The 114,176-nt window shown below is 61.2% G+C and carries 102 protein-coding genes, 2 pseudogenes and 1 riboswitch (1 of these 105 running past the window's edge); of the genes and pseudogenes, 52 read left to right on the forward strand and 52 right to left on the reverse strand.

The features are described from left to right. Positions 1 to 178 precede the first annotated feature (178 nt). Entirely contained in the window at positions 179 to 1,279 is a 1,101-nt protein-coding gene (gene gbcB, locus AC4PS6_RS08415; RefSeq protein WP_014720237.1) for a glycine betaine monooxygenase reductase subunit, read from the reverse strand. Positions 1,280 to 1,561: 282 nt separating this feature from the next. Between gbcB and gbca the strand changes: the two genes are divergently transcribed. The 3 genes from gbca (at position 1,562) to AC4PS6_RS08430 (ending at position 5,196) form a co-directional block, all read left to right on the forward strand. After that, positions 1,562 to 2,857 (forward strand): glycine betaine monooxygenase oxygenase subunit, encoded by a 1,296-nt coding sequence (gene gbca / locus AC4PS6_RS08420; protein ID WP_014720238.1) that lies wholly within the window; start codon positions 1,562 to 1,564, stop codon positions 2,855 to 2,857. A gap of 854 nt (positions 2,858 to 3,711) precedes the next feature. Further along, on the forward strand, positions 3,712 to 3,924 hold the full coding sequence (locus tag AC4PS6_RS08425) for a prepilin-type N-terminal cleavage/methylation domain-containing protein (protein WP_014720239.1): 213 nt from the start codon (positions 3,712 to 3,714) through the stop codon (positions 3,922 to 3,924). Between the two features lie 51 nt (positions 3,925 to 3,975). Then, complete coding sequence (locus tag AC4PS6_RS08430; protein WP_038451788.1) at positions 3,976 to 5,196, forward strand: lytic polysaccharide monooxygenase; 1,221 nt, start codon at positions 3,976 to 3,978, stop codon at positions 5,194 to 5,196. A gap of 73 nt (positions 5,197 to 5,269) precedes the next feature. Here the strand turns inward: AC4PS6_RS08430 and etfB are convergent, their stop codons facing one another. The 6 genes from etfB to AC4PS6_RS08460 all read right to left on the reverse strand — a co-directional run bounded on the left by etfB (position 5,270) and on the right by AC4PS6_RS08460 (position 13,014). Further along, on the reverse strand, positions 5,270 to 6,046 hold the full coding sequence (gene etfB / locus AC4PS6_RS08435) for an electron transfer flavoprotein subunit beta (RefSeq protein ID WP_165901703.1): 777 nt from the start codon (positions 6,044 to 6,046) through the stop codon (positions 5,270 to 5,272). A gap of 4 nt (positions 6,047 to 6,050) precedes the next feature. Continuing rightward, complete coding sequence (gene etfA, locus AC4PS6_RS08440; RefSeq protein ID WP_492180770.1) at positions 6,051 to 7,271, reverse strand: electron transfer flavoprotein subunit alpha; 1,221 nt, start codon at positions 7,269 to 7,271, stop codon at positions 6,051 to 6,053. Continuing rightward, the gene (dgcB, locus tag AC4PS6_RS08445) at positions 7,271 to 9,214 is read right to left on the reverse strand and encodes a dimethylglycine demethylation protein DgcB (protein ID WP_019817451.1); all 1,944 of its coding nucleotides are present in this window, start codon (positions 9,212 to 9,214) and stop codon (positions 7,271 to 7,273) included. The genes etfA and dgcB overlap by 1 nt, the downstream gene beginning before the upstream one ends. 137 nt (positions 9,215 to 9,351) lie before the next feature. After that, positions 9,352 to 11,412 carry a dimethylglycine demethylation protein DgcA gene (dgcA, locus tag AC4PS6_RS08450; RefSeq protein ID WP_014720244.1) on the reverse strand — a complete coding sequence of 687 codons (2,061 nt, stop codon included), beginning with the start codon at positions 11,410 to 11,412 and terminating at the stop codon, positions 9,352 to 9,354. 15 nt (positions 11,413 to 11,427) lie between these two features. Beyond that, positions 11,428 to 11,958 carry a DUF5943 domain-containing protein gene (locus tag AC4PS6_RS08455; protein WP_005792152.1) on the reverse strand — a complete coding sequence of 177 codons (531 nt, stop codon included), beginning with the start codon at positions 11,956 to 11,958 and terminating at the stop codon, positions 11,428 to 11,430. A gap of 78 nt (positions 11,959 to 12,036) precedes the next feature. Continuing rightward, positions 12,037 to 13,014: a dipeptidase gene (locus tag AC4PS6_RS08460; protein WP_032879065.1), complete on the reverse strand. Its 978-nt coding sequence runs from the start codon at positions 13,012 to 13,014 to the stop codon at positions 12,037 to 12,039. Positions 13,015 to 13,232: 218 nt separating this feature from the next. On the opposite strand from AC4PS6_RS08460, the gene AC4PS6_RS08465 reads away from it, so the two are divergent. Further along, on the forward strand, positions 13,233 to 13,634 hold the full coding sequence (locus AC4PS6_RS08465; protein WP_014720247.1) for a lysozyme inhibitor LprI family protein: 402 nt from the start codon (positions 13,233 to 13,235) through the stop codon (positions 13,632 to 13,634). A gap of 43 nt (positions 13,635 to 13,677) precedes the next feature. Here AC4PS6_RS08465 and AC4PS6_RS08470 read toward each other — a convergent pair whose 3' ends face one another. After that, the gene (locus AC4PS6_RS08470) at positions 13,678 to 14,640 is read right to left on the reverse strand and encodes a tyrosinase family protein (protein ID WP_032902308.1); all 963 of its coding nucleotides are present in this window, start codon (positions 14,638 to 14,640) and stop codon (positions 13,678 to 13,680) included. A 190-nt stretch (positions 14,641 to 14,830) separates the two neighbouring features. On the opposite strand from AC4PS6_RS08470, the gene AC4PS6_RS08475 reads away from it, so the two are divergent. After that, complete coding sequence (locus AC4PS6_RS08475) at positions 14,831 to 15,247, forward strand: DUF3010 family protein (RefSeq protein WP_492180771.1); 417 nt, start codon at positions 14,831 to 14,833, stop codon at positions 15,245 to 15,247. A 31-nt stretch (positions 15,248 to 15,278) separates the two neighbouring features. Here the strand turns inward: AC4PS6_RS08475 and AC4PS6_RS08480 are convergent, their stop codons facing one another. Both AC4PS6_RS08480 and AC4PS6_RS08485 read right to left on the reverse strand, forming a co-directional pair. Further along, complete coding sequence (locus AC4PS6_RS08480; protein ID WP_038451791.1) at positions 15,279 to 16,457, reverse strand: AAA family ATPase; 1,179 nt, start codon at positions 16,455 to 16,457, stop codon at positions 15,279 to 15,281. Positions 16,458 to 16,525: 68 nt separating this feature from the next. Then, positions 16,526 to 17,470 (reverse strand): GlxA family transcriptional regulator, encoded by a 945-nt coding sequence (locus AC4PS6_RS08485; protein ID WP_019817453.1) that lies wholly within the window; start codon positions 17,468 to 17,470, stop codon positions 16,526 to 16,528. A 195-nt stretch (positions 17,471 to 17,665) separates the two neighbouring features. Here AC4PS6_RS08485 and AC4PS6_RS08490 point away from each other — a divergent pair, with 195 nt between their 5' ends. The 5 genes from AC4PS6_RS08490 (at position 17,666) to AC4PS6_RS08510 (ending at position 21,710) form a co-directional block, all read left to right on the forward strand. Further along, the gene (locus tag AC4PS6_RS08490; protein WP_032902304.1) at positions 17,666 to 18,610 is read left to right on the forward strand and encodes a choline ABC transporter substrate-binding protein; all 945 of its coding nucleotides are present in this window, start codon (positions 17,666 to 17,668) and stop codon (positions 18,608 to 18,610) included. 88 nt (positions 18,611 to 18,698) lie between these two features. Continuing rightward, positions 18,699 to 19,586: a 3-dehydrocarnitine:acetyl-CoA trimethylamine transferase CdhC gene (cdhC, locus tag AC4PS6_RS08495; RefSeq protein WP_058410796.1), complete on the forward strand. Its 888-nt coding sequence runs from the start codon at positions 18,699 to 18,701 to the stop codon at positions 19,584 to 19,586. A 75-nt stretch (positions 19,587 to 19,661) separates the two neighbouring features. Further along, positions 19,662 to 20,627 (forward strand): L-carnitine dehydrogenase, encoded by a 966-nt coding sequence (locus AC4PS6_RS08500; RefSeq protein ID WP_014720254.1) that lies wholly within the window; start codon positions 19,662 to 19,664, stop codon positions 20,625 to 20,627. Positions 20,628 to 20,729: 102 nt separating this feature from the next. After that, positions 20,730 to 21,224: a thioesterase family protein gene (locus AC4PS6_RS08505; RefSeq protein WP_014720255.1), complete on the forward strand. Its 495-nt coding sequence runs from the start codon at positions 20,730 to 20,732 to the stop codon at positions 21,222 to 21,224. 222 nt (positions 21,225 to 21,446) lie between these two features. Further along, on the forward strand, positions 21,447 to 21,710 hold the full coding sequence (locus AC4PS6_RS08510; protein WP_072435402.1) for a hypothetical protein: 264 nt from the start codon (positions 21,447 to 21,449) through the stop codon (positions 21,708 to 21,710). Between the two features lie 87 nt (positions 21,711 to 21,797). On the opposite strand, the gene gbdR is transcribed toward AC4PS6_RS08510, so the two are convergent. Then, positions 21,798 to 22,901, reverse strand: coding sequence for a choline metabolism transcriptional regulator GbdR (gene gbdR, locus AC4PS6_RS08515; RefSeq protein WP_103452205.1), 1,104 nt, complete (start codon positions 22,899 to 22,901; stop codon positions 21,798 to 21,800). Between the two features lie 528 nt (positions 22,902 to 23,429). Beyond that, a complete protein-coding gene (locus AC4PS6_RS08520; RefSeq protein ID WP_014720257.1) occupies positions 23,430 to 24,806 on the reverse strand; it encodes an L-serine ammonia-lyase in 1,377 nt (458 codons plus the stop codon). A gap of 416 nt (positions 24,807 to 25,222) precedes the next feature. Between AC4PS6_RS08520 and AC4PS6_RS08525 the strand changes: the two genes are divergently transcribed. The 3 genes from AC4PS6_RS08525 to choV all read left to right on the forward strand — a co-directional run bounded on the left by AC4PS6_RS08525 (position 25,223) and on the right by choV (position 28,260). Beyond that, on the forward strand, positions 25,223 to 26,170 hold the full coding sequence (locus AC4PS6_RS08525) for a choline ABC transporter substrate-binding protein (protein WP_019817457.1): 948 nt from the start codon (positions 25,223 to 25,225) through the stop codon (positions 26,168 to 26,170). Between the two features lie 69 nt (positions 26,171 to 26,239). Next, entirely contained in the window at positions 26,240 to 27,085 is an 846-nt protein-coding gene (gene choW, locus AC4PS6_RS08530) for a choline ABC transporter permease subunit (RefSeq protein ID WP_003194913.1), read from the forward strand. After that, positions 27,082 to 28,260, forward strand: a complete 1,179-nt coding sequence (gene choV, locus AC4PS6_RS08535; RefSeq protein ID WP_014720259.1) for a choline ABC transporter ATP-binding protein — start codon at positions 27,082 to 27,084, stop codon at positions 28,258 to 28,260. The genes choW and choV overlap by 4 nt, the downstream gene beginning before the upstream one ends. Before the next feature lie 152 nt (positions 28,261 to 28,412). On the opposite strand, the gene AC4PS6_RS08540 is transcribed toward choV, so the two are convergent. Then, positions 28,413 to 30,347, reverse strand: a complete 1,935-nt coding sequence (locus AC4PS6_RS08540; protein ID WP_224796996.1) for a BCCT family transporter — start codon at positions 30,345 to 30,347, stop codon at positions 28,413 to 28,415. A 389-nt stretch (positions 30,348 to 30,736) separates the two neighbouring features. Here AC4PS6_RS08540 and betI point away from each other — a divergent pair, with 389 nt between their 5' ends. From betI to yccS, 10 genes are all read left to right on the forward strand, one after another. Beyond that, positions 30,737 to 31,330: a transcriptional regulator BetI gene (gene betI, locus AC4PS6_RS08545; protein ID WP_003194919.1), complete on the forward strand. Its 594-nt coding sequence runs from the start codon at positions 30,737 to 30,739 to the stop codon at positions 31,328 to 31,330. Positions 31,331 to 31,440: 110 nt separating this feature from the next. Beyond that, positions 31,441 to 32,913: a betaine-aldehyde dehydrogenase gene (gene betB, locus AC4PS6_RS08550; RefSeq protein ID WP_014720261.1), complete on the forward strand. Its 1,473-nt coding sequence runs from the start codon at positions 31,441 to 31,443 to the stop codon at positions 32,911 to 32,913. A gap of 154 nt (positions 32,914 to 33,067) precedes the next feature. Further along, positions 33,068 to 34,771 carry a choline dehydrogenase gene (gene betA / locus AC4PS6_RS08555; RefSeq protein ID WP_014720262.1) on the forward strand — a complete coding sequence of 568 codons (1,704 nt, stop codon included), beginning with the start codon at positions 33,068 to 33,070 and terminating at the stop codon, positions 34,769 to 34,771. A gap of 215 nt (positions 34,772 to 34,986) precedes the next feature. Then, positions 34,987 to 36,429, forward strand: coding sequence for a TldD/PmbA family protein (locus tag AC4PS6_RS08560; protein WP_492180772.1), 1,443 nt, complete (start codon positions 34,987 to 34,989; stop codon positions 36,427 to 36,429). After that, complete coding sequence (locus tag AC4PS6_RS08565) at positions 36,429 to 37,745, forward strand: TldD/PmbA family protein (protein ID WP_032902299.1); 1,317 nt, start codon at positions 36,429 to 36,431, stop codon at positions 37,743 to 37,745. The genes AC4PS6_RS08560 and AC4PS6_RS08565 overlap by 1 nt, the downstream gene beginning before the upstream one ends. 72 nt (positions 37,746 to 37,817) lie before the next feature. After that, positions 37,818 to 38,708 (forward strand): alpha/beta fold hydrolase, encoded by an 891-nt coding sequence (locus AC4PS6_RS08570; RefSeq protein WP_020302132.1) that lies wholly within the window; start codon positions 37,818 to 37,820, stop codon positions 38,706 to 38,708. 36 nt (positions 38,709 to 38,744) lie between these two features. Beyond that, positions 38,745 to 40,172, forward strand: coding sequence for a multidrug transporter subunit MdtD (mdtD, locus tag AC4PS6_RS08575; protein ID WP_020302131.1), 1,428 nt, complete (start codon positions 38,745 to 38,747; stop codon positions 40,170 to 40,172). 130 nt (positions 40,173 to 40,302) lie between these two features. Continuing rightward, positions 40,303 to 41,640 carry an ATP-dependent RNA helicase DbpA gene (gene dbpA, locus AC4PS6_RS08580; protein WP_336826841.1) on the forward strand — a complete coding sequence of 446 codons (1,338 nt, stop codon included), beginning with the start codon at positions 40,303 to 40,305 and terminating at the stop codon, positions 41,638 to 41,640. A gap of 150 nt (positions 41,641 to 41,790) precedes the next feature. After that, positions 41,791 to 42,969 carry a BaiN/RdsA family NAD(P)/FAD-dependent oxidoreductase gene (locus AC4PS6_RS08585; protein ID WP_014720268.1) on the forward strand — a complete coding sequence of 393 codons (1,179 nt, stop codon included), beginning with the start codon at positions 41,791 to 41,793 and terminating at the stop codon, positions 42,967 to 42,969. A gap of 137 nt (positions 42,970 to 43,106) precedes the next feature. Next, positions 43,107 to 45,290, forward strand: coding sequence for a YccS family putative transporter (yccS, locus tag AC4PS6_RS08590; protein ID WP_014720269.1), 2,184 nt, complete (start codon positions 43,107 to 43,109; stop codon positions 45,288 to 45,290). A gap of 106 nt (positions 45,291 to 45,396) precedes the next feature. On the opposite strand, the gene AC4PS6_RS08595 is transcribed toward yccS, so the two are convergent. Continuing rightward, on the reverse strand, positions 45,397 to 46,134 hold the full coding sequence (locus AC4PS6_RS08595; RefSeq protein WP_014720270.1) for a substrate-binding periplasmic protein: 738 nt from the start codon (positions 46,132 to 46,134) through the stop codon (positions 45,397 to 45,399). 197 nt (positions 46,135 to 46,331) lie between these two features. On the opposite strand from AC4PS6_RS08595, the gene AC4PS6_RS08600 reads away from it, so the two are divergent. Beyond that, positions 46,332 to 46,784 carry a GNAT family N-acetyltransferase gene (locus AC4PS6_RS08600; RefSeq protein ID WP_014720271.1) on the forward strand — a complete coding sequence of 151 codons (453 nt, stop codon included), beginning with the start codon at positions 46,332 to 46,334 and terminating at the stop codon, positions 46,782 to 46,784. Between the two features lie 98 nt (positions 46,785 to 46,882). Here AC4PS6_RS08600 and AC4PS6_RS08605 read toward each other — a convergent pair whose 3' ends face one another. From AC4PS6_RS08605 to AC4PS6_RS08615, 3 genes are read right to left on the reverse strand one after another with little or no spacing between them, the layout of a single operon-like run. Further along, complete coding sequence (locus tag AC4PS6_RS08605; RefSeq protein ID WP_020302129.1) at positions 46,883 to 47,179, reverse strand: winged helix-turn-helix domain-containing protein; 297 nt, start codon at positions 47,177 to 47,179, stop codon at positions 46,883 to 46,885. Between the two features lie 17 nt (positions 47,180 to 47,196). Continuing rightward, the gene (locus AC4PS6_RS08610; protein WP_014720273.1) at positions 47,197 to 47,697 is read right to left on the reverse strand and encodes a M48 metallopeptidase family protein; all 501 of its coding nucleotides are present in this window, start codon (positions 47,695 to 47,697) and stop codon (positions 47,197 to 47,199) included. Positions 47,698 to 47,739: 42 nt separating this feature from the next. Further along, on the reverse strand, positions 47,740 to 49,845 hold the full coding sequence (locus AC4PS6_RS08615; protein ID WP_020302128.1) for a putative bifunctional diguanylate cyclase/phosphodiesterase: 2,106 nt from the start codon (positions 49,843 to 49,845) through the stop codon (positions 47,740 to 47,742). Between the two features lie 312 nt (positions 49,846 to 50,157). Between AC4PS6_RS08615 and AC4PS6_RS08620 the strand changes: the two genes are divergently transcribed. Continuing rightward, the gene (locus AC4PS6_RS08620) at positions 50,158 to 50,823 is read left to right on the forward strand and encodes a polysaccharide lyase family 7 protein (protein ID WP_014720275.1); all 666 of its coding nucleotides are present in this window, start codon (positions 50,158 to 50,160) and stop codon (positions 50,821 to 50,823) included. Between the two features lie 482 nt (positions 50,824 to 51,305). After that, entirely contained in the window at positions 51,306 to 51,599 is a 294-nt protein-coding gene (locus tag AC4PS6_RS08625; RefSeq protein ID WP_020301872.1) for a hypothetical protein, read from the forward strand. A 59-nt stretch (positions 51,600 to 51,658) separates the two neighbouring features. Here the strand turns inward: AC4PS6_RS08625 and fba are convergent, their stop codons facing one another. From fba to tkt, 6 genes are all read right to left on the reverse strand, one after another. Then, positions 51,659 to 52,723 carry a class II fructose-bisphosphate aldolase gene (gene fba / locus AC4PS6_RS08630; RefSeq protein WP_003177554.1) on the reverse strand — a complete coding sequence of 355 codons (1,065 nt, stop codon included), beginning with the start codon at positions 52,721 to 52,723 and terminating at the stop codon, positions 51,659 to 51,661. Positions 52,724 to 52,847: 124 nt separating this feature from the next. Beyond that, positions 52,848 to 53,180 (reverse strand): MliC family protein, encoded by a 333-nt coding sequence (locus AC4PS6_RS08635; protein ID WP_014720277.1) that lies wholly within the window; start codon positions 53,178 to 53,180, stop codon positions 52,848 to 52,850. 61 nt (positions 53,181 to 53,241) lie between these two features. After that, on the reverse strand, positions 53,242 to 53,469 hold the full coding sequence (locus AC4PS6_RS08640) for a hypothetical protein (RefSeq protein WP_003194953.1): 228 nt from the start codon (positions 53,467 to 53,469) through the stop codon (positions 53,242 to 53,244). A gap of 31 nt (positions 53,470 to 53,500) precedes the next feature. Next, positions 53,501 to 54,664 carry a phosphoglycerate kinase gene (locus tag AC4PS6_RS08645; RefSeq protein ID WP_003194956.1) on the reverse strand — a complete coding sequence of 388 codons (1,164 nt, stop codon included), beginning with the start codon at positions 54,662 to 54,664 and terminating at the stop codon, positions 53,501 to 53,503. Positions 54,665 to 54,681: 17 nt separating this feature from the next. Next, a complete protein-coding gene (gene epd, locus AC4PS6_RS08650) occupies positions 54,682 to 55,737 on the reverse strand; it encodes an erythrose-4-phosphate dehydrogenase (protein WP_003194958.1) in 1,056 nt (351 codons plus the stop codon). A gap of 138 nt (positions 55,738 to 55,875) precedes the next feature. Next, on the reverse strand, positions 55,876 to 57,873 hold the full coding sequence (gene tkt / locus AC4PS6_RS08655; protein ID WP_019817446.1) for a transketolase: 1,998 nt from the start codon (positions 57,871 to 57,873) through the stop codon (positions 55,876 to 55,878). Positions 57,874 to 58,133: 260 nt separating this feature from the next. On the opposite strand from tkt, the gene AC4PS6_RS08660 reads away from it, so the two are divergent. The 5 genes from AC4PS6_RS08660 (at position 58,134) to AC4PS6_RS08680 (ending at position 63,097) form a co-directional block, all read left to right on the forward strand. Then, the gene (locus tag AC4PS6_RS08660; RefSeq protein ID WP_336826818.1) at positions 58,134 to 59,129 is read left to right on the forward strand and encodes an ArsR/SmtB family transcription factor; all 996 of its coding nucleotides are present in this window, start codon (positions 58,134 to 58,136) and stop codon (positions 59,127 to 59,129) included. A 19-nt stretch (positions 59,130 to 59,148) separates the two neighbouring features. Then, on the forward strand, positions 59,149 to 60,339 hold the full coding sequence (gene metK / locus AC4PS6_RS08665) for a methionine adenosyltransferase (protein ID WP_003194964.1): 1,191 nt from the start codon (positions 59,149 to 59,151) through the stop codon (positions 60,337 to 60,339). A gap of 212 nt (positions 60,340 to 60,551) precedes the next feature. Continuing rightward, entirely contained in the window at positions 60,552 to 60,902 is a 351-nt protein-coding gene (locus tag AC4PS6_RS08670) for a DUF1090 family protein (protein WP_014720281.1), read from the forward strand. Positions 60,903 to 60,998: 96 nt separating this feature from the next. Next, positions 60,999 to 62,663 (forward strand): NAD-dependent DNA ligase LigB, encoded by a 1,665-nt coding sequence (gene ligB, locus AC4PS6_RS08675; protein WP_014720282.1) that lies wholly within the window; start codon positions 60,999 to 61,001, stop codon positions 62,661 to 62,663. A 38-nt stretch (positions 62,664 to 62,701) separates the two neighbouring features. Then, positions 62,702 to 63,097, forward strand: a complete 396-nt coding sequence (locus AC4PS6_RS08680; RefSeq protein WP_014720283.1) for a DUF1090 domain-containing protein — start codon at positions 62,702 to 62,704, stop codon at positions 63,095 to 63,097. Positions 63,098 to 63,103: 6 nt separating this feature from the next. Here AC4PS6_RS08680 and AC4PS6_RS08685 read toward each other — a convergent pair whose 3' ends face one another. Next, positions 63,104 to 63,553 (reverse strand): c-type cytochrome, encoded by a 450-nt coding sequence (locus tag AC4PS6_RS08685; RefSeq protein WP_032902296.1) that lies wholly within the window; start codon positions 63,551 to 63,553, stop codon positions 63,104 to 63,106. 129 nt (positions 63,554 to 63,682) lie between these two features. Here AC4PS6_RS08685 and mltA point away from each other — a divergent pair, with 129 nt between their 5' ends. Beyond that, complete coding sequence (mltA, locus tag AC4PS6_RS08690; protein WP_133633518.1) at positions 63,683 to 64,876, forward strand: murein transglycosylase A; 1,194 nt, start codon at positions 63,683 to 63,685, stop codon at positions 64,874 to 64,876. A 208-nt stretch (positions 64,877 to 65,084) separates the two neighbouring features. Here mltA and AC4PS6_RS08695 read toward each other — a convergent pair whose 3' ends face one another. Beyond that, positions 65,085 to 65,471, reverse strand: a complete 387-nt coding sequence (locus tag AC4PS6_RS08695) for an MAPEG family protein (protein WP_014720286.1) — start codon at positions 65,469 to 65,471, stop codon at positions 65,085 to 65,087. A gap of 29 nt (positions 65,472 to 65,500) precedes the next feature. Further along, a complete protein-coding gene (locus AC4PS6_RS08700; protein WP_058410806.1) occupies positions 65,501 to 66,334 on the reverse strand; it encodes an EamA family transporter in 834 nt (277 codons plus the stop codon). A gap of 103 nt (positions 66,335 to 66,437) precedes the next feature. Between AC4PS6_RS08700 and AC4PS6_RS08705 the strand changes: the two genes are divergently transcribed. Then, the gene (locus AC4PS6_RS08705) at positions 66,438 to 67,673 is read left to right on the forward strand and encodes a cation:proton antiporter (protein ID WP_014720288.1); all 1,236 of its coding nucleotides are present in this window, start codon (positions 66,438 to 66,440) and stop codon (positions 67,671 to 67,673) included. Here AC4PS6_RS08705 and AC4PS6_RS08710 read toward each other — a convergent pair. After that, entirely contained in the window at positions 67,657 to 68,532 is an 876-nt protein-coding gene (locus AC4PS6_RS08710; RefSeq protein WP_020301866.1) for a LysR substrate-binding domain-containing protein, read from the reverse strand. The two genes, AC4PS6_RS08705 and AC4PS6_RS08710, sit on opposite strands and share 17 nt — an antisense overlap. 92 nt (positions 68,533 to 68,624) lie before the next feature. Here AC4PS6_RS08710 and AC4PS6_RS08715 point away from each other — a divergent pair, with 92 nt between their 5' ends. Both AC4PS6_RS08715 and AC4PS6_RS08720 read left to right on the forward strand, forming a co-directional pair. Next, positions 68,625 to 69,038 carry a VOC family protein gene (locus AC4PS6_RS08715; RefSeq protein ID WP_014720290.1) on the forward strand — a complete coding sequence of 138 codons (414 nt, stop codon included), beginning with the start codon at positions 68,625 to 68,627 and terminating at the stop codon, positions 69,036 to 69,038. Positions 69,039 to 69,072: 34 nt separating this feature from the next. Then, the gene (locus AC4PS6_RS08720) at positions 69,073 to 70,362 is read left to right on the forward strand and encodes a cation:dicarboxylate symporter family transporter (protein WP_256204039.1); all 1,290 of its coding nucleotides are present in this window, start codon (positions 69,073 to 69,075) and stop codon (positions 70,360 to 70,362) included. 19 nt (positions 70,363 to 70,381) lie between these two features. On the opposite strand, the gene AC4PS6_RS08725 is transcribed toward AC4PS6_RS08720, so the two are convergent. From AC4PS6_RS08725 to AC4PS6_RS08735, 3 genes are all read right to left on the reverse strand, one after another. Beyond that, positions 70,382 to 71,272, reverse strand: a complete 891-nt coding sequence (locus AC4PS6_RS08725) for a formate/nitrite transporter family protein (protein ID WP_014720292.1) — start codon at positions 71,270 to 71,272, stop codon at positions 70,382 to 70,384. A 71-nt stretch (positions 71,273 to 71,343) separates the two neighbouring features. Next, positions 71,344 to 73,263, reverse strand: coding sequence for a patatin-like phospholipase family protein (locus AC4PS6_RS08730; protein WP_020301864.1), 1,920 nt, complete (start codon positions 73,261 to 73,263; stop codon positions 71,344 to 71,346). Positions 73,264 to 73,363: 100 nt separating this feature from the next. Then, positions 73,364 to 73,768, reverse strand: coding sequence for an acyl-CoA thioesterase (locus AC4PS6_RS08735; protein WP_003194988.1), 405 nt, complete (start codon positions 73,766 to 73,768; stop codon positions 73,364 to 73,366). Between the two features lie 199 nt (positions 73,769 to 73,967). Continuing rightward, a riboswitch (S-adenosyl-L-homocysteine riboswitch) is annotated at positions 73,968 to 74,074 on the forward strand. A 21-nt stretch (positions 74,075 to 74,095) separates the two neighbouring features. Between AC4PS6_RS08735 and ahcY the strand changes: the two genes are divergently transcribed. The 5 genes from ahcY to rhlE2 all read left to right on the forward strand — a co-directional run bounded on the left by ahcY (position 74,096) and on the right by rhlE2 (position 80,664). Further along, positions 74,096 to 75,505: an adenosylhomocysteinase gene (gene ahcY / locus AC4PS6_RS08740; RefSeq protein ID WP_003194990.1), complete on the forward strand. Its 1,410-nt coding sequence runs from the start codon at positions 74,096 to 74,098 to the stop codon at positions 75,503 to 75,505. A gap of 178 nt (positions 75,506 to 75,683) precedes the next feature. Beyond that, on the forward strand, positions 75,684 to 76,529 hold the full coding sequence (gene metF, locus AC4PS6_RS08745; RefSeq protein WP_014720294.1) for a methylenetetrahydrofolate reductase [NAD(P)H]: 846 nt from the start codon (positions 75,684 to 75,686) through the stop codon (positions 76,527 to 76,529). Between the two features lie 79 nt (positions 76,530 to 76,608). Further along, positions 76,609 to 77,691: a hypothetical protein gene (locus tag AC4PS6_RS08750; protein WP_019817436.1), complete on the forward strand. Its 1,083-nt coding sequence runs from the start codon at positions 76,609 to 76,611 to the stop codon at positions 77,689 to 77,691. A gap of 63 nt (positions 77,692 to 77,754) precedes the next feature. After that, positions 77,755 to 78,558, forward strand: a complete 804-nt coding sequence (locus AC4PS6_RS08755) for a substrate-binding periplasmic protein (RefSeq protein WP_492180773.1) — start codon at positions 77,755 to 77,757, stop codon at positions 78,556 to 78,558. Positions 78,559 to 78,780: 222 nt separating this feature from the next. Then, positions 78,781 to 80,664 (forward strand): RNA helicase RhlE2, encoded by a 1,884-nt coding sequence (gene rhlE2 / locus AC4PS6_RS08760; protein WP_014720297.1) that lies wholly within the window; start codon positions 78,781 to 78,783, stop codon positions 80,662 to 80,664. A 142-nt stretch (positions 80,665 to 80,806) separates the two neighbouring features. On the opposite strand, the gene AC4PS6_RS08765 is transcribed toward rhlE2, so the two are convergent. After that, positions 80,807 to 81,406 carry a YceI family protein gene (locus AC4PS6_RS08765; protein ID WP_014720298.1) on the reverse strand — a complete coding sequence of 200 codons (600 nt, stop codon included), beginning with the start codon at positions 81,404 to 81,406 and terminating at the stop codon, positions 80,807 to 80,809. Between the two features lie 32 nt (positions 81,407 to 81,438). Beyond that, complete coding sequence (locus AC4PS6_RS08770; RefSeq protein WP_019817734.1) at positions 81,439 to 81,990, reverse strand: cytochrome b; 552 nt, start codon at positions 81,988 to 81,990, stop codon at positions 81,439 to 81,441. A 272-nt stretch (positions 81,991 to 82,262) separates the two neighbouring features. On the opposite strand from AC4PS6_RS08770, the gene AC4PS6_RS08775 reads away from it, so the two are divergent. Further along, entirely contained in the window at positions 82,263 to 83,669 is a 1,407-nt protein-coding gene (locus tag AC4PS6_RS08775) for an adenosylmethionine--8-amino-7-oxononanoate transaminase (RefSeq protein WP_019817735.1), read from the forward strand. 85 nt (positions 83,670 to 83,754) lie between these two features. Continuing rightward, the gene (locus tag AC4PS6_RS08780) at positions 83,755 to 84,474 is read left to right on the forward strand and encodes a 16S rRNA (uracil(1498)-N(3))-methyltransferase (RefSeq protein ID WP_014720301.1); all 720 of its coding nucleotides are present in this window, start codon (positions 83,755 to 83,757) and stop codon (positions 84,472 to 84,474) included. A gap of 135 nt (positions 84,475 to 84,609) precedes the next feature. On the opposite strand, the gene AC4PS6_RS08785 is transcribed toward AC4PS6_RS08780, so the two are convergent. Genes AC4PS6_RS08785 through AC4PS6_RS08795 form a run of 3 tightly spaced genes read right to left on the reverse strand, consistent with a single transcriptional unit; the run spans position 84,610 to position 87,140 of the window. Next, the gene (locus AC4PS6_RS08785; protein ID WP_020301902.1) at positions 84,610 to 85,512 is read right to left on the reverse strand and encodes a transporter substrate-binding domain-containing protein; all 903 of its coding nucleotides are present in this window, start codon (positions 85,510 to 85,512) and stop codon (positions 84,610 to 84,612) included. Between the two features lie 25 nt (positions 85,513 to 85,537). Beyond that, entirely contained in the window at positions 85,538 to 85,888 is a 351-nt protein-coding gene (locus AC4PS6_RS08790) for a RidA family protein (protein WP_020301903.1), read from the reverse strand. Between the two features lie 10 nt (positions 85,889 to 85,898). Beyond that, positions 85,899 to 87,140: a D-amino acid dehydrogenase gene (locus AC4PS6_RS08795; protein WP_014720304.1), complete on the reverse strand. Its 1,242-nt coding sequence runs from the start codon at positions 87,138 to 87,140 to the stop codon at positions 85,899 to 85,901. 108 nt (positions 87,141 to 87,248) lie between these two features. On the opposite strand from AC4PS6_RS08795, the gene AC4PS6_RS08800 reads away from it, so the two are divergent. Beyond that, positions 87,249 to 88,151, forward strand: coding sequence for a LysR family transcriptional regulator (locus AC4PS6_RS08800; protein ID WP_020301904.1), 903 nt, complete (start codon positions 87,249 to 87,251; stop codon positions 88,149 to 88,151). A 17-nt stretch (positions 88,152 to 88,168) separates the two neighbouring features. Here AC4PS6_RS08800 and trhA read toward each other — a convergent pair whose 3' ends face one another. Continuing rightward, positions 88,169 to 88,786 carry a PAQR family membrane homeostasis protein TrhA gene (trhA, locus tag AC4PS6_RS08805; protein WP_020301905.1) on the reverse strand — a complete coding sequence of 206 codons (618 nt, stop codon included), beginning with the start codon at positions 88,784 to 88,786 and terminating at the stop codon, positions 88,169 to 88,171. 144 nt (positions 88,787 to 88,930) lie between these two features. Here trhA and AC4PS6_RS08810 point away from each other — a divergent pair, with 144 nt between their 5' ends. After that, positions 88,931 to 89,845 carry a LysR family transcriptional regulator gene (locus AC4PS6_RS08810; RefSeq protein WP_020301906.1) on the forward strand — a complete coding sequence of 305 codons (915 nt, stop codon included), beginning with the start codon at positions 88,931 to 88,933 and terminating at the stop codon, positions 89,843 to 89,845. Between the two features lie 84 nt (positions 89,846 to 89,929). Here the strand turns inward: AC4PS6_RS08810 and madM are convergent, their stop codons facing one another. From madM to AC4PS6_RS08860, 10 genes and pseudogenes are all read right to left on the reverse strand, one after another. Next, a complete protein-coding gene (madM, locus tag AC4PS6_RS08815) occupies positions 89,930 to 90,694 on the reverse strand; it encodes a malonate transporter subunit MadM (protein ID WP_003195023.1) in 765 nt (254 codons plus the stop codon). A gap of 5 nt (positions 90,695 to 90,699) precedes the next feature. Next, positions 90,700 to 91,092, reverse strand: a complete 393-nt coding sequence (madL, locus tag AC4PS6_RS08820; protein ID WP_020301908.1) for a malonate transporter subunit MadL — start codon at positions 91,090 to 91,092, stop codon at positions 90,700 to 90,702. 67 nt (positions 91,093 to 91,159) lie between these two features. Continuing rightward, complete coding sequence (gene mdcH, locus AC4PS6_RS08825; RefSeq protein ID WP_020301909.1) at positions 91,160 to 92,059, reverse strand: malonate decarboxylase subunit epsilon; 900 nt, start codon at positions 92,057 to 92,059, stop codon at positions 91,160 to 91,162. Then, entirely contained in the window at positions 92,056 to 92,652 is a 597-nt protein-coding gene (locus tag AC4PS6_RS08830) for a malonate decarboxylase holo-ACP synthase (protein ID WP_020301910.1), read from the reverse strand. The genes mdcH and AC4PS6_RS08830 overlap by 4 nt, the downstream gene beginning before the upstream one ends. Further along, complete coding sequence (gene mdcE / locus AC4PS6_RS08835; RefSeq protein ID WP_019817744.1) at positions 92,646 to 93,416, reverse strand: biotin-independent malonate decarboxylase subunit gamma; 771 nt, start codon at positions 93,414 to 93,416, stop codon at positions 92,646 to 92,648. Before mdcE ends, AC4PS6_RS08830 begins: the two co-directional genes overlap by 7 nt. Then, positions 93,413 to 94,255, reverse strand: coding sequence for a biotin-independent malonate decarboxylase subunit beta (locus tag AC4PS6_RS08840; protein ID WP_014720311.1), 843 nt, complete (start codon positions 94,253 to 94,255; stop codon positions 93,413 to 93,415). Before AC4PS6_RS08840 ends, mdcE begins: the two co-directional genes overlap by 4 nt. Next, a complete protein-coding gene (locus AC4PS6_RS08845; RefSeq protein ID WP_014720312.1) occupies positions 94,248 to 94,547 on the reverse strand; it encodes a malonate decarboxylase subunit delta in 300 nt (99 codons plus the stop codon). Before AC4PS6_RS08845 ends, AC4PS6_RS08840 begins: the two co-directional genes overlap by 8 nt. Next, positions 94,547 to 95,380 carry a triphosphoribosyl-dephospho-CoA synthase gene (locus tag AC4PS6_RS08850; protein ID WP_019817745.1) on the reverse strand — a complete coding sequence of 278 codons (834 nt, stop codon included), beginning with the start codon at positions 95,378 to 95,380 and terminating at the stop codon, positions 94,547 to 94,549. The genes AC4PS6_RS08845 and AC4PS6_RS08850 overlap by 1 nt, the downstream gene beginning before the upstream one ends. Further along, complete coding sequence (gene mdcA / locus AC4PS6_RS08855; protein ID WP_019817746.1) at positions 95,381 to 97,051, reverse strand: malonate decarboxylase subunit alpha; 1,671 nt, start codon at positions 97,049 to 97,051, stop codon at positions 95,381 to 95,383. It lies immediately after the preceding gene. A 245-nt stretch (positions 97,052 to 97,296) separates the two neighbouring features. Beyond that, positions 97,297 to 97,535 (reverse strand): annotated as a pseudogene (locus tag AC4PS6_RS08860) (DUF6124 family protein). Positions 97,536 to 97,971: 436 nt separating this feature from the next. On the opposite strand from AC4PS6_RS08860, the pseudogene AC4PS6_RS08865 reads away from it, so the two are divergent. Next, a pseudogene (locus AC4PS6_RS08865) lies at positions 97,972 to 98,260 on the forward strand (HigA family addiction module antitoxin). A 136-nt stretch (positions 98,261 to 98,396) separates the two neighbouring features. On the opposite strand, the gene AC4PS6_RS08870 reads toward AC4PS6_RS08865, so the two are convergent. The 6 genes from AC4PS6_RS08870 to pilG form a co-directional block, all read right to left on the reverse strand. After that, complete coding sequence (locus AC4PS6_RS08870; RefSeq protein WP_003195048.1) at positions 98,397 to 98,852, reverse strand: chemotaxis protein CheW; 456 nt, start codon at positions 98,850 to 98,852, stop codon at positions 98,397 to 98,399. After that, complete coding sequence (locus tag AC4PS6_RS08875) at positions 98,845 to 104,664, reverse strand: Hpt domain-containing protein (RefSeq protein WP_103452499.1); 5,820 nt, start codon at positions 104,662 to 104,664, stop codon at positions 98,845 to 98,847. Before AC4PS6_RS08875 ends, AC4PS6_RS08870 begins: the two co-directional genes overlap by 8 nt. Positions 104,665 to 104,839: 175 nt before the next feature. Then, on the reverse strand, positions 104,840 to 106,891 hold the full coding sequence (locus tag AC4PS6_RS08880) for a methyl-accepting chemotaxis protein (RefSeq protein WP_014720318.1): 2,052 nt from the start codon (positions 106,889 to 106,891) through the stop codon (positions 104,840 to 104,842). After that, on the reverse strand, positions 106,888 to 107,412 hold the full coding sequence (locus tag AC4PS6_RS08885; protein ID WP_020301917.1) for a chemotaxis protein CheW: 525 nt from the start codon (positions 107,410 to 107,412) through the stop codon (positions 106,888 to 106,890). The genes AC4PS6_RS08880 and AC4PS6_RS08885 overlap by 4 nt, the downstream gene beginning before the upstream one ends. Positions 107,413 to 107,423: 11 nt before the next feature. After that, positions 107,424 to 107,789, reverse strand: coding sequence for a twitching motility response regulator PilH (pilH, locus tag AC4PS6_RS08890; RefSeq protein ID WP_014720320.1), 366 nt, complete (start codon positions 107,787 to 107,789; stop codon positions 107,424 to 107,426). Between the two features lie 46 nt (positions 107,790 to 107,835). Further along, on the reverse strand, positions 107,836 to 108,243 hold the full coding sequence (gene pilG, locus AC4PS6_RS08895) for a twitching motility response regulator PilG (RefSeq protein ID WP_014720321.1): 408 nt from the start codon (positions 108,241 to 108,243) through the stop codon (positions 107,836 to 107,838). A 239-nt stretch (positions 108,244 to 108,482) separates the two neighbouring features. Between pilG and gshB the strand changes: the two genes are divergently transcribed. The 7 genes from gshB to AC4PS6_RS08930 all read left to right on the forward strand — a co-directional run. After that, a complete protein-coding gene (gshB, locus tag AC4PS6_RS08900; protein WP_003195061.1) occupies positions 108,483 to 109,436 on the forward strand; it encodes a glutathione synthase in 954 nt (317 codons plus the stop codon). 77 nt (positions 109,437 to 109,513) lie between these two features. Then, complete coding sequence (locus tag AC4PS6_RS08905; protein WP_014720322.1) at positions 109,514 to 110,419, forward strand: energy transducer TonB; 906 nt, start codon at positions 109,514 to 109,516, stop codon at positions 110,417 to 110,419. 173 nt (positions 110,420 to 110,592) lie between these two features. Continuing rightward, entirely contained in the window at positions 110,593 to 111,162 is a 570-nt protein-coding gene (locus AC4PS6_RS08910; protein ID WP_019817750.1) for a YqgE/AlgH family protein, read from the forward strand. Continuing rightward, positions 111,162 to 111,599, forward strand: a complete 438-nt coding sequence (ruvX, locus tag AC4PS6_RS08915; RefSeq protein WP_003195067.1) for a Holliday junction resolvase RuvX — start codon at positions 111,162 to 111,164, stop codon at positions 111,597 to 111,599. The genes AC4PS6_RS08910 and ruvX overlap by 1 nt, the downstream gene beginning before the upstream one ends. A gap of 132 nt (positions 111,600 to 111,731) precedes the next feature. Then, positions 111,732 to 112,238: a bifunctional pyr operon transcriptional regulator/uracil phosphoribosyltransferase PyrR gene (gene pyrR, locus AC4PS6_RS08920; RefSeq protein WP_019817751.1), complete on the forward strand. Its 507-nt coding sequence runs from the start codon at positions 111,732 to 111,734 to the stop codon at positions 112,236 to 112,238. Between the two features lie 24 nt (positions 112,239 to 112,262). Further along, entirely contained in the window at positions 112,263 to 113,267 is a 1,005-nt protein-coding gene (locus AC4PS6_RS08925; protein WP_014720325.1) for an aspartate carbamoyltransferase catalytic subunit, read from the forward strand. After that, a protein-coding gene (locus AC4PS6_RS08930) for a dihydroorotase (protein ID WP_014720326.1) crosses the window boundary here: on the forward strand, positions 113,264 to 114,176 show its 5' portion. 359 nt of this gene lie beyond the right edge of the window; the window shows 913 of its 1,272 coding nt (coding positions 1-913); the start codon lies at positions 113,264 to 113,266; its stop codon lies off the right edge, out of view. The genes AC4PS6_RS08925 and AC4PS6_RS08930 overlap by 4 nt, the downstream gene beginning before the upstream one ends.

Consider the following 114,176-nt stretch of genomic DNA (forward strand, 5'->3'; position numbering starts at 1 on the left):
GTCCCAGGTGGCGTTACCACGCAGAGCGTGGGAACGAGCATGTGCCTGCTGCCGGGAAGATCGCTCCCGCGCTCCGCGTGGGAATGCAGCCCGTGACGCTCCGCGTCACACCCTCAACGCGGCCGGACGCGGAGCGTCCTGGACGGCGTTACCACGCAGAGCGTTGGGAACGAGCAGATCAGAATTCGATGCGTACATCACCCTTCGGCACACTGCAGCACGACAGGATGTAGCCTTCAGCCTCGTCTTCTTCGGTAATCCCGCCGTTGTGCTCCATCTCCACTTCGCCGCCCAGTTTCATCACCTTGCACGTACCGCAGATGCCCATGCCGCAGGCCTTGGGGATCAGCAGGCCGAGCTTGGCCGCTGCGGCATGCACCGTTTCCCCCGGTGCCACGCGAATGCTTTTGCCGGACGCGATAAATTCCACTTGATGCAGGTCTGCCAGGTCGATCTCCGGCGCATCCGCCGCTTGCTCGGCCTGCTCCACCGCATCGGCACGGGCTTCGGGCGGCGTCGCGCCAAACGATTCCTCGTGATAACGGGTCATGTCGAAACCGGCAACTTCCAGCAAACGCTTCACCGCGTTCATGTACGGCGTAGGGCCGCAGCAGAACACTTCGCGCTCAAGGAAGTCCGGCACCATCAGCTCCAGCATTTTGTGGTTCAGATAGCCGCGATACCCGGCCCAGGGTTCGCCCAGGCCGTGTTTTTCGCAAATCAGGTGCAGGCTGAAGTTGTCGATCCGCGACGCCATGTGCTCCAGCTCGCGGTGATAGATGATGTCCTTGGGCGAGCGGGCGCTGTGGATAAACGTCATGTCGACGTTCGCGTTGGTGTCGTAAAACCAGCGCGCCATGGACATCACCGGCGTGATCCCAACGCCGCCGCTGAGGTACAGCACTTTCGGGCTTGGGAAGTCGATGGCATTGAACAGCCCGACCGGGCCGTGCACCGCCAACTCCTGGCCTTCGTGCAAAGTGTCGTGCAGCCAATTGGAAACCCGGCCGCCCGGTACGCGCTTGATGGTCACCGAGAAGCTGTAAGGCACCGACGGTGAGCTGGAAATGGTGTACGAACGCATGATCGGCTGGCCTTCGATTTCCAGCTCCAGGGTGACGAATTGCCCCGGCTTGAAAAAGAACAGGATCGGCTGATCGGCCATAAAACAGAAGGTGCGCACATCCCAGGTTTCCTGGATGACTTTGACGCAGCGGACGATGTGCCGACCATTGGCCCAGGTCTGGGTGGTTACCGGATTCAGGAAATTATTGGACATGTTGTTCTCCACCGCCGACGTCGGCCTTATGGTGGCGATTCTGCGTAACGCGAGAACCACCCATTTACCTATCTGCGACATTCACATACTTACGGCGACCAGCCCCCAAAGACAGGGGCTTGCGCGTCGGGATCAGATTGGGCCATGTCGCCCATGGATAAGGTTCGACGTTACGCCGGGCCCACACTCGCTCCCAACAAAGACGCGTTCTTTACGCCTTGCACAGCACCAACCGTAGCCACTATTCGCCGGCCACACAGAATGGCCATGAGGACACACACGATGGACGTCACCGCAACCTTAAGCTTGGGCGATCCGCTGGAACCCGCACGCAAGGCCACCGCGCAAATGCTGCAAGAGCGCGAGCGCACTTTTTCGCTGCCGCAGCCGTTCTACTCTGATGAGCGGCTGTTCGATATCGACATGCAGGAGATCTTCCAGAAAGAATGGTTGATCGCCGGCATGACCTGCGAAATTCCTACCAAGGGCAACTACCTGACCCTGCAAGTGGGCAAGAACCCAATCATCGTGATCCGGGGTGCCGATGGCGTGGTGCATGCGTTTCACAACGTGTGCCGCCACCGTGGTTCGCGCTTGTGCACCAGCGAAAAGGGCAAGGTCGCCAAGCTGGTTTGCCACTACCACCAGTGGACCTACGAGCTGGACGGCCGCCTGCTGTTCGCCGGCACCGAGATGGGCGCCGATTTCGACATGAAGCAGTACGGTTTGAAGCCGGTGAACGTGAAGACCGCTGGCGGCTATATCTTTATCAGCCTGGCCGAAAACCCGCCGGCCATCGATGACTTCCTGTCGACGCTCAGCCATTACATGGAGCCCTACGACATGGAGAACACCAAGGTGGCGATCCAGACCACCTTGTTCGAAAAAGCCAACTGGAAGCTGGTGCTGGAAAACAACCGCGAGTGCTACCACTGCAACGCCTCGCACCCGGAACTGCTGAAAACCCTGCTGGAATGGGACGACGTTACCGACCCACGTGCCGACCAGGCGTTCAAGGACCACGTAGCCGCCTCCGCCGCCGCCTGGGATGCCGAGAAGATCCCTTACGCCCACGCCAGCTTCGGCCTGCGTAACCGGATTGTGCGCATGCCGCTACTCAAGGGCACCGTGTCGATGACCCTGGATGGCAAACAAGGTTGTGCCAAGCTCATGGGCCGCATCAAGAACCCGGACCTGGGCTCGATGCGCATCCTGCACCTGCCGCACTCCTGGAACCACTGCATGGGCGACCACATCATTGTGTTCACCGTGTGGCCCATCAGCGCCCAGGAAACCATGGTTACCACCAAGTGGATCGTGCACAAGGACGCCGTGGAAGGCGTGGACTACGACGTGGAACGCATGCGCCAAGTGTGGGACGCCACCAACGACCAGGACCGCCGCCTGGCCGAAGAGAACCAGCGCGGGATCAACTCCACCGCTTACCAACCCGGCCCGTACTCCAAGACCTATGAATTTGGCGTGGTGAATTTTGTGGATTGGTACAGCGAGCGCATGCTGAGCAACCTGGGTGCGGCGCCGGCGCCTTATCTCAAAGGCGTAGCTGCTCACGAATAACGCTTGTTTGGGAGCGGGCTTGCCCGCGATGGCATGGTGTCTGTCAAAGTCTGTATTGGCTGATAGACCGCTATCGCAGGCAAGCCAGCTCCAACATTTGAACAGATTAGCTGTTCAAAATTCGATCAGCTCTGATACAGCCCTTTACCACCCTGCCCTCCAGCCTTTACCCAACAACTTATCCACAAAGCCACCCACAGCAATTGTGGGCAATTGCGTCGTGGACGAAAATTAAATCAAGAAAATCCGTGACTTATTCAAACTTCCGGGTTTCAGCTCAAGCTGATCATTTATTGATCAAACCTCCAAGAGCCTTGTTTGGCGTGGCTTGCAGCGGTAAGCGAACACCTTATCCACAGATGCGCCAACAGACTTTGGGGGCAACTTTGTCTGGGCTGTGGAAAACCACCTAAAGTCGCTATTTCCGCGGGTCATGAGACGTTTTAAGGGTTAAATACAGTGTTTTGGTGATTTTTTAACCAACCCTCTGTAGGCCTCGTATTACATGGCCTACAACGGATAGCGAACATCTTATCCACAGATCCGCCAACAGACTTTGGGGGCAAGTTATAAAATCCGCTTAGCTTTATCCACAGCAAAACCCTAGAGAAAACCGCCACTTAGCCTGATCATTTTTCAGCCAATAGCGCACAGGCCTTTAAATACATGCCCTGCGGACAAACACAAACACCTTATCCACAGGCACGTGCACAGCGATTGTGGGTAATTGCCCGCTTGTCCGTTCCTTGTGCGGAAACGCTCAAATTTAAACTTCATCTACACTCTTTCTTGCAGTTATATCCATTGGCCCAGGTGAGTACAGAAGTCCTTGGCGCAAAAGAGGAGATAGACCGGTGACGTGGCAGGGCAATCCCAGCCATCACCGCGCCAAAGGTTTTACGCTGATTGAATTACTACTGACGCTGGCCTCACTGGCCACGCTTTCGACAGTGGCTTATCCGCTGACGGCGCTGATGGGTCAACACATTCGGGAACTCGACTTGCAGCGTTCGCTGCGAGACATTCGCTATGCCATCGATGCTTACAAAACGCTAACAACACACTGAGCGTTCCAGCAGTTCGGAACTTGTTTGTCTGAATTGAAGGTGGACTAGAGCATGAATAATTTACAGCAACATACGAACGTTCTCATCAAGTGGCTGCTGGCAGCGGTGCTTCTGGCCCCCCTGTTGGTCATGGCACACGGTGCCGTCGATGAGCCGGTATCACGCCAGGTTCATTGCAAAGCGCTTCCAGATTTCTGGTCGGGAAACCCCAGCGATCCAGGATGCGCGGCGTTAGCCAAAACAAGCGGACAGTATCCAGGCCAGCAATGGAATGAAGTTGCCCATTTAATTGCTGCCCCGGGGTATAACGACCCGGAAATCGTTAAAAAAGCAGTTCCAGATGGGCAGCTATGTTCAGCAGGTGACAAGAAGAAAGACGGCCTTAACTTGGTGTCAAATGATTGGTACCGGACGGACGTCACGCCTCACGACGGTAAAATGAACGTTCGCATCATCGGTACGGCCCCTCACGTCCCCAGTTTTGCAAAGGTATTCCTGACAAAACCTGGCTTTGATCCGACCACAGCACCGCTGACCTGGAATGATTTGGTCCTTATCCATACCGAGCAACTGACAGTCGCTCAAACCGACTGGGGCACCAGGCCGCCTGCCATTTCGTCTTCGGGGTACTTCAGATTTCCAGTGCCTATCCCTGCAGAACAATTCGGCAACGCGACCCTCTTCGTGCAATGGCAACGAATTGACCCGGCCGGGGAAGGATTCTACAACTGCAGTGATATCAATATTATCGGGGCAGGCGTTCCCGAGCGGTGGTTTGATCTGGGGCAATTCATCGATGCCGTCATGAAAGACCTCACCCCAGGAAACGCCGTTCACTTCCGTATTCTGGACAACACGCCACAAGCGAAAGAGGTCGTAGACATTACCCTGCCCATTGACGCAAACAATCTGGACGCGAAGATATGGGGCCCGCAACTGGCCAATCAAATCCCTTCAAGCATCGCCAAAGTAGGGGAAAAAGACGGCAATGACATTGTGTTCAACACGGCTGATCCGCAGGTCAATTCGGTATTCGTACAGGTCAAGGGTTACTCCAAGGCCATGGCGATAGTCGAAGCGGGCGGTGGGGAATACCCCGCGTACGTGCCGAACAAGAGCCCCCCTTACAAGCCACGTGACGTTGTATCTAACAAGGGCGCCAATTATGTGTGCAAACCCTACCCAAATAGCGGCTGGTGCTCGCAATCACCCAGCTATTACGAACCTGGTGTAGGCAGCCAATGGAACGATGCGTGGGATAAGAAAGACTGAGAAGTAAAATGTCTGTTGCGAGACAAACGCTGTGGTGTATACAGCGTTTGCCTCGCTATCTTTTCAGAAGAGCTTAGCGAACCACGCCTTCCTCTATCAGCAACTTGAGAATCGCCTGCGCGCCCTCTTCGGCGCTGACGCCCTTGAGCACCTGCCCCCCACCCCCACTGGCCTTGGCTGTGGCAGCTTTCATACGATCGGCGCCGCTCTTGGCCTTGATCACCTTGAGGCGCTTGGGCCGCGGTTTGGCCGGTTGCAGCAGTGCGTCTGTGAATAACTCATCCTGTTCAATCTCGACGTCATGGGCTGCCAACTCACCCCGTTGCGCCGGGCCGTAGGCGCTCTGGCGTGGTTTGGGCGCGGCGTTATCCACAGTGGCAAGAAACGGCAGGCGCACCTTCAAGCGCCGCCGCTGGCCGCGAGGCAGCGCCTGCAGCACCAGGGCTACGCCGGCGTCGATGGACTCCACCTGCGCCAGCCCCACAATCAGCGGCCAGCCCAGTTGTTCGGCCAACAGGAACGGCAGCATCCCCGAACCTTCGCCGGTTTCTGCCTGGCTTCCGGTCAGTACCACTTGGGCGCCCGCGTCGCGCAGATACTCGCTGAGCACCGGCAACGCATCGGCGCCCGCCGGCTGTTCGAGTACCTGCAGTTGCGGCAGGCCCATGCCCAGGTAGCTGCGCAGGGTCGGCTCGCTGACATCACCCGCGTGCAGCACCTGCAACTTATCCCCAGCCAGTTGCAGCCCCAACTCTACCGCGCGCGCGTCCTGCTCGGCACGGCGTGGACGCCCGGAGGTGGGGTGAGCGCCGATGGACACCAGGCTGAATACAGTGTTGGTCATGGTCATATCCTCAGGCTGCATCGCGCTTGGCGCCGTTGCGGTAGGTCTCGACCGCCGCGATCAAGGCGTGCAGTATCGCGGCGCTTTCGCCGATCACCGACAGGTCGGCACGCTTGATCATGTCGCACCCTGGGTCGAGGTTGATCGCCACCACCTTGTCGCAGGCACCGATGCCTTGCAGGTGCTGGATCGCCCCGGAAATCCCGACGGCCACGTACACCCGCGCAGTGACCCAGGTGCCGCTGGCGCCGACCTGGCGATCGCGCGCCATGAAGCCATCGTCCACTGCCACCCGCGAGGCGCCTTCGGTGGCGCCCAGGGCCGCGGCGGTCTGGTGGAATAGCGCCCAGTCCTTTACGCCGTTGCCACCGGAGAAAATGAACTCTGCCTCGGCCATCGGAATCGCTGCCGGGTCGACCGCCACCGCGCCGAGATCTTCGATACGCGGCAAACTGCGCGCCAGGCCTGTGGATAACTCCACGGGCAAGACTTCGTGGCGGGTTTCGCTGACCGGATCGGCACATTCGGCGGCGGCGAGGATCAGACGGGGCAACGGTCGCGCCAGGTCTTCCTGGCCGGCACCGGCACGGCCGATGCACTCCTCGCCCTTGATCTGCCACACCCGCGTCGCCGGGCGTTCCTTGAGGCTGGCGGCAAAGCGTCGCCCCAGTTCGCCACCACCGCTGCGGCTATCTGGCAGCAACCAGTGGCGCGGGCTGAATTGGTTATCCACAGCGCGCAGGCCCTGCACCCGTTGCTCCGGTGCATAACCCTCGAACTCATGCCCCTCCAGCACCAGCAGACGGTCGACGCCGGCCGTGGCAAAGGCGCTTTCCTTGTGTTCACCGAATACCACCGCCAATACCGCGCCGTCACTGCCAGCCAACTGGCGCGCCAGGCCAAGCAGGTCACGGTCGTGGCTGCTCAGACGGCCACCGACCATGTCCGGCACCACGTTGATGTAGAACGCCGGGGTCGGCACCTGATGCAGCGGCAATTGCACTTGCACTGCCGCGCTGCGCTTGGCCGCGCCGCCCTGCTGGGCACCGCTGCGGTCGATGCGCTTGATGCCGTTGGGCCCGATAAAACTAACACCATGCACGTTTTTGCGAATGATACCGTTGGGCCCCATCCAGCTGTGTTGCACCGGCTGCATCGCCGCGTGCAACGGGTGCAGGCGGTTACGGGCGATCCATTCGGCCCGGGGGTCGCGGCGGATAATATCGCTCATCAGTGCACCTCCGCAGGTTCACGCTTGAGGGGGACTTTGGCCGGCGCGGCGTCTTCAAGCAACGCGTCGGCTACCAGTTCGGCGATGTCTTTGATCAACGGGCGCGGTTCGACCACGCCTTCAAGCATCGCGGTGCATTGCGGGCAACCCACGGCCACCAGTTCGGCACCGGTCTCGCGGATGTCGTCCATGCGCATATCGGGGATACGTTGCTTGCCGGGGATGTCTGTGATCGGCGCGCCGCCACCGCCACCGCAGCAGCGTGAACGGAAGCCCGAGCGTTGCATTTCCTTGACCTCGATACCCAACGCCCGCAGCACTTGGCGCGGCGCCTCGTATTCACCGTTGTAGCGGCCCAGGTAGCAGGGGTCGTGGTAGGTCACGCTGTTGCCTTTGTGCTGGCCCAGGTTCAGCGCGCCCTCGCCAATCAGCTCGGCCATGAAGGTGCTGTGGTGCTGCACCCGGTAGTTGCCGTTGAAGGCACCGTATTCGTTTTTCAGCACATGGAAACTGTGCGGGTCGCAGGTGACGATGCGCTTGAAGCTGTACTTGGCCAGGGTCTGAATATTGCGCGTGGCCAGCAGCTGGAATGTCGCCTCATCGCCGAGGCGCCGCGCCACGTCACCGCTGTCGCGTTCTTCCAGGCCAAGCACGGCGAAGTCGACCTTGGCGGCCTTGAGCACTTTGACGAAGGCGCGCAGGGTACGTTGGTTACGCATGTCGAAGGCGCCATCGCCGACCCAGAACAGCACATCGCAACTGCCTTTGTCGCTGAGCAACGGCAAGTTCAGGTCTGCCGCCCAGTTCAGACGACCACCGGGTGCGAAACCGCCGGGGTTGTCGGTAGCGATCAGGTTTTCCAGGACTTCGGCGCCCTTGTTCGGCGTGGCGCCTTTCTCCAGGGTGAGGTGGCGACGCATGTCGACGATGGCGTCTACGTGCTCGATCATCATCGGGCACTCTTCCACGCAAGCGCGACAGGTGGTGCACGACCACAGGGTCTCGGCGTCCACCAGGCCGTTGACGATCGGCTGGTGCGGGTTGCCGCCGTGTTCGCCCACCGGTTTGCCGGGGTACGGGCTGCCGGCGAACTTGGCATCGGTGCCACCGGCCAAGCCGACCACCATGTCCTGGATCAGCTTTTTCGGGTTCAGTGGCTGGCCGGCGGCAAACGCCGGGCATGCTGCTTCGCACTTGCCGCACTGCACGCAGGCGTCGAAGCCGAGCAGTTGGTTCCAGGTGAAGTCCTTGGGTTTTTCTACGCCCAGCGGCGCGGTTTTATCACTGAGGTCCAGCGGCTTCAGACCGGTGGAGCGGCCACCGCCAAAGCGCTCGGCGCGACGGTGCCAGGCCAGGTGCAGGGCACCGGCGAAGGCGTGTTTCATCGGCCCGCCCCAAGTCATGCCGAAGAACATTTCGGACACGCCCCACAGCACGCCCACGCTCAGCAAAGCCGCGAGCAGCCAGCCGCCGAAATCGGCGGGCAGAATCCCGGCCACCGGCAAGGTCACCAGGAAGAAGCTCACCGAGAACGCCATCAGGCTTTTCGGCAGGCGCATCCACGGGCCTTTGGACAAGCGGGCAGGCGGATTGCGGCGGCGCAGGTACATGAAGATCGCGCCGACAAACATCAATGTCGATGCCAGCAGCAGCGCATAGCCAAGAATGCGGCTCTGCAGGCCGAAGCCGTGCACCAGGATCGCCAGCAGCGCCGACAGCACAAAGCCGAGCGCCGTGGCTACGTGGGTGTTGGCGATGTATTTGTCACGGGCGACCACGTGGTGCAGGTCGACCATGTAGCGCTTGGGCATGGCCAAAAGGCCGCCCAGCAGGTCGACTTTGGACGAGCGGCCACGGCGCCACATGTTCACCCGGCGCAAGGCGCCGAGGACGGCGAGGCCCAGGGCGGCAAAAAGCAGGATGGGAAGAAGGGTATTCAGCATGGTGAAGCTCCCACTAAGATCGTTCCCACGCTCTGCGTGGGCATGCATCCTGTGACGCTCTGCGTCACGACCTTAAAAGCAGACGCGGAGCGTCCAGGGCGGCATTCCCACGCAGAGCGTGGGAACGATCAGGTGCGTCAGAAATCCTTGCACAAGCGCAGGGCGTCATAGATGGCGGCGTGGGTGTTGCGCTGGGCCACACAGTCACCAATGCGGAACAGCAAGTACCCCTCGCCCGCCTCGCTCAAGCATGGCTGCGGCTTGATCGCAAACAGCGCTTCAACGTCGATCTGGCCCTTGTTGCGCGAACCTTCCTTGAGCCCGTAGTAAATGGCCTCGTCCGGACGCACGCCGTTCTCCACCACCACCTGGTCCACCACCCGCTCCTCTTTGGCGCCGGTGTATTCGTTTTCCAGCACGGCCACCAGCTTGTCGCCCTCGCGGTAGACCTTTTCCAGCATCATGTCGCCGGTCATGATCACTTCCTTGGGGTACATGCTGCGGTAGTACGTGGGGAACGACGTACCGCCGATTGCCACGCCTGGCTTGATGTCGTCGGTGACGATCTCCACCTGGCTGCCTTTGTCGGCCAGGAAGTCGGCCACCGACATCCCGGTGAATTCACAGATGGTGTCGTACACCAGCACGTTCTTGCCCGGCGCAACCTTGCCGTCGAGCACGTCCCAACTGCTCACTACCAAGCCTTCGGCGGCGCCCCAGTGTTCGTTCTGCTCGATGAACGGGTGCCCGCCCACCGCCAGCACCACCACGTCCGGACGCACGTCCAGGATGGTCTCGGCATCGGCTGCAACACCCAGGCGCAGGTCGACTTTCAAACGCGCCAGCTCCAGTTGATACCAACGAGTGATACCGGCGATCTGGTCACGTTGCGGCGCTTTCGATGCCGTGGTGATTTGCCCGCCGATAAACTCCTTTTTCTCGAACAGCGTCACGTCGTGGCCACGTTCAGCCGCCACGCGCGCGGCTTCCATCCCGGCCGGGCCGGCCCCCACCACAACCACCTTGCGCTTGGGCCCGGTGGACTTCTCGATGATGTGCGGCACGCCCATGTATTCACGGGAGGTCGCAGCGTTCTGGATGCACAGCACATCCAGGCCCTGGTACTGGCGGTCGATGCAGTAGTTGGCGCCCACGCACTGCTTGATCTGGTCGATCTGGCCCATCTTGATCTTGGCGATCAGGTGCGGGTCGGCGATGTGCGCACGGGTCATGCCGACCATGTCCACATAGCCGCCTTCCAGAATACGCGTGGCCTGGTTCGGGTCCTTGATGTTCTGCGCGTGCAGCACCGGAACCTTGACCACTTCCTTGATGCCGGCCGCCAGGTGCAGGAACGGTTCCGGCGGGTAGCTCATGTTCGGGATGACGTTGGCCAGGGTGTTGTGGGTGTCGCAACCCGAGCCCACCACGCCGATGAAATCGAGCATGCCGGTGTCGTCGTAATACTTGGCGATTTGCTTCATGTCCTCGTGGGACAAGCCGTCCGGGTGGAACTCGTCGCCGCACAGGCGCATGCCCACGCAGAAGTCATCCCCCACTTCGGCACGCACGGCCTTCAACACTTCCAGGCCGAACTTCATGCGGCCCTCGAAGCTGCCGCCCCACTCGTCGGTACGCTTGTTGACCCGCGGGCTCCAGAACTGGTCGATCATGTGCTGGTGCACAGCCGACAACTCCACCCCGTCCAGGCCACCGGCCTTGGCCCGACGCGCAGCCTGGGCGTAGTTGCCAATCACACGCCAGATTTCTTCCGGCTCGATGGTCTTGCAGGTGGCACGGTGCACCGGCTCACGCACGCCGGACGGCGACATCAGGGTCGGCCAGTTGAAGCCGTCCCAACGCGAACGCCGGCCCATGTGGGTAATCTGGATCATGATCTTGGCGCCATGCTTGTGCATGGCATCGGCCAGATTCTGGAAGTGCGGGATGATGCGGTCGGTGGACAGGTTCACCGACGCCCACCATTCCTGCGGGCTGTCGATGGCCACCACGGAGGAGCCACCGCAGATCGCCAGGCCAATACCGCCCTTGGCTTTCTCTTCGTAGTACTTCACATAGCGGTCGGTGGTCATGCCGCCGTCGGTGGCATACACCTCGGCATGCGCAGTGCTGAGCACGCGGTTGCGGATGGTCAGTTTGCCGATCTGGATCGGCTGGAACATTGCTTCGAAAGCCATGGCACGGTCCTCGGCTTACAACGGTTTGACGGTGAACAGGCCATCGTCGTGGCCCTCTTCGGAGCCTCCGTAGACTTGTTCGGCGACAGTGCGGATCTTGCTGCCACGGGCCTCAAGAATCTGGTCCATGGCGCCGGCAAACCAGCCAGTGAACATGTAGTCCACCTTGCGGCCGACCTTGCCGTACACGTAGACGAACGCCGAGTGTTCCAGCTTGACGCTGGCGGTGCCTTTGTCCAAGTCGATGTCCTGGATTTTGAACAGGCCCCAGCCGCGTTGCGACAGGCGTTTCATGTAGTGTTCGAACACCGCGACGCCTTCCAGGCCGTGGCATTCGGCTTCTTTTTCACACCAGTGCCAGGCGGATTTGTAGCCGGCCTTGTAGAGGATCTCGGCGTAGGCATCAGCGCCCAGCACTTCTTCGATACCCATGTGGTTGTTGACGAAGAAATGACGCGGCACGTACAGCATCGGCAGGGCGTCGGAGGTCCAGACACCGGTTTCGCTGTCGACTTCAATTGGCAATTGCGGGGCGATCTTGGCCATGGAAACTTAACTCCAGAAAATTCGTTTTGATGCCCGCCACGCGGATGGCGGCGGGTGAAGGATTAAGCGAGCAGTGGCTTATTCGCCCCAGACGTCCTTGAGCACGTTGACCCAGTTCTCGCCCATGATCTTGCGCACCACGCGCTCGCTGTGGCCGCGCTTGAGCAGGGTCTCGGTGAGGTTGGGGAACTCACCCACGGTGCGGATGCCAAGCGGGTTGATGATCTTGCCGAAGCTGGTCAGGCGGCGGGCGTAACCCTTGTCATGGGTGAGCATTTCGAAGAAATCCTGGCCATGGCCCTGGGTGAAGTCGGTGCCGATGCCGATCGCGTCTTCGCCGACGATGTTCATGGTGTATTCGATGGCTTCGGCGTAGTCGTCGATGGTCGAGTCGATGCCCTTGGCCAGGAACGGCGCGAACATGGTCACGCCGACAAAACCGCCATGGTCGGCGATGAACTTCAGCTCTTCATCGGACTTGTTGCGCGGGTGTTCTTTAAGCCCGGACGGTAGGCAGTGGGAGTAGCACACCGGCTTTTTCGATTCGAGGATGACCTCTTCGCTGGTCTTGGAGCCCACGTGTGACAGGTCGCACATGATGCCGACGCGGTTCATCTCGGCGACGATCTCGCGACCGAAACCCGACAGGCCGCCATCACGCTCGTAGCAGCCGGTGCCCACCAGGTTCTGGGTGTTGTAGCACATCTGCACCACCCCCACGCCGAGCTGCTTGAAGATCTCGACATAGCCGAGCTGGTCCTCAAAGGCATGGGCATTCTGGAAGCCGAAGATGATGCCGGTCTTGCCCTGCTCCTTGGCGCGGCGGATGTCGGCGGTGGTTTTCACCGGGATCACCAGGTCGCTGTTCTCACGGATCAGGGTCTGGCTGGCGACAATGTTATTGATCGTGGCCTGGAAGCCTTCCCACACCGACACCGTGCAGTTGGCGGCGGTGAGGCCACCTTTGCGCATGTCTTCGAACAGGTCGCGGTTCCACTTGGCAATAATCAGACCGTCGATAACGATGCTGTCGGCGTGCAACTCGGCTGGGCTCATCAGGCGTCCCCTTATTGGCGATTCATGCGCCGAATCGTCTGCCGGCGCTTTGGGGCCAGCATATGCCCAGGGACCGACGGAGCCGGGTGCAAAAACGACAGGGGAATTGCCGAAAGCGTCAATCCGCGACAAAGCCTGCGAAGACAGGCCCCACGGTCGGCTGTTCTTTGTCTTACGCTTGAGCCAGAATTGCGCATCACGTGATATGAGACGGCGCAATGAAATCGATTTTCCTGGCTTTGGCACTCATCGCAACCACCGCCCACGCGGCCGAAGACACCGACAGCACGCCGTGCGACGGTATCGAGAACGACCAGCAAACCTTGGAATGCGCCACCTACAACAAGACCACCGCCGAGCAATTGCTCAAAGATAACTATCAGGGGTTGCTGGAGCGCATGGGTTCGACCTACGGCAGCGACAAGACCAAACTGGCGGACATTACCGCCCGTCTGAAGGACGCGCAGCAAAAGTGGGAAAAACTGCGGGATGCCGATTGTGCGGTGGACACCTTCCCGGCAGTGACCGGCACCAAGGCCTATGCGATTGCGCACAACGACTGCCTGGCGCGGATGAGTGATGAGCGGTCGGAGTTTTTGGAGTCGATTGGCCAGGAGTAAACACCCTTCACGCGACCAGGCCGCGCAAAGGGCTGCGCCACGCTCAAGCCATGAAAGGTGACTTGAACGGCCTTTTGGTCAAGGGTGAGGCTGGCTCGTAGGCATACCCCAGCGCGGTGATATCCATCACCTCACGGATACGACGAGTCCAGGGCTTGATCACATCATCGTAATTATGCCCGGTGGGGCCATCCTGCATCGGGCAGTAATGAGGCGCCAGTGCGGGCTTATCCAGCATCATTTGCGCCTGCCAGTCGGCCCAGATTTTGTCGATGAAACAATGATGCAGAAAAAATACTGGATCTTCGGGCGAGGTCATCGCCAGCATGTTGCCGCCAATCCATAAATGGACGCGGTTGTGCAATTGAGAACCAGGGGTGGTGACTTGCGGATCGCCCTTCTGAGTGATCCAGCCTTCGAGTCGGTTTCTAAAGCCTCTATTGAACGGACTCGACGTGTAGTTCGGCTCGTCATACAGCTCTTCATTCATTGCCATCTGCAAGTCCGCGGCCGTCGGCAGCGAGTTGACCAAACGTGAGAACTGGCGCTTCAACCCCGCCCCCGGCAGCCCATCTTCCGGATAGGCAGGCACCGGCCAATTGCCGTATCGGTACGCGAAGGGTCCATCCTGCACCCTGAATTCATCGGCAGCGTCACCGTCCCCCCCCAGCAGGCTTTGCTCCCACACCGGCGAATTCGTCGGGTCTGCCGCGTCCAATGTCCAATCCCAGTAAGGCAGCGTGATACCGGGCGTGATGGCCTGAAGGTCGGCTTCCAACTGCAACAACATTTCACGATGCCAGGGTAAAAAAGCCGGCCCCAAGTGGGCGCCATTACGATAGTCGGGATCTTGGGGTTCATCAGGGTGAACGGTAGGTACCATCACTGCGTGATGCCAATGCACATACTTGTCGTACCCGCCATTACCCTTAAGGGCCAACAGCGTATTGGTAAACGCTAGCCGTTCAGGCCCGCTCAGTTTTCGAATTTCCTTGCGAATATTCATTGCCCGCCCCCCTCGTCGCAAAAACATGGGACCGCGTGCCGGCCCCTGCTGCGAATCTAGTTGGGGAACCCATCAAGATCTACTGTCAGATCTGACAGTATCAGCACTATCTCCGACGGATGGTCAGCTCCTCTCGAACGAACCGAGCCTGTTACCATCCGTGCCCTCTTTTCCTGCTCAAGGCAACGCCATGATTATTTGCGGCATCGAAATCAAAGGCAGCGAAGCCATCATCGCCCTCGCCGCCCTGGACAACCAGGCGCTGACCCACGTCGCCCTGGCGACCAAGAAAATCGCCCTCGACGATGACGATGAAGCGGCCAACGTCAAAGCCTTCGCCGCTCAGGTGAAAGCGTTTGTGCAGGACAACGCCATCACTCGCATCGCCATCAAGAAGCGCAGCAAAAAAGGTGAATTCGCCGGTGGCCCAACGACGTTCAAGATTGAAGGGGTGCTTCAACTGCTGGAGGGGGTGGAGGTGACGCTGTTGTCGCCGCAGACCATCAATGCGCAGAACAAAAAGCACACCTTTGATCTGCCCGCGACGCTGAACAAGTACCAGCATGAAGCCTACAAGGCGGCATGCTCGGCCCCGGTAAAGAAATAAACCACCTCCGCTCTCTTTAGAAGCCGGCCTTTTAGCGCGGTGTAAGGCTCTTGTGTTGCAGCCAGTCACCGAAGGTGTTGTCCTCCAGGGCATAGCCGCCTCGGCTCGACTTCCACACCAGTTCCTTGTCGCGCAGGGCATCGATGCAGGCTTGGATGGTCTGGGTACCCGGCACCACGTCGCTACCCATCTTTTCCAGCGCCTTGCTGACCGCCGTGAGGGTGCTATCGGTGAATGGCGCGAAGGGTTCGTTGTTTTGAGAACGCTCCACCATCACCTCCAGCACGGCGCGCTGCGGGATGGTCAGGGCGTTCCAGGCGCTTTCGAACTCGGTCCATACACCCGCGCGCAGCAGTTCTGCGCGACTGTGCAGCAGTTGGCCAAGATTGCTCGCCTCGCCCAACTCCAATGCGACTTCACCGATGATCGTGCGCAACATCTCGGGACGCCGACCTACCCGCTCAAACGCCTCATCAATATCAGCCGCGTTGAATTGGTTGTTCTGGGCCAGGTGCGCGTTGAGGTGCACGGTGTAGGCCTGGGTGAACGCTTTGCCCAGCAGCGGAAACGGCGTGATGCTGGACCCGAAGAATGGCTGGCTTTTACCCAATACCAAATGAGCGAGTTTGTCGCGATTGGATCCGGTAAACACCAGGCGCAAACCGCTGCCCTCCTCGTCACGGCCTTGGTTGAGCTGATCCCGGGCAGCCTTCAACGCGAACATCGCATTGATACCTGACTCGGTGGTTAATGCGTGCTGTGCTTCGTCAATCACCAGCACAACGGGTTTTTCTGCAGCCCTATGGAGCAATTCCAACGCTTGGGTCAGCGTCGCACCGACAGGCAATTGTGGCTTGGTAAAGTCCCAGGAAAGCGTACGCAGAAAGCTTAGTTTCTCGATGCCAATGTTCTTTGCCAGTTTGCGAATGCCCTTTTCAAACGGCACCAATGCCCCCGCAATGGCACTCGCGATCAGCTCGGCGGGGTCTTTTTCCTTGTCGGCCCACAGGTCGACATACACCGCCAGCCAGCCCCGCAGCTGACATTCCGGAATCAGGTCTTCGCGCAGAAAAGTGCTTTTGCCCGTGCGTCGGGGCGCCGCGAGAAACAGGCCGGAGGTGAAATCCTGAATACCGGCCCCCACCAGGCCATCGGCAATACTGCTTGCCAGGGTGGGGCGGCGAAACACAAAGCCGCTGTGCTTGGACATGGTTTTATACTCAATTATGGAAATGACTATAAATTATAGCCGAGAGTATAATTGACTATAATTGTCCGTCAAACCACCTCCCGTCGCCGATCCTCCCGCGGGCATTTGGCAAACCTTGCGCGATAGCTCCTGGTGAAATACGACGGTGACTCAAACCCGCACGCAATACTCACTTCCAGCACGCTCATGTCGCTCTGGCGCAGCAGTTTTCGGGCTTTTTCCAGGCGCAGGCCCAGGTAGAAATTACTGGGGGTGTCATTCAGGTGCAGGCGAAACAGCCGCTCCAGTTGGCGTCGGGTGACCTTGATCGTTTCGGCCAGGGCCAAGGTGCTCAGGGGCGGTTCGGTGTGCTGTTCCATTTCGCCGATCACCTGCACCAGTTTCTTGTTATTGATGCCGTAGCGCGTGGCGATCTGCATGCGCTGGTGGTCCTTGCGGGGGCGGATGCGGCCAAGTACGAATTGCTCGGAAACCTGGATGGCCAGCTCCGGGCCGTGGGCCTGGGCGATGAGATCGAGCATCAAGTCGATGGACGCGGTGCCGCCGGCGCAGGTGATGCGGCGCCGGTCGATTTCGAACAGTTCCTGGGTCACGCTCAGGTGCGGATAGGCCTCCTTGAAGGCGTCGATGGCTTCCCAGTGCAAGGTCAGGCGGTGGCCGTCAAGCAGGCCCGCCTCGGCCAGCACGCAGGCGCCGGTGTCGATGGCACCGAGGGTCACACCCTCATGGTCGAGGCGGCGCAGCCAATGCTCCAGGGCGGGCGTGGCGAACTGCAGGGGTTCGAAGCCGGCCACCACCAGTAAGGTCGCGCCTTTTTTCAACGGTTCCAGCGCGGCATCGGCGTTGACCGACATGCCGTTGCTCGCCAGTACCGCGCCGCCATCGGCACTCAAGATGTGCCAGCGGTACAGCTCGCCGCGAAAGCGATTGGCCACGCGTAACGGTTCCAGCGCGGAGATAAAACCGAGGGCCGAGAACCCCGGCATCAGCAAGAAATAGACATCCTGGGACATGGTGGCGCTCTCGTCGGACGGGCAGCGTGGTCACTGTGATACGCCAGTTCAACCGGCCATTCAAGAGCACAGGTCGCTGCAGTGCAAGAGCGGGTCGCCGCCGTGCGCTTTGCGGGGCGCCAAGCTGCGTAACGTGATCCCACGGCGCACAAAGACGCCGGCACCCACAATAACGACCTGCCGAGGGCTCCACCCATGAACCGACTGATCAGCCGCTGCGCACTCGCACTCAGCGCCAGCGCCATCTTGAGTAACACCGTCATGGCAGCGGACGCCGCTTCTTGCCAGAACGTGCGCATGGGCGTGGTGAACTGGACTGACGTCATCGCCACCAGCGCCATGGCTCAAGTACTGCTCGACGGCCTGGGCTATAAAACCAAACAAACCAGCGCGTCCCAGCAAATCATCTTTGCCGGTATACGTGATCAGCGCCTGGACCTGTTCCTTGGCTACTGGAACCCGCTGATGACCCAGACCATCACACCGTTCGTCGACGCCAAGCAAGTCAAGGTCCTCGAAAAACCCAGCCTGCAAGACGCCCGCGCCACCCTGGCAGTACCCACCTACCTGGCGGACAAGGGCCTGAAAACCTTTGCCGACATCGCCAAGTTCGAGAAAGAGCTGGGCGGCAAGATTTATGGCATCGAGCCGGGCTCGGGCGCCAATACGCAGATCAAGGCGATGATCGCCAAGAACCAGTTCGGCCTGGGCAAGTTCCAGTTGGTGGAGTCCAGCGAAGCCGGCATGTTGGCGGCCGTGGACCGTGCCGTGCGCCGCAAGGAAGCCGTGGTGTTCTTTGGTTGGGCGCCGCACCCGATGAACGTGAATGTGGCGATGACTTACCTCACCGGCAGCGAAGATGCCCTGGGCCCGAACGAAGGCATGGCCACCGTATGGACCGTGACCGCGCCGGCCTACGCCGAGCAGTGCCCCAACGTGCATAAGTTGCTGACCAACCTGACGTTCACCGCCGCCGACGAGAGCCGCATGATGCAACCGCTGCTGGATCACAAGGACGCCATCGAGTCCGCCAAGCAGTGGCTCAAGGATCACCCACAAGACCAGGCGCGCTGGCTGGAGGGTGTGACCACCTTCGACGGCAAGCCGGCTGCTGCCAACCTGCAACTGACCCGCAAATAACCCTATTTGGACCACCGTGTCGCAGCCGCTCCAGGCCGCGACACGGCGCCCTGCGCCTTGAAATCACCCGCCTGTAAGGAACCGCCTCATGAACCACGACGTCATCATCACCTGCGCACTCACCGGTGCTGGCGACACGACCGCCAGAAGCCCCCACGTGCCGGTCACACCCAAACAAATCGCCGCCGCTGCCGTGGAGGCCGCCAAGGCCGGCGCCACGGTCGTGCATTGCCACGTACGCGACCCCGAGACCGGCAAGTTCAGTCGCGACGTCGCGCTGTACCGCGAAGTGATGGAGCGCATCCGCGAGGCCGACATCGACATCATCGTCAACCTCACCGCCGGCATGGGTGGCGACCTGGAGATCGGTGGCGGCGAGAATCCCATGGAGTTCGGGCCCAATACCGACCTGGTGGGCCCGCTGACCCGCCTGGCCCATGTTGAAGAACTGCTGCCGGAAATCTGCACCCTGGACTGCGGCACGCTGAACTTCGGCGATGGCGACACCATTTACGTGTCCACCCCGGCGCAACTGCGGGCTGGCGCCAGACGTATCCAGGAATTGGGCGTAAAGGCTGAGCTGGAAATTTTCGATACCGGCCACCTGTGGTTCGCCAAGCAGATGATCAAGGAAGGACTGCTGGATAACCCGCTGTTCCAACTGTGCCTGGGCATTCCCTGGGGCGCACCGGCCGACACCACCACCATGAAAGCCATGGTCGACAACCTGCCCGCCGACGCGGTGTGGGCAGGGTTCGGGATTGGTCGCATGCAAATGCCAATGGCCGCGCAAGCCGTGCTGTTGGGGGGCAACGTACGGGTGGGCCTGGAGGATAACCTGTGGCTGGACAAGGGCGTGCTCGCCACCAATGGCCAACTGGTGGAACGCGCCAGTGAAATTCTCAGCCGGTTGGGCGCACGGGTCCTGACCCCAGCCGAAGGCCGCATCAAGATGGGCCTGACCCCACGCGGCTAACACAGACACCACACAACCCTGTGGGAGCAAGCCCGGCTCCCACAAGGAATTACCAAACTTTTCAGGAATGTCGCCATGCGCTTTATCACCGAAATCAAAACCTTTGCTGCGTTGGGCAGCGGTGTCATCGGCAGCGGCTGGGTATCCCGTGCTCTTGCCCATGGCCTGGATGTAGTGGCCTGGGACCCCGCCCCCGGTGCCGAGGCGGCCTTGCGTAAACGCGTCGCCAACGCCTGGGGCGCCCTTGAACAACAGGGCCTGGCGCCCGGCGCCTCCCAGGACCGCCTGCGCTTTGTCGCTACCATCGAAGACTGCGTAAAAGACGCCGACTTCATCCAGGAAAGCGCTCCCGAACGCCTGGAGTTGAAGCTGCAATTGCACAGCCAGATCAGCGCCGCGGCCAAGCCGAATGCCTTGATTGGTTCGAGCACCTCCGGGCTGTTGCCCAGCGAGTTCTATGAGGGCTCTACCCACCCGGAACGCTGCGTAGTCGGACACCCCTTTAACCCGGTCTACCTGTTGCCGTTGGTAGAGGTAGTGGGCGGTAAAAACACCGCGCCAGAGGCGATCCAGGCAGCAATCAGCGTGTATGAATCCCTCGGCATGCGCCCGCTGCATGTACGCAAGGAAGTGCCTGGGTTTATTGCTGACCGCCTGCTGGAAGCGCTGTGGCGAGAGGCGCTGCACCTGGTCAATGACGGGGTGGCGACCACCGGCGAAATCGACGATGCCATTCGTTTTGGTGCCGGGTTGCGCTGGTCGTTCATGGGCACCTTCCTCACTTACACGCTGGCGGGCGGCGATGCTGGCATGCGCCACTTCATGGCCCAGTTCGGCCCGGCGTTGCAGTTGCCGTGGACTTATCTACCGGCGCCTGAATTGACTGAAAAGCTGATTGATGATGTGGTCGATGGCACCGCTGAGCAGTTGGGTAACCGCAGCATCTCGGCGCTGGAGCGCTATCGTGATGACTGCCTGCTGGCGGTGCTGGAAGCCGTAAAAACAACCAAGGCCAAGCACGGCATGAGCTTCGCCGAATAACCCTGTGGGAGCTGGCTTGCCTGCGATGGCGGTGGCCTCACCCTTGCTATCGCAGGCAAGCCAGCTCCCACATTTGACCGCATACCAAATTGGATTCATGCCATGCCCGCACTGACCACCTACACCACCAAAATCCTGCCCGACTGGGTTGACTACAACGGCCATCTGCGTGACGCGTTCTACCTGCTGATCTTCAGCTACGCCACCGATGCGCTGATGGACACCCTGGGGCTGGACAGCGAAAACCGCGAAGCCAGCGGCCACTCGCTGTTCACCCTAGAGTTGCACCTGAACTATCTGCATGAAGTAAAGCTCGGCGCCGAGGTTGAGGTGCATACCCAACTGATCGCCCACGACGCCAAGCGCCTGCACCTCTATCACAGCCTGCACCTTGTGGGCGAAGAGCGCGAGTTGGCGGGTAACGAACAGATGCTGCTGCATGTCGATCTGGCCGGGCCGCAGTCGGCGCCGTTTGCCGGCGCGACCCTGGAAAAACTCATCGCTCTCAGCCAGGCACACGCCGATCTACCCCGGCCAGCCCTACTCGGCCGGGTGATCGGGCTGCCCGCGCAAAAAAAAGCCCCGATCCAGCCGTGACGGGATCGGGGCAGAGTGCTTTGTGTGAGCCGTGCATTCGAGGGTGACCAAACCTTCAAGCTGCGTGCCTGGGTTCAGTGTGCCCGTTACGGGCCGAGTCAAGCACCTCGAAAACGACCTGTTCATAGCCATCCGAGCCATCGGTGGATTCTGCCCTTGCCGCCAGTCCTGGGGCCTACCAGAATCCAAGTCATTCCCGCTCCCTACACCAGGATGACCGTCATGATGCACGCGGATTTGATTGACCAGGATGACCTGCTGAGCCAACTGCGCTCCCTGGGTTTTGAAGTGTCCAGCGGCGCTACCGCCGAGCAGGCCTGCGAATGTGCGGTGCGCGGGTTGAGCGAAGCGCGGGCCAAGGCGCTCAAGGGCATGGTGGAACAGATGTACAGCGGCAGCGCGACGATTTTGCCGGCGGTGAGGCAGGCGATCGACAAACAGTTGCTGCCGGCGCTGATGCAGTTCAAACAGAACTCTGGCGCCTGAAACTCCGCCATCGCAGGCAAGCCAGCTCCCACAGGGGAACGCATTCCAAGGTGGGAGCTGGCTTGCCTGCGATGCAGACGGCTCGGTTTAGAGCCTTACACTGGCAAAGGTCGACTCATTGCGCGCCTGGCTCAACGCCGACATCGGCCCCGACAACGGTGACAACACCAGTGTCGGCGGAATCGGCATCATCGCCACTTGCTGGGTGGTGTTGGAGCCTACGCGTTCATCCCGTGGCGGAATGCCGAAGTATTCGCGGTAGCACTTGGAAAAGTGCGGCGTGGACACAAACCCGCACACCGACGCGACTTCGATGATCGACATGGGGGTCTGCTTGAGCAGCTGCCGTGCACGAATCAGGCGCAGCTTGAGGTAATAACGCGACGGCGAGCAGTGCAGGTATTTCTGGAACAGCCGCTCCAACTGCCGGCGCGACACGGCGACATACACCGCCAGTTCGTCCAGGTCGATCGGCTCTTCGAGGTTGGCTTCCATCAGCGCGACGATTTCCTGCAGCTTCGGCTGGTTGGTGCCAAGCATGTGCTTGAGCGGCACACGCTGGTGATCCTGTTCGTTGCGGATGCGTTCGTACACGAACATCTCGGAGATGGCGGCCGACAATTCACGGCCGTGGTCGCGGCTGATCAGGTGCAACATCATGTCCAGGGGCGCGGTGCCACCGGAGCTGGTGAAGCGGTTGCGATCGAGGGTGAACAGACGCGTGCTCATGGCCACCCGCGGGAAGGCTTCCTGCATCGACGCCAGGCATTCCCAGTGCACGCTGCAATCAAAGCCATCGAGCAAGCCGGCGCAGGCAAGGGCCCAGCTGCCGGTGCACACCGCGCCAAGGCGACGAGACTGGCGTGCCTGGCTTTGCAGCCACGACACATGTTCACGGGTGACGGTGCGCTGGATACCGACGCCGCCGCACACGATGACCGTGTCCAGGACGGGGGCTTTGTGCATGGAGGCATCGGGTGTGATTTGCAGGCCATCACTGGCCCACACCTGGTTGCCGTCGACACTCAGGGTTGTCCAGCGATACAGCTCGCGGCCGGACAGCTGGTTGGCCATGCGCAGTGGCTCCACGGCTGACGCCAGGGAAATCAGCGTGAAATTGTCCAGCAGCAAAAAGCCGATGGATTGAGGCGCACGGTTCTGGGGTTGGGCCCCGGAGTTGGTCGACGTCATCGCGGTATCTCCTCACATCACACAAAGCGGGTGGTGGCCTCAGGCGAGGCTCTTGTTATTGCACTCGTCCTGGAAAGGCGAGGCTTTGAAATTGATAGAGCAAATGCCATGCCTAAAATTGAATGGCTATTCAAGAACTCCTGAAAACGACCTGTTTATGCGTCTATATGAGCCCACGCGTGAAGTGCGGGATATGACGCATAACGGGCGAGGTTCAAGGGGGGTGAGCAGATCGGTAGCACTTGTGGGAAGGCGCTTTGCGGGCGTAGGAGAAGTCTGTCACCCAAAGCACATCAGGCGTGTGATCGTGGAGGAATTCGTTCGGAAGCTACTTATCTATTTGCGACGCGCTAAAAGGTGGCGATTTTGGCTGGGGTGTTCACTTTGTGAGCAATGATGCTCCTCTGTTCAGCTCGTTCCCACGCTCTGCGTGGGCATGCATCCTGTGACGCTCTGCGTCACCCCTGGGACGCGGAGCGTCCGGGGCGGCATTCCCACGCGGAGCGCGGGAACGATCATGTCACTGACTCAACATTCAACCGCACTCACCGCCAACCCACCTCGTGATGTCTCTTTGTACTTGTCATGCATATCGGCCCCGGTATCACGCATGGTGCGGATCACCCGGTCCAACGAGATGAAGTGCTGGCCATCGCCCCGCAACGCCATTTGCGCCGCATTGATCGCCTTCACCGCCGCAATTGCATTGCGCTCGATACACGGCACTTGCACCAGGCCGCCCACCGGGTCGCAGGTCAGGCCGAGGTTATGCTCCAGGCCGATTTCGGCGGCGTTGCACAGTTGCTCCGGCGTGGCGCCGAGGATTTCAGCCAACCCGGCTGCTGCCATGGCGCACGCGGAACCGACCTCGCCCTGGCAACCGACTTCGGCACCGGAAATCGAGGCGTTCTTTTTACACAGGATGCCCACCGCCGCCGCGCCCAGCAGGTAGTCGACCACGTTGGCTTCGGTGACTTCTTCGCTGAACTTCATAAAGTAGTGCAGCACCGCCGGGATGATTCCCGCCGCGCCGTTGGTGGGCGCCGTGACCATGCGCCCACCGGCGGCGTTTTCTTCGTTGACCGCCAGGGCGAACAGGTTGACCCATTCCATGGCGCTCAAGGTCGAGCCGATCACATTGGGCTTGTTCAGCTCCTGCAAGCTGCGGTGTAACTTGGCAGCGCGACGGCGCACGTTCAAGCCGCCGGGCAGGATACCTTCGTGCTTGAGGCCCTGCTCCACGCAATCTTGCATGGCGCGCCAGAGTTTCATCAGGCCGCTGCGGATTTCTTCTTCGCTGCGCCAGGTTTTTTCATTCGCCAGCATCAGTTCGGCAACGCGCAGGTTGTGGGTCTTGCACAGCTGCAATAGCTCCACGGCACTGGAAAAATCATAGGGCAGCTCGGTACGGTCCATGTCCGCCACACCGCTTTGGGCCTGGGCTTCATCCACCACGAAACCGCCACCCACCGAGTAATAGGTGTCGCGGTGCAGCTCGCCGTTTTCGCCAAACACCACCAGGGTCATGGCGTTGGGATGGAACGGCAGGTTTTCGTCGAGCAAGCGCATGTCCCGCGCCCACACAAAGGGCACCGGCAAACGCCCGTCCAGCAGCAGCGTGTCGGTTTCGCGCAGGGTGTGAATGCGGGCGCCGATTTGCGTGGGGTCGATTGCGTCTGGCCATTCGCCCATCAGGCCCATGATGGTGGCGGTGTCGCTGCCGTGGCCGATGCCGGTGGCCGACAGCGAGCCGTACAGTTGCACTTCGACACGCTGCACCTGTTCCAGCCACCCACGCTCACGCAACCCTTGAACGAACAATGCCGCGGCGCGCATGGGCCCCACGGTGTGCGAACTCGAAGGCCCGATGCCGATCTTGAACAGGTCGAAAACGCTGATAGCCATTAACGTGAAACTCCTCGATAAGCACGGGCCGGGCTTGAACGAGGTGCTACGCTCAGATCGCCCAGATGGCGGCATCATCAAGCTTTTATTCGTCATCACGGCGTCTCACACCGACGCACTCATGCTCACCAGCGGCGCTCGCGTGCGAACGCCAGTTTTGGCCGTTTTTTGCGGTGCAGACGGGTAAAAACAGCAGTTTTACCTTAGGAAAAACCTGTAAGCGACGTCATCGGTACTGGATGCGACCCTCCCTGTACTGGATACGACGCCCCCTGTAGGCGTCAGATTTTCACTGGTACATGATCAGTCTCGACTCGTTTGCAAGGCACCGCGCCAGAGCTGTTGTCGCACGCTCCAACCGCAACACTTATAAAGCGCGGCGAATGCCGCCAGAAAAGACACAGGAGTCTACCCACATGAAAGGTTCACCCTCGTTGTTGTTGGCCGCCATGCTGAGTCTGCCAGTCGTGGCATACGCCGCAGAACCGGAACAGTGCAAGACCGTCAACTTCTCCGATGTCGGCTGGACCGACATCACCGTCACCACCGCGACCACCAGCGAGATCCTCAAGGGCCTGGGCTACAAGCCGCGCACCACGATGATTTCGGTACCTGTGACTTACAAGTCCCTGGCCGACGGCAAGAACATGGACATTTTCCTCGGCAACTGGATGCCGACCATGGAAAACGACATCAAGCAGTACCGTGATGCCGGCACCGTGGAAACCGTGCGCGCCAACCTGGAGAACGCCAAGTACACCCTGGCGGTCCCAGAGGCGCTGTATGAGAAGGGCCTGAAAGACTTCGCCGACATCGCCAAATTCAAGGATGAGCTGGGCGGCAAGATCTACGGCATCGAGCCGGGCAACGATGGCAACCGCACCATCCAGACACTGATCGACAAAGATGCCTTCGGCCTGAAAACCGCCGGCTTCAAGGTGGTCGAATCCAGCGAAGCCGGCATGCTCTCCCAGGTTGAACGCGCTTCCAAGCGCAACCAGGCCATCGTGTTCCTCGGCTGGGAACCGCACCCGATGAACACCCGCTTCAAGATGAAGTACCTGACCGGTGGTGACGACTCGTTCGGCCCCAATTACGGCCAGGCCACCATCTACACCAACACCCGCAAAGGCTACACCCAGGAATGCAGCAACGTCGGCCAGTTGCTGAAAAACCTGGTGTTCACCCTCGACATGGAAAGCACCCTGATGGGGAACGTCCTGGACGACAAGATGAAGGCCGACGCTGCCGCCAAGGCCTGGTTGCAGAAGAACCCGCAAGTGCTCGACACCTGGCTCGCCGGTGTCACCACCGTTGATGGCAAACCAGGGCTCGATGCCGTTAAAGCTTACCTCGCCAAATAGCACCCGCTGACCCCAGGCCGGTGCGCTGGCCTGGGATGTTTTCCCCTTCGCATGTGGACATTCACTACCATGCTGACTGAACAGAAAATCCCACTAGGCCAGTACATCGCTGCCTTCGTCGACTGGTTGACCCAACACGGTGCCAACTACTTCGACGCAATCGCATCGACACTGGAAACGATGATCCACGGCGTGACGTTTGCGCTGACCTGGTTCAATCCACTGGCATTGATCGGTCTGATTGCGCTGCTGGCTCACTTTATTCAACGTAAATGGGGACTGACTGTTTTTGTCATCGCCTCCTTCCTGCTGATCCTCAACCTGGGGTACTGGCAGGAAACCATGGAAACCCTCGCACAGGTGCTGTTCGCCACCCTGGTCTGCGTGGTCATCGGTGTGCCGCTGGGCATTGTTGCCGCGCATAAACCAATGTTCTACACCATGATGCGGCCGGTACTCGATCTGATGCAGACCGTGCCGACCTTCGTCTACCTCATCCCTACCCTGACCCTCTTCGGGCTGGGTGTGGTGCCTGGGTTGATTTCCACGGTGGTGTTCGCGATTGCCGCGCCGATCCGCCTGACCTACCTGGGTATCCGCGACGTCCCGCAAGAATTGATGGACGCCGGCAAGGCCTTTGGCTGCTCGCGCCGCCAGTTGCTCTCGCGCATTGAACTGCCCCACGCCATGCCGAGCATCGCCGCCGGCATTACCCAATGCATCATGCTGTCGTTGTCGATGGTGGTGATCGCGGCCCTGGTAGGCGCCGACGGCCTCGGCAAGCCGGTGGTCAACGCACTCAACACCGCCGATATTGCCCTGGGCTTTGAAGCGGGCCTGGCCATTGTGTTGCTCGCCATCATGCTCGACCGTATCTGCAAACAACCCGACGCTAAAGTAGGGGGTGATGCATGAGCATTATCCGATTCGACAAAGTCGACGTGATCTTTTCCAAAGACCCACGCGAAGCGCTCAAGCTGCTGGACCAGGGCATGAGCCGTAACGAAATTCTGAAGAAGACCGGGCAGATCGTCGGCGTCGAGAACGCCAGCCTGGATATCGAGAAAGGCGAGATCTGTGTGCTGATGGGCCTCTCGGGCTCAGGCAAATCCAGTTTGCTGCGCTGCATCAACGGCCTCAATACCGTCAGCCGTGGCCAGCTGTTTGTGGAGCATGAAGGGCGTCAGATCGACATCGCCTCCTGCACCCCCGCCGAGCTTAAAATGATGCGCACCAAACGCATCGCCATGGTGTTTCAGAAGTTCGCCCTGATGCCTTGGTTGACGGTGCGCGAGAACATCAGCTTCGGCCTGGAAATGCAGGGCCGACCGGAGAAAGAACGGCGCACGCTGGTGGACGAGAAACTCGAACTGGTGGGCCTGAGCCAATGGCGCAACAAGAAGCCCGACGAGTTGTCCGGCGGCATGCAGCAGCGCGTCGGCCTGGCCCGCGCCCTGGCGATGGACGCCGATATCCTGCTGATGGACGAACCCTTCTCGGCCCTCGACCCGCTGATCCGCCAAGGCTTGCAAGATGAACTGCTGGAACTGCAACGCAAGTTGAGCAAGACCATCGTGTTCGTCAGCCACGACCTGGATGAAGCGCTGAAACTGGGCAGCCGTATCGCGATCATGAAAGACGGCAAGATCATCCAGTACAGCGTGCCGGAAGAAATCGTACTGAACCCGGCGGACGACTATGTGCGCACCTTCGTCGCGCATACCAACCCGCTGAACGTGCTGTGCGGACGTAGCCTGATGCGCACGCTGGACAACTGCAAGCGGGTGAACGGTTCGGTGTGTCTTGATCCGGGTGGCGACTCCTGGCTGGACCTGGCCGAAGGCAACACCATCCAGGGCGCACGCCAGAATGGCGTGGCGATGAACCTGCAAAACTGGGCGCCAGGGCAGGCCGTGGAAGGCTTGGGCCGCGTACCGACGCTGGTGGACTCGAACATCGGTATGCGCGATGCACTGCAGATTCGCTACCAGACAGGCAACAAGCTGGTGCTGCACGACAACAACAAGGTGGTGGGGATACTGGGGGACAGTGAGCTCTACCATGCCCTGCTGGGCAAGAACCTGGGTTGACTGCTAAAGGAATGCGGACAATGTGGGAGCTGGCTTGCCTGCGATAGCTATGTTGGATTCACCCTTGCTATCGCAGGCAAGCCAGCTCCCACATTCGACCGCATTCAATGCTTGCAACAGCGGCGCCAGTGAGGGCGCCGCCAGCTCAACTATCAGCTATAGACCCGGCCAAGGAGCTGCCGATGGCTTTCAAACTGATCGAGCACATCCCGGGTGATCTGTTCCTGGGTGAAGCCCATCAGGTCATACTCCTGCGGCCCGTTGTGCAGGTACACCTCGGCACGGTAGTAACGGGTGCGCTCTTCCTCAGGCAGGTCAGCCGGCGCCGCCGAGTAGCCATCCAGGCTCACTTCGTAGACAAACGGGTTACCCTCGTCCATCTCGATCCGCACGCCGATGCAGCGTTTGGATTTGCCCAGCAGGGTCTGCACTTCCAGGCCCTGATCACGCAACGCACTCGCGGCTTCTTCCAACGCCGGCGTTACGTGCTTGTCCATAAAGCGCTGCACGGTGGCCTGGCTCGGTTGCAGGTCCAGGGCGCTCAAGCGCTCGCTGAAACCACGACGCCCGCGTTCAGCCAATTGCGCCTGCTCCTGTTCGATGGCCACGTCCTGGCGCATGGCCTTGTGCAAACCGAACATAAAGAACACCAGCACCACCGAGAACGGCAGCCCCGCCAGCACCACCATGGTTTGCATGGCTTCGAAGTTACCGGCAAACAGCAGACCGATGGTCACCAGGGTGATCACCGCCGACCAGAAGATACGCAACCAGTGCGGCGCATCTTCATCCACGTTGCCGCCCTTGCAGGACAGGTTGGCCATCATCACCGCGCCGGAATCCGCCGGGGTCAGGAACAGCACAAAGCCCACGAAGATCGACACGCCGATCACCACTTTCGACGCCGGGTAATGCTCAAGCAGTTGGTAGATGGCCATGGACGGTTGTTCCAGCGCCGTCTTGCCCAACTCCACCGCCCCATGGTTCAACACCAGGTCCAGGGCCGAGTTGCCGAAGATCGACAGCCACGCCAGGGTAAAGCCCAGCGGGATCAGCAATACGCCAGCCACCAGCTCGCGCACGGTACGACCACGGGAAATACGCGCGATGAACATGCCCACAAATGGCGCCCAGGAAATCCACCAGGCCCAGTAGAACAGAGTCCACAGACCCATCCAGCGTTCGGTCTTGGCACCGTCGCCTTCGTACACATACAGGTCGAAGGTTTTCAGCACGATACCGTTGAGGTAATCACCGGTGTTCTGCACCAGGCCATTGAGCAGGTGCAAGGTAGGGCCGAACAACAGCACGAAGATCAGCAAACCGCTGAACAGCACGATGTTGAGGTTGGACAGGCGGCGAATACCGTTTTCCACACCCGACACGGCGGCAATGGTCGCCACGGTGCTCATCACGATGATCACGATCAGCAGGTTGGTATTGCTGTGCTCCATGCCGAACAGGTTTTCCAGCCCCGACGACACCTGCATCGAGCCGATCCCCAGGTTGGTCACCAGCCCCAGCAGGGTCACGAACATGCCGAAACCGTCTACAGCATGCCCCGCCGCGCCCTTCACCCAACGCTCGCCCACCAGCGGGTACAGCGCCGAACGCAGTGCCAGCGGTTGGTTGTGACGGTACGCAAAGTACGCCACGGCCAGGCCGACCAGCGCATAGATCGCCCAGCCGTGCAGGCCCCAGTGCAGGAAGGTCAGCTGCAGCGCTTGGCGTGCCGCGCCATTGCTGGCGGCAGCGCCTTCGGGCGGGTTGAAGTAGTGGTCCAACGGCTCGGACGCACCGAAATACAACAGCGAGATACCGATACCCGACGAGAACAACATGCCGGCCCAGGCGCCATAGCTGAAGTCTGGGGTATCGTCCTTCGCACCCAGCTTAAGTTTCCCATAGGACGAAAACGCCAGGCCGACCACAAACACCAGGTAGGCGGCGATGACCACCATGTAGTACCAGCCAAAGCTTTTCGACAGCCAGGCCTGTGCGACACCGAGCAGGCGCCCGGCCTCCTGCGGGGCGACGATCAGAATGGCGGTCAACAACAAAATCAGCGCGGTGGAGGTGTAGAACACCCAACCGTTGACCCGGACCTTTTCCGGTGGGGTCTTTATAAGAGAGGCAGAACTCATGGCGCAGATGCTCCAGGCAGTGCGAGAGAGAAACACAAGGCAACGGTTATCCCGGGACATCGATTTTTCGGCAGTCGACGGACGGGTGTTATAAAGACACCCCAAAATTCTTGAGCCCGCCTAAGCGGTGATCAGGCTCTGAAGTGGCCTGTTTCAAGGGTTTTTGCAGGTGTCGAAGGTTGCAGCTCGCAGGTAGGAAACATCTGTAGGCAGCGACCATTTGTCGCAGATCTTATTCTTTGTTGATTGAACGTTCAATCAAAACAAAATAGACTGGCCCTCAAGCCGACGGACGTGGATCGCCCATCGGCAGGCCTAAGGAGAGGTGCTACATGCCCAAGGTCGGTATGCAACCCATACGCCGCCAGCAGTTGATCGAAGCCACGTTGACGGCCATCGATCGGGTCGGGATGGGAGATGCCAGCATTGCGCTGATCGCCCGTCTGGCCGGCGTCTCGAACGGCATCATCAGCCACTACTTTCAGGACAAGAACGGCCTGATCGCAGCGACGATGCGCTACCTGATGAATGCGCTGATCGAGAACGTGCAAGAACGCAGGCGTGCCTTGAAGGATGACAGCCCACGGGCGCACCTTCAGGTGATCATCGAAGGCAACTTCGACGCCAGCCAGGTCAACGGCCCGGCAATGAAAACCTGGCTGGCCTTCTGGGCCACCAGCATGCACCACCCGTCATTGCACAGGTTGCAGCGGATCAACGATCAACGTCTGTATTCCAACCTGTGCTGCCAGTTCCGCCGAGTGCTGCCGCTGCCGCACGCACGCAAAGCAGCCCGAGGCCTGGCGGCCCTGATCGACGGTTTGTGGTTGCGCGGCGCCCTGTCGGGAGACGCTTTCGACACGGAGCAGGCGCAACGGATCGCTTACGAATACATGGATTTCCAATTGGCCAAGCAGGTGAGTTAGAGCACACATAACCGCTCAACCCCTGAACGTCCGCCGCTCAGTGTTGCCACACCCCCATGGCCCACTGTTCGGCGGGTAACGCCAACCACTTATGCACTTGCGAGGACTTTATGGCCCGTTTCGACCTGCAAAAACTCTACATTGACGGCGGCTACAGCGACGCTGGCAGCGATGCCACCTTCGAAGCCATCAACCCGGCTAACGGTGAAGTTCTCGCCCAAGTGCAACGCGCCACCAAAGATGACGTTGAACGTGCCGTGGTCAGCGCTGAAAAAGGCCAGAAAATCTGGGCCGCCATGACCGCCATGGAGCGTTCGCGCATCCTGCGTCGTGCCGTGGACATCCTGCGCGAGCGCAACGATGAACTGGCTGCCCTGGAAACCCTGGACACCGGTAAAGCCTTCTCCGAAACCAAGTACGTCGACATCGTCACTGGCGCTGACGTGCTGGAATACTACGCCGGCCTGGTACCTGCCATCGAAGGCGAGCAGATCCCACTGCGCGATACCTCGTTTGTCTACACCCGCCGCGAGCCACTGGGCGTGGTTGCCGGTATTGGCGCGTGGAACTACCCGATCCAGATCGCCCTGTGGAAATCCGCACCGGCCCTGGCCGCCGGTAACGCGATGATCTTCAAGCCAAGCGAAGTCACCTCGCTGACCACTCTGAAACTGGCCGAGATCTACACCGAGGCTGGCGTTCCAGCGGGCGTGTTCAACGTACTGACCGGCAGCGGCCGTGAAGTCGGCACCTGGCTGACCGAGCACCCACGCATCGAAAAAGTCTCCTTCACCGGCGGCACCGACACCGGCAAGAAAGTCATGGCCAGCGCGTCGAGCTCCTCGCTCAAGGACGTGACCATGGAGCTGGGCGGCAAGTCCCCGCTGATCATTTTCGACGACGCCGACCTCGACCGCGCCGCCGACACCGCCATGATGGCCAACTTCTACAGCTCCGGTCAGGTCTGCACCAACGGCACCCGCGTGTTCGTGCCCAAGCACCTGCAAGCCGCGTTCGAAGCCAAGATCGTTGAGCGTGTGGCGCGTATTCGCATCGGCAACCCGGAAGACGAAAACACCAACTTCGGCCCGCTGGTCAGCTTCGCCCACATGGAAAGCGTGCTGGGCTACATCGCCAAAGGCAAAGAGCAAGGCGCCCGTCTGCTGTGCGGCGGCGACCGCCTGACCGAGGGTGACTTCGCCAAAGGCGCCTTCGTGGCTCCGACCGTGTTCACCGACTGCACCGATGACATGGTGATCGTGCGTGAAGAAATCTTCGGCCCGGTGATGAGCATCCTCACCTACGAAACCGAAGAAGAAGTGATCCGCCGCGCCAACGACACCGACTTCGGCCTGGCCGCTGGCCTGGTCACCAAGGACCTGAACCGCGCCCACCGCGTGATTCATCAACTGGAAGCCGGTATTTGCTGGATCAACGCCTGGGGCGAGTCCGACGCGAAGATGCCGGTTGGCGGCTACAAGCAGTCGGGCGTGGGCCGTGAGAACGGCATCAGCTCGCTGAACAACTTCACCCGCATCAAATCGGTACAGGTTGAATTGGGCGATTACGCCTCGGTGTTCTAACACCCGAGCCTTGTATTGCCCGTGAGGCCATCGCGGGCAAGCCCGGCTCCCACATTTGTTCTGTGTGAACCCGATCAAATGTGGGAGCTGGTTTGCCTGCGATCGAGTGCTAAGCACTCGCCAGACCTGACCACACTTCAAAGAGGGTACATTCATGTCCCAAGAATACGATTACATCATTGTGGGTGCCGGCTCTGCCGGTAACACCCTGGCGACCCGTCTGACCGAAGACGAAGGCGTCACCGTTTTGCTGCTGGAAGCCGGTGGCCCCGACTACCGCCTCGACTTCCGCACCCAGATGCCAGCCGCCCTGGCCTTCCCGCTGCAAGGCCGCCGCTACAACTGGGCCTACGAAACCGATCCAGAGCCACACATGGACGGCCGCCGGATGGAATGCGGGCGCGGCAAGGGCCTGGGTGGCTCTTCCCTGATCAACGGCATGTGCTACATCCGCGGCAACGCCATGGACTACGACAACTGGTCGAAGCTGCCGGGCCTGGAAGACTGGACCTACCTGGACTGCCTGCCGTATTTCCGCAAAGCCGAAACCCGCGACATCGGCCCCAACGATTGGCACGGTGGTGACGGCCCGGTCAGCGTGACCACGCCGAAAGCGGGCAACAACCCGCTGTTCCACGCCATGGTTGAAGCCGGCGTACAGGCCGGTTACCCACGTACCGAAGATTTGAACGGCTACCAGCAAGAAGGCTTCGGCCCGATGGACCGTACCGTTACGCCGAACGGCCGTCGCGCCAGCACCGCACGCGGTTACCTGGACACGGCTAAAAAGCGTTCGACCCTGACCATCGTCACCCATGCCCTCACCGACAAAGTGTTGTTCGAAGGCAAGCGTGCGGTCGGTGTGCGTTACCTGATCGGCGCCGCCGAAGAGCGTGTTGAAGCCCGTGCGCGCAAAGAAGTGCTGGTGTGCAGCGGCGCAATCGCTTCGCCGCAACTGCTGCAACGCTCCGGTGTCGGCCCGGCCAAACTGCTGGAAAGCCTCGATATCCCGGTGGTCCACGACCTGCCGGGCGTGGGTGAAAACCTGCAGGACCACCTTGAGCTGTACCTGCAATACGCGTGCACCCAGCCAGTGTCGCTGTACCCGTCGCTGCTCTGGTACAACCAGCCGGCAATTGGTGCCGAATGGCTGTTCAACGGCACCGGCATCGGCGCCAGCAACCAGTTCGAAGCGGGCGGTTTCATTCGTACCCGCGAAGAGTTCGAGTGGCCGAACATCCAGTACCACTTCCTGCCGGTGGCGATTAACTACAACGGCAGCAACGGTGTGAAAGAGCACGGTTTCCAGGCGCACATGGGCTCCATGCGTTCGCCAAGCCGTGGCCGTATCCAGCTGAAGTCGAAGAACCCACGGGACTACCCGAGCATCCTCTTCAACTACATGGCCACCGAGCAGGACTGGCAGGAGTTCCGCGACGGCATCCGCCTGACCCGTGAAATCATGCAGCAGCCGGCACTGGACCCGTACCGTGGCCGCGAAATCAGCCCGGGTATCGAAGTGCAAACCGATGAGCAGTTGGACAAGTTCATCCGCGAGCACGCCGAGACCGCGTTCCACCCGTCCTGCTCGTGCAAGATGGGCACCGACGAGATGGCCGTAGTCGATGGCGAAGGCCGCGTACATGGTATGCAGGGCTTGCGGGTGGTCGATGCCTCGATCATGCCGATCATCACCACCGGCAACCTGAACGCGCCGACGATCATGATCGCCGAGAAAATCGCCGACAAGATCCGTGGCCGCAAGCCGCTGCCGCGCAGCACTGCGGATTACTACGTGGCAGGCGATGCGCCGGTGCGTGGCAAGCCGTTGCGTGAAGTGGGGCCGTTGGCGCAGTAACTCCAGCACCGCGGCGCCTGCATCGCAGGCAAGCCAGCTCCCACAGTTGACCGAGTTCGCCTGAACAACTCGGTCAACTGTGGGAGCCGGGCTTGCCCGCGATGAGGCCCGACCAGACACCGCAAAATTACCCGCCGACACTTTCCTTGATCAGCTCCTCGCCCAGGCCTACTCTGTTCGCCTGCCCGCGCCGAGCCGCCCACAAGGAAGGCCCCATGTTCGAACACCACGCCACGCTCAAGAAACACTTCGGTGCCCTGCGCACCACCGCCGAATTTTTCTCCCTGCGCTACGTGCGCGAATCCGGCCAGTACCTGTCGGTACGCAAGAACGTCGCCGAGCCGCCTCACCTGGGCCATGATGAAGGCGCCATGCTCACCGTGCGTCTCAACGGCGTGGAAGCCTACGCCGCGACCAACGATATTTCCCTTGCCGGTCTGCAGGCCGCCCTTGAGCGCGCTGAACAACAAGCCAGGCTTATCAAGCCCCACGCCCTGCTCGACCTGCACCAGCAACCGGTGTCCAGCGACGTCGCCGACTACCTGTCGCCCGACCTCGACCAGCCCTTCCCGTCCCTGAGCGACTGCTACCAATTGCTCGGCGATGAGTCCGCCGCCGTGCCCAAGGATGAGCGCCTGGTGAGCTGGGAAGTCAGCCTGGGAACCACGCGGGTTGAACAGATCTATCTCAACAGCGCCGGCGCGCAATTGCGTCAGGCCCAGCGCTTTGTCTTTCCGGGCCTGAGTGTGACCGCCTTCGACGGCAACGACAGCCAGACCCGTACCCTAGGCGGTACCAACTTCGGCCAGCAAGGCAGTGCCGGGGTGATCCAGCGTTTTGGCCTGGTGGGCGCCGCCCGCAAGGTGGCCGACGAAGCCGTGCAATTGCTGCTCGCACCGAATACGCCCCACGGCCCGCGTGACCTGCTGCTGATGCCCGACCAGATGATCCTGCAGATCCACGAGTCCATCGGCCATCCGCTGGAGCTGGATCGCATCCTCGGTGACGAGCGCAATTACGCCGGCACCAGTTTTGTGAAAGCCAGCGATTTCGGCCACCTGCAATATGGCTCGCCGCTGCTCAACGTCACCTTCGACCCGGACATCCCCGAACAGCTTGCCAGCTACGCTCATGACGACGACGGCACGCCTGCCAGCAAGCAATTTCTGATTCGCGAAGGCCTGCTGCTCAAGCCCTTGGGCGGGGCCTTATCGCAATTTCGCGCCAACCTGCCAGGCGTCGCCAACAGCCGCGCTTGCGGCTGGAACCGTGCACCCATCGACCGCATGGCCAACCTGAATATCGAGCCTGGGGATAAAAGCCTCGCGCAATTGGTGGGCGGCATTGAGAGCGGCATCCTGATGTCGACCAACCGTTCGTGGTCCATCGACGATGCGCGCAACAAGTTCCAGTTCGGCTGCGAGTGGGGCCAGCTGATCGAAAACGGCGAGCTCAAGGGCGTGATGAAGAACCCCAACTACCGGGCGATTTCTGCGCAGTTCTGGCGCAAGCTCAGCGCGGTGGGCGACGCCAGCACCTTCAAGGTCTTGGGCACGCCGAACTGCGGCAAGGGCGAACCCAACCAGGTGATCCGTGTCGGCCATGCGTCGCCGGCCTGTGTATTCAGCAATGTGGATGTATTTGGGGGGGATGCCTGATGAACCATTTCAAGGCACTGGTGGACTGGCTCAAGCAGGCGGTCACCGATCAAGAACACTTTCACCTCGGCTACGCGGATGAGGCGTCCGAGTTCGTGCGCTTCAACCACGCGCAGGTACGCCAGGCCGGCCAGGTACAGCAGGCCAGCCTGAACCTCAAGCTGATCAACGATGGGCGCCACGCCGACCTGGGCATCACCCTGTCGGGCGAGGCGCAGCTGGATCGCCAGCGCCTGGCCGACGGCCTGCAACAACTGCGCGAAACCTTGCCGCTGTTGCCGCCTGACCCGTACCTGCTGCTGAACCCCGACGCCTGGCACAACCATAACGAACAGCTGCGCCCGCTGCCGGAACTGGCACAAGTGCTGGACGATATCAGCCGGGCCGCCGATGGCGTGGACCTGGTTGGCTTCTACGCCGCCGGCCCGATCAGCCGCGGTTTCGCCAGCTCATCGGGGGCGTTCGGCTGGCACCGGGCTAACAGCTTCAATTTCGACTTCAGCCTGTTCCACGCCAATGGCGAAGCGGTAAAAGCCAGCTACGCCGGGCACACCTGGAACAGCGCCGAATTCGCCGCCCGTTTCCAACAGGCCCGTGAGCAACTGGCGTTTCTCGGTCGCCCGCTCCACACCCTGGCACCCGGCCAATACCGCGCCTACCTGGCGCCGGCAGCGCTGGAAGAAATCATCAGCATCATCACCTGGGGTGGTTTTTCGGCCCAGGCCATCGCGAGCAAAGGCAGTTCGTTGCAACGCCTGTACGCGGGTGATCAGTCACTGAGCCCGCTGGTGACGGTGGATGAGCAGATCAGCGGCTCCCTGAGCCAGGCGTTTTCCACTGAAGGCTACCCGCGCAAGGATGTCACCCTGATCAACGCAGGCAAGGCCGAGGGCCAGTTGATCAACTCTCGCAGCGCCGCCGAATACGGCTTGAGCACCAACGGCGCCAGCAGCGACGAGTCGCCCAGCGCCTTGCAAATGGCCGCAGGCAACCTGGCCCAGGCCGATATTCTCAAGCAGTTGGGCACAGGGCTGTATATCAGCAACCTCTGGTACCTGAACTACTCCGACCTGCCGGCAGCGCGCCTGACCGGCATGACGCGCTTTGCGACCTTCTGGGTGGAGAATGGCGAAATCAAGGCACCGGTCAGCACCATGCGCTTTGATGACAGTGTTTACAGCCTGCTTGGCTCACAGCTTGAAGCGTTGACCACTGATCGAGAACTGCTGCTGTCGCCCAGTACCTACAGCCAGCGTAATACTGCCTCCAACCTATTGCCGGGAGCCTTGATCAAGCGTTTGACCCTGACCTTATAAATCTTGCCACCCGCCCACGTGCCTGCACGTGATGCATGACCTTGCCTGGACTGGGCAAGCTGGAGTCTTGAGATGAACCATGGAAGTTTCGTCATAGAAAAACTGTTCAAGCAATACAACGTTCACGTGGAGCAACTGGGTAACGACCCACATAGAAAAACCGTACTGATGGTCAATGGCGCGTTATCCACCACGCGCTCCTTTGCCCGTACCAGCAAATGCCTGGCCGAGCACTTCAATGTGCTGCTGTTCGACTTGCCCTTCTCTGGCTTGTCACGCGAGCACAACACCGAACTCGACCTGGTCACCAAGGACGACGAGGTGCAAATCCTGCGTGCCTTGGTGGATCGCTTTGAGGTCAACCATCTAGTCTCGGCCTCCTGGGGCGGCATCTCCACGCTGTTGACCCTGGCGCATAACCCGCCCTCCATCGAAAGCTCGGTGGTGATGGCCCTGGCGCCCAACCTCAACCAGGCGATGCTGGAGTATGTCGAGCGTGTGCGTGTGCTGATCGAGGCCGATGACAAGTCGGCGGTCGGCCATCTGCTCAACGAAACGGTGGGCAAATACCTGTCGCCGCGCCTCAAACGCAATAACCATCGGCACCTGTCGACCATGGCCACCACCGAGTACCGCCAGGCGCGCTTTCATATTCATCAGGTGCTGGGCTTGGGCGATGGCAACTACTTGCCGGCGCTCAAGCAGATTGAAACACCGGTGCACTTTCTCAACGGCGCGCTGGACGAATACACCCCGGCCGACGAGGCCCAGCTGTTCAAACACTATGTAGGCCGCAGCAGCTTTGCGGTGGCCGAACACACCGGCCATCTGCTGGACCTGGAGTCCCGCGAAGCCGCGCTGGCAGTGCATCGGGCCTTGCTGGACTTCCTGGTGGGCGAGCATGCGAGCTTGTCAGCTATAGACGAACCGCCAGTGGGAAAAGGGGCGACGGATGGCGCATAATCGCCAACACATAGCCTGCTAATAAAAAGGGATCCCATGCCGAATCGTGCCCCTCTCGATGCCAAGACCGCCCGCTGGCTCCCCTGGGTGGTAGCGATTGCCTTCTTCATGCAGTCGCTGGACGGGACGATTCTCAACACCGCGCTGCCGGCGATGGCCCAGGACCTCGCGGAAAACCCGCTGCGCATGCAAGGGGTGGTGATCGCCTACATGCTCACCGTGGCCTTGCTGATTCCCGCCTCGGGCTGGATCGCCGACCGCTTTGGCACCAAGAAGATTTTCTTTGGCGCGATCATGCTGTTCAGCATCGGGTCGCTACTGTGTGCGCTGTCCAGTAGCTTGAGCATGCTGGTGGGGGCACGGGTGGTCCAGGGCCTGGGCGGCGCGCTGATGCTGCCGGTCGGGCGGCTGGTGGTGCTGCGGGCTTATCCGCGCTCCGAGCTGGTGCGGATCATGGGCTTCATCACCATTCCCGGCCTGCTCGGCCCCTTGCTTGGCCCGACGATGGGCGGCTGGATGGTGCAATACCTGACCTGGCACTGGATCTTCCTGATCAACCTGCCGGTGGGCATGATCGGCTGCTATGCCGTGTGGAAATTCATCCCCGACCTGCGCGGCAGCGAGCGCACGCGCTTCGACGGCCTGGGCTTTCTGCTGTTCGGCGCGGCGATGGTACTGATCACCATCGCCATGGAGGGCCTGGGCGAACTGCACCTGCCGCACCTGCGGGTGATGTTGCTGTTGTTCGGCGGGCTTGCCTGCCTGGCGGCGTACTGGCTGCGCGCCGGGCACATCGACAACCCGCTGTTCTCGCCGGTGCTGTTCAAGACGCGCACCTTTGCCGTGGGGATCCTCGGCAACCTGTTTGCGCGCCTGGGCAGCGGCGCACTGCCGTTCCTGGTGCCGCTGCTGTTACAAGTGGCGCTGGGCTATTCGCCGTCAGAAGCCGGCATGAGCATGCTGCCGCTGGCGGCGGCGGCAATGTTCGCCAAATCCATCGCGCGCCCGCTTATCGAGCGCCTCGGCTACCGCATCGTCCTGACCGGCAACACCCTGGCCCTGGGCCTGATGCTGGCGAGCATGGGCCTGGTCAGCGAACAAACGCCCTACCCGCTGCTGTTGGCCATGCTGGCGGTACTGGGGGCCATCAACTCCCTGCAATTTACCGCGATGAACACCGTCACCCTGATCGACCTCGACGACGCCCAGGCCAGCAGCGGCAACAGCTTGCTGTCGGTGGTGGCGCAGCTGTCCCTCAGCCTCGGCGTGGCCTGTGCCGGCGCGTTGCTTGGCGGGTTTACTGCCGAGGCCGGCAATGACGGTGTGGAAAGTGTCCTCGGCGCGTTCCAGCTGACCTTCCTCACCGTGGGCATCATGGCGATGCTGGCGGCGGCGATCTTCCTGCAACTGTCGCCTAAAGACGGCAAACGGGTGGTCAGCCGCGAGCACGATATCGAGCACTAACGGGCGTCTCGTCGAGAACTTGCGAGGAAAATCCCACGAGACTGGTACACTGCGCGACATTTTGTTTTGCAGAGCCAGTCCCGTGACTACCATCGCCACCGCTTTTAATACTTTGCCCCTGTCCGCCGCCATGCTGGCTAACCTCGACTCGCTGGGTTACGTCGAGATGACGCAGATCCAGGCGCAAAGCTTGCCGGTGATCCTCAAAGGGCTGGACCTCATTGCCCAGGCCAAGACCGGCAGCGGCAAGACTGCCGCATTCGGCATCGGCCTGCTGAACCCGATCAACCCGCGCTACTTCGGTTGCCAGGCGCTGGTGATGTGCCCGACCCGTGAGCTGGCCGACCAGGTCGCCAAGGAAATCCGCCGCCTGGCCCGTGCCGAAGACAACATCAAGGTACTGACCCTGTGCGGCGGCGTGTCCCTCGGCCCGCAGATCGCCTCCCTGGAGCATGGCGCCCACGTTATCGTCGGCACCCCGGGACGCATCCAGCAGCACCTGCGTAAAGGTTCTCTGGTGCTGGACGGCTTGAACACCCTGATTCTCGACGAAGCCGACCGCATGCTCGACATGGGCTTCTACGACGCCATCGAAGACATCATCAGCAAGACCCCACCGCGCCGCCAGACCCTGCTGTTCTCGGCCACCTACCCGGTGAGCATCAAGCAACTGGCCTCCAAGTTCATGCGTGCGCCTCAGCAAGTGAAAGCCGAAGCGTTCCACTCCGACGACCAGATCGAACAACGCTTCTACGAGATCTCCCCGGAAGAGCGCATGGACGCCGTGACCAAGGTGCTGGCGCACTTCCGCCCGGCTTCGTGCGTGGCGTTCTGCTTTACCAAGCAGCAAGTGCAGGAAACCGTCGACCACCTGACGTCCAATGGCATTTCCGCTGTTGGCCTGCATGGTGACCTGGAACAGCGCGACCGTGACCAGGTACTGGCGATGTTCGCCAACCGCAGCACCTCGGTGCTGGTGGCCACCGACGTCGCCGCCCGTGGCCTGGACATCGACGCCCTGAACATGGTGATCAACGTCGAACTGGCCCGCGACTCGGAAATTCACATCCACCGTGTAGGCCGTACCGGCCGTGCCGGTGAGACTGGTATCGCCATCAGCCTGGTGGCGCCGTCCGAAGCCCACCGCGCCCAGGCCATCGAGCAACTGCAGAAGTCGCCGCTGAACTGGGACCAACTGGACAACCTCAAACCGCAAAGCGGTGGCCCGTTGCTGCCGCAGATGAGCACCCTGTGCATCGCCGCCGGGCGTAAAGACAAGGTTCGCCCAGGCGACATCCTCGGTGCATTGACCGGTGAAGCCGGCATTCCGGGTGCCCAGGTCGGCAAGATCGCGATCTTTGACTTCCAGGCCTTCGTGGCCGTGGAACGCGGCATCGCCAAGCAGGCGTTGCAGCGTTTGAATGACGGCAAGATCAAAGGCCGTTCGCTGCGCGTGCGCATTTTGTAATAACACCGAGTTCCCATTACAGGAACCGAATGAATGTGGGAGCTGGCTTGCCTGCGATAGCGACGGTGAATCCACTACCGCTATCGCAGGCAAGCCAGCTCCCACAGGGTTGATGGCATTTCAAATCAATAGTTTTGTGAGGACATGGCTGTGCGCTCGACCGAAGTTGTGATCATTGGCGCCGGCGCCGCAGGCTTGATGTGCGCGCTGACCGCCGCCGGGCGTGGGCGCAAGGTGATGTTGATCGACCACGCCAACAAGGCCGGCAAGAAAATCCTGATGTCCGGTGGCGGCCGCTGCAACTTCACCAACATGTACACCGAGCCGGCCAACTTCCTCTCGCACAACGCGCACTTCTGCAAATCGGCCCTGGCCCGTTATACACAGTGGGATTTTATCGGGCTGGTGGCCAAGCACGGCGTGCCGTACCACGAGAAGAAACTCGGCCAGCTGTTCTGCGACAACAAGTCCAGCGACATCCTCGGCATGCTGCTCGACGAGTGCATCCAGACCGGCGTGAGCCTGCACCTGGACACCTCCATCGAGGCAATCGCCAAGCTCGAAAGCGGCTATCAACTGCAAACCACCCTGGGTGAACTGCGCTGTGAATCCCTGGTGATCGCCACGGGCGGTTTGTCGATCCCGACGCTGGGCGCCACCGGTTTCGGTTACCAAGTGGCCAGGCAATTCGGCCATGAACTGCTGCCGACCCGCGCCGGGCTCGTGCCGTTCACCATCACCGACCAGCTCAAGGAGTTGTGCGGCGAGTTGTCCGGCACCTCGGTCGACTGCCTGGTGAGCTGCAACGGCCAGAGTTTTCGCGAGAACATCCTGTTCACCCATCGCGGCCTGAGCGGGCCGGCGATCTTGCAGATTTCCTCGTATTGGCACCCCGGCGACACGGTGGAAATCAACCTGCTGCCCGACCACGACGCCCATGCCTGGCTGCAACAGCAACAGGCCGAACACCCCAACAGCGAGTTGAAAACCCTGCTGGGCGAGATCTTCACCAAGAAGATGGCCAACCTGCTGGCCCAAAGCTGGTTCGAATCCAAGCCGATGAAGCAGTACACCCACGCTGAAATGGCCGATATCGCGCAAAAGCTGGGGAGCTGGCAACTGGTACCGGCCGGCACCGAGGGTTATCGCACTGCCGAGGTGACATTGGGCGGGGTGGATACGCGGGAAGTGTCGTCCAAGACCATGGAATCGCTGAAAAGCCCCGGCCTGTACTTTATCGGCGAAGTGCTGGATGTGACCGGCCACCTGGGCGGGTTCAATTTCCAGTGGGCCTGGGCCTCGGGTTACGCGGCCGCGCAATACGCCTGACCTTCATCTTGAAATGCAATCCCACAGGGGTTTTGCAGTGATCCTGAAAATTTTGCTGTCCGATGTGATCGCCACGCTTGCCGTGGCGTCATTACTGGCTCAATTTAGCGACAACGTCCCGGAAGACTCCAGACTTCATGTCATCGACCTCGTTCAAGCAGTCCATGCGGCGCCTGTGGGCGCTGGATAAATTCAGCTACAGCGTACGGGTGTTCATCGCCCTCACCGGCAGCATGGCATTGTGTTGGTACCAGGATGAAATGACGCTGCTGATCCCGCTGTTCCTGGGGATTATCGCCAGCGCCCTGGCCGAGACCGATGACAGCTGGCAAGGCCGTCTCAATGCGCTGGCGGTGACACTGGTGTGTTTCAGCATCGCCGCGCTGTCGGTAGAACTGCTGTTCCCCTACCCCTGGATATTTGCCGTCGCCCTGGCCGTGGCCAGTTTCGGCCTGACCATGCTCGGCGCACTGGGCGAACGCTATGGCGCGATTGCCTCGGCCACCTTGATTCTGTCGGTCTACACCATGATCGGCGTGGACCAGCGCGGCGGCGCCGTCACGGATTTCTGGCATGAGCCGCTGCTGCTGGTCGCCGGTGCCGCCTGGTACGGCGTGCTGTCCGTGCTGTGGCAGGCGCTGTTTTCCAACCAGCCGGTGCAGCAGAGCCTGGCGCGGTTGTTCCGCGAGCTGGGGCGTTACCTCAAGCTCAAGTCATCGTTGTTCGAACCGATCCGGCAGCTGGATGTGGAAGCGCGACGCCTGGAATTGGCCCAGCAAAATGGCCGAGTAGTGGCTGCACTGAATGCCGCAAAGGAAATCATCCTGCACCGCGTCGGCAATGGCCGGCCGGGCTCGAAGGTCAGCCGCTACCTGAAACTGTACTTCCTGGCCCAGGACATCCACGAGCGCGCCAGTTCCTCCCACTACCCCTACAACGCCCTCACTGAAGCCTTCTTCCATAGCGATGTGCTGTTTCGCTGCCAGCGCTTGCTGCGCCAGCAAGGCAAGGCCTGCCAGACCCTGGCTGAGTCGATCCAACTGCGCCAACCGTTCATCTATGACGACAGCTTTGCCCAAGCCCTGGGCGACCTCAACGCGTCCCTGGAGCACCTGCGCATCCAGAGCAACCCAGCCTGGCGTGGCCTGCTGCGTTCACTTCGAGCCTTGGCGGCCAACCTGTCCACCCTCGACCGCCTGCTGGGCGACGCCAGCAACCCCGATGCCCTGGCGGACGCCACCGACAGTAACCTGCTGGACCGCGCCCCGCGCAACCTCAAGGAAATGTGGACGCGCCTGCGCACCCAACTGACGCCCACCTCGCTGCTGTTTCGCCACGCCCTGCGCCTGTCCCTGGCGTTGACCGTCGGCTACGCCACCCTGCACGCCATTCACGCGTCTCAGGGTTACTGGATCATCCTCACCACCCTGTTCGTGTGCCAACCGAGCTACGGCGCCACCCGGCGCAAGCTCGGCCAGCGGATTATCGGCACCGCCATCGGCCTCACCGTGGCCTGGGCGCTGTTTGATCTGTTCCCCAACCCGGTGGTGCAGTCGATGTTCGCTATCGCCGCGGGCCTGGTGTTCTTTATCAACCGCACCACCCGCTACACACTGGCGACGGCGGCGATCACCCTGATGGTGCTGTTCTGCTTCAACCAGGTGGGCGATGGCTACGGGCTGTTCCTGCCGCGCCTGTTCGATACCTTGCTCGGCAGCCTGATCGCGGGCCTGGCGGTGTTCCTGTTCCTGCCGGACTGGCAAGGCCGACGCTTGAACAAAGTGCTGGCCAATACCCTGACCTGCAACAGCATCTACCTGCGCCAGATCATGCAGCAATACGCCGCCGGCAAGAGTGACGACTTGGCTTACCGCCTGGCCCGCCGCAACGCCCACAACGCCGATGCCGCGTTGTCTACCACCCTGGCGAATATGCTGATGGAGCCGGGGCACTTCCGTAAGGAAGCCGACGTGGGCTTCCGCTTCCTGGTGCTGTCTCACACCTTGCTCAGCTACTTATCCGGATTGGGTGCACACCGCGATACTCAGCTACCGACCGACGTACGCGAGCACTTGATCGAAGGCGCGGGCAACAGCCTGGCGGCGAGCATCGATGAGATCGCCACCGGCCTGGCCAATAAACAGCCGATTGCGATCCAGAGTGATGCCGAGGAAGGGTTGGCGGCCGAGCTGGAGCAAATGCCCGATGAGATCGATGAGGCGCAGCGGTTGGTGCAGACGCAGTTGGCGTTGATTTGCCGGCAGTTGGGGCCGTTGCGTACGTTGGCGGCGCATCTGATCAAGGAGACCGGCGCGGCTTAGACCGCTATCGCAGGCAAGCCAGCTCCCACATTTGACCGAGTTCCAATATAAGAAGGCGGGCAAAATGTGGGAGCCGGGCTGGCCCGCGATGAGGCCCGCAAGCACGCTACATCCCATGCGCCTTCATCAAGCGCGCATAACTGCCATCAGCCTTCATCCTGGCAATCTCCCGATCAAAGCTGGCAACGATTTGCGCATGCTCGGGGTTCTTCAAACTGACCAGAATATGCAGGCTGTTCTCGCTCAACGGCTTGCCCACAAACGCCACGGCATTGCGCACCCGCGGCGACTCCCGAGCCAGGTAATAGCGCGCTACGTATTCGTCTTCCAGCGTCAACCGCACACGCCGCGCCGCGAGCATGCGCACCGCCATGGCGAAGTTGTGCACCGGTACTTTCTGTAGCTGGGTGTCTTGATCGAACGCAGCCGAGTAAGCGTAACCGCGTACCACGGCGATGGTCTCGTCGTGCAGTCGGGCCAGGTTCTGATAAACGATGTCATCGTCGCTGCGCTTGAGAAAGCGCACACGGTTAAGCAGGTACTCAGCAGAAAATTGGCCAAACTGCGTGCGGGCCTCGTCGTACCAGGCGTTGATCAGCACATCGTAGCGCCCATCGCCCACGCCCTTGAGCGCACGAGCCCAAGGCACCTGTTCAAAATCACTCGCGTACCCCGCACGGGCCAGGGCCGTGCTGACGATATCCGTGGCCAAGCCGCCATTGATCAAGGTGGCATCGGTGAATGGCGGCCAGCCATCCGCCACCAGACGCAGACGCTGTGCCAGCACTGGTTGGGCCAGTAGCAGCACTGCGATCAAAGCAACGGCACGAGTCAATCGCGGCATGCTCAAAGTCCTTGGCGGGCAGGCGGTGGCCTGATAACAGTAGCTCATCAATAAGCTTGCATTGCAGATTACACAAAGAAGCCAACGGCGCACGCACTGAATGATGGCAAATTGACGCCATTCACACATTTGTCAATTTTAGACAGCGGCGCCCGTCACGCTTACTATCCAGGCACGTCTTTATAAGAGCACACATCATGACGGTTGATTGGGTTTGCAAACATCACGACGACTTGGGCAAGGACCAGCTGTATGCCGTCCTGCGCTTGCGCAGCGAGGTATTCGTCGTCGAGCAGAAATGCGCGTATCAGGACATCGACGGGCAGGACCTGGCGGGGGACACCCACCACCTGATGGCCTGGAATGATAACGAGCTGGTGGCTTACCTGCGGCTGCTGGACCCGGAGACCCAGGGCGGCGATGTGGTGATTGGCCGCGTAATCGTTTCGCCAGCGGCACGGGGCACCGGGCTGGGGCATCAAATGCTGGAAGAGGCGCTTGAGCGTATTGAGGATATCTGGCCGCAAACGCCGATTTTTCTCTCGGCCCAGGCGCACTTGCAGGGGTATTACGGGCGGTATGGGTTTGTGGTGGCGGGTGAGGAATATCTGGAGGACGATATTCCACATATTGGTATGCGGCGCCTCTGAGCGCGCCATCGCAGGCAAGCCAGCTCCCACATTGGAACGCATTCAACTGTGGGAGCCGGGCTTGCCCGCGATAGCGTCAGTCCTGCCAAAGCCGACCTTCAGGGATAGCCCAACACCTGCTTGATCGACGCCAGATTAGCCTCGATCCACCCCCGATCAATCGCCCCCCAGTCCTGAATCCGATAGCGCCCGGCATGGTGACGCGCACCGTCCTCCTGCTCGAACTCACACACAATATCCAAGTCGGCCAACGCCGCAATGGTGTCCTGGGCGGTACGCCGAGGCATGCCGGTGGCCTCGGTCAGCGCCGGGACGCTGCTGGCCAGTTGGCTGTCGATCAAGTACGCCACGTACAGGCGGCGGTAGAAGCTGCTTTTGGTCTTGCTCACATCCATGGTCAGTCGCCTTGGGGTTAGGGCTTGCCCTGCAAATCGCGCCAGGTGAGGTACACACGCAGGTCAAATTCCACCTGATGGTAGCCCGGCATCATGTATTGACAGAGTTTATAGAACGCCTTGTTGTGGTCCGACTCCTTGAAGTGAGCCAACTCGTGTACCACGATCATGCGCAGAAACTCCGGGGCCGCCTCCTTGAACAGCGACGCGATGCGAATCTCTTTCTTGGATTTGAGATTACCGCCCTGCACCCGGGAAATCGTGGTGTGCAAACCCAAGGCACGATGGGTCAGGTCCAGGCGGTTGTCGAACAGCACCTTGTCGATAGACGGCGCGTTACGCAGGTGCTCCTGCTTCAAGGCCAGGGCATAGGCGTACAGGGCCTTGTCGCTCTGCACCCCATGGCGTTCGGGGTAGCGCTGTTCCAGGTAAGCCCCCAACTGGTCCTTGGCGATCAGTTGGCGCACTTGCTCCTGGAGCGCGGCGGGATAGGCCTGGAGGTATTTCAACGCGGTCATGGGCTCTGCAACGCAATTGGGACGGGCGCCAGTGTAGCGAATTCAAAGCGCGCGAGGGTAAGACCAGCCGGCAACGTCTTCGGCCATCAACGGCAGCGCCGCCCACGGCCCCTGGATATACGCGCAGCCATTGGCCTTTAGCCACTGTGTTTGCTCAAGGGTCTCCACGCCTTCGGCGATCACCAGCACACCAAAATGCTCACACAGTTGGATGATGCTGCGCGCCATCGCCCCATCCCGCGCCGAGCCAGGCAGGCGCGCCACTAATTGAGGGTCAAGCTTGAGGGTATCGAATGCCAGGTCGCGCAAATGGGCCAGGGAGCACTGGCCGCAGCCAAAATCGTCCAGGGCAATCCGCACCCCGATCCGGCGCAGTAACTGGAGTTGCTTGGTAGACTCGGCAAGATTACTCATCAAGCAGTCCTCGCCGATTTCCACCTCCAGTTGCCGCGCCTGTAATCCATGCCGCTCCAGCATCTGCTGCAGTTGGTTGGCCAGGTTGGGCATGTTGAACTGGCTGCTGCTCAGGCTCACGCTCAACACCAGTTCGGGGTCGAAGGTGGCTTGCCAGGCCTGGCGCTGGGCAGCGACTTGCTGGTAGATCCAGGCACTCAACTGGTTGATCAACCGCGCCTCTTCCAGCAGCGGCAAGAACAGGCCCGGCGGCACATCGCCGACGCTGGGATGCTGCCAGCGCAACAGCGCTTCGACGCCGCGCAAACGCCCGTCTTCCAGGCAAACCTGAGGCTGGTACACCAAGGTGAAGTCCTTGTTGGCAATGGCGGTACGCACACTGTCTTCCAGCATCAACCGCGAGCGGGCGCGGCCGTTCATTTCCTGGTCGTAGTAACGATACTGCTGACGGCCGGCGCGCTTGGCTTCGTACATGGCAATATCCGCCGCCCGCAGCAGGCCGCTCAAGTCCGAGCCGCAATCCGGGAAGGTCGCGATGCCGATACTGACCCCAAGCATCACCTCCAGCCCATCGACCTGCTGGCACACAGAAACCCGCTCGATGAGCTTTTCCGCGATCTTCGCCGCCTGTTCGGGAAACTCCAGCTCCAGCAACGCGGTGAACTCATCCCCGCCCATGCGCCCCAGAATGTCGTAGGAACGCAGGCACGCCTGCATTTGCTCCGAAACCCAACGCAGCACGCGATCCCCGGCGTCATGGCCCAACGTATCGTTGACCCGCTTGAAGCCATCCAGGTCCAGGTACAGCAATACCAGCGCCTGCTCGCTCCGTTCGCTGCGCAGCAACGTATTCTCCATCGCCTGATGGAAACCGCGCCGGTTCAACAGCCCGGTCAACGGGTCGGTCACGGCCTGGAACTCCAGTTGCTGGTGCAGATGCCGTACTTCGGACATGTCCAGCACCGTCACCACCATCGCCTTCTGCTCCACAGGCAAGGGCGCGCAGGACAACGCTACCGGCACCTGCTGGCCCCGACCGGTGCGCAAAATGGCGTCGTGTTGGCGCCACGTCTCGCCCCGGCGATACGCCTCGTACATGGGGAAGCCCAACCAGGCTGGCACATGGGGCTTTTGCAGGAAACTGAGGAAACTCTCGCCCTGCAACTCAGCCATCGTCGCATTCAACAGCCGGGAAATGGCCGGGTTGGCGTACTCGATCACACTGTTTTCGCTCACCACTAAAATGCCCTCGGCGGCGTTATCCAGCACGGAGGCATTAAAAGCGCGGGCCAACTCCAGGTCATGGCTCAGGCGCTGCAAGGCACGGCGATTGCGCTGGTGCTCGAGCAACGCCTGCACCTTGGGCTTGAGGATGTGCGGGTCAAAGGGCTTGAACAGATAGTCGATCGCCCCACTGGCGTAGCCTTCAAGCACCGCGTCGGGCGAATGGGCGGTGGCGGTCAGAAAGATAATCGGCGTCATGCGCGTGCGCTGGCTGCCCCGCATCAGGCGCGCGACCTCAAAGCCGTCCATGCCCGGCATGCGCACGTCCAGCAGCACCAAGTCGACGTCATGGGCCAGCAGTAATTCCAAGGCTTCCAGGCCAGACGCAGCAGTGATCACCCGCCAGTCGTCACGCTGCAACAGCGCACGCATGCTGACGAGGTTTTCCGGGTAGTCATCGACCACCAACAGAACCGAAATTGCATCGTCGTGTTGCGGAGCGCCATCCATGCTACGTCTCTTCCTTAGGGAGCTGCACCGGTCACTTTTGCTACCAAGGCCGGATAAACACTGAGGGCTCACTCTAGCCGCGCGGCCAAAAAAGCAGAAGTGACGTGGGTGCCCTCATTGTGCCAAAGACCAGGAAGCCGACTAACGGTAAGGCCCTGTAGCCCGCGGTTCACGGGCAACATGGCTTTTTGGCATTCCTCTGACGCCAATAAATTGCCAGCAATTGTTTAACAATCTCACCCGCACCGCCTATAAAGAACCTGGAAGGCCCTTTGGGCCAATGCCTACACCCTCTGTAAAAAGGCCAACACCATGATCGACCTTTCCACCTGGAACCTGAGCATCCCGGTCGGCTCCCCACCCACGACCATTGAAACGCCAAGGCTGATGAGCGGCTTCAACGATCAATACTTCCAGGCCGAAGGCAGCGATGTGCAGTTCTGGACGCCTGTGACGGGCTCGCGCACCGAAAACGCCATCTACCCACGCAGCGAATTGCGTGAAACCTACGCCGACGGCCGCCTGCGTAACTGGACCTACCCCGAAGCCGACAACTTCCTGCGCGCCACCCTCACCGTCAACCAGGTGCCCTCCTCCGGCAAGATCGTGATCGGCCAGATCCACGCCTACGACAGCCAGAAACCGTTGATCAAGCTGGAGTACCAATTCAAGGAGAAAACCCAGACCGGCAACATCGTCGCCAAAGTGCGCATGCGCCCGGACGAAGCCGAAAGCCAGGTGATCATCGTCGCCTCCAATGTGCCACTGCAGAAGAGCTTCACCTACGTGATCAACCTCAACAAAGCCGGGCTGCTGAGCGTGTATGCCGCCGACAGTGAGTGGAATGAACGCATAGGCGCGGCCTGGGGTGACAAGCCGTTGTACTTCAAGGCGGGGGTGTACGTGCAGGACAATTCGGGCGACACCAATGAGGGCGCGCGGGTGACGTTTGCGAAGTTGGATATTGATCATGAGTGAATCGTCCCGTGAGACACCGGATTTTTCCCAGATAAATCCAAAGTTTTAAACACACCGCCGCCCCCTGTGGGAGCCGGGCTTGCCCGCGATGGCGGCACATCAGCCACTATCCTAGGCGCCTGACACACCGCCATCGCGGGCAAGCCCGGCTCCCACATTGACCGTGCATCGGCTTCAAGGTCCGGTGTGAGTCCTACAGCACCGTTGCGGCCAGCCACATCGCCGCTTATAGTTCGCCCCGTCGCTGGCATTGATCGGCGATAGGGTTTCGCAGCCCTAACGATACGTGTGTAACCAAGCATCATGAATACAACGATGAGCGCTTCGGCGCCCGTCGTCTGTTTAATGGTGGCTGTGTGTGGGAGACCTTCGGGTCTGCCGGGTTCCTCGTATCCTCGGTCTGCGAACCTGCACACAGCTACCACCCACTTCGTTTCGCAGCGAATGGCGGTAGTCCTTTTCAGATACGAGGAATATTTGCCATGACCCAACAGCTTCCACCCCGCCGCTTTAGCCCCTGCACAGAAACCGCCACCGACTACCCCGTGCTGCTGATCGACAGTGAAGCCCCACTGCTCGAACTCCACGCCTGCCTGCGCGAACGTCTCAACGCCGCTCTGGAACACCTGAACCTGATGGCCTGCTCCAGCCTGCCGGACTTTGCCGAGCGCGACCTGAACAATATGGCCAATACCGCCCGCATTCTGGTGCAGGACGTGAGTGATGTGTTTCGGGTCATTGAACACCGTGGTTTCGGCGCTTCATCTGCAAGTTGATTAAATGGTGTCCATAAAAAAGCCCGCATCGCTGCGGGCTTTTTATTAACACTTGAGGCTCAGTTCACCTTAGCGTTCAACTCACCTTTCAAATACCGCTGGTACATCGCTTCCAGTGAGATCGGCTTGATCTTCGAAGCATTACCCGCCGTACCAAACGCTTCATAACGTGCAATACACACATCACGCATCGCCGTCACAGTGGCGCCGAAGAATTTACGCGGGTCGAACTCGCTCGGGTTGGTGGCCATCAGGCGACGCATCGCACCGGTGGAGGCCAGGCGCAGGTCGGTGTCGATGTTGACCTTGCGCACGCCGTACTTGATGCCTTCAACGATTTCTTCAACCGGTACGCCGTAGGTTTCTTTGATGTCGCCGCCATACTGGTTGATGATCGCCAGCCACTCTTGCGGTACCGAGGAAGAACCGTGCATCACCAGGTGGGTGTTGGGGATGCGCTTGTGGATTTCCTTGATGCGGTCGATGGCCAGCACGTCGCCGGTAGGCGGCTTGGTGAACTTGTAGGCGCCGTGGCTGGTGCCGATGGCGATAGCCAGGGCGTCGACCTGGGTCTTCTTGACGAAGTCGGCGGCTTCTTCCGGGTCGGTCAGCATCTGGCTGTGATCCAGCACGCCTTCGGCGCCGATGCCGTCTTCTTCGCCGGCCATGCCGGTTTCAAGCGAACCCAGGCAGCCCAGCTCGCCTTCAACCGAAACGCCGCAGGCGTGGGCCATGGCCACGGTTTGTTGGGTCACGCGTACGTTGTACTCGTAGTCGGTTGGGGTCTTGCCGTCCTCACCGAGGGAGCCGTCCATCATCACCGAGCTGAAGCCCAGTTGGATCGAGCGCTGGCACACGTCAGGGCTGGTGCCGTGGTCCTGGTGCATGCACACCGGGATGTGCGGGAATTCTTCGATGGCAGCGAGGATCAGGTGACGCAGGAACGGGGCGCCAGCGTATTTGCGCGCACCGGCCGAAGCCTGGACGATCACTGGGGAGTCGGTCTTGTCAGCGGCTTCCATGATGGCGCGCATCTGCTCAAGGTTGTTGACGTTAAAGGCTGGGACGCCGTAGCCGAACTCGGCTGCGTGGTCCAGCATTTGACGCATGCTGATAAGTGCCATTGTGTTGTCTCTCCCGGTCGAGGGTCGTTAATCGTGCAAGCCTGCCGTAGCGGCGGCTGCTATTCAAGTTATTGCAGATCAAGGGGTTGAGCCTTGTGCTGCTGAATCGTTATTGCTGTTGGGTTCAGTTGGCTTTGCAGCCGCGCCCAATCAAATCATCCGTCGCCACCCAGTACACCAGGCCTTCCTCACCCTTGGTGTGAAACGCCAACTGGCCGTCGCTGTACAGCACGCCGGAGGCGGCTACCTCTTGCTTGAGACGGTAAACCTGGTCCGAACCGCCGAGGCGTACATCCACTTCGGAACGGGCCTGGTTGGCAAAGCGCCAGTTGACCTCGGCCTTGCTGTCGCAGGTCCAGGTGGTCCATTTGTCGGCTGGCTCTGCCTTGTTGAACAGGTTCATGCTGCTGCAGCCGGCCAACAGGGCCAGAGCTGCCAGGGCGAAAACGCCTTTCATTGCCAATCCTCGCAGGGAGGCCTATGGGCCGCCGTTGCTGTCGGTTAGTGGATCAGACCCGTCATGGGCAACCCTGTTCCTGACCGTTGGGCGCGGAGTCGTATTTCTCCAGCCGTTCGTTGCCGATGCGCTTGTTGATCACCGGCATGGTCTCGGCTTGCCAGTCAGCCTGGTAACAGCTTTTTCTCAACGGTGCCTTGGCATTATCCGCCTCGGGCGCCGCGCTGGGTGTGCTGCCGCAGCCGGCCAACAGGCCCGCTGCGATCACCAGTGCCAACGACTTGATCATGGGAACGCTCCTTTTCCTGATCACGCGAGCCTTAACCTTTGGCTCGGGTTTCCAGCACTTCCACGGCTGGCAACACCTTGCCCTCGACGAACTCGAGGAAAGCGCCACCACCGGTAGAAATGTAGGAGATCTGATCAGCCACACCATATTTATCGATTGCCGCCAGAGTATCGCCACCGCCAGCGATGGAGAACGCCGAGCTTTCAGCGATCGCTTTAGCCAGCACTTTGGTGCCGTTGCCGAATTGGTCGAACTCGAATACGCCCACCGGGCCATTCCACAGGATAGTCTGGGATGCCTTGAGCAGCTCGGCGAAGTTGGCTGCCGTTTGCGGGCCGATGTCCAGGATCATGTCGTCGTCGGCCACGTCAGCGATAAGCTTGACGGTCGCCGCGGCGCTTTCCGCGAATTCCTTGGCAACCACCACGTCCACCGGCAACGGCACGCTGACCTTGGCGGCGATGGCGCGGGCGGTGTCGAGCAGGTCTGGCTCGTACAGGGACTTGCCCACCGGGTGGCCGGCAGCAGCCAGGAAGGTGTTGGCAATGCCGCCGCCGACGATCAGTTGGTTGCAGATCTGGCTCAGGCTGTTGAGCACGTCCAGCTTGGTGGACACCTTGGAGCCGGCAACAATGGCCGCCATCGGTTGGGCCGGAGCGCCCAGGGCCTTGCCCAGCGCATCCAGCTCGGCAGCCAACAACGGGCCCGCCGCGGCGACCTTGGCGAACTTGGCCACGCCGTGGGTCGAACCTTCGGCGCGGTGGGCGGTGCCGAACGCGTCCATCACAAACACGTCGCACAGGGCGGCGTATTGCTGGGCCAGTTCGTCGCTGTTCTTTTTCTCGCCCTTGTTGAAGCGCACGTTTTCGAACAGCACGATATCGCCGGCTTTCACGTCCACGCCGCCCAGGTAGTCTGCGACCAATGGCACGTCACGGCCCAGGGCCTTGCTCAGGTACTCGGCGACCGGCTTGAGGCTGTTTTCGGCAGAGAACTCACCTTCGGTCGGGCGACCCAGGTGGGAGCAGACCATCACGGCCGCGCCTTTTTCCAGGGCCAGCTTGATGGTCGGCAGCGAGGCCAGGATTCGCGCATCGCTGGTGACAACACCGTCCTTGACGGGGACGTTGAGGTCTTCGCGGATCAGTACGCGCTTACCTTGCAGATCGAGGTCGGTCATCTTCAACACGGTCATGGGTCGCAGTTCCTGAATTACTGTTGAGGTTGTTTAGAAGCGATGTGCAGATAGTGTTCGGCAACATCCAGCATGCGGTTGGCAAAGCCCCATTCGTTGTCGAACCAGGCCAGAATGTTCACAAGCCTGGGGCCGGAAACGCGGGTCTGGCTGGCATCGACAATCGCCGAATGCGGGTCATGATTGAAATCGCAACTGGCGTGGGGCAGCTCGGTGTAGGCCAACAGACCTTTGAGCGGGCCGCTGGTGGCGGCGTCGCGCAGGATCCGGTTGACTTCGGCCGCGTCAGTGTCACTGACGGTTTGCATGGTGATATCCAGGCAAGACACATTCACCGTCGGCACCCGTACGGCTTTGGCCTGGATTCGCCCGGCAAGTTCCGGCAGCAGTCGCTCGATGCCACGCGCCAGGCCGGTGGACACCGGAATCACTGACTGGAACGCCGAACGCGTGCGCCGCAGGTCTTCGTGGTGATAGGCGTCGATGACCGGCTGGTCGTTCATCGCCGAGTGAATCGTGGTGATCGACACGTAATCCAGGCCGATCGCCTGGTCCAGCAGGCGCAGCAACGGCACGCTGCAGTTGGTGGTACACGACGCGTTGGACACCAGCAGCTCATCGCCGGTCAGGCAGTCCTGGTTGATGCCGTAGACAATGGTGGCGTCGACATCCGCCTCGCTGGCCATCGGCTGGGAAAACAGCACACGCGGTGCGCCGGCGTCGAGAAAACGCTGGCCATCGGCACGGGTGTGATAAACACCGGAGCATTCCAGCACCAGGTCGACGCCCAGTGCTTTCCAGTCGATGCCTTCGGGGGTGGCACTGCGCAACACTTGCACGCAGTTGCCATTGATATGCAGACAATCGCCTTCAACCCGCACTTCGCCAGGGAAACGGCCGTGGGTGGAGTCAAAGCGTGTCAGGTATTCGATGCTGGCCATGTCGGCCAGATCATTGATCGCGACAATTTCAAACCCGGCCGCCGCCCCTCGCTCGAACAGAGCACGCAAGACGCAACGACCAATGCGGCCGTAGCCGTTGAGTGCAACTTTGTAGGGACGCGGTTGGGGCATGGGGTTCTCGATCAAGGTTAGTTCAGTGATGAATGTACTGGCGCCATCGCGGGCAAGCCCGCTCCCACAGTGGACCGCGATCCAAATGTGGGAGCGGGCTTGCCCGCGATGGCGCCAGTACAGACAACGCAGACTGACTTAGTCTTCCAGCAACTCTTCAGCCTGACCCAGGATGTTTTCCAGGGTGAAACCGAACTCTTCGAACAAGGCTGGCGCCGGTGCCGACTCACCGTAGGTGGTCATGCCGATCACGCGGCCTTCCAGGCCCACGTATTTGTACCAGTAGTCAGCGTGAGCCGCTTCGATGGCGATACGCGCACTGACCTGCAACGGCAATACCGATTGCTTGTAACCGGCGTCCTGGGCTTCGAACACGCTGGTGCAGGGCATGGACACAACGCGCACGTTGCGGCCTTGCTCGGTCAGCTTGTCGTACGCCTGAACGGTCAGGCCCACTTCGGAACCGGTGGAGATCAGGATCAGCTCCGGCTCGCCGATGCAGTCCTTGAGCACATAACCGCCACGGCTGATGTCGGCGATCTGCGCGTCGGTACGCACCTGGTGTTGCAGGTTCTGACGCGAGAAGATCAGCGCCGAAGGGCCGTCCTTGCGCTCGATGGCGTGCTTCCAGGCCACAGCGGATTCCACCGCGTCGGCTGGGCGCCAGCAATCGAGGTTCGGCGTGGTACGCAGGCTGGTCAGTTGCTCGACCGGCTGGTGCGTCGGGCCGTCTTCGCCCAGGCCGATGGAGTCGTGGGTGTAGACGTGGATCACGCGCTTCTTCATCAGCGCCGCCATACGTACGGCGTTACGTGCGTATTCCATGAACATCAGGAAGGTCGCGCCGTAAGGCACCAGGCCACCGTGCAGGGACACGCCGTTCATGATGGCGCTCATGCCGAACTCGCGCACGCCGTAGTACATGTAGTTGCCGCTGGCGTCTTCGGCAGAGACACCTTTGCACCCCTTCCACAGGGTCAAGTTGGAACCGGCCAGGTCAGCCGAACCGCCGAGGAACTCAGGCAGCAACGGGCCAAAGGCGTTCAGGGTGTTCTGGCTGGCTTTACGGCTGGCGATGGTCTCGCCCTTGGCCGCGACTTCAGCGATGTAGGCCGAGGCCTTTTCCGAGAAGTCGGCAGGCAGGTCACCGGCCAGGCGGCGTACCAGCTCGTTGGCCAATTCCGGGAATTCGGCGGAGTACGCAGCGAAACGCTGGTCCCACTCGGATTCAGCCGCCAGGCCTTTTTCCTTGGCATCCCATTCGGCGTAGATATCGGCCGGGATTTCGAACGGGCCGTGGTTCCACTTCAGTGCTTCGCGGGTCAGGGCGATTTCCGCGTCACCCAGTGGGGCGCCGTGGCAGTCTTCTTTACCCTGCTTGTTCGGCGAGCCGAAACCGATGGTGGTCTTGCAGCAGATCAGGGTTGGCTGCGCGCTCTTGCGAGCGGTGTCGATGGCGGTCTTGATCTCTTCCGGATCGTGGCCGTCGACATTGCGGATCACCTGCCAGTTGTAGGCTTCGAAACGCTTAGGCGTGTCGTCAGTGAACCAGCCTTCGACTTCGCCGTCGATGGAGATGCCGTTGTCATCGTAGAAGGCGATCAGCTTGCCCAGGCCCAGGGTGCCGGCCAGGGAGGCGACTTCGTGGGAAATGCCTTCCATCATGCAGCCATCACCCAGGAATACGTAGGTGTGGTGGTCAACGATGTCGTGGCCAGGGCGGTTGAACTGCGCGCCCAGGACTTTTTCCGCCAGGGCGAAACCAACCGCATTGGCCAGGCCTTGGCCCAGGGGACCGGTGGTGGTTTCCACGCCTGGGGTGTAGCCGAACTCCGGGTGGCCCGGGGTACGGCTGTGCAGCTGACGGAAGCTCTTGAGGTCGTCAATGGTGACGTCGTAGCCGGTCAGGTGCAGCAGCGAATAAATCAGCATCGAGCCGTGGCCGTTGGACAGCACAAAGCGGTCACGGTCGGCGAACGACGGGTTGCTCGGGTTGTGTTTCAGGTAGTCACGCCAAAGTACCTCGGCGATATCCGCCATGCCCATCGGGGCACCGGGATGGCCGCTGTTGGCTTTTTGCACGGCATCCATGCTGAGGGCACGAATGGCGTTGGCACGCTCACGACGGCTGGGCATCGCTGATCTCCTGGAGTTTGCTTATAAAGAAACGGAAAAAAGGACCGGCATTTTCCCTCAGCCACCGCCTGCGGGCAATGACAGATAGTTACTTGTGGGCGTTTTTCCTGTGCTTTGGGCACCAATCCCTTGCAGAAACCTTTAACCGGTTCGTCTAAAGGTTATAGCGACGGCTTATAACCGCCACTTATCGATCAATATCAAAACTTTTTGATATTGGCCTTGCGGGGATCTACACCCGTCACTAGACTGCTGGCCTTATGAACCTACCCGTGCCCTCCCTGCGTCCTGATGACGGCGATGAACTGGCTGCCTTGTGCAAGGCCGCTGGCGATCCGTTGCGCTTGAACGTACTGCGTGCACTGGCCAACGATTCTTTCGGGGTACTGGAGCTGGCGCAGATCTTCGCCATCGGCCAGTCCGGCATGAGCCACCATTTGAAGGTGCTGGCCCAGGCTGACCTGGTGGCTACCCGTCGCGAAGGCAATGCGATTTTCTACCGGCGTGCCCTGCCCCATACCGAACTGCTTGGCGGCAAATTGCACGCTGCCCTGCTCGACGAAGTGGATAACTTGTGCCTGCCCGGCGATGTGCAATCGCGCATCGGCCAGGTGCACGGACAACGCGCCGCCGCCAGCCAGGATTTTTTCTCACGGGTGGCCGACAAGTTTCGCGCCCAGCAGGATCTGATCGCCGGCTTGGCCCAGTACCGCGAAAGTGTACTGGCGCTGCTGGACAAGCTGAGCTTCAGTGAAGAGGCCACGGCCTTGGAAGTCGGCCCTGGCGACGGCGGTTTCCTGCCCGAACTGGCGCGTCGCTTCGAGCAGGTCACCGCGCTGGATAACAGCCCGGCGATGCTTGAACTGGCGCGCCAACTCTGTGAGCGCGAAGCCTTGGGCAATGTGCGCCTGCAGTTGGCCGACGCCCTGAGTGACACCGGCCTGCGAGCCGATTGCGTGGTGCTGAACATGGTCTTGCACCATTTCGCCGCCCCGGCAGAAGCTCTCAAGCAAATGGCCGGGTTGCTGCACCCCGGCGGTAGCCTGCTGGTTACGGATTTATGCAGCCACAACCAGAATTGGGCCAAGGAGGCCTGCGGTGATCTCTGGCTAGGTTTTGAACAGGACGATCTGGCCCGTTGGGCCACCGCTGCGGGACTCGCTCCCGGGGAAAGCCTCTATGTAGGTTTACGTAATGGTTTCCAGATTCAGGTCCGCCATTTTCAGCGACCGGCTGGCGACACTCACCATCGGTAAATATCAGGAAAACATCGAGATGAGCGAATACTCCCTTTTCACCTCCGAGTCCGTGTCTGAAGGGCATCCGGACAAAATCGCCGACCAGATTTCTGATGCGGTGCTGGACGCTATCATCGCTGAAGACAAGTTCGCCCGTGTGGCGTGCGAGACGCTGGTGAAAACGGGCGTGGCGATCATCGCCGGCGAAGTTACCACCACTGCCTGGGTCGACCTGGAGCAGATCGTGCGTGACGTGATCACCGACATTGGCTACAACAGCTCCGACGTCGGCTTTGACGGCGCAACCTGCGGTGTGATGAACATCATCGGCAAGCAGTCCCCGGACATCAACCAGGGCGTTGACCGGGCCAAGCCTGAAGACCAGGGCGCCGGCGACCAGGGCCTGATGTTCGGCTACGCCAGCAACGAAACCGACGTACTGATGCCCGCGCCGATCACCTTCTCGCACCAGCTGGTACAACGCCAGGCCGAGGCGCGTAAATCCGGCGTACTGCCATGGCTGCGCCCTGACGCCAAGTCCCAGGTGACCTGCCGCTACGAAGGCGGCAAAGTGGTGGGCATCGACGCCGTCGTACTGTCGACCCAGCACAACCCGGACGTGTCCTACGCCGACCTGCGTGAAGGCGTGATGGAGCTGATCGTCAAGCACGTGTTGCCTGCCGAGCTGCTGACCAAGGACACCCAGTTCCACATCAACCCGACCGGCCAGTTCATCATCGGTGGCCCCGTGGGCGACTGCGGCCTGACCGGCCGCAAGATCATCGTCGACAGCTACGGCGGCATGGCCCGTCACGGCGGTGGTGCATTCTCCGGCAAGGACCCGTCCAAGGTTGACCGCTCTGCCGCTTACGCCGGTCGTTATGTGGCCAAGAACATCGTGGCTGCCGGCCTGGCCGAGCGCTGCGAAATCCAGGTTTCCTACGCCATTGGCGTCGCCCAGCCTACTTCGATCTCGCTGAACACCTTCGGCACCGGCAAGATCAGCGATGACAAGATCGTCAAGCTGGTGCGTGAGATCTTCGACCTGCGCCCTTACGCGATCACCACCATGCTCGACCTGCTGCACCCGATGTACCAGGAAACCGCAGCCTACGGCCACTTCGGCCGCACCCCGGCGCAGAAGACTGTGGGTGATGACACCTTCAGTACCTTCACCTGGGAAAAAACCGACCGCGCCAACGACCTGCGTACCGCCGCCGGCCTGTAATCGTTCGCGGTAAATAGAGCCCCGCCAGGTCTGCCTGGCGGGGCTTTTTGTTGCCTGCAGGGCCTCTTCGGGCTTTTTTGGATCCAAGGCTTGCAGGCAAAATGATGGCCCACTAGAATCCGCGCCCTCTCGGGCCCTTCACCTTATTTGGATATTGCACTGCGCCCGCCCGGGATGGATAAGCGCGCAGGCAATCGAACATTGAGGTTTTCATGCGCATTTCCACGCTCGCCCCTGCCGCCCTTCTGCTAAGCCTGTTCACCCTGTCGGCCCAGGCCGCTGACCTGAACGCGCTGAGCGGCGCCCTGAGTGCCCAGCTCGGTGGCGGCAACGCCGGCGACTGCCAGCAGCAACCCAAAGACCTGCAAGCCAAGATCGACGCGGCCAATGCCAAGAACGATCTGTTGAAAGTGCGGGCATATGAGGCTGCGCTGGAGCAGGTCAACAAAGCTTGCAACAAACTCGCCGACAGCCAGGCAAAAGTCGACGCCAAGCAGCAAAAACAGCAGGCCAAGGCTGAAAACAACGACGCTGTGAAGGCCTTGGGCGGCCTGTTCAAGTAAACAGAAATACCCGGTAAAAAGCCCCGCTCGGTCGGGGCTTTTTTGTGGGCGCGTGGATCACTTAGGCTGGGCGCCCCCTTTCGAGCAAGGATGCTCATGATGCACGTATTACTGGCTGCTCTCATAAGCGCCCTGCCAGCCTGGGCCTGGGCCGAAGCCTGTCCGGATAACGTTCACTTGCAGTTGGAAACCCTGTCCAGGCAAATCCAGCAGTGGGACGACAGCTACCATCGGCAGGGCCAATCCCTGATCAGCGATGAACTCTACGACCAGGCCCGCAAGCGCCTCGCGCATTGGCAAGAATGCGCCCGCCAGCAGCCCCCCAAGGCTGATAACCCGCTAGCCAGTGCGCGCGGCACCCTACGTCACCCGGTCGCGCACACCGGTCTGCAAAAGCTGCCGGGCGAGCCTGCCGTCAGTGACTGGCTTAGCACACGCCAGGATGTATGGGTCCAACCCAAGGTCGATGGCGTCGCGGTGACCCTGGTGTATCGCCAAGGCCGCTTGCACCAGCTCATCAGTCGGGGCGACGGCCTGCTGGGGCACGACTGGTCAGCCTCCGCCGCCAAGATCCCCGGCATTGTCCAACAGTTGCCCGACGCCGTTGACGTGGTGCTGCAAGGCGAACTCTATTGGCGCCTCAATCACCATGTGCAAGCGCTCAAGGGCGGGCTCAATGCACGCAGTAAAGTGGCTGGCCTGATGAACCGTCGCCAATTGAGCGACGCCGAGGCGGCAGGGATCGGCCTGTTCGTCTGGGCATGGCCCGACGGCCCGAAGGACTTCACCGAACGCCTGGCCACCCTGGCGCGCTGGGGGTTTAGCGACAGCCAGCAGTACAGCCAACCCGTCGCTTCCATTAGCGAAGCTGCGCATTGGCGCACGCACTGGTACAACGCGGCATTGCCTTTCGCCAGCGATGGCGTGGTGCTGCACCAGGCTGCGCGAGCGCCCGCCGAGCGCTGGCAAGCCAGTGCGCCGTATTGGTCGGTTGCCTGGAAGTACCCTGCCATCAAGGCCCTGGCCCTGGTACGCAATGTCCACTTCAGGGTGGGGCGCACCGGGCGCATTACTCCAATCCTCGAACTGGAACCCGTGCGGCTGGATGATCGGCAGATCAGCCGGGTCAGTGCCAGTTCCCTGAAACGCTGGCAAGCCCTGGATATCCGCCCCGGCGATCATGTGTCGATCAGCCTGGCGGGCCAGGTGATACCGCGACTGGACGAGGTGATCCTGCGCAACGAGACGCGCGTGGACCTGCAGGTACCCGACCCTCAAGACTTCCACGCTTTGAGCTGCTGGCAACTGGACCCCGGCTGCGAAGATCAGTTGCTCGCCCGCCTCACCTGGCTGAGCGGCAAACACGGCCTGGCCTTACCCCATATGGGCCGTGAAACCTGGAACGTATTGATTCAGGCCGGTCTAATCGCAGGCTTTCTCGATTGGTTGACCCTGGATGCGGCCGAGCTTGCTACCATTGAGGGCTTAGGCGAGCGGACCCGTGCGCGGGTGCTCGACAGTATTCAAAGCGCCCGGCAACGCCCTTTTTTACAATGGCTCCGCGCCTTGGGCATACCGCCAGCGGCGCGCAACAACCTGGAAGGTAACTGGCAGACGCTGGTCGCCAAAGACCCCCAAGCCTGGCTGGCCTCAGACGGCATTGGCCCGGGACGCGCGGCGCAACTCAGCGCTTTTTTTCGCGACCCGCAGGTACAAGCCTTGGCTGAAACATTACGCGTAGCCGGGATAGATGGGTTTTGAACACCCCCGGCCACCTGATTGCGAACTTGGAGCTTTATATGAAATTTCTCGCCCCCTTTGCCTTGCTGACCGTCGCAAGCTTCATGGCCACGCCACTGTTGGCCGCCGAAGACGTACAACCCCTCACCGGCTGCGCCGCCAAGCGCCAGGCCATCAGCAGCCAGATCGAACAGGCCAAGGCCCACGGTAACCGCGCCCAGCAGGCCGGTCTGGAAAAAGCCTTGGACGAAGTCACTACCCACTGCACCGATGCCGGCTTGAAGAAAGAACGTGAAAACAAGGTGCTCGACGCCAAGCACGAAGTCAGCCGCCGTCAGGCCGACCTCGACAAGGCTATGAAAAAAGGCGACCCGGACAAGATCAACAAACGTAAGGAGAAGCTGGCCGACTCGCGCAAAGAGCTGCAAGACGCGGTGGAAGAACTTGATCAGTAAAACCGGTCAATGATCGCGGAACTGTTTATGGCAGGCGCTGCAGGCATCTTCAACTTTTTGCACCGCAGGTTGCAGGCTGCTGGCCTTGTAGGGCTGCACTTGGCTGGCGATCACCAATTCACCGGTGGCCGCCTCAAGATCGCGGGCCAATTGTTGGAACTGCGCCTGTTTTTGCCACACATCATCTTTGGCACTGGTGTGGTCTTCTTCGCGCACGCTCGGGAAATGCTTCCACGGCTCATGGGACAACGCATCCAGTTTGACCGCACCCTCGGCGAACTTGGCGCCGTCAAATGGGATACGCCCGCGCAGCATCCCGCCCAGGTCTTCACCAGTCTTGAGCATCTGCTTGAAGATCGCCTTGCGCTGGCCCAGGGGGGAATTGGGATCAACACCGCCACAGGCAGACACTACCAGGCAGGCCAGCAATACAACGGTCAATTTTTTTAACATCATCATGGCTTCAAGGTCACGGGAAACGGCGGCCAGTATCCTCGCACCGCCCGCAAAGACCAATAGCCCTATTAATAATAAGGGTTGCCCGAATGCAGTGAAGCACGGGCAATCGTTTCAGGAATTGCTTGCATGAATGTCACCTTCAAACCCTGGGGCCGGCGCCTGGCGTGGGCTCTGCCAATGTTCGCGCTACTGGCCGGCTGCGATGCCGGTAAAGACGCCGGCAAAGAAGCTGCCCAGGAACCCACCAAACCTCACGCCGTTGCCACCTACGTGAGCGCACCGTGGGAAGCCTTGCCGAGCGTTTCCGACAGCGACTTGCTCGCCGGCTTCGAATCCTGGCGCAGCGCCTGCCAGCGCCTCAAGGCCGACCCGATCTGGGGCCCGACCTGCGCGGCAGCGACCAGCGTTCCGGGCGATGCCGTGGCGGTTCGTGGCTTTCTCAAGGAACACCTGGATGTCTTCGGCCTGCGTTCGGCGGACAACACGCCAAACGGCTTGATCACAGGTTATTACGAGCCGGTCTACCCCGGCAGCCTGACCAAGACCGCCACCGCCCACGTGCCGGTATACGGCGTGCCGGACGACCTGATCATCGTCAACCTCGACAGCATCTACCCGGAACTCAAGGGCAAGCGCCTGCGCGGGCGCCTGGAAGGTCGTGTGCTCAAGCCGTATGACGACGCCAGCACCCTCAACAGCCAAGGCTCCACCGCCAAGCCGATCGCCTGGCTGACCGACCCGATGGACCTGCAATTTCTGCAGATCCAGGGCTCGGGGCGTATTCAACTGGCCGGTGGGCGCCAACTGCGTGTGGGTTACGGCGACCAGAACGGCTACCCGTACCGCCCCATAGGCCGTTGGCTGGTGGAACAAGGCGAACTGAAAAAAGAAGACGTGACCATGGCCGCCATCAGCGCCTGGGCCAAGGCCCACCCGCAGCGCATTCCAGAACTGTTGGCGAGCAACCCCAGCTACGTATTCTTCAGCGCCCGCCCCGACAGTAACGAAGGCCCGCGCGGTTCGCTGAACGTGCCATTGACCGCCGGCTACAGCGTGGCGGTGGATCGCAAGGTGATTCCGCTGGGCAGCCTGTTGTGGTTGTCGACCACCAAGCCGGACGGCACGCCACTGGCACGCCCGGTCGCCGCGCAGGACACCGGCGGCGCAATCACCGGCGAAGTGCGCGCAGATCTGTTCTGGGGCACAGGCAATGCCGCAGGCGAGTTGGCGGGAAACATGAAACAGCAAGGGCAGATCTGGATGCTGTGGCCCAAAGGCGCGGCGTTGCCACAGGTGCCGGATGCGCCTGCCGGCACCTGACAACCTCTGATAGTCAATGTGGGTGGGGGCTTGCCCTGATCCCAGCCAGTTATCGCAAATCCCCTGTGGGAGCGGGCTTGCCCGCGAAGGCGGTGTGTCAGTCAGTGCATCTGTTACGGCACGACCGCTTTCGCAGGCAAGCCAGCTCCCACATTTAATTGATCAACAGCAGGGCTTGCTCCCTCCCGCATAGCGACGGCGTCATCCCTCAGATCGAGACGAAGAAGAAACTCGCAATCAACGCCATACCCACGGCCCACACCAGCGAACGCAAGATCGCCCAGTCCGCCAGGTAGCAAATGATGTACAGCAGGCGGCTGGTGATAAACAGCACTGCCAGCACGTTGATCGTCACCAGTTCGGCGTTGCCGGCCAGGTGCGCAATGATGACTGCGGCGGCAAACGCCGGGGTCACTTCGAAACTGTTGAGTTGCGCGCTATGAGCACGCTTGGCGACGCCTTCCAGGCTCTCGAGGAAGGCACGCGGGTCGTGGTTATCCCGTGGCCCGAACTTGCCTGTACTGAACTTGGCCACACCGGTGCAGATGTACGGCAGAAAGATTGCGATCAATACACACCATAAAGCGACTGTCATCACCGATTCCTTTTAGTTTTATCCGACGGTTAGAGTTTCATCACCAACATGCCAATCAACACCAACCCACAGGCTATGAGCCGTGGACGGCCAAAAGGTTCTTTCAAGTAACGCATACCGAACAGCACCACCAGAATCACACTGACTTCGCGCAGCGCGGCGGCTTCGGCAATCGAGCCCAACTGCATGGCCCAAAGTACCAAAGCGTAGCTCAACAACACGCATAACCCCACGCTCAACCCCAACCGCCACTGGGTGCGCCAGAACAGGCTGAAGGCTGCACGCTTGCGCACCAGCGCCAGTAGCGGATACGGCCAGGCGCTGATCAGCGTCAACCACACCAGGTAATCCAGCGGGTGCGACCAGCGCCGCAACGCCTGCCCGTCCAAAAAGGTGTAACAGCCAATGCACAGGCCGATCAGCAACACCACGGGTAGCATCGACCAGGGCAACCGGTCACCGCCGCCGCCCTGCCACAACAGGCACACCATACCGAACGGGATCAGCAGAATCCCCAGGATTTGCTGGTTACTCAGCACTTCGCCGGCAAACACCAGGGTCAGCACCAGCACCACCAGCGGCGACAAACCGCGCATCAACGGATATACCAGGCCCAAGTCACCCACCCGATAGGCCTGGATCAACAAATAGCGATAGAGCAATTCAAACAGCGCCGAGGCAACGAGCCACGGCCAGAGTTCCAGCGGCGGCAAAGACACGAACCCCACCGCCAATACCACGAACAGCAGCGCCACACTGTCCATGCAAGCGATGACTAAAAGGCGCTCGCCACTGAACTTGATCAAGGTGTTCCACGTCGCATGCAACAGCGCCGCTACCAGCACCAGGGCTGTCGCTACCACCAGAACCTCCTTAATTGATACGTCATGTAACAGCACCTGTTTATACTAAACCCCGATTCGACGCACCCCGTGCGCCTATATTTCCCTGCTCCAAGGACCCCGGATGCTTGAACTTGTCGCCGCTTTCATCTGCCTCACCACCCTGCTCACTTATGTGAACTTCCGTTTTATCGGCCTGCCGCCCACCATCGGCGTGATGGTCACCGCACTGCTGTTCTCGCTGATCCTGCAAGGCCTGAGCGTGCTCGGCTACCCAGGCTTAGAGGAACGCGTCCAACAGCTGATCGGCCAGATCGACTTCGGCGATTTGCTGATGAACTGGATGCTGTCGTTCCTGCTGTTCGCCGGCGCCTTGCACGTCAACTTGAACGACTTGCGCAGCTACCGCTGGCCCATCGGCCTGCTGGCAACCTTTGGCGTGTTGATCGCCACCGTGGTGATCGGCAGTCTGGCGTACTACATCTTCGCCCTGTTTGGCTGGCACGTGAGCTTCCTTTACTGCTTGCTGTTCGGCGCGCTGATTTCCCCCACCGACCCCATTGCGGTGCTCGGCGTGCTGCGGACCGCCAATGCCTCCAAACCGCTGAAAACCACCATCGTCGGCGAGTCGCTGTTCAATGACGGCACCGCCGTGGTGGTGTTTACCGTGCTGCTGGGCATCGCGCAGTTGGGTGAAACACCCACCGTGGGCGCCACGGCCATGCTGTTTGCCCACGAAGCCATTGGCGGCGTGCTGTTTGGCGGGCTGATCGGCTACCTCGTGTACCTGATGATCAAGAGCATCGAACAGCACCAGATCGAAGTCATGCTGACCCTCGCCCTGGTGATCGGCGGCTCGGCCATGGCTTCGGAGCTGCATGTGTCCGCACCGATTGCCATGGTGGTCGCGGGGCTGATCATCGGTAACCTGGGACGCAAGCTGGCGATGAACGACATGACGCGTCGCTACCTGGACGGTTTCTGGGAATTGCTCGATGACATGCTCAACGCGCTGCTGTTTGCACTGATCGGCATGGAGCTGCTGCTATTGCCATTCAACTGGCTGCACGTGTTCGCGGCCAGCCTGCTGGCGGTGGCGATCCTGCTCTCGCGCCTGCTGACCGTGGCCCCGGCGATCCTGTTGCTGCGCCGTTGGCGCTCGGTACCACGCGGCACTATCCGCATCCTCACCTGGGGCGGCCTGCGCGGCGGCGTCTCGGTGGCATTGGCCCTGGCCCTGCCCCTGGGCCCTGAACGTGACTTGTTGCTGAGCATCACCTATATCGTGGTGCTGTCTTCGATCCTGTTGCAGGGGTTGACGATCGGTCGCGTTGTCAGCCGCGTTACTGGGCCGCAGTAACCGCGCCGCGCAACACTTCAAGTAGGTGCCGCATCGCCAGTGGACGGCGCGGTGTCGAGCCGTACATGACTACCAGCTCGCGCGCATAGCACTGCGGGTTGCCGGCCGGTAACACACTGATGCCGTTGGAGGGCATGCCCGCCCACTGCGGCACCAGCGAAACCCCCATCCCTTGGGCGACCAGCATCAGGATAGTTTCCAGCGCATCCAGCTCACATAGCACCTCTGGGTCGAAGGACTGTTCATCCAGAAAGCGCTGGGCAATCTGACCGCCCCAGGAGCGTGCGTCATAGCGGATGAATGGGCGTTCACGTAACAAGGCAGCCAGCGCCTGCGCACCCCACTGGGCGGGCGCAACCAGAATCAAGGGTTCGGCACGCAGCAAGGCCATCGACAAGGCTTTGGGCGGTTGAAACGGCGGCCGTACCAGTATCGCCGCATCCAACTCCTGGTTGAGTAACTTCTCATAAAGGCTTCTGGAGTCGCCGGGTGTGATCTTCAGCCTCAGCTTGGGTGCTGACATTGTCAGACGCTCGATCACCCCCGGCAAGACGCCGGTCAGCGCCGTGGAAATGGCCCCGATTTTAATTTCCCCCGATAACTCGTCCTGGCTCAGATGCTCCTGCAGCTGGCGCGCCTGTTCAATAACTGCCTGGATTCTGGGCAAGAGCAGCAAGCATTGATCCGAAGGCCAAGCGGCATGTGCCGTGCGCGTGAGCAGCGTACAACCCAGCGTGCGCTCAAGCGCCTTGACCCGCAGGCTGATCGCCGCAGCACTACGATTTTCACGGCGCGCAGCGGCGGCTATCGACCCGGTTTCAATGACAGCGACCAGGCTCCTCAGGAATCGAACATCCATAAGTTTTCCTTTCGCTCAGACCAAGGCAAACCCGTTTTACCTTGGCGGCATCGCCTGTTTAACCTGACAGTTCCCCATCTGGAGAACCAGCCATGAACAGACCCTTTCACGCTGCATACCATGTTTATGACTTAGACGAGGCGCGCATTTTTTATCGAGATGTTTTGGGTTGCACCGAGGGCCGGTGCAGCGAGACCTGGATCGACTTCGACTTTTTCGGCAATCAACTTTCACTGCACCTCGGTACGCCCTTCCCAACCACACGCACCGGCCTGGTCGGTGAGCACCAGGTACTGATGCCACACCTGGGCGTGGTGCTGCCACTTGATGAGTGGCTGACGCTTGCCGAGCGCCTCACCCGCCTGGGCACGCGCTTCGAGATTCCACCCGTGACCCGCTTTGCTGGCGAACCGGGCGAGCAGCGCACGATGTTTTTTCTCGACCCCAGCGGCAACCCCATCGAAGTGAAAGGGTTCAAGCACTTCGAAGGGTTGTTCGCCCCGTAAATCCCTGACACTCACAACAATAAGGGACACCCCCATGACCACTAGAAAACCCACCAGTCTTATCACTCGCATCATGATCGGCCTGGCTGCCGGGATAATCGTCGGCCTCCTGCTCAATCAATTCCCCGAGCAAAAAACCTGGTTCATCGACAATCTGCTGCAACCGGCTGGCGACCTGTTTATCAAGCTGATGAAGATGATCGTCGTTCCCCTGGTATTTGCCTGCATGACCGTCGGCATCGCCGGCATGGGCAACCCGTCTGCCCTGGGTCGCGTCGGCCTGAAGACCTTCGTGTACTTCTTCACCATCACCAGCATTGCCATCGTCTTCGGGCTGTTGGTTGGCAATGTGGTGCAGCCCGGCTCGGGCGCCGAATTCGGCAGCACGCTGCAGGCACCGGCGACGGGACTGGCCTCCAGTGGCACCCCACAGAACCTGGGCCAGGTACTGCTGGCGATCGTGCCGGATAACATCGTCCTGGCCATGTCACAGGGCAAACTGCTGTCGGTGCTGTTCTTCGCGATCCTGTTCGGTTGTGCCTTATCGTTGTTGCCCGAGGAGCGCAAAGCGCCCTTGATCAGTGTGATGCAAGGCGTCTCCGACACCATGTTCAAAGTCACCCACTTGGTCATGCATTACTCGCCGATAGGTATTTTCGGCCTGATCGCGGTCACCGTCGCCAGCTTTGGCCTCAGTGCGTTGTTGCCGCTGGCCAAACTGATCGGCACGACCTATGTCGCGGTGCTCTTATTTGCCCTGTGTGTATTGGGTGCAGTGGCACGCTTGGCCGGCGTCGGCTTTTTTCACCTGGTGCGGGAAATACGCAGTGAACTGCTGCTGGCCTTCAGCAGTGCCGCCTCGGCGACGGTCATGCCTCAACTGATCGAGAAGATGGAGCGCTATGGCGCGCCACGGCCCATTACCAGCATGGTGATCCCACTGGGGTACTCGTTCAATCTGGATGGTGCATCGCTGTTTGCCGCACTCGGCACGCTGTTCATCGCCCAAGCGTATGGCATCGACTTGAGCCTGGCGGATCAAGGCATGCTGGTCTTGATCATGGTGCTGACATCAAAGGGCGCGGCGGGCGTGCCAGGCTTCATGTTTATCATCCTGACCGCGACGTTGACCGCGGCCGGGCTTCCCGTGGAGGGTGTGGCAATCATCGCGGGCATCTATCGTCTGATGGATATGCCCGTCACAGCCCTAAATGTACTGGGCAACGCATTGGCCCCGCTGGTAATTGCTCGCTGGGAAGGTCAGCTCAAGGCACCCGACAGCACGCTGGCCTGCGAACCTCCCAGCGTGCCCTTCAAGGCCTGACGCGTCAGCCAGGGTACTGTCAGACTTTGCCCTTATCCTGACGGGGCTTCGCCTGTGTGTGTGATTGAGCAACAGCAGGCATGGACGCCTCGCTGCGAACCTGCGCATGGCTGATCAACGCAAAGATGAAGCTACCCCCGATGATGTTGCCGGCCAGGGTCGGCCCGGCGAAGACCAGCCAGAAATCCTTCCACGGCAACTCGCCGGCAAACACCAGGTAGGACACTTCCGCTGAACCGACGACGATATGGGTGAAGTCGCCCAGTGCCATGAAGTAGGTGATCAGGATGATAATCCACAGCTTGGCACTCTCCATCGACGGAATCATCCAGACCATGGTGGCGATCATCCAACCGGAGACGATGCCCTTGGCGAACATCTGCGCGGGGTCGTTCTCCATGACCTTGCGCCCGATCTCGAGGAAGGCCAGGTCGGTCTTGGTATCGAAGATCGGTAGGTGCAGCATCACGTAGGCCACCAGCAAGGTGCCGCACAGGTTGCCCACCAGCACCACCGTCCACAGCCGTAACAAGCGCCCGGCGTTGGCCAGAGTCGGTTTGCTCATCACCGGCAGCACGGCGGTCAGGGTGTTTTCGGTAAACAACTGCTGACGAGCAAGAATCACCGCGAGAAAGCCTGCGCAATAGCCAAAGCTGGCAATGACCTTGAATTCATCACCGTCCGGCAGGCGTGAATTGAGCAGGCCCATGCCCATTAGCGACAAGCCCATGGTCAGGCCAGCGGCCAGCGCCGACCACCACAACGCTGCCACACTGCGCTCTAGCTCCTGATCGCCCTGGGTGCGGATAATTTCGTGTAATACAGCCGCGCGAGGCGGCTGGTTCTCGTCAACGTTTTGCTGCTCTTCCTGCGACAGGTTGGGGGTCTTGCCGTCTGCTTGAGTGGCCATGATGTACCTGAGTCCAAGGGGTGCCTGTAGCTACGACACGCCGCGACGATGGCTGTTCAGTGGCACCGCAACTAAACCGGAATACGCCAGGCCTTGGCCTGCTCCACGGTGGTAGAGCTGAAGGGTTTACTCCAGGGTTTATTGCGCGCTCGGTAATGTTTGACGATGCCATCAAGCACACGGTTGAACTCCGCTGGCGTCGTCGCCTCGCCCAAATCCCGCACCGCACGTTGCAATAACTCAACGTTGGCAGCCGGTTGGCCAGGACGGTATAGCGAGGGGTAAATGACTTCGCGGATAAAATTCTCTGCCTTCACGCCGATATCGCGTTTTTGCATTTCCGCGACGGCGCTGGTCAACACTTTGGACAGGCCTGAGCCATTGTTCGACGCCTGCTTGGTGCCCACCTGCAGCAGTTGCTGGAAATTACGCTGGCCTGGCGCATTCAGGCGCTTGCCCAGCCACTCGATATCCTCGGGTCTACGGGCGAGCGCATCCAGATTGCGCAGCGCCGAGGCTAATTTCGGCGTGATCACCAGCGACGTGCTGGTTTGATTCGCCTCGGCAATCGCAGTGTCCAACGCCTGTAACGCTTGCTGCGCGTCTTTGCGAAAGCGCAACGCCTCGGCGCCGGCCGCATCGTTTTGCAGGTCAACTTGCACGCTGGCGAGCATTTGATCATCCATCGCCATTACGGCATCGTTCAGCGAGGGGAACTCATGACGCTCACGCTCCAGCTCACGCTGTTGCAGATGCCCTGACACCGTCTGGCGAGCCTGGGCCTGCAAATGCTGTTTCTGCTCGGGGGTCATGGTGAAGTTGACGGTACCACCGAGCAGGCCGCGAAAGTCGCCTTTGTCCGAGTTCAGCGGCAACGTGACCGTTTGTTCAGAGAACGCCTGGAGCCGGTCATTCTGGTAGCTTTCAGCGGCGGTGTGTGGCGTGCCGGTGAACGTGTCGGCCAGAAAGCTGAAAAAACCACCGCTCCCGGGCGGCGCTGATGCCTTGTCAGACTCGAACTTGACGATCAGCGCTTCGTCCTTGCCCAGGGGGCTTTCCGGGAACGAGCGCTCGATGACACCTGGCGCAGGGGTATTGAGCAGCAACCCGCCGTCCTGAAACGCCGTGACCTGCGACGCCGCCTGGAACCCGTGACCCTGCTCGGCGGGGCTCTTGAACAGCCCAGGCAGGGCGCCCGAAATAAGCGCGGCGCGGCCGATATCCATATCCGGTGTCAGGTTGGCATTGAACACCACCAACTGCGGGCGGCCATCGAACATGCCCGTGCCGGTGATGTTCAGTTGCTTGATCGCCGGAATATGCCGGCTCAACACTTCCAAGTCGCGAAAAGTCGCCCCACCACCAGCGCTGAGCCGTTCGGCAATTGCTGTAACTTCCGGGGGGCGGTTGGCTGGGGGCATACCGGCGATATGGGCGAGAATCGATTGACGCGATTCGTTGCGGATCAAGTCCTCCAGCGGCTGCCCCTCGGTTTGCAGGCGCGGCAGCAACGTCAGCAGCAGTTGAGAGATATTTCCAACCGGCCCGGGCAGACTTCTGACGAGCTTGCCGAGCTCGGAACTGGCTTCCTGCAACCAAGCCGTGACAGGGTCTTTGCTGTTGAGCAAGCGGGGCAGGTCTAGGTTATTCGACAGTTGCGTAAAGGCCTTGGCATCCATGCCGCTGGCGAGCAGTGCTGCGCAAATCGCACCGGCAGATGAGCCGGAAACCACTTTTACGCCTTTGAGTTTGTCGGCCTCTTCAAGCGCTTGCACCATGCCTGGAAAGGCGATGCCCTTGGCGCCACCACCACTGAGCACCAGGTGAGCGGGCGGCGGCGGTGACACCACCACCTCCACACGCCCATCGCTGTGACGATAAATACTCAGGTTGCGCTCGCCCACACCTTTGACCAAGGGCACCTTGGCGCCCTGGTCGCTGATTTGCGGCGATGGGGGGTGATTCTCTACAACAGAACTGGAGACTTTCATACACAAGGCTCCCTCTACAGGATGTAGGCCTGAGTGATGAGAGAGCCTCAGATAGATCCACGCGGAATGATTTGGTAAAGCAAATCAGGCCGCAGGGTTGTTACTCGGGAAGACTGTCGTCCTTGAACTGGTCCTTCACGTACTTGATTTCGGTACGGCCGTGGGGCGCCGGCAAACCGTCTTCGCCCAGGTTGACGAAGACCATTTTTTCCACGGTCAGGATGCTTTTGCGCGTGATCTTGTTGCGCACTTCACAGGTCAGGGTGATGGAGGTGCGGCCGAACTCGGTGGCAGTGATGCCCAGTTCGATGATGTCGCCCTGGCGTGAAGCGCTGACAAAGTTGATTTCCGAGATGTACTTGGTGACCACGCGCTGGTTGCCGAGCTGGACAATCGCGTAGATGGCCGCTTCTTCGTCGATCCAGCGCAGCAAGCTACCGCCGAACAGAGTGCCGTTGGGGTTGAGGTCTTCGGGTTTTACCCATTTGCGGGTGTGGAAGTTCATGGTCACTCCAAAGCGTCTTGCGAAATGATGGGCAACATCATGGCAGAGCCCAGGCCCAAGCTCTATGAGCCATTGCCTATCAACCCCATGCGCGATCTTCATTGCCACCGACAGAAAGGCTTGGGAAGTGCCACATACACGGCTATAATCGCCTCCGTTTCAAAACGGTCATCTTCGATTGATACCGTTCTCCCGCCACCTGTCCGAGGGGCGCTGCAGCAGGTTAAACCTGTCAGGCTCGGATGGGGCGTTGTCCGGCCTGGTTGCCTTGGCCTGATACTAAACGCACAACGGCGCCCATTCGCACACTACGAATGGAGGCTCTCTATGAGCGCTGTAATGACGCCTGCTGATTTCAATGACTACAAAGTCGCCGATATGTCCCTCGCTGCCTGGGGCCGTCGCGAAACCTTTATCGCCGAATCCGAAATGCCGGCCCTGATGGGCCTGCGTCGCAAGTACGCCGCTGAGCAGCCGCTCAAGGGCGCCAAGATTCTCGGCTGCATCCACATGACCATCCAGACTGCCGTGCTGATCGAAACCCTGGTTGCCCTGGGTGCCGAAGTGCGTTGGTCGTCGTGCAACATCTTCTCGACTCAGGACCAGGCCGCTGCCGCTATCGCTGCTGCCGGTATCCCCGTATTCGCCTGGAAAGGCGAGACTGAAGAAGAGTACGAGTGGTGCCTGGAGCAAACCATCCTCAAAGATGGCGCGCCTTGGGATGCCAACATGATCCTGGACGACGGCGGCGACCTCACCGAGTTGCTGCACAAGAAATACCCGCAGATCCTCGACCGCGTCCACGGCGTGACCGAAGAGACCACCACCGGCGTACACCGCCTGCTGGACATGCTGGCCAAGGGCGAGCTGAAAATCCCGGCCATCAACGTCAACGACTCGGTGACCAAGAGCAAGAACGACAACAAGTACGGCTGCCGTCACAGCCTGAACGATGCGATCAAGCGCGGCACCGACCACCTGCTGTCGGGCAAGCAAGCCCTGGTGATCGGCTACGGTGACGTGGGCAAGGGTTCGTCCCAGTCCCTGCGTCAGGAAGGCATGATCGTCAAGGTCTCCGAAGTTGACCCGATCTGCGCCATGCAAGCCTGCATGGACGGTTTCGAAGTGGTTTCGCCGTTCATCAACGGCCAGAACGACGGCACCTCCGCCTGCATCGACGCAGCCCTGCTGGGCAAGATCGACCTGATCGTCACCACCACCGGTAACGTGAATGTGTGCGATGCGAACATGCTCAAGGCCCTGAAGAAGCGCGCCGTTGTCTGCAACATCGGCCACTTCGACAATGAAATCGACACAGCTTTCATGCGTAAGAACTGGGCATGGGAAGAAGTGAAGCCGCAGGTACACAAGGTTCACCGTACCGGCGCTGGTGATTTCGACCCACAGAACGACGACTACCTGATCCTGCTGGCCGAAGGCCGCCTGGTGAACCTGGGCAACGCCACTGGTCACCCAAGCCGCATCATGGATGGCTCGTTCGCCAACCAGGTGCTGGCGCAGATCTTCCTGTTCGAACAGAAGTACGCCGACCTGTCGCCCGCCCAGAAAGCCGAGCGCCTGACCGTGGAAGTACTGCCCAAGAAACTCGACGAAGAAGTGGCCCTGGAAATGGTCCGCGGCTTCGGCGGCGTCGTGACTCAACTGACCAAGACCCAGGCCGACTACATCGGCGTGACGGTTGAAGGTCCGTTCAAGCCGCACGCTTACCGCTACTGATCGGCCTTGCTGGCGCCGGCTCTTCTGTGGGAGCCGGGCTTGCCCGCGATGCAGACGCCTCGGTGTTCTAGTAACACCGAGCTGATGCTATCGCAGGCAAGCCAGCTCCCACAGAAAGCCAGGCACCCGCATCGATTGCGTATGCCTTCCAGGCTTTCGAGTTTCCAAGGGTATTACCATGTCCCAAGACCGTCGCTACAGCTTCGAGTTCTTCCCGACCAAGACCGATGCTGGACATGAAAAACTGATGGCCACTGCCAAGCAGTTGGCCAGCTTCAACCCTGACTTCTTCTCCTGCACCTACGGCGCTGGCGGTTCGACCCGTGATCGCACGATCAACACCGTGTTGCAGCTGGAAAGTGAAGTCAAAGTTCCCGCCGCTCCGCATCTGTCCTGCGTGGGCGACAGCAAGGCCGACCTGCGTAGCCTGCTGACCCAATACAAAGCCGCCGGCATCAAGCGCATCGTTGCCCTGCGTGGCGACCTGCCATCGGGTATGGGCATGGCCAGCGGTGAGCTGCGCTACGCCAACGACCTGGTGAGCTTCATCCGCGAAGAAAGTGGCGATCACTTCCATGTCGAAGTAGCCGCTTACCCGGAGATGCACCCCCAGGCGCGCAATTTCGAAGACGATTTGCAGAATTTCGTGCGCAAGGCCAATGCCGGTGCCGACAGCGCAATCACCCAGTATTTCTTCAACGCCGACAGCTACTTCTACTTTGTCGAGCGAGTACGGGCGATGGGCGTGAACATCCCAATCGTGCCGGGCATCATGCCGATCACCAATTACAGCAAGTTGGCGCGCTTCTCCGACGCCTGCGGCGCCGAGATCCCACGCTGGGTGCGCAAGCAACTGGAAGCCTATGGCGATGACGTCAAAAGCATCCAGGCGTTCGGCGAGCAGGTTATCACCGAGATGTGTGAGCAATTGTTGCAAGGTGGTGCGCCAGGGTTGCATTTCTATACCCTGAACCAGGCTGAACCCAGCCTTGCCATCTGGAACAACCTCAAGCTGCCACGTTAACGCTTGACCGGTTGTACCAAGGCCCTCGTTCTGACGAGGGCCTTTGTCGTTTTACGTTACCCACGGAACCCCGCAGTCCATGAATACAGTGCCCCCGACGTCCCGCCCGCAACTGGTTTACCTGGTCTTCGGCGCCGACACCTACCATCAGGAAGCGGTATTCAGCATCGCCAGCGCACTGGCGTTCCTGCAGGACACACCGGATGCGAACATCGACATCCAGGTATTCAGCGACAACCCCGAGCCCTATCGCTTGCTGCCGGTGCGCGTGCGCCCACTGGACGAAGCCACCCGCAAACGCTGGAGCGAGCCCCACGGTTATCACTTTCGCACCAAGCACGTGGTGCTGCGCCAAGTCCTGCAAGAATCCCCCGTGGCGCTGCTGATCGACACTGACACCTTCTTCCATCATTCGCCCATGGCCCTGTTCGAACGCGTAGAGCCCGGCACCCTGCTGTGCAACGCCTTTTACACCAAGTACGGCGACAACCACGAAAGCATCCTCTACACCGCCCTGCGTCAGCGCCTGCTGGACATGGGCGTGGCCGACGATGACATGATGACCCTCAACTCCGGCGTCATGGGCCTGACCCAACAGGATGCGCACATCCTCGACCGCTCCATCGAGTTGATGGATGAACTGTTCCCCCATGCCCAAGGCGCCTACACCCTGGAAGAGTTCTGCCTGTCGATCGCCGCCTACCGTACCGTAAAGGTGCGCGAGTGCCCGGACCTGATCCACCATTACTGGAGCCGCAAACAGCTGTTCCGGGCCAAGGTCAAGGCGTGGATCGCCAAGCACGCGAGCGCCCCCACCAGTGCGCAGGCCCTGGCCGATACGCGTCAGGTCTCCTCGCACCTGCCGCGCCCGCCGCGTTTGCAACGCTTGATGTACAAGCTGATCACCCTGCTGCTGCCCAAGCACCAGCAACAATTCATCCGCGAAATCCTTTACGGCTGCTACGAACACGAAAACGAGTTCGACCAGGCCTGCGGTCCGGTCTGGTGGGACAAGGCCCGACAAAACCAGGAAGAACGCCAGAAGCGCCCGCTTGATGCACACCAGTTGGAACACTGGTTTGCCAACCCCCTGGTGCGCCTGATTCTGGGCGAGCGCCGCGCCGCGATCCACGAACACCTGCTGAACGCTCCCGCGAAGTAAGACCGCCCGCCAATGCGCGTGCCAGAGCTTCTCTTTCTTCGGGGAGCGTCGTAACCTCAGGCTATGCCCGTCCTCTTCAAGCTGTTGACCGCTGTGTTTTTTTCTTGCCTGAGCCTAGCCGCTCATGGCGAGAAACTGCGCATTGTCACCGAACCCTGGGCGCCCTATGTCTACGAAGACAACGGCACCATGGCCGGCCTGGATTATGAAACCACAGTGATCGTGTTCCAGCGCCTGGGGGTGGAGGTGCAATGGCAGTTCCTGCCCTGGAAGCGCTGCCTGGCGATGCTCGACCAGGGCCACGCCGACGGCGCGCTGGATATCTTTCACAGCCAGGAGCGCGACGCGTTGCTGCTCTATCCCAGCGAGCCGTTGTCGGAAGTCGAATTCGTTTTGTTCTATGCCAACGAACGCCCTCACCCCGCCGCCACGCTCGACGACCTGCGCGGCCTGACGGTTGGCGTTTCACCTGGTTACCTTTATGGCGACGCGTTCAGTGAGGCCAACACCTTCCAGCGCGAACCCGCCCCCAGCCATGAAGCCAACTTTGGCAAACTCATGCTGGGGCGCGTCGATATGGTGGTGACTGACCGGCGCGTGGGGCACCACGTGCTCAAGGCCCTGGGCCTGGAAGGTAAAGTCAGCCAGGCATCGGTGGTGGTCAGCCGCCAGCAGCAATTTCTTGCGGTACGCCGTGGCGCAGGCATGGACCTGCTGGTGCAACGCTTTGCCGCCGAGCTCAAGCGCTTCAAGCAAGAGCCCGCCTATGCCACATTGAGCGCCAAATATGGGCGGATGCACGAGCAAACAGCCCCCATACCAACCCCCGAACACGCCGTTGAGCAGCAGGAAAGCAGCGCGCGGTGATTGCTCTGTTATACTGCGGCCTTTCCGCCAGGCTTACGCCCGGCCGCTCGGGTCTTGAAAACGGCACCCAACCCAGCTACTGCGCAGCTTTGCAGCCCGCGCGAGCCGATGGAGTGCCCGCCAGACACAGCAGGACCGGACGGGGTTGCGCTCCCCTAAGCGCCATTCACGCCCGGCAAGATTATCCCTTTGGGCCAAGCCCTAACTAAAACAGGATTACTCATGTCCTTTGCTTCCCTCGGTCTCTCCGAGGCTTTAGTCCGCGCCATCGAGGCAGCGGGCTATACCGAGCCTACTCCGGTGCAACAGCGGGCCATTCCCGCCGTGTTGCAAGGTCGCGACCTGATGGTTGCGGCTCAGACAGGTACTGGTAAAACCGGCGGTTTCGCCCTCCCGATCCTGGAGCGGTTGTTTCCCAACGGTCACCCGGACAAATCCCAACGTCACGGCCCGCGCCAACCGCGCGTACTGGTCCTGACCCCAACCCGCGAACTCGCAGCCCAAGTGCACGACAGCTTCAAGCTGTATGCCCGCGACTTGAAGTTCGTCAGCGCCTGCATCTTCGGCGGCGTCGGCATGAACCCACAGGTTCAGGCCATGTCCCGTGGTGTCGACGTGCTGGTAGCCTGCCCGGGTCGCTTGCTCGACCTGTGCGGCCAAGGCAGCGTCGATTTGTCCCACGTGGAAATCCTCGTGCTGGACGAAGCCGACCGCATGCTCGACATGGGCTTTGTCCATGACGTGAAAAAAGTCCTCGCCCGCCTACCGGCCAAACGGCAGAACCTGCTGTTCTCGGCAACGTTCTCCCAGGACATCACCGCCCTGGCCGGCAAGCTGCTGCATAACCCGGAACGCATCGAAGTCACGCCGCCGAACACCACGGTCGAGCGTATCGAGCAACGCGTGTTCCGCCTGGCCGCCAGCCACAAGCGCTCGCTGCTGGCGCACCTGATCACCCACGGCGCGTGGGAACAGGTGCTGGTGTTCACCCGTACCAAGCATGGCGCCAACCGCCTGGCAGAGTACCTGGACAAGCACGGCCTCACCGCCGTCGCCATCCACGGCAACAAGAGCCAGAACGCACGCACCAAAGCCCTGGCCGACTTCAAGGCCGGCAGCGTGCGTATCCTGGTGGCCACCGATATCGCCGCACGCGGCCTGGATATCGACCAGTTGCCACACGTGGTCAACTTCGAGCTGCCAAACGTCGATGAAGACTATGTGCACCGTATCGGCCGTACCGGCCGTGCCGGTCGTTCGGGCGAGGCCATTTCGTTGGTCGCGCCGGATGAAGAAAAGCTGCTGAAAAGCATCGAACGCATGACCAAGCAGAAAATCGCCGATGGCGACCTGATGGGCTTTGATGCCAGCGCCGTGGAGGCCGAGAAGCCAGAAGCGCGCGAGCGTCCAGACGTGCGCAACCCTCGCAACCCACGTGGTCCGAAGGGCGATGGCCCGAACGGCGGCGGTGGTGGCGGTGGTCGTCGCGACAAAGGCAAGGACAAGGGCAAGGAAAAAACCGCGAGCAGCAGCCGTGGCGAACGCCCGGCCCGTGAGCAGAAGCCCCGTGAAGGCACCCCGGCCCGCGAACAGCGCCAGCCGAGCCAGCCACCACGCGCCGCGGCCGACCGCGCCCCGGACGAGTTCCTTGACGACGATATCGATAACTTCGGTAACCGCGTCGACTACGTGCCCCAGGCCAAACCGGCCCAGGGCCGTGGCCGTCGTCCAGGGGCTCCTGCCCAGGGCGCAGGCGCTCCACGTAGCGGCCAGCCACAGGGCGGTCGCCAGAACGCCCCGCGCAACAGCAGCGGCGGCACCACTGGCACCCCGCCTGCCAAGCGCAGCGGCCCGCGTAATGGCGCACCGCGTGACGGCCAGGCCCGTCGCGAAGATTCACGCAGCAACAACCGCCGCCCTGCCCGTGACGATCAGCCTCGCTCGTCCGAGCCTGCAGTACAAAACCCACGGGGTGGCCCGGCGCCGAAGATCATCCACAAGGAGTCGAAAGCGGATCGCTTCCCGACACCTGAGCAGTTGGATCAACTGCCAGGCCGCCCTCGTGGTGAGAAACCAGCGCTGCTGACTCGCAACCGCGAAGCATAAAAAAAACCCGTATCGTGAGATACGGGTTTTTTTTGCCTGTAGGAGCTAGCTCGCGAAGGTCGTCAACGATAACGCGGGCATCCTGGTTTAACGCGGTGTCCTTGCGGCCTTCGCGAGCAAGCTCGCTCCTACATACGAAGCATTACTTCGCTTTCACACCTTCAAACGTGATGTACAACTGCACGTTGTCAGACTGTGGACCTACGTCCATGCCGTCCTTGTTGAATTCCTTGCGGCTGATGTTGGTGGTGCCTTCGAAGCCGGCACGGTAGCCGCCCCATGGATCCTTGCCTTCGCCCAGGAACGTGGCTTTGACCAGGATCGGCTTGGTCACGCCGTGGAAGGTCAGGTCCCCGGTCACATCAGCAGTCAGCTTGCCATCAGCATTTTTGCCAGTTGGCTTGACGCTGGTGGAAACGAACTTGGCATCAGGGAATTTGCCCGACTCCAGGAAGTCCTTGCTGTTGACGTGCTTGTCGCGCTCGGCGTGGTTGGAGAACACGCTGGCAGTACGCACGTTGACTTCAATCTTGGCGTCTTCGGGCTTGGCGGCGTCAAAGCTGAACTTGCCATCCAGGTCCTTGAAGGTACCGGTGATGTAGCTGTAGCCCAGGTGGCTGATTTTGAAGTCGACGAAGGCGTGCTGGCCTTCCTTGTCGATTACGTAGTCAGCGGCCATCGCCGAACCTGCGGACAGCAGGGCAGAACCGATTGCCAGCGCAGCGAGTGTTTTTTTCAACATGCTTTCTATTCCTTGTGAGTCGAGGTTGAACATCAGGCTTTGCGTCCCAGCATTCGCGCAAGGGTCGCATCACGATCGATAAAATGGTGTTTCAGTGCCGCCACGCCGTGCAAGCCGGCGAAGACCACCAACACCCAGGCCAGGTACAGGTGCACCCAACCCGCGGTATCTGCCTGGTCCGGTAGACCGGAAACCACGGCAGGAATTTCAAACAGGCCAAACACCGGGATACCGACACCGTCTGCGGTGGAAATCAGGTAACCGGCAATCATCACGGCAAACAGCCCGACATAAAGGAACGCGTGCCCAAACGCGGCGCCGATCCGCGTCATGCGGCTATAGGTGGCCAGCGGTGGGGGCGGCGGGCTGACCAGGCGCCAGACGATCCGCACCAGCATAATGGCGAACAGCGTGATGCCAATGCTCTTGTGCAAGTCGGGCGCATCTTTGCGCCAGGCGCTGTAGTAATCGAGACCGACCATCCACAAGCCCAGGGCAAATAAACCGAACACCACCAGGGCTACGCCCCAGTGCAGAACCATGCTGACCCAACCATAGCGGGCCGGCGAATTACGTAGCTGCATGTACTTAATCCCGTAAGAACTGTGCCCAAGACTAGCGCTTTACCTATCGAATTAAAGCGGAAAATTTTGCTTTGAAATATCGAGAAATACGATAAAGAGGCTAGGCATCATAAATTAACAAGGGATTAAGACTATCCCTGGGAAACGTGACAGACCGTCCTGCATTTACTGCGAATTTCCCCACAATGGCTTGTGACCCGAGCCACCATTGCATAGGCTTGCGCGATTGTTTCGCCTGTGCCCGCCGCAGGACCGCTTCGAGGAGATCACCGATGGGCTTGAACAACCAGTGGATGCAACGCGACCTCGCGGTGCTGTGGCATCCCTGCACCCAGATGAAAGACCACCAGCAACTGCCGCTGGTGCCCATCAAGCGCGGTGAAGGCGTATGGCTGGAAGACTTCGAAGGCAAGCGCTACCTCGATGCCGTCAGTTCCTGGTGGGTCAACGTATTCGGCCACGCCAACCCACGGATCAACCAGCGTATCAAGGATCAGGTCGATCAGCTGGAGCACGTGATCCTCGCCGGTTTCAGCCATCAACCGGTGATCGAGCTGTCCGAACGCCTGGTCGCGATGACGCCCGAAGGGCTGACCCGCTGCTTCTACGCCGATAACGGTTCGTCCTGCATCGAAGTGGCGCTGAAGATGAGCTTCCACTACTGGCTCAACCGCGGCCAGCCGAACAAAAAGCGCTTCGTCACCCTCACCAACAGCTACCACGGCGAAACTATCGCCGCGATGTCGGTGGGCGACGTGCCGTTGTTTACCGAGACCTACAAGGCGCTGCTGCTCGACACGATCAAAGTGCCGAGCCCGGACTGCTACCTGCGCCCCGAAGGCATGAGCTGGGAAGAACACTCGCGCACCATGTTCCTGGCGATGGAACAGACCCTGGCCGACCATCACGACACCGTTGCCGCCGTCATTGTCGAACCGCTGATCCAGGGCGCCGGTGGCATGCGCATGTACCACCCGGTGTACCTCAAGCTGCTGCGCGAAGCCTGCGACCGCTACGGCGTGCACCTGATCCACGACGAAATCGCCGTGGGCTTCGGCCGCACCGGCAGTATGTTTGCCTGTGAACAAGCCGGCATACGCCCGGACTTCCTGTGCTTGTCCAAGGCCCTTACCGGCGGTTACCTGCCGCTGGCCGCGGTGGTTACCACGGAAGACGTCTACAGCGCGTTCTACGATGACTACCCCACACTGCGCGCCTTCCTGCACTCCCACAGCTACACCGGCAACCCGCTGGCCTGTGCGGCGGCGTTGGCAACGCTGGATATCTTTGAAGAAGACAACGTCATCGAGAACAACAAGGCCCTGGCCCAGCGTATGGCCACCGCCACCGCGCACCTGGTGGACCATCCTCACGTGTCGGAAGTGCGCCAGACCGGCATGGTGCTGGCCATCGAGATGGTGCAGGACAAAGCCACCAAGGCCGCCTACCCGTGGCAGGAGCGCCGTGGCCTGAAGGTCTTCGAGCACGCGCTGGAGCGCGGTGCGCTGCTGCGGCCGTTGGGCAGCGTGGTGTATTTCCTGCCGCCTTATGTAATTACCCCCGAGCAGATCGACTTTCTGGCCGAGGTGGCCAGCGAGGGGATCGATATCGCCACCAACAGCAAGGTCAGTGTGGCGGTGCCGAAAGATTTCCATCCAGGCTTCCGTGATCCGGGTTGATTGCCTAAATCCTTGTAGGAGCGAGCTTGCTCGCGAAGGCATTCCAGGCGCGCCGCTGCGCCTACATAAACTTCAGAGAACAGAAATGAGACTGTCCCGCTTTTTCACCGACACCCCGCTGAGCCTCGGCGATCACGAACTGCCCGAAGCCCAGGCGCATTACATCAGCCGTGTGTTGCGCATGGGTGAAGGCGATGCCGTGCAACTGTTCGACGGCTCTGGCCAGGAGTTTAGTGGCACCTTGCTGGAAGTCGGTAAAAAACGCGTCACCGTGCAACTCACCGATAGCTTTGCCGGCCAAGCCGAATCGCCCCTGCATATTCACCTCGGCCAGGGCCTGTCCCGGGGCGAGCGCATGGACTGGGCGATCCAGAAGGCCACTGAATTGGGCGTCAACGCGATCACACCGATCTTCAGCGACCGCTGCGAGGTACGCCTCAAGGACGAACGCGCCGACAAGCGCTTGCTGCACTGGCGCCAGGTGGCAATCAGCGCGTGCGAGCAATGTGGGCGCTCAACGGTGCCGGTGATTCACCCTCCGCTCTTGCTGGCAGACTGGCTCAAGCAAACCGAGGCGGACTTGAAGCTGGTGCTGCACCCGGTGGCAGAGCCGATGATCAGCCACGCCAAGCCATCGAGCCTGGCGTTCTTGATCGGTCCCGAAGGGGGGCTCACCGATAATGAAGTCGCGACCGCCCAAGACGCCGGCTACCACGCCGCTCGCCTCGGCCCGCGGGTGTTGCGTACCGAGACCGCCCCCGTCGTCGCACTCTCCGTCGCCCAACAACTCTGGGGCGACTTCTAACCTCACCCTGTAAACCCAATCAACTGTGGGAGCTGGCTTGCCTGCGATAGCGGTGTTTCAGGCAGTTAATTTACAACTGACAGACCGCTATCGCAGGCAAGCCAGCTCCTACAGTTTTATCGGGTTACCCAAGGCTTACTCCACTGGGTCACTCACCGGCTTGGCGATGATCGCTTTCAACTCGCTGGTCATCGGGAACTCCAGGTTCAAGCCCTTGGGCGGAATCGGCTGCTCGAACCAGCGCTGGTAAATCCCGTTGATCTCTCCCGAGCGGTACAGCTCGCCCAGGGTTTCGTTGACCACCGCGAGAAACTGCGGGTCATCCTTGCGCACCATGCAGCTGTAGATCTCCCGCGACTGCTCCTCGCCGACCACCACCCAGTGATGCGGGTCCTTGGCCTTGGCACGCTCGCCGTAGAGCAACGCGTCGTCCATATAGAACGCTACGGCCCGGCCAGTCTCGAGCATCTTGAACGCTTCGCCATGGTCCTTGGCGCTGATCACGAACATATTGGCTTTGTGTTCAGCGTTATAACTTTTGAGGAAGCGCTCATTGGTGGTGCCGGCAGTGGTCACCACATTTTTGCCCGCTAGGTCGGCAAAGCCTTTGATCCCGCTGTCCTTGGCCGTGAGCAACTGGCCCTTTACGTAGATAAACCCGTAGGAGAATGCCACCTGCTTCTGCCGCTCAGCCGTCACGCCAGTGGAGCCGCACTCCAGGTCGACAGTGCCGTTCTGCACCAGCGGGATGCGGGTTTGGGACGTCACCAGGTTGTATTTCACCTTGAGGTCGCCCACTGAGGTTTTCTGCTGGATACGCTCGACAATCTTGTTTGCCAGGTCCACCGAGTAGCCCATCGGTTTACCACTGCTATCCCCCACGTAGGAAAACGGCACCGACGCATCGCGGTAGCCCAGGGTGATGGACTTGGCGCTGGCGATCTTGCTCAAAGTGCCCGCCAGCGGCGCTTCGGTTGCATGCGCCTGCGCGCCCCACAAAAGGCCCAGGGTGCAACCGGTCAACAGGATCTTTTTCATTGTTATTCTCCGTTGGTCTTTGAGGTTATTTACGTATTGCAATCACGCTGATTTCCACCAGCACACTCGGCCGCGCCAGCTCTGCTTGCAAGGTAGTGCGCGTGGGCGCCATGCCTGGCGAGAGCCATGCGGACCAGACATCATTCATCGGTGCAAAACCGGCACCGATGTCCTTCAGGTAAATCGTGGCGTTGAGTAAGTGATCCTTATCGCTGCCCGCCTCGGCCAACAGCGCGTCGATCCTGGCCAGCACTTGCCGGGTCTGAGTAGCCACATCCAGGCCGTCGCCCGGTACCTGGCCCGAAAGGAACACCAGGTCCTTGAACGTCACGGCGCCGCTGAGTCGTTCGTTGCTATTGATTCGGGTAATGGTCATGGCTGCATCCTCAAGCGGCGCGGGGCGTCAGGCCCTGCATATCAATGGAAGGGGGGCGCTGGTCGATTAGCTCGGCCAGCAGTTGGCCGCTGCCGCAGGCCAGGGTGAAGCCCAGTGCGCCATGCCCCAGGTTCAGCCACAGATTGCGGTAGGCGCTGGCGCCGATCAATGGCACGCCCGTCGGTGTTGCCGGGCGCATACCGGCCCATTCGACCGCCTGGGCGTAGTCACCGGCCAAAGGAAACGTTTCCAGCGCCTGACGCTTTATCAACGCCAGGCGCTTGGGCTCAAGACGCGCATCAAAGCCGACAATATCCACCATGGCCGCGATCCGCAGTTGCTCACCTATGCGTGCATAGACGATCTTGCGGTCGTAGTCGGTGATGCTTACGTTCGGTGCTTTGTGCTGCTCGCCGATCGGCACGCTCAGGCTGTAGCCCTTGAGCGGATACAGCGCCAGCGACAAGCGCGGCAATGCCAGCTCGGCACTGCGATGCCCGGCAGCCAATACCAGTTGATCGACCGGCATCACTTCATGGCCCAACTCGATGGCCTGCACCGCACCGTCGGCGTGACGAACCCCGGTAACCTTGCGCCCCAGCAAAAATGTGCAACGCCCGGACGCTTCCAACCTGGCGGCCAGGCGTTGGCAAAAGGCATGACAGTCCGCAACTTCTTCACTGGGCGTATAGATGCCTCCGACAAAATCCCGCGCCGCCAAGGAAGGTTCCAGGCGTTGGCAGTCGGCCATCGACAGTACCTGCTGCTGCAGGATGTCTGTGACGTTGGCGCGCGCACGCTCAAAGGTCCCGGCATTACGGAAGGTCACCAGCTTGCCGTTGCACCGCCAGTCGAAGCCGTCCAGCCGATCGTCGACACGCCATTGCTGCAAGGTGCCTTGGCTCAGGCTCGCCAGCCGCAGCAAGTGGGCAGCGTTGCGCTTGTTCACCGAGCCCCGGCATGCGCCGACGAATGCAGCCATCCAGCGCCATTGCCGGGGGTCGAGGCGAGGGCGCAGCTTGAGCGGAGAGTCCCCACGCAACAGCCACCCCATCGCCTGCAGCGGTACGCCCGCGTCGGCCAGCGGTGCAACATAGCGATAGGACAGCTGCCCACCGTTGGCGAAACTGGTTTCGCTCCCCAGGGTGTCACGGGCGTCTATCACCGTGACCTCGTGGCCTGCCCGCACCAGAGCGTAAGCACTGGCCAGGCCGATGACCCCACCACCGATGATGCAAACCTGCCTCGCCATCCCAGCCCCCGACCGTTGATTAACTGAAGGCCAAGCGTAGGCGCAGGTGACAGGCCACCGACAATGAATAAAGATGGGTCACCTATAAACAAAGGTTATGGACCTGCCATGCGCTTGCGTCATATCGAAATCTTCCAGGCCATTCGCCAGACTGGCTCGATCAGTGCCGCCGCGCAGTTGCTGCACGTCTCGCAACCGGCGGTGACCAAAGTGTTGCAGCACGCCGAATTGCAGCTGGGCTTTGCGCTGTTTCTGCGTGTACGCGGCAAATTGCAACCCACGCCGGAAGCCCTGGCGCTGGAACGCGAAGTCGAGAAAGTCACCGAGAGCTTGCAAGGTGTACGGCGCCTGGCCAAGAGCCTGCGCCGCGCCCCAGGGCAAAGCGTACGCATTGGTGCGATACCCGCGCTGGCCTTGTCGCTACTGCCTCCAGCGATTCTGGAATGGAAGCGCGAATACCCCGACATGGCTTGCGAGCTGTCCAGCGACCATAGCCGTGAGCTGGTCCAGAAGCTGTTAATGCGCGAAATCGACCTGGCGCTGACCCTCAACTTTTCCGGCCATCCCGGGTTGACCACACAGGTGTTGGCCAATGGCGTGCTGGTTGCATTGGCGTCCAAGGGCTATTGGTCGGCGGCTGAAATCAACCGGCCATTGCCACTGAGCGAACTGGCGGGCGCGCCATTGATCGGGCTCTCCAGTGCCGATCCGCTGGCGACCAAGCTGGACAGCTACCTGGAGAACGTCGATCCACCGCCACGGGTGACCATCTCGGTGCAAACCTATTCCCTGGCCCGGGCGATGGTGGAGTCCGGCGCCGGCTTGACGGTGATCGACCCCTTTACCGCCCTCGGCGCATCGACGGCAAACACCTGTATCCGCACCCTCACGCCCCCCCTGCCGATCACCCTCTACGCCCTGACCCGCGGCGATGAGCCACCGCCGCATATGCTGGCCAAGCTGCTGCAGATTTTCGGCAATCGTGCCCGTGAGTTGCTCGAGCGTCTTTAAAGAGCAGCCACCAGCATTCACAGCACGTAATGCATGATCGCCACAAAATGCAGGAGGCTGCCGCCAATCACAAACAAATGCCAGATGCCATGGGAATGACGCAGGCGATCTTCCAGGGCAAAAAAGATGATGCCCACGGTGTACAACACCCCACCCGCGGCCAACCAGATAAACCCTGCCGTGCCCAGCGCCGCGATCAGCGGCTTGACCGCCACCAGCACGATCCAGCCCATTACCGCGTAGATCACGATGGACAGAATCCGCGCCTCCGAGCGCGGCTTGATCTCTTGCAGGATGCCAATCACCGCCAGCCCCCACACGATCCCGAACAGCGTCCAGCCCCACGGCCCGCGCAGGCTTACCAGGCAGAACGGTGTGTAGCTGCCGGCGATCAACAGGTAGATCGAGAAGTGATCGACCTTCTGCATGATCTCTTTTCGCCGCCCCCGCACGCTGTGGTACACCGTCGACGCGCTGTACAGCACCATCAGGGTAAAACCATAAATCGCCACGCTGACGATTTTCCAGGGGCTGCCGTCCAGGCTCGCCACCACCAACATCCACACGGCGCCAATACACGCCGCGACTGCACCGAGCAAATGGCTCCAGGCGTTGAACCGTTCCCCGTGATACATCTATCGTTGACCTCCCCTCACCGTTGACGACTGTCGGCAAGCCTCCAGCCTTGCGTATCAGAGTGCAAGCGGCGTGTGACGTTCCAGCGACGAGGGCCGCGTTTGCAGGCACAATCGAGCGCAATCGAACAAGAGCCCAAGGCCATGCTGATCGACGAAGAATTCACCCTCAAGAAGCTGGAGATCTTCCTGGCGTTCATGCGCACCGGCAACCTGGCCCGCGCGGCCGCCGAGTTGCAAACCAGCAATGTCAGCGTGCACCGCGCCATTCACTCCCTGGAAAGTGCCCTGCGCTGCCCGCTGTTCAAACACGAGGGGCGCAACCTCACCCCGCTGGAAAGCGCCTACGTGCTCGAAGAGCGTGCGCAAAAACTGGTGGCCGACGTGGTCGACAGCGTGCGCCTGACCCGCGAAGCCGCCGGGTTCTCGGCCGAACGCTTCAAGCTCGGCTCGCTGTATTCGCTGACGGTCAAGACCGTGCCGCAGTTGATCATGGGTCTGAAAATCAGGCGCAGCGAACTCAATATCGACCTGATCCTGGGCTCCAACTTCGACCTGCTCTACAAGCTCAAGAACATGGAGGTGGACGCGATCCTCATCTCCCTCGACGAACACGCCCACGACCCCGACTGCGAGCAAATCGCGCTGTTCAGCGATGACATCTTCCTCGCCACCCCGGCCGATTCGCCCCTGGACCGAGATCAGGAAATCGACCTGGCCGACGTGCGCGATGCCACCTTCATCACCCTCACCCAGGGCTTCGCCACGCATCAGGACGGCAACCGGGTGTTCCATCAGGCCGGGTTCGAGCCGAAGGTTGCGATGCAGGTGAACGATATCTTCACCTTGCTGAGCATGGTCAGCTCGGGGGTGGGTTATGCACTGCTGCCGGGGCGAATTGCAGCGGTGTATGAGAACCGCGTGAAGCTGATACCGCTGCAACCCAGGTATCGGTTGCAGCAGCAGATCGGTGTGGTGTTTTTGAAAGCCAAAGAGCGCGACCCGAACCTGCTGGCGTTGTTGGCAGAGTGTCGGATGTATGCCAACCGCCAGGTTTGAGGCCGCCATCGCAGGCAAGCCAGCTCCCACAGGTGATCTCGGTCCCCTGTGGGAGCTGGCTTGCCGGCGACGAGGCCCGACCTGTCAGCCCACCAACCCACGCATCAGCAAAAACAACAACGACGGCCCCAACAAACACCCCAGCGCCGTATAGAACGCCGCCGTCAAACACCCATAAGGCACCAGCTTCGGATCAGTCGCCGCCAGGCCGCCCGCCACACCGCTGGAGGTGCCCATCAAGCCACCGAAGATCACCGCACTGCGTGGGTTGTTCAGCCCGATCAGCGGCGCTACGAACGGCGTCATCACCATCACCAGAATGGCCTTGATCAACCCCGCGGCAATGGACAGCGCCATCACCTCGGAGCTGGCCCCAATCGCCGCACCGGTCACCGGGCCGACGATATAGGTCACGGCCCCGGCACCGATGGTGGTGAGGCTCACCGCATCGGTGTACCCGAACGCCATCGCCACCCCGACCCCTGCAACGAACGACGAGCCCACGCCGACAAACAGCGCCAGTACACCCACGTAGCCGGCGCGTTTGAGCTCATCGACACTCACACCAAACGCCGTGGCGACAATGGCAAAGTCCCGCAACATCGCACCACCGAGCAGGCCGATGCCCGACAACAGCGGAATATCCACCACACCCTTGGAACCACCGGTAAACGCACCGCCCACATACGACAGCGCCAACCCCAGCAGAATGGCAATGGCCGAACCATGCAGGCGCCCCTTGGTGAAGGTATCGGAGATCCAATAAGACACCCACATGGTCAGGCCGATCACGGCGAAACCACTGATCAAGCCGTAGCCGGTGATCACTTTCATCATCGATTCGTACATGGCGATCACCCGGCGTCTTTGGTGGGAACAGGAGCAACCGGCTCGCGGTTACCGATACGCACCAGCACGGGCACCAGGGCAAAGCCGAGCACCACGGCGAGGGTCCCGGCCAGAATCGCCATAGGCCCACCGCTGATGGCGCCATACACGTTTTGCTGGGCAGCCATCGCCACCACAATCGGGATATACACCGCCGCCCAGAAACTCACGCCTTGCTCTGACTTGCCGGTAAACAGGCCGCGTTTGCTCAGGTAGCTGCCCAGGCCGATCAACAGCAGCATGGCAATACCCACCCCGCCGACGTTGGCCGGGATACCCAACAGCTTGCCCAGCAGTTCACCCACCAACAGCCCTGCCAACGTGCAGAACGCCAAAAAAGCCACACCGTAGATAATCATGGTTGTTGTCCTCAAAGTGCTCGTTCGAAATTGTTGTTTTTGTGCTTCGAAAGCCTCGGGTACTGCGTTATCGGTGGCGGCGCTCCTCCTCTTGCAGCAGGGCCTGCAAGGTGTCCAGGCGGGCGCCTTCGCAGGCGATCACCGTGCCTTGTTCAAAAACACGGCGTGACAGACCGGTGAGCACCGCGCCCGGAGGCAGTTCGATTTGCAGTCGCACACCGCGCTCGTAGGCGCTCTGCACCGTGCCGCGCCAATCGACAACGCGGCACATATTGAAGGCCAGGTCGTCACGCAGTTGTTCGGGGTTGTGGATAGGTCGCGCGCGGGTGCTGCTCAGGTAAGTGATGCGCGGCGCCTTGAGTGGGACGAAGGCTTGGAACAGTGCCTGGGCGGGTTGCTCCAGCAACGGGCAGTGAGACGGCACGCTGACCGCCAGGCGCTTGGCGATGCCGTTGCCTTTGATGCGCTCGGCAACCCGCTTCATCCCCTCGTTGCTGCCGGCGATGACGGTCTGGTTATCGGCATTGATATTGGCCAGGTACACCGGCGTTTGCGCGTTGTGGATATCCGCCAGCAGCGCTTCGACACTGGAGAGATCAGGGCCGATCAGCGCCGTCATGCCATAGCCCTGTGGATAAGCCTGCTGCATCAGTCCGCCCCGCAGGCTGACCAGTTTTATCGCATCAGCAAAACCCAGGGAGCCGGCGATCACCGCAGCCGGGTAGGCGCCGATGGACAGGCCCGCCACGTAATCCGGCGTGCACGCCAATTGCCGGGCATGGGCCACGCCGGCGATCAACAGGCACAGTTGCACAGCCCGCGTCGATTCCAGCGCCTGCGCCGAGTCGAGCAGACGAACTTCTTCACCCAGGGCATCACTGGCCTCTTGCAGAATGTCGGCCGGCAGCCCCTGGAGCATGCCGCTGCGTTGGGCGCCCTGCCCCGGAAACACCAGAAGGCTGCTCATGCCACGGTCTGCCAAGGGTCGAGCACAAGGTGCGCACCGCTGACGGTCTTGAGCAGTACACGGCGTGAGGGCCCGGCCCATTCGCGCAAGGCGACGGCGCCGAACGGGGTTTGCAGTTGCAGGTCGACGGCGCAGGGCGCGGTGTCCAGGATCGCCAACAACGCTTGCGCCTCGCTACGACCTAAAGGATTGGGCGTGCACAGAATCAAATCCAGGTCACTGTTGGCATGCAGCGCTTCAATGCCACTGGCCAATTCAAACCCGGCACTGCCGCTGACGCCCCAGTCTTGCTGCGCCAGCACCGGCCGCAGTTGATCGAGGGCCCGCAGCGCCGGTAAATCCCGTGGTGAGAGCACCTCGCGCAAGGCTTGCGGCACCACCCGCCGATGCACCGCCGCCACAGGCATCCGGGCGGCAAAACGCTGCTCACGCAAACGCCCACGCACACCGACCGCCACATGGCCCGGCTCGGCGATGGCACGCCGCACCACCACCGGATGCCCGGCACGGATCGCGTCCCGCACCCAGACCGGGGCATCGGCAGGCAGATGCGCCAGGGTCATGCCCCAGAGCAAATCGTGGGCGTTCACCATTGCTCCCGCAACAGCTGGCGCACATGGCTGGAGGCGGCTCGGTTGGTGGCGCCGAGGCGTGAACTCAAGTCGGTACTGCCGATATCCTTGACCGCCTGCACCAGGCAATCGCTGACCCGCGCCACGTCATCCGCCGTGGGTTGTTCAATCTGGGTGACTGACAACGTCTCCCACAGCAATCCCAGGCTGGCATAGCTGTCGATGTCATAGGCCATCGGCGGCACGCTGGCGGCCAGGGTTTCCAATTCTTCGACGCTGCGCAAGGTCACCCGGGCGGCCGAGGCTTTGCCCATGGCATGCACCATCACGCCGGGGTCGCGCAGGGCAATCAGGCGATTGGCCTGGTAGCCGTGGGCGAGGAACGCGCCCGACATGGCCTTGCCCACCAGCAGGGCGATCACCGGGTGGCCGGCAAGCCGAGCGCGTGCGTAGCTGTCAGCCGCGGCGGCCAGGGCCTGATGAATGCCCAGGGCTTCTTCGCGGCGGCCATAGGCTTGGCTGGGTACGTCGACGATAGCGATGATAGGACGCTTGTCACCCCGGGCGATGGCTTCGTCCACCACCTTGGCCAAGCCCCAGCCTTCCAGCAGGCCGACTTCGCCATTGCGGGCGCGGGGGAAGCGGTTGTGCGGGTCGGGAACCACGGCGATATAGCGCACCGCCTGTTCACCCAAGACTCCATCCGCCACTTTCAATGAGCCCGGCAAACCTTCGACCGGCGTTGCGTTGGCGCTCAACGCGTTGAACCACTGCAAGCCTCTCATGAGCGTTCTCCCTCATACAGCGCGCGAACAGTGGCCGGCTCGATTTGCGCGCTCGCGTCCAGTTCGGCCAGGCGTGCCAGGTAAAAATCAGCGCGCCGGCTACGCGGTTGTGCGGGTACACCTTGCTGCAACAGTGTGCTGACGGTCTGCTGGATCTGCGCCACATCGTCCGCCACATAACGGTCGGCCAAGCCGCTGTTGAAGCGTTGCTCGCCACCGGTAAGGCTCCAGATAAAGGGGCGGTCACGGGAGTCGTATTCCTCCAGGCCAGCCTCCTGCTCAATCACCTGGGGGCCATTCAAGCCCAGGCGTGCTTCGCGAGTGACCACCAGGTAGCTGCACAAGCCAGCCGCAATGGACATGCCCCCAAAGCAACCGACACTGCCGGCCACCACACCGATCACTGGCTGGTACTGGCGCAGGTCGACAATCGCCGCGTGAATGTCGGCAATGGCGGCCAGGCCCAGGTTGGCTTCCTGCAAGCGCACCCCACCGGTTTCCAACAGCAACACGGCGCAGGTGGGGATGCCGTTGCGGTTGTCTTCGGCGGCCAGCTCCAAGGCGCCCGCGATTTTTGCGCCGCCAACTTCACCCAGGCTGCCGCCCTGGAAATTGCCTTCGATCGCGGCAATCACTACAGGCTTGGCGCCGATGCTGCCCTTGGCGATCACCACACCGTCATCGGCCTGGGACACCACGCCTTGGCGGCTGAGCCACGGCGACATGACCCGCTGGAACGGGTCAATCAACTCGCGGAACGTGCCCGCATCCAACAGCGCCTTGGCACGCTGCCGGGCGCCAAGTTCGACAAAGCTGTGTTTAGCGAGTAAGTCAGTCATGGCCGATCTCCTCGAAACCTTGCTCCAGGCGCAAGCGCACCACACCGGGCGTGGCACCGAAGTCGTGGATATCAATGTTCAGGGCCGGCGGCGTCTGCTCCTGGAAGATGCGTTCGAACAGGTGCTGCCAGCGTTGCTGCGCGCCATTGACCGAGGTTTGCACCTGGATGGTCAAGGTGCCGGGCGTGCCCGGCTCCAGCAGCACTTCCAGGTCGCCCGAGCCGACGCAACCCACCAGCGCACGGCCTTTGGGGGGCTGCCCGGCGGGGAATTCAAAGGACAAGGTTTCCATCACAACGCTCCGTCGAGGCGGTCGATAAACAGGCAGGCGGCCAACAGGTCGGCGGCGCCACCGGGGGAGGCATTCAAGGCCAGCAGTTGCAGGTCCAGCTCATGCAGTTGGCGGCGTCCGGCCAGGGTTGCGCTGCCACCGGCGTCGAGCACGGCCTGGGCGCCCTGTTGCATGGTGGCCAGGCCTTCGGTACCGGCGCGGTAGAGCACGCAGGTGTCTGCCAGGTCCGTCATGATCGCCAGCAAAGCATCCAGGCGGGCGTTCTGCTCACCGGCGTTTTCGCGGCGGCTCTTGTGCAGTTGCGGCAGGCCGCGTTGAATCACCGAAGGGAAGCCGAGCTGGGCTTCTTCACGGGCACCGCGTGCGCCGTAGCGCTGCGCAACCTGGGCCCCATGGCTCATGGGCTGCGGGGCGAAGCGGTCGTTGAGCAGGGCCAGCTTGGCGGCGGTCAGGGTTATGGCACGCGGTTCCAAGGCCGCCGCAGCGGCGAGCAACCCCAGCGCCCAGATCGCACCGCGATGGGTGTTCACGCCCTGGGTGGTGGCGAGCATGGCCTGCTCGCCTTCCCGGCCAATACGCCCGAGCGCCTCGCGCAGGGGCAGGCCGACTTCTCCGATGTCGAGCGCGGCCTCGGCCATTTCCTTGAACATCGGCCACAGCGACAGCGCCGAGGCGTGCATCAGCCCCAGGTGCAAATCGCTGTGGGCGCCGTTGCCGCGCCGGTCTACCAGAGCGGGTTTGGGCGACAAATCCGCTTCGTCGATCAGCGCATCCACGGCCATATCCGCCAGGCGATCGGCCAGGCTCAGTTCATGCTGTTTGAGCGCGCGCATTTACCAGCTCCTGAATTTGGCGGGCGGGTTGTAGAGGCCACCAGACCAGTCCACCAGGTCGGCCACGCTCTTGGCGGCCAACAACTCGCGGGTGGCGTCGGTGCGGCGAATACCCAAGTCTTCGGGCAAGGCAATCAAGCCTTCGCGGCGCATACGCGCAGTGTCCTTGGGGTTGTGGCGCATACCGATGGCGGTCACCCCGGCGACGGCGGCGATCATTGCCTGGCGTTCTTCCAGGGAGCGCGCCTTGTACAGGTAGGCGATGCCTTCTTCGGTGAGCAAGTGGGTGACGTCGTCGCCGTAGATCATGATGGGCGCCAGGGGCATGCCGCTTTTGCGGGCCACTTCCACTGCGTCCAAGGTGTCGACAAAGGTCGGTTTGCCGCCTTCCTGGAAGGTCTCGACCATTTGCACCACGAGTTTTTTGCCGCGTTCAAGCAAGGCCTCAGGCGCATCGTCGTGGCGCATATCCAGCCAGGCCGGTGTGCCATGACGGCGGCCCCGTGGGTCGTGGCCCATGTTCGGCGCGCCACCGAAACCGGCGAGGCGGCCACGGGTCACGGTGCTGGAATGCCCGTCGCCATCGACTTGCAGGGTGGCGCCGATAAACAGGTCCACGGCGTATTGGCCGGCGAGTTGGCAGAACATGCGGTTGGAGCGCATGGAGCCATCGCGGCCGGTGAAGAACACATCCGGGCGTGCGGCAATGTAGTTTTCCATGCCCAGTTCGGTGCCGAAGCAATGCACACTCTCCACCCAACCGCTTTCAATCGCCGGGATCAATGTGGGGTGCGGGTTGAGTGTCCAGTTGCGGCAGATCTTGCCTTTCAGACCCAGGGATTCGCCGTAGGTGGGCAGGATCAATTCGATGGCAGCAGTGTTGAAGCCGATGCCATGGTTGAGCGACTGCACATTGTGTTTTTCGTAGATGCCACGGATCGCCATCATCGCCATCAACACATGCACCGGCTTGATATGGCGTGGGTCGCGGGTGAACAGCGGCTCGATGTAGAACGGCTTGTCGGCCACCACCACGAAATCCACCCAACTGGCGGGAATGTCGACGCGAGGCAAGTCGGTAACGTCGTCCACCAACTGGTTGACCTGCACGATGACGATGCCATCGCTGAAGGCAGCGGGTTCGATCAGCGCCGGGGTGTCTTCGGTGCTGGCGCCGGTGTAGATATTGCCGGCGCGGTCAGCCATGAAGCCGGCAGAAAGCACCACGTTGGGGATCAGGTCCACCACCAGCCGGGCGTAAAGTTCGATGTAGGTGTGGATCGCGCCGATTTCCAGCAGGCCGTCTTCCAGCAACTGGCTGATGCGCAGGGATTGGGTGCCGGCGAAGGAGAAATCGAGCTTGCGAGCGATGCCCTTTTCAAACAGGTCCAAGTGCTCGGAACGCCCGACACTGGGCATGATCATGTGCAAATCGTGGAGCTTGGCCGGGTCGGCCTTGGCCAGGGAGCGCGAAAGGAAGTCGGCCTGCTTCTGGTTGTTGCCCTCCAGCACCACGCGGTCGCCGGGGAGGATCAGGGCTTCAAGGGCCTCGACGATCTTGTCACTGGGCAACACCGCCCCGTCTGCATACTGTTTGACTAGCCCGAGCCGCCGCTGCTTCTCGTCGCGCCGCCGCGTCCAGCGCGAGTCGGGGGTGATGGTTGTTGTCATGGTCGCTCCACGGGGGGTTGCTGTCGTGGGGCTAACCTTAGGAGTGAAGCGCAAAGGCATCAATCAAGCTGGAGGACGAACCGTTACGCCTGGAGTAACGAAGATCAAACTGTGGGAGCTGGCTTGCCTGCGATAGCTGTAGGTCAGCTACTGAGATGTTGACTGACAGGCCGCTATCGCAGGCAAGCCAGCTCCCACATGGGTCGGTGGTGTTGGTTAGATAGCGGTCCCTGATTGGGGCCGTTTCAAGAAACTGGGGACGGGCTGACTTGCTTCAATGCGCTATCGATCAGCAACTGCCCCAACTCGGCCATTTGCTGGATCCCCAGCATGATGGCGCGCTGGGAAGTGTCCAGGTCGAAGGCCAGATCGCAGGTGAGCGCATTGAGCGAGGACAGGGTTTCGCTGGCATTGACCAGCAGGGTTTCGTTGTCTGGGTGGGGTTTACGGTGAAAAGGGGTGGATTGGGCGTAGGTTTGACCATGATTTACAACTCCGATATGTGATGGCGGCTGCCCTCTCTCCGCTTGCACGCGAATGAAGGTGGCAGCTGTACGCAGGTGTGCAAGACCGGGCATATCGGACCCCGGCAGACTCCGAAGAATCTCCCACGCACAGCCGCCATAACGAGTACAGCAGGCATAAAAAGCGCCCGTTGAATGGCTATGGGCGTTGGTGCGCCGACATGTAACCGGACCTGCACGTCCGTGTCAGCGTTTTTTGCGATGACGGGACGAAGACTAGGCGTGCGGACCTCTCACCACTAGTTCATGCACGGCCCAAAATCTTGCAGGAAAAATCCGAAGCCTTTTATGTCGAAGGGCATGCAGGAAGTTTCATACAGCGTTTTGGGGTTGTTGCTTGGAACTGGTCCTTCTAGCCTTCGCGGTTGAATGCCCATAGTCGAAGGACGCACCAACATGCCGATGCACAACCCACCTCACCCAGGTGAAATTTTACTTGAGGACGTTATCCCAGCCTTGGGTATCACCATTACCGAGATGGCGCGACGCCTTGGTTTCGCCCGTGAGACTTTTTCAAGGATCCTGCATGGCCACGCCCCGGTTAGCCCGGACCTTGCCGTTCGGTTGGAGCGGGCTGGTGTGAGTAAAGCCCAATTATGGTTGTCGATGCAAAGTGCCTACGACTTATGGCAGGCCGAGCATCGGGATGCAGCCAGTGATTGAACGGTTTGCGCGGACTGATTGAAACCTGGAGATGAGCGCAGCTCAGTGTGGGAGCTGGCTTGCCTGCGATGGCGGTGGGTCAGTGCTTGATGCAGTGACAGAAACACCGCTATCGCAGGCAAGCCAGCTCCCACAGTAGATCTTCATAGGGCTCAGGATCAGGCCAGGCCGGACTCTACCAGCAGCGCTTCAAGCCCCATCAAATCGGGCACCTTCGCCACCTGCTCGCCCACTTGCACCGCCGCCAGTTCCAGCGGGCACAGGGGGACGTCCACGTAGCTCAATTCGCTGTCGAGCTTGTACGAGCGGGGAATACCCTGGATCACCAGGGCAATGAACTTCAACGTCGGTCGCCCGCCCAGTGCATTCAACACCACGATGCGTGAGCGTTCGCCCGTCATGCTGGCTTCGCCGCAGGCCGCTTCAAAGCTGATCAGCGGAATCTGTCGATCGCGCCACGTGACCTGCCGCAGGTACCACGGCGGCGCGTCACTGGCCGGTTCGCCGCGCTGAAAGTCGATCAGTTCGGCGACGGCAACGTTGGGCAACACCAGGTGGCGGTCGGCCAGGGGCAGTAGCAGGCCGGTGAGTTGGCTGGTGCGGTGTTCAAGCATGGGACTTGCTCCAATAGGCGATGCTCTCCAGCAGCACCGACTCTTGGTACGGCTTGCCGAGGTAGTCGTTGACGCCAATGGCCATGGCGCGGTCGCGGTGTTTCTGGCCGGTGCGTGAGGTGATCATGATGATCGGCAAGCGCATCAGGCGTGGGTCGTTGCGTATCTGAATGGCCACTTCGAAGCCGTCCATGCGCGGCATTTCGATGTCGAGCAGCATCAGGTCCGGGGTGTGTTCTTCCAGGATGGCGAGGGCGTCGATACCGTCCTTGGCGGTGAGCACGTTCATGCCGTTGCGCTCCAGCAGGCGGCTGGTGACTTTGCGCACGGTGACCGAGTCGTCCACCACCAGCACCAGCAGCGGGCGTTTTTTCAGTGGGTCGTTGAGGACCAGCGGCGCATCCACTGCCTGGGCCGGCAAGGCCGGTTGCCGAGCGCGGATGTGCGCCAGCAGGTCGATGATCAGCACCACATGGCCGTCGCCCAGGATGGTCGCGCCGGTCACGCCCTGCACCCCGGAGAATTGCGGCCCCAAGCCCTTGACCACGATCTCGCGGGTACCGGCCATGGCATCCACGTGCACCGCCACGCGGCGTTCATTGCAATGCACCAGCAGCACCGGCACAGGCTGGTACTGGCCCAGCAGTTTCGGGCGGCTGGCGGTGTGCAGCAGGTCGCCGAGGTAGAACAACTCGTAGCGCTGGCCGCCATATTCATAGTGCGCCGGGTCTTGCTGGTAGTGCCCCGCCAACTCGTGGGGCAGCACGCGCACCAGGCCTTCGATGGTGTTGAGGGGAATCGCGTATTGGTCGTCCGCGCAGTGCACCATCAGCGCACGATTGACCGACACGGTAAACGGCAGGCGAATGCGAAAATGCACGCCCATGCCCGGCGTCGAGTCGATCACCATGGAGCCGCCGAGCTGGCGCACTTCTTCATGCACCACGTCCATGCCCACGCCGCGCCCGGAAATCTGGGTGATTTTTTCGGCGGTGGAAAAGCCCGGCTGCAGGATGAACTGCAACACGTCACGGTCGCTGATCTCTTGATGGGGCGCGAGCAGGCCGCGCTTGATCGCCTTGCGTCGCACCGCTTCAAGGGGCACGCCGGCGCCGTCGTCGCGCATGTCGAAGACGATGTCGCCGCCTTCGTGGGTCAGGTCCAGGGTGATGCGGCCCTTCTCCGGTTTGCCCGCCGCCAGCCGCACTTCGCGCGACTCCAGGCCGTGGTCGACGGCGTTGCGCAGCATATGCTCCAAGGGTGCCGCCATGCGCTCCAGCACATTGCGGTCCATCTCGCCTTCGGCATTGCCGACGATAAACTCCACGTCCTTGCCCAACTCGCCCGCCACTTGCCGCACGATGCGCTTGAGGCGTGGCAACATGCGCTCGAAAGGCACCATGCGCGTGCGCATCAGGCCTTCCTGCAACTCGGTGTTGATACGCGCCTGTTGCTGCAGCAGGTTGTGGGCATCCTGGTTGCGGCGCTCAAGGGTGTCCTTGAGGTCGAGCAGGTCGGAGGCAGATTCGGACAGCGCACGGGCCAACTGTTGCAGCTGCGAATGGCGGTCCATTTCCAGCGGATCGAATTCTTCGTAGCCCAGGCGTTCGGCCTCGGCCTGCTGACGGCTCAGGAGGCGGCCCTGGGTTTCGCTGTCGAGCCGGCGCAGCTGGTCGCGCATGCGCTCGATGGTGGTTTCCATCTCACTCAAGGCAATGCGCGCATCCTTGACTTGCTGCTCGATACGTCCACGGAAGATCGAGGTTTCGCCGGCGAGGTTGACCAGGTCATCGAGCAAGTCGGCAGAGATTTTCACCATGTCGGCAGCCGGATCGGCGACCGCTTCGGCCTTGCCAGCCGGCAGCGCCACCGGTGTGACCGGCTCATCACTGGGGTGCACCAGGCTCTTGATGCGCTCGATGAGTTTATCCACCGAACCCACCGGCAGACCCTCGGCCACGGCGTCGATCATCTGCGCCAGGCGGTCATGGCAGCCTTGCAGCAGTGCGAACAACTCAGGGGTCGGCGCGAGCAAACCGGCGGACAGCCCTTCGTAAAGAAATTCCAGCTCATGGGCCAGATCGCCGATTGGCCCGATCTCGACCATACGCGCACCGCCCTTGAGGGTGTGCAGGTCCCGCAGCAGGGTTTCCACTTCTTGGCGATTGCCCGGCTCGCCCTGCCAGCGCACTAACGCGCTGCCTGAGCTGTCGAGGATATCGGTGGCTTCTTCGAGGAAGATATCCAGCAATTCCGGGTCGGCACCCGAGGCGGCTGCCACCGCAGCCGGCGCTGCCGGGCTGCTGGCCTGGCGCAACTCCCGCAACCTTTCGACCAGCTCGACGCCGTCACTCAAGGGTTGCTGCTGTTGCAGTTCGTCCAACTGTTGGGCCAAGCGTTCGTGGCTGGCCATCAGTGCCTGGGACAGCTCCACGGAATAACTGTAGCGGCGATCCACCAGCCCCTCATAAACGCATTCGAGCTCATGGGCCAAGTCGCCCACCGGGTCGATTTCGGCCATGCGTGCGCCGCCCTTGAGGGTGTGCAGGTCCCGCTGCAACGAGGACAAGGGCGCGGCGTTTTCGGGTTCCAGCAACCAGCGCTTGAGCGACTGCCCGGCGCTGTCGAGGATGTCTACGGCCTCTTCAAGAAAGATCTCGACAATCTCGTCGTCCATCGCGGTGGCGTGATCCAACTGCGCAGTAGCCGCGCCCAACTCGGAGATACTCAGGGCGCGGCTGCCGTCGCTTTTGATCAGGCCCGTGGCGGACGGGTCCAAGGCTTCGTCCAGCAACTCGCGCAACGCCTGCAGCCGTGCGGGCGCGGGGCTGACTTCCTGGCCGGCGGCCAACTGGTCGAGCATGTTGATCAGCGCGTCGTGGGCCTGTTCGGCCTCGTGGAAGAACCGGGCGCTGACCGCCAGGCTGCTTTCTTCTACCGCGCCATACAGGTCGAGCAAGGCCTCGCACAACGCGTCGATAGGGTGCAGGTCGGCAAGGTGAGCGCCCTCGCCCAACGTAGTCAGCTCGTCCAGCAATGCCGTGAGCTCCTGACGGTCGCCGGGGTGATGCTGCCAGCGGCGCAGCAGGCTTTCGGCGTCGAGCAGGATGTCCATGCCCTGGGCCAGGAAGTTGGTGATCAAGTGCGGGTCACGCTTGACGCGCAGGCCGGTCGTGGGCGCGTCGAGCAAGGCGGCAAGTTGATGCTCCAGCAGGTGTTGGGTGCGGCTGATCACGCTGGCCGCACCGTGGATCGGTGCCAGGGGATTGTTGTCCAGGTCACGCACCCCGCGCTGGAACAGCCCCTGTGCCTCAAGCAACAACGCCACTTCGTCCTTGTCCAGCGGCAGGCGGTGGGCCTTGTACTCACGGGTGAGGTGATCCAGCGGGCGCGCCAGCTCGGCGATGGGCAACACGCCGGCCATGTAGGCGCTGCCCTTGAGGGTGTGCAAGGCGCGTTGCAGTTCATCGCTGACCTGCAGCGGCACCTGCTCGGCGGCCTGTTGCAGGAAGTGGCCGAGGCTGTCCAGATGGCCCTGGGCTTCGTTGCGGAAGATCTCCAGCAGCATTGGGTCATGGGGCTCGGTGGTCGACGTTGCAGCGCCACTGGCCAGGGCATGGGCACGGGCGGCCAAGGCGTCGGCTTCATCGCGCTGGCGTTGATCGTCGCTGGCAAAATCGGCGATCAGCTCCGGCAGCAGGGCCACGGTCTCATCCAACACCTGCTGCACCTCAGGGCCAAGGACTAAGCTGCGTTCCAGCACGCGATTGAGCAGGTTCTCCACGGCCCAGGCCAGCTCGGCCAGCACCAGGGCGCGCACCATGCGGCCGCTGCCCTTGAGAGTATGGAAAGCCCGGCGCATTTCGCCCTGGGCGGCTTTGTCCGCGCTGTCGGGCAGGTAGCGATGCAGCACGTCGAGGACTTCATCGGTTTCTTCAAGGAAGACTTCGCGCAATTCATCGTCAATCGGTTCCTCGCCGGCCGGCGGCGGCAACAGGCTGCCTGGACGCTGCAAGGCCGGAGGGTTGAGACGTGATGCAGGGCTGGCCAAGGCATCGAATTGGGATTGGTTTGATACGGCCTCGGAGGACAGTGCCCCCTCGGGCGCGACCAGGGCCTGGCGCCAGGGTTTTTCCACCGGCAGGTAGCCCAATGCATTCAAGCCCTGGGTGGCCAACTCCAGCACTTTTTCCCCTGCCGCGTCAGGGTCTTGAAGCATGCGTTCGAGGTAGTACTCCAGGCTACTGACCACCTCGGCAAAATGCGCCAGTTGTGTCGCCGAAGGGGCGGCTTCATTGACCATCAACTGCTCATCGACGTAGTCGGTGCAACCGCGCATCAGGCTCGCCGCACGCGGCAAGGGAATCATCGCCAGGGCACCACGTACCTGGCTCAGCAGCTCGGGCAAGGACTCCAGGCGCTGACGATCCCAATCAGCCTCAATGCAGTCGATCACCAGTTCCTTGGCTTGGCGCAGGCACTGGCACGACTCACGAATCACCAACTGATGGATCTGGGTCAGGTCGGTGGTGGGCAAGCGGCTGTCTTCACGGCTTTGCGGTTCGACAGTGCTGATCATCCCGGCCAACGTCGCTTCGACATACAGCAACGCACCGGCCACATCCATCAACACCGCGTCATTGGGTTCGCGCTGCCCCTGGACCAGGCTCAACACCACAGCGAGTTGGTCGATGATCACTTTGCGCGGCTGGCCGAAACCCAGTACCGCAAGGGTATCGGCGATCTGCCGCAGCGGCGCCAGCAAGGGGTCGAGGTCCTGGGTGTGCTGGCGATCACTGCGCACGAACAGATCCAGGCGCTCCTTGACCCGCACCAGCTCCTCACACAACGCGCCGAGCACCGAGCCCATGGCATTGCGATCCGGCCCGGCCAGCCGTGCACGTTCAGCGTCGACCACGGCGCTGTCGGGCAAGGCTTCGTCCAAGCCGTAGCGTTCCTTCAGGCTTTGCATGCGCGGCGTCGGCCGGGTGACTTTGGCGACGTAGAACAACAGGCTCTTGAGCAACTCGTCCGGCGCCGGCTGGTTGATACCATTGATGCCTTGAACCAGCAAGCGCTTGAGTTGCTTGTCGCTGGCCTTGAGCAGGCTGCGCAGCGCCGGGCTGTTGGCGACCACGCCGGTGAGCATGCCTTCGACCAGCGCCGAGGTGACCTGCCACAACGGCAGCAGCGGCGCACCCTGGCACAGCGCTTCAAGGCGTGCGAACACCCGCGCCATGTCTTCCAGGTTGCTGGGGCCGTGGTCTTCACGCAGCAACCCGGCGAGGGCTTGTTGCAGCAGGTGGCGCCATTGGCGCAACTGCTCATGCAGATCCGGCGTGGCCCGTTGGGCCAGGGCTTGCTCAGGCAACGGCTCGATCGACAGCAGTTGCGGGCTGAACAGGCTGGTTTCCGATAGCAGGCTTTCACCACGGGCGCTGCGCAGGTCGTTGAGCAGCGGCAGCACCACCAGTGGCAGGTCGCGGCGGGCACTGTGCACGCGGTCGAGGTACAGCGGCAATTGGCCGAGGGCTTGTTGCAGCAGGCGGATACTTTCATCGCGCTGGCCGACGTGCCCGGCCTGGAGCGCAAGGGCCAGTTCTTCGATCTCTTCGGCCAGCAGCGCCGCGCCGTAGAACTCGACCATTTGCAGCGCGCCATGCACCTGGTGGATACCGGCCAGGCATTGGTTGAGGGCGTCGTCGTCAAGGGTTTCAACGTACGCGTCCAGCGCCGACCGGGCCTGTTTCAGGGTTTCGGCAATATCGCCCTTGACCCATTCGAGGGCCACGTAGTCGTGCCGATCAACCATAACTGCTCCGCTTAGAATTCATGAGTTGCTGGTATCTCACAAACAATGGAGATCCGATGTGGGAGCTGGCTTGCCTGCGATAGCGGTGGGTCAGCACTATATCTGTATCTGACAGACCGCTATCGCAGGCAAGCCAGCTCCCACAGTTGGACTGTGGTGTTCTTCAGGTCGTATTTCAATCATCGACCTGCTTGGGCGGCGGCAAGGTGAAACCCGATACTGACCTGCGCAACTGGCTGGCCATCTTCGCCAGGTTACCAATGCTTTCGGCGGTGGCGGTGGAACCCGACGACGTCTGGGTGGTGATCTGCTGGATCACGTTCATGGTCAGGGAAATCTGCCCCGCCGATGAGGTCTGTTGCTGCGCCGCGTTGGAAATACTCTGGATCAGCGCCGCCAGGGTTTTGGACACGCCTTCGATCTCTTCCAGCGCCACCCCGGCGTCCTGGGCCAGGCGCGCGCCGCGCACCACTTCCGTGGTGGTCTGTTCCATGGAGATCACCGCTTCGTTGGTGTCGGCCTGGATGGTGCGCACCAGGGTTTCGATCTGCCGGGTGGCCGCCGAGGAGCGTTCGGCCAACCGTTGCACTTCATCGGCCACCACCGCAAAACCGCGCCCGGCGTCACCGGCCATGCTGGCCTGGATCGCGGCATTGAGGGCGAGGATATTGGTCTGGTCGGCGATATCGTCGATCAGGCTGATGATGTCGCCAATTTCCTGGGACGACTCGCCCAAACGCTTGATGCGCTTGGCCGTGTCCTGGATCTGCTCGCGAATGTTGTCCATGCCGTGGATGGTGTTGTGCACCACCTCGTTGCCTTTGTTGGCGATCTCTACCGAACGTTCAGCTACCGCCGAGGATTCGGCCGCGTTGGCCGATACCTGGTCAATGGACTGCGCCATCTGGTTGATCGCCGTGGACGCTTCGGCAATCTGCTGGGCCTGATGCTCCGATGCCTGGGCCAGGTGCATGGCGGTGGCCTGGGTGTCCTGCACCGCACCGGCGACCTGCCCGGCAGTGAGGTTGATGGTGGCGACCAGGTCGCGCAGTTGGTCCACGGAATAGTTGATGGAGTCTGCGATGGTGCCAGTGAAGTCTTCGGTGACCGAGGCGGTGACGGTAAGGTCGCCGTCGGCCAGGTCTTCGATTTCATCCAGCAGGCGCATGATCGCGTTCTGGTTGCGCTCGTTCTTCTGCGCGGTTTCATGCAGTTGGCGGTTGGTCTCGCGCACCATGACCAGGCCGATCAGGATGATCGAGGCCAGCGCCAGCAAGCCCAGCACGTAACCACCGATGGTGTCGAAGCTGCGCCCGCTGGCGAGGTTTTCAAAACCCGTGGCCAGGTGCGAGGCTTCATCGAGCAAGGTTTGCGACAGGTTAAAAATATTGCTCGCCGAGGCGCGCACCTGGAACAACTGTGGCGAGGTCTCGAGAATTTCATCCACGGAGCCGGAGACAAATTCGAACAGCTCGGCGATGTCCGCCAGCCGCGCACGGGCGTCCGGGTCTTCGACCTGGGTGATACGCAGGCCCGGGTTGCCGTTAAGCATGCCATTGAGCACCACGCCAAAACGGTTGGCATCGCGGCCAAAGGCATCGGCGGCCTGCACGGCGGTTTCATCCCCCGCCAGCACCGTGTTGACCGCCCCCAGGATACGTTCGGCCAGCAGCGACTGGCGTTGGGCCAAGGCAACTTGGCTGGCCGGGGCGCCGCGTTGCAGCAGGATATCCACGACCTTTTCCGACTCGATCTGCAGTTGCGGCACGGTTTCGGCCAGGGTCGCCGCCACCTGGTGCAACGACAATACGGTCTGCTCGCTGGCCAGGATGGCGTCGGTGTTTTTGAGCAGCGCCTCCCAGTCGGTCTGCACCGCCCGCATTTCGGCGCGCACCGCACTGGGCGCCGCCGGCAAGCCAGTTTGCGGGTCACCTTTTTTCAGGTAACCCCAGCGCTGGGCAAAATCGTTGCGCGCATCGCCCAGCAGCTTGAACGCCGCCGCTTTCCCGGCAGCGGCCTCGGTGGCGTTCTTGGCAATGCGCTGGGACAGCACGCGCAGCTCACCGGCGTGGCCGATGTACTGTTTATCGTAGGTGGACTGGGTGTTGAGGTACGCGAAGTTGGCGAACAGCAACATGATGAACACGATCAAGGCGATAAACAGCACGATGATCTGCGAACGGCTGCGCGAAGCGGCCTGAGGTTTGGGCGTGGTAGCGGTACTCATGCGGCAACATCCATGAAGCCAGGGGCCTGGGCCAGGGCGAAGGGGCTGAAGACTTGCCATTGCGGCTCGCCGTCGAACTGGCCCTGGATAAACGGGGCGCTCGAGGCGGTGCTCGCCACCCAGGCGTCCAATGGGAAATGCTGCATGCCTACCACCTCGTCTACCAGCAGCCCGACAAACAGGTCGTTGAACTCCACCACCAGCACCCGCCGTTGCTTGCGCGCCCTGGACAACTCAAGGCCCAGGAAACCGCCCAGGTCCATCACCGGCAGCAAGCGCCCGCGCAGGTTGGCCACGCCCTTGACCCAGGGTTTGACCCCCGGCATCAAGGTGCAGCGCGGCTCATGCAACACCTCGGCGACTTCGCCCATGGGCGCCACGTAGGCGTTTGGCCCTACGCGGAAGGCGATGCCGCTCCAGCGTTGCAGGCGCGTTTCCTGGGACGGCAGGTCCGCGGCCAGCAAGCGGCAGCGGCGGTCGATGTCCAGCAACAGCTCAAAGGCGGTTTGCGACTCGGTCATGATCGCAAGCCTTAGCCGGCCAGCACCTTGTTCAGGGTGGCAATCAGGGTCTCTTCATCCACAGGCTTGGTCAGGTAATCCTTGGCGCCCTGGCGTGCGCCCCAGATCTTGTCGGTTTCCTGGTCCTTGGTGGTGATGATGATAATCGGGATACCGTTGGTTTCTGGCTCCTTGGACAACTGGCGCGTGGCCTGGAAGCCGTTGAGGCCGGGCATCACGATATCCATCAGCACCGCGTCGGGCTTTTCCTGGCGGGCCAGGGCCACGCCGTCCGCGCCGTTTTCGGCCTTGAGCACCTGGTGGCCATGCTTTTCCAGCATGCCGGTGAGTTTGTACATTTCAGTCGGCGAATCGTCGACGATCAGAACACGTGCCATGGTTTTCCCCGCTACATTGGTCGGCGCCGGCCCTCGTGAGGCGGCGTCAGTGTGCTTGTTCTACTGCGGCGAACCCAGGCACATAGGCCTTGATCGCCCCCAGCAGTTCTTCCTTGCTGAAAGGCTTGGTCAAAAATTGATCGACACCCACGATGCGCCCCTTGGCCTTGTCGAACAGGCCGTCCTTGGAGGACAGCATGATCACCGGGATCGACTTGAACGCCGGGTTGTTCTTCACCAGGGCGCAGGTCTGGTAGCCATCCAGGCGCGGCATCATGATGTCGACAAAGATAATGTGCGGGTGATGATCGACAATACGAGCCAGGGCGTCGAAACCGTCGATCGCCGTGATGACCTCGCACCCCATGTTCTTCAACAGCGTCTCGGCGGTGCGGCGGATCGTTTTCGAATCGTCGATCACCATCACCTTCAAGGCGTTGGAATGCTGTTCCATATCTGCTCTACCATCGCCACAGCGAATCGGTTTTCGGTGTGTACTGCCTGATGTTGCACAGGATGAACGCCGCAAGCCTTGGAATTCAAGGGCTGCTGCGCCGTGCCAGCCTTTTTAGCACAGTCTCCAAGCGCAATCTATCGAGGCACCCACCCAGTGGTTTTTCCTTGACCCACAACAGCCGCAGCGCCACTCTGACGCCACTTTTATGCGCCCCAATTTGCTAGAGGAAATCCCCCATGAGCGTTCGCGTCGGCATTGTCATGGACCCTATCGCCAGCATTTCCTATAAAAAGGACAGTTCGCTGGCCATGCTCCTGGCCGCCCAGGCCCGCGGCTGGACCTTGTTCTATATGGAGCAGCGCGACCTTTACCAGGGTGACGGCGAGGCCCGCGCACGCATGCGCCCGCTGCAGGTATTTGCCAACCCCGAGAAGTGGTTCGAGCTTTCTGACGAAATCGACAGCCCGCTGAGCGACCTCGACGTGATCCTGATGCGCAAGGATCCGCCGTTCGACATGGAATTTGTGTACTCCACCTACCTGCTGGAGCAGGCCGAACGCGCGGGCGTGTTGATCGTCAACAAGCCGCAAAGCCTGCGCGACTGTAATGAAAAACTGTTCGCCACCCTGTTCCCGCAGTGCACGCCACCGACCGTGGTCAGCCGCCGCGCCGATGTACTGCGTGAATTCGCCGCCAAGCATGGCGACGTGATCCTCAAGCCGCTGGACGGCATGGGCGGCACCTCGATCTTCCGTCACCGCGCCGGTGACCCGAACCTGTCGGTGATCCTCGAAACCCTGACCGCCCTGGGCACCCAGCAGATCATGGGCCAGGCCTACCTGCCGGCGATCAAGGACGGTGACAAGCGCATCCTGATGATCGACGGCGAGCCGGTGGATTACTGCCTGGCGCGCATCCCGGCAGCCGGCGAGACCCGTGGCAACCTGGCCGCCGGTGGTCGCGGTGAAGCGCGGCCGTTGTCGGACAAGGACCGCTGGATCGCCGCTCAAGTCGGTCCGACCCTGCGGGAAAAAGGCCTGCTGTTTGTCGGACTCGACGTAATTGGTGAGAACCTCACTGAAATCAACGTCACCAGCCCGACCTGTATTCGCGAGATCGACAATGCATTTGGTACGAACATCGGCGAAATGCTGATGGCCGCCATTGAGCGCAAGCTAAAAGCCAAGTGACATAGAACAGCCGGACACACACCAACATTGCGTTATCATGCGCCACCTGTGAAACGCGCGATGTTGGTTTTCTTGTCATGACACTCCCGTCCGATCTGCCCCCCGAATTCACCCATAGCGGCGTGCGCCCGGCTGATCGTCTCGGTTTTACCCTGTTTCTCGCTGCGCTGATTCACCTCGCCCTGCTCCTGGGCGTGGGGTTCACCCTGGTGGAACCCAAGCAGATCACCAAGACCCTGGAAATCACACTTGCTACGTTCAAGAGCGAAAAGAAGCCCGAAAAGGCTGACTTTCTCGCCCAGGAAAACCAGCAAGGCAGCGGCACCCTCGACAAGAAAGCCGTGCCCAAGACCACCGAAGTGGCGCCCTTCCACGACAACCAGGTCAAGAAGGTCACCCCACCGCCGGCGCCAAAGCCCGAGGTCAAGCAGGCCACGCCCAAGGCTGCGGTAGCCACCGTCGCGCCCAAGCCGCAAAAAGCCCCGACCCAGCGCGAAAAGGCCAAGACCGAACCCAAGCCCGAGCCAGTGAAACCTGCGCCGACGTTCGACAGTTCGACGCTGTCCGACGAAATTTCCAGCCTCGAAGCCGAACTGGCCCATGAACAACAGCTGTATGCCAAGCGCCCGCGCATCTACCGCCTGAACGCGGCCTCGACCATGCGCGACAAAGGCGCCTGGTATAAGGACGAGTGGCGCAAGAAGGTCGAACGCATCGGCAACCTCAACTACCCGGACGAGGCACGGCGCCAGCAGATTTATGGCAACTTGCGCTTGCTGGTGTCGATCAACCGTGACGGCTCGCTGTATGAAGTGCAGGTGCTGGAGTCCTCCGGCCAGCCGCTGCTGGACCAGGCCGCGCAACGCATCGTGCGCCTGGCCGCGCCCTTTGCGCCGTTCAGCGGCGACTTGAACGACGTGGACCGCCTGGAAATCATCCGTACCTGGCGGTTCGCCAAGGGCGACCGGTTGTCCAGCAACTGATCGCACAGATCGTTCCCACGCTCCGCGTGGGAATGCCGCCATGGACGCTCTGCGTCTGCTCTTGGGACGCGGAGCGCCCCGGGATGCATTCCGACGCAAAGCATGGGAACGATCAGCGACCAGGCTCGCGCCCGCACTTGTCAGTTCGTCCCTCCAACGCCACACTAGCGGACATGAAAAACGTCAGCCCGACTTACCTCAAGCACCAATTCCTGATCGCCATGCCCCATATGGCCGACCCGAACTTTGCGCAGACCTTGACCTACATCGTCGAGCACACGGCCAATGGTGCCATGGGGTTGGTGGTCAACCGCCCGCAGGAGCTGAACCTGGCCGATATCCTTGAGCAACTGCGCCCGGAAATCGACCCGCCAGCGCGCTGCCAGGGCGTACCGATCTACTTCGGCGGGCCGGTGCAGACCGATCGCGGTTTTGTACTGCACCCCACCGGGCCGACGTTCCAGGCCACGGTAGACCTTGATGGGGTGTCACTGTCCACATCCCAGGATGTGCTGTTCGCCATCGCCGACGGCATCGGCCCCGAGCAGAGTGTGATCACCCTGGGCTACGCCGGTTGGGAAGCCGGGCAACTGGAGGCCGAACTGGCCAGCAATGCCTGGCTGACCTGCCCGTTCGACGCTGATATTTTGTTCAACACCGCCAGCGAATTGCGCCTGGAAGCGGCAGCAGCCAAGCTGCGGGTCAACCTCAGCCTGCTGACCAGCCAGGCGGGGCACGCCTGATGGCTTTGCGTCTGATCCTCGGTTTTGACTACGGCACCAAACAGATCGGCGTAGCGGTTGGCCAGGTCATCACCGGCCAGGCCCGCGAGCTGTGCACCCTCAAGGCCCAGAATGGCGTGCCGGACTGGAACCAGGTCGAAGCCCTGATTAAAGAGTGGAAGCCTGACGCGGTGGTGGTCGGCCTGCCCCTGAACATGGATGGCACCCCCAGTGACATGTGCCTGCGCGCCGAGAAGTTCGCGCGCCGCCTCAATGGCCGCTACAACCTGCCGTTCTATACCCACGACGAACGCCTCACCACCTTCGAAGCCAAGGGAGAGCGCCGCGACCGTGGCGGGCAAAAGGGCAGTTACCGCGACAACCCGGTAGACGCCATCGCCGCGGCCTTGCTGTTGCAGGGCTGGCTGGATGAAAACACCGCTTTATTTGAATCCTGACCCGCCGCGATCCTGTAGGAGCGGGCTTGCCCGCGAAGAACGTTAACGATACCGCGAGAAGGCTGGATGAACGCGGTGCCCATGAGTTTTTCGCGAGCAAGCTCGCTCCTACACACTTGATAAGGAGCCACTATGAGCTTGCCGAACCCTGCCGAACTGATCAGCCAGATGGCGATACGCCTCAAGGCGCACCTGGAACACCGTGCCATCAGCGAACCGCGTTTTATCGGCATACGCACCGGTGGCGTGTGGGTAGCCCAGGCATTGCTGGAAGCACTGGGCAGCGATTCGCCTCTGGGCACCCTGGACGTGTCCTTCTACCGCGACGACTTCAGCCAGAACGGCCTGCATCCACAAGTGCGCCCATCGGCCCTGCCCTTCGAGATCGAAGGCCAGCACCTGGTATTGATCGACGACGTGCTGATGAGCGGCCGCACCATCCGCGCCGCCATGAACGAATTGTTCGACTATGGCCGCCCTGCCAGCGTGACCCTGGTGTGCCTGCTGGACCTGGATGCTGGCGAACTGCCGATCAGCCCGGACGTCGTGGGTGCAACCCTGTCGCTTGCACCCCAGCAGCGGGTAAAATTGTCCGGTCCTACGCCGCTCGAACTCGAACTGCAAGACCTTGCCCTTTAAACCGCCTTGTAAAGAGTCCCCGCGATGACGCCTCTAGATGCCAAGCGCCCGCTGCAGCTCAATGCTCAGGGCCAGTTGCAACACTTCTTGTCCCTCGACGGTTTGCCCCGCGAACTGCTCACCGAAATCCTCGACACCGCCGACTCGTTCCTGGAAGTCGGTGGCCGGGCAGTGAAGAAAGTCCCGCTGTTGCGCGGCAAAACCATCTGCAACGTGTTCTTCGAAAACTCCACCCGCACCCGCACCACCTTTGAACTGGCGGCCCAGCGGCTGTCGGCCGATGTGATCACGCTGAACGTGTCCACCTCGTCGGCGAGCAAGGGCGAAACCCTGCTCGATACCCTGCGCAACCTGGAAGCCATGGCCGCCGACATGTTCGTGGTACGCCACGGCGACTCCGGCGCTGCGCATTTCATCGCCGAGCATGTGTGCCCGAACGTGGCGATCATCAATGGCGGCGACGGCCGTCACGCGCACCCGACCCAGGGCATGCTCGACATGCTCACCATTCGTCGGCACAAGGGCAGCTTTGAAAACCTCTCGGTAGCCATCGTCGGCGACATCCTGCATTCGCGGGTGGCACGTTCGAACATGCTGGCTCTCAAGGCCCTGGGTTGCCCGGATATCCGCGTGATCGCGCCCAAGACCCTATTGCCCATCGGCATCGAACAGTATGGCGTGAAGGTCTACACCGACATGGCCGAAGGCCTCAAGGATGTGGACGTGGTGATCATGCTGCGCCTGCAACGCGAGCGCATGGCCGGGGGCTTGTTGCCCAGCGAAGGTGAGTTCTACCGCCTGTTCGGCCTGACCACCGCACGCCTGGCCAAGGCCAAGCCGGATGCCATCGTGATGCACCCGGGGCCAATCAACCGCGGCGTGGAAATTGAGTCGGCGGTGGCCGACGGCCCACAATCGGTGATTCTCAACCAAGTGACCTACGGCATCGCCGTGCGCATGGCCGTGCTGTCCATGGCCATGAGCGGGCAAACCGCGCAACGTCAATTCGAGCAGGAGCAGGCCCAGTGAAGCTCAGCATTCTCGGCGCCCGAGTCATCGACCCGGCCAGCGGCCTGGACCAAGTTACCGATCTACACCTGGACGCCGGCAAGATCGTCGCCATCGGCGCCGCCCCCGCCGGCTTCAACGCCGGCCAGAGCATTGACGCCAAGGGCCTGGTGGCCGCACCTGGGCTGGTGGACTTGAATGTCGCCCTGCGTGAACCGGGCTACAGTCGCAAAGGCAACATCGCCAGCGAAACCCAGGCCGCGGCAGCCGGTGGCGTGACCAGCCTGTGTTGCCCGCCCAATACCAAGCCGGTACTGGACACTTCTGCTGTGACCGAGCTGATCCTCGACCGCGCCCGCGAAGCCGGCAATTGCAAAGTGTTTCCCATTGGCGCCTTGAGCAAGGGCCTGGATGGCGAACAACTCGCCGAATTGATCGCCCTGCGTGACGCCGGTTGCGTGGCCTTCGGCAATGGCCTGGAAAGCTTTCGCAGCACGCGCACCTTGTGCCGCGCCCTGGAATACGCGGCCACGTTCGACTTGACGGTGATCTTCCATTCCCAAGACCGCGACCTGGCCGAAGGCGGCCTGGCCCATGAAGGCGCAGTGGCGAGCTTCCTCGGCCTGCCGGGCATTCCGGAAACCGCAGAAACCGTGGCCCTCGCCCGTGACCTGTTGCTGGTGGAACAAAGCGGCGTGCGTGCGCATTTCAGCCAGTTGACCAGCGCCCGGGGCGTGGCTCTGATCGCCCAGGCCCAGGCCCGTGGCTTGCGGGTAACTGCGGATGTCGCCCTGTACCAGCTGATCCTGACGGATGAGGCGCTGATCGACTTCTCCAGCCTTTACCACGTACAGCCCCCGCTGCGCACCAAGGCAGACCGTGACGGTTTGCGTGCGGCGGTGAAGTCGGGTGTGGTGTCGGCGATTTCCA

It is taken from the genome of Pseudomonas sp. DW-iso17, from assembly GCF_058725345.1.

Coding starts and splice junctions, on each gene's coding strand:
- AC4PS6_RS08710 (WP_020301866.1), bottom strand. CDS start 68,532: ATGGATGTTCGATTCCTGAGGAGCCTGGTCGCTGTCATTGAAACCGGG.
- AC4PS6_RS08870 (WP_003195048.1), bottom strand. CDS start 98,852: ATGCTTGAACACCGCACCAGCCAACTCACCGGCCTGCTACTGCCCCTG.
- madM (WP_003195023.1), bottom strand. CDS start 90,694: ATGTACGAATCGATGATGAAAGTGATCACCGGCTACGGCTTGATCAGT.
- AC4PS6_RS08840 (WP_014720311.1), bottom strand. CDS start 94,255: ATGACTGACTTACTCGCTAAACACAGCTTTGTCGAACTTGGCGCCCGG.
- AC4PS6_RS08615 (WP_020302128.1), bottom strand. CDS start 49,845: ATGGATGGCGCTCCGCAACACGACGATGCAATTTCGGTTCTGTTGGTG.
- AC4PS6_RS08730 (WP_020301864.1), bottom strand. CDS start 73,263: ATGAAAGTCTCCAGTTCTGTTGTAGAGAATCACCCCCCATCGCCGCAA.
- pyrR (WP_019817751.1), top strand. CDS start 111,732: ATGAGCTTGCCGAACCCTGCCGAACTGATCAGCCAGATGGCGATACGC.
- AC4PS6_RS08660 (WP_336826818.1), top strand. CDS start 58,134: ATGAACCTACCCGTGCCCTCCCTGCGTCCTGATGACGGCGATGAACTG.
- rhlE2 (WP_014720297.1), top strand. CDS start 78,781: ATGTCCTTTGCTTCCCTCGGTCTCTCCGAGGCTTTAGTCCGCGCCATC.
- AC4PS6_RS08685 (WP_032902296.1), bottom strand. CDS start 63,553: ATGATGTTAAAAAAATTGACCGTTGTATTGCTGGCCTGCCTGGTAGTG.
- gbca (WP_014720238.1), top strand. CDS start 1,562: ATGGACGTCACCGCAACCTTAAGCTTGGGCGATCCGCTGGAACCCGCA.
- AC4PS6_RS08750 (WP_019817436.1), top strand. CDS start 76,609: ATGAATACAGTGCCCCCGACGTCCCGCCCGCAACTGGTTTACCTGGTC.
- AC4PS6_RS08720 (WP_256204039.1), top strand. CDS start 69,073: ATGACCACTAGAAAACCCACCAGTCTTATCACTCGCATCATGATCGGC.
- AC4PS6_RS08485 (WP_019817453.1), bottom strand. CDS start 17,470: ATGTCCCAGGATGTCTATTTCTTGCTGATGCCGGGGTTCTCGGCCCTC.
- dbpA (WP_336826841.1), top strand. CDS start 40,303: ATGCTGGCTAACCTCGACTCGCTGGGTTACGTCGAGATGACGCAGATC.
- metK (WP_003194964.1), top strand. CDS start 59,149: ATGAGCGAATACTCCCTTTTCACCTCCGAGTCCGTGTCTGAAGGGCAT.
- mdtD (WP_020302131.1), top strand. CDS start 38,745: ATGCCGAATCGTGCCCCTCTCGATGCCAAGACCGCCCGCTGGCTCCCC.
- AC4PS6_RS08455 (WP_005792152.1), bottom strand. CDS start 11,958: ATGGCCAAGATCGCCCCGCAATTGCCAATTGAAGTCGACAGCGAAACC.
- gshB (WP_003195061.1), top strand. CDS start 108,483: ATGAGCGTTCGCGTCGGCATTGTCATGGACCCTATCGCCAGCATTTCC.
- pilG (WP_014720321.1), bottom strand. CDS start 108,243: ATGGAACAGCATTCCAACGCCTTGAAGGTGATGGTGATCGACGATTCG.
- tkt (WP_019817446.1), bottom strand. CDS start 57,873: ATGCCCAGCCGTCGTGAGCGTGCCAACGCCATTCGTGCCCTCAGCATG.
- trhA (WP_020301905.1), bottom strand. CDS start 88,786: ATGTATCACGGGGAACGGTTCAACGCCTGGAGCCATTTGCTCGGTGCA.
- AC4PS6_RS08680 (WP_014720283.1), top strand. CDS start 62,702: ATGAAATTTCTCGCCCCCTTTGCCTTGCTGACCGTCGCAAGCTTCATG.
- AC4PS6_RS08510 (WP_072435402.1), top strand. CDS start 21,447: ATGATGCACGCGGATTTGATTGACCAGGATGACCTGCTGAGCCAACTG.
- AC4PS6_RS08850 (WP_019817745.1), bottom strand. CDS start 95,380: ATGCGCGCGCTCAAACAGCATGAACTGAGCCTGGCCGATCGCCTGGCG.
- fba (WP_003177554.1), bottom strand. CDS start 52,723: ATGGCACTTATCAGCATGCGTCAAATGCTGGACCACGCAGCCGAGTTC.
- betI (WP_003194919.1), top strand. CDS start 30,737: ATGCCCAAGGTCGGTATGCAACCCATACGCCGCCAGCAGTTGATCGAA.
- AC4PS6_RS08880 (WP_014720318.1), bottom strand. CDS start 106,891: ATGAGTACCGCTACCACGCCCAAACCTCAGGCCGCTTCGCGCAGCCGT.
- AC4PS6_RS08595 (WP_014720270.1), bottom strand. CDS start 46,134: ATGCCGCGATTGACTCGTGCCGTTGCTTTGATCGCAGTGCTGCTACTG.
- betB (WP_014720261.1), top strand. CDS start 31,441: ATGGCCCGTTTCGACCTGCAAAAACTCTACATTGACGGCGGCTACAGC.
- AC4PS6_RS08705 (WP_014720288.1), top strand. CDS start 66,438: ATGCTTGAACTTGTCGCCGCTTTCATCTGCCTCACCACCCTGCTCACT.
- yccS (WP_014720269.1), top strand. CDS start 43,107: ATGTCATCGACCTCGTTCAAGCAGTCCATGCGGCGCCTGTGGGCGCTG.
- AC4PS6_RS08635 (WP_014720277.1), bottom strand. CDS start 53,180: ATGAAAGGCGTTTTCGCCCTGGCAGCTCTGGCCCTGTTGGCCGGCTGC.
- dgcA (WP_014720244.1), bottom strand. CDS start 11,412: ATGGCTTTCGAAGCAATGTTCCAGCCGATCCAGATCGGCAAACTGACC.
- epd (WP_003194958.1), bottom strand. CDS start 55,737: ATGCCCCAACCGCGTCCCTACAAAGTTGCACTCAACGGCTACGGCCGC.
- madL (WP_020301908.1), bottom strand. CDS start 91,092: ATGATTATCTACGGTGTGGCTTTTTTGGCGTTCTGCACGTTGGCAGGG.
- AC4PS6_RS08845 (WP_014720312.1), bottom strand. CDS start 94,547: ATGGAAACCTTGTCCTTTGAATTCCCCGCCGGGCAGCCCCCCAAAGGC.
- AC4PS6_RS08775 (WP_019817735.1), top strand. CDS start 82,263: ATGGGCTTGAACAACCAGTGGATGCAACGCGACCTCGCGGTGCTGTGG.
- AC4PS6_RS08780 (WP_014720301.1), top strand. CDS start 83,755: ATGAGACTGTCCCGCTTTTTCACCGACACCCCGCTGAGCCTCGGCGAT.
- AC4PS6_RS08910 (WP_019817750.1), top strand. CDS start 110,593: ATGAAAAACGTCAGCCCGACTTACCTCAAGCACCAATTCCTGATCGCC.
- betA (WP_014720262.1), top strand. CDS start 33,068: ATGTCCCAAGAATACGATTACATCATTGTGGGTGCCGGCTCTGCCGGT.
- gbdR (WP_103452205.1), bottom strand. CDS start 22,901: ATGACGTCGACCAACTCCGGGGCCCAACCCCAGAACCGTGCGCCTCAA.
- pilH (WP_014720320.1), bottom strand. CDS start 107,789: ATGGCACGTGTTCTGATCGTCGACGATTCGCCGACTGAAATGTACAAA.
- AC4PS6_RS08885 (WP_020301917.1), bottom strand. CDS start 107,412: ATGACCGAGTCGCAAACCGCCTTTGAGCTGTTGCTGGACATCGACCGC.
- AC4PS6_RS08830 (WP_020301910.1), bottom strand. CDS start 92,652: ATGGTGAACGCCCACGATTTGCTCTGGGGCATGACCCTGGCGCATCTG.
- AC4PS6_RS08620 (WP_014720275.1), top strand. CDS start 50,158: ATGATCGACCTTTCCACCTGGAACCTGAGCATCCCGGTCGGCTCCCCA.
- AC4PS6_RS08765 (WP_014720298.1), bottom strand. CDS start 81,406: ATGTTGAAAAAAACACTCGCTGCGCTGGCAATCGGTTCTGCCCTGCTG.
- AC4PS6_RS08505 (WP_014720255.1), top strand. CDS start 20,730: ATGCCCGCACTGACCACCTACACCACCAAAATCCTGCCCGACTGGGTT.
- mdcA (WP_019817746.1), bottom strand. CDS start 97,051: ATGACAACAACCATCACCCCCGACTCGCGCTGGACGCGGCGGCGCGAC.
- choW (WP_003194913.1), top strand. CDS start 26,240: ATGCTGACTGAACAGAAAATCCCACTAGGCCAGTACATCGCTGCCTTC.
- AC4PS6_RS08520 (WP_014720257.1), bottom strand. CDS start 24,806: ATGGCTATCAGCGTTTTCGACCTGTTCAAGATCGGCATCGGGCCTTCG.
- etfB (WP_165901703.1), bottom strand. CDS start 6,046: ATGACCATGACCAACACTGTATTCAGCCTGGTGTCCATCGGCGCTCAC.
- AC4PS6_RS08725 (WP_014720292.1), bottom strand. CDS start 71,272: ATGGCCACTCAAGCAGACGGCAAGACCCCCAACCTGTCGCAGGAAGAG.
- AC4PS6_RS08715 (WP_014720290.1), top strand. CDS start 68,625: ATGAACAGACCCTTTCACGCTGCATACCATGTTTATGACTTAGACGAG.
- AC4PS6_RS08645 (WP_003194956.1), bottom strand. CDS start 54,664: ATGACCGTGTTGAAGATGACCGACCTCGATCTGCAAGGTAAGCGCGTA.
- dgcB (WP_019817451.1), bottom strand. CDS start 9,214: ATGCTGAATACCCTTCTTCCCATCCTGCTTTTTGCCGCCCTGGGCCTC.
- AC4PS6_RS08795 (WP_014720304.1), bottom strand. CDS start 87,140: ATGGCGAGGCAGGTTTGCATCATCGGTGGTGGGGTCATCGGCCTGGCC.
- AC4PS6_RS08500 (WP_014720254.1), top strand. CDS start 19,662: ATGCGCTTTATCACCGAAATCAAAACCTTTGCTGCGTTGGGCAGCGGT.
- AC4PS6_RS08525 (WP_019817457.1), top strand. CDS start 25,223: ATGAAAGGTTCACCCTCGTTGTTGTTGGCCGCCATGCTGAGTCTGCCA.
- AC4PS6_RS08465 (WP_014720247.1), top strand. CDS start 13,233: ATGAAATCGATTTTCCTGGCTTTGGCACTCATCGCAACCACCGCCCAC.
- AC4PS6_RS08460 (WP_032879065.1), bottom strand. CDS start 13,014: ATGAGCCCAGCCGAGTTGCACGCCGACAGCATCGTTATCGACGGTCTG.
- AC4PS6_RS08600 (WP_014720271.1), top strand. CDS start 46,332: ATGACGGTTGATTGGGTTTGCAAACATCACGACGACTTGGGCAAGGAC.
- cdhC (WP_058410796.1), top strand. CDS start 18,699: ATGAACCACGACGTCATCATCACCTGCGCACTCACCGGTGCTGGCGAC.
- AC4PS6_RS08925 (WP_014720325.1), top strand. CDS start 112,263: ATGACGCCTCTAGATGCCAAGCGCCCGCTGCAGCTCAATGCTCAGGGC.
- AC4PS6_RS08905 (WP_014720322.1), top strand. CDS start 109,514: ATGACACTCCCGTCCGATCTGCCCCCCGAATTCACCCATAGCGGCGTG.
- mdcE (WP_019817744.1), bottom strand. CDS start 93,416: ATGAGAGGCTTGCAGTGGTTCAACGCGTTGAGCGCCAACGCAACGCCG.
- AC4PS6_RS08735 (WP_003194988.1), bottom strand. CDS start 73,768: ATGAACTTCCACACCCGCAAATGGGTAAAACCCGAAGACCTCAACCCC.
- AC4PS6_RS08800 (WP_020301904.1), top strand. CDS start 87,249: ATGCGCTTGCGTCATATCGAAATCTTCCAGGCCATTCGCCAGACTGGC.
- AC4PS6_RS08470 (WP_032902308.1), bottom strand. CDS start 14,640: ATGAATATTCGCAAGGAAATTCGAAAACTGAGCGGGCCTGAACGGCTA.
- AC4PS6_RS08770 (WP_019817734.1), bottom strand. CDS start 81,990: ATGCAGCTACGTAATTCGCCGGCCCGCTATGGTTGGGTCAGCATGGTT.
- AC4PS6_RS08605 (WP_020302129.1), bottom strand. CDS start 47,179: ATGGATGTGAGCAAGACCAAAAGCAGCTTCTACCGCCGCCTGTACGTG.
- AC4PS6_RS08430 (WP_038451788.1), top strand. CDS start 3,976: ATGAATAATTTACAGCAACATACGAACGTTCTCATCAAGTGGCTGCTG.
- AC4PS6_RS08480 (WP_038451791.1), bottom strand. CDS start 16,457: ATGTCCAAGCACAGCGGCTTTGTGTTTCGCCGCCCCACCCTGGCAAGC.
- AC4PS6_RS08785 (WP_020301902.1), bottom strand. CDS start 85,512: ATGAAAAAGATCCTGTTGACCGGTTGCACCCTGGGCCTTTTGTGGGGC.
- AC4PS6_RS08490 (WP_032902304.1), top strand. CDS start 17,666: ATGAACCGACTGATCAGCCGCTGCGCACTCGCACTCAGCGCCAGCGCC.
- AC4PS6_RS08610 (WP_014720273.1), bottom strand. CDS start 47,697: ATGACCGCGTTGAAATACCTCCAGGCCTATCCCGCCGCGCTCCAGGAG.
- ligB (WP_014720282.1), top strand. CDS start 60,999: ATGATGCACGTATTACTGGCTGCTCTCATAAGCGCCCTGCCAGCCTGG.
- AC4PS6_RS08670 (WP_014720281.1), top strand. CDS start 60,552: ATGCGCATTTCCACGCTCGCCCCTGCCGCCCTTCTGCTAAGCCTGTTC.
- ahcY (WP_003194990.1), top strand. CDS start 74,096: ATGAGCGCTGTAATGACGCCTGCTGATTTCAATGACTACAAAGTCGCC.
- AC4PS6_RS08810 (WP_020301906.1), top strand. CDS start 88,931: ATGCTGATCGACGAAGAATTCACCCTCAAGAAGCTGGAGATCTTCCTG.
- mltA (WP_133633518.1), top strand. CDS start 63,683: ATGAATGTCACCTTCAAACCCTGGGGCCGGCGCCTGGCGTGGGCTCTG.
- gbcB (WP_014720237.1), bottom strand. CDS start 1,279: ATGTCCAATAATTTCCTGAATCCGGTAACCACCCAGACCTGGGCCAAT.
- ruvX (WP_003195067.1), top strand. CDS start 111,162: ATGGCTTTGCGTCTGATCCTCGGTTTTGACTACGGCACCAAACAGATC.
- AC4PS6_RS08565 (WP_032902299.1), top strand. CDS start 36,429: ATGAACCATTTCAAGGCACTGGTGGACTGGCTCAAGCAGGCGGTCACC.
- AC4PS6_RS08790 (WP_020301903.1), bottom strand. CDS start 85,888: ATGACCATTACCCGAATCAATAGCAACGAACGACTCAGCGGCGCCGTG.
- AC4PS6_RS08695 (WP_014720286.1), bottom strand. CDS start 65,471: ATGACAGTCGCTTTATGGTGTGTATTGATCGCAATCTTTCTGCCGTAC.
- AC4PS6_RS08560 (WP_492180772.1), top strand. CDS start 34,987: ATGTTCGAACACCACGCCACGCTCAAGAAACACTTCGGTGCCCTGCGC.
- etfA (WP_492180770.1), bottom strand. CDS start 7,271: ATGAGCGATATTATCCGCCGCGACCCCCGGGCCGAATGGATCGCCCGT.
- mdcH (WP_020301909.1), bottom strand. CDS start 92,059: ATGAGCAGCCTTCTGGTGTTTCCGGGGCAGGGCGCCCAACGCAGCGGC.
- AC4PS6_RS08570 (WP_020302132.1), top strand. CDS start 37,818: ATGAACCATGGAAGTTTCGTCATAGAAAAACTGTTCAAGCAATACAAC.
- AC4PS6_RS08755 (WP_492180773.1), top strand. CDS start 77,755: ATGCCCGTCCTCTTCAAGCTGTTGACCGCTGTGTTTTTTTCTTGCCTG.
- choV (WP_014720259.1), top strand. CDS start 27,082: ATGAGCATTATCCGATTCGACAAAGTCGACGTGATCTTTTCCAAAGAC.
- AC4PS6_RS08875 (WP_103452499.1), bottom strand. CDS start 104,664: ATGGTTGATCGGCACGACTACGTGGCCCTCGAATGGGTCAAGGGCGAT.
- AC4PS6_RS08625 (WP_020301872.1), top strand. CDS start 51,306: ATGACCCAACAGCTTCCACCCCGCCGCTTTAGCCCCTGCACAGAAACC.
- AC4PS6_RS08475 (WP_492180771.1), top strand. CDS start 14,831: ATGATTATTTGCGGCATCGAAATCAAAGGCAGCGAAGCCATCATCGCC.
- AC4PS6_RS08640 (WP_003194953.1), bottom strand. CDS start 53,469: ATGATCAAGTCGTTGGCACTGGTGATCGCAGCGGGCCTGTTGGCCGGC.
- metF (WP_014720294.1), top strand. CDS start 75,684: ATGTCCCAAGACCGTCGCTACAGCTTCGAGTTCTTCCCGACCAAGACC.